General features: G+C 41.6%; 98 protein-coding genes, 2 tRNA genes, 1 pseudogene and 1 riboswitch (2 of these 102 cut by a window edge). Of the genes and pseudogenes, 55 read left to right on the forward strand and 46 right to left on the reverse strand.

Features of this window, described 5'->3' with window-relative positions:
* Together prmB and aroC are read left to right on the forward strand one after the other, a co-directional pair.
* Positions 1-368, forward strand: partial view of a 50S ribosomal protein L3 N(5)-glutamine methyltransferase gene (gene prmB, locus F0249_RS14035; RefSeq protein WP_017052460.1) — the 3' portion only. Its footprint begins 565 nt before the window's first position; 368 of the gene's 933 nt are visible here — the last part of the coding sequence; its start codon lies off the left edge, out of view; its stop codon occupies positions 366-368.
* Positions 369-623: 255 nt separating this feature from the next.
* Entirely contained in the window at positions 624-1,709 is a 1,086-nt protein-coding gene (gene aroC / locus F0249_RS14040; RefSeq protein WP_017052459.1) for a chorismate synthase, read from the forward strand.
* Positions 1,710-1,984: 275 nt separating this feature from the next.
* On the opposite strand, the gene F0249_RS14045 is transcribed toward aroC, so the two are convergent.
* Positions 1,985-2,608, reverse strand: a complete 624-nt coding sequence (locus F0249_RS14045) for a trimeric intracellular cation channel family protein (RefSeq protein WP_017052458.1) — start codon at positions 2,606-2,608, stop codon at positions 1,985-1,987.
* 230 nt (positions 2,609-2,838) lie between these two features.
* On the opposite strand from F0249_RS14045, the gene F0249_RS14050 reads away from it, so the two are divergent.
* From F0249_RS14050 to F0249_RS14060, 3 genes are all read left to right on the forward strand, one after another.
* Complete coding sequence (locus F0249_RS14050) at positions 2,839-3,369, forward strand: elongation factor P hydroxylase (RefSeq protein ID WP_017052457.1); 531 nt, start codon at positions 2,839-2,841, stop codon at positions 3,367-3,369.
* A gap of 13 nt (positions 3,370-3,382) precedes the next feature.
* The gene (locus tag F0249_RS14055) at positions 3,383-3,646 is read left to right on the forward strand and encodes a YfcL family protein (protein ID WP_136994350.1); all 264 of its coding nucleotides are present in this window, start codon (positions 3,383-3,385) and stop codon (positions 3,644-3,646) included.
* A 166-nt stretch (positions 3,647-3,812) separates the two neighbouring features.
* Entirely contained in the window at positions 3,813-4,343 is a 531-nt protein-coding gene (locus F0249_RS14060; protein ID WP_017052455.1) for an NADPH-dependent FMN reductase, read from the forward strand.
* A gap of 148 nt (positions 4,344-4,491) precedes the next feature.
* On the opposite strand, the gene mnmC is transcribed toward F0249_RS14060, so the two are convergent.
* A complete protein-coding gene (mnmC, locus tag F0249_RS14065; protein ID WP_171757026.1) occupies positions 4,492-6,639 on the reverse strand; it encodes a bifunctional tRNA (5-methylaminomethyl-2-thiouridine)(34)-methyltransferase MnmD/FAD-dependent 5-carboxymethylaminomethyl-2-thiouridine(34) oxidoreductase MnmC in 2,148 nt (715 codons plus the stop codon).
* A gap of 56 nt (positions 6,640-6,695) precedes the next feature.
* On the opposite strand from mnmC, the gene fabB reads away from it, so the two are divergent.
* From fabB to purF, 11 genes are all read left to right on the forward strand, one after another.
* Positions 6,696-7,907, forward strand: a complete 1,212-nt coding sequence (fabB, locus tag F0249_RS14070) for a beta-ketoacyl-ACP synthase I (protein ID WP_017052453.1) — start codon at positions 6,696-6,698, stop codon at positions 7,905-7,907.
* A gap of 271 nt (positions 7,908-8,178) precedes the next feature.
* Positions 8,179-9,321, forward strand: coding sequence for a 4-phosphoerythronate dehydrogenase (locus tag F0249_RS14075; RefSeq protein ID WP_171757027.1), 1,143 nt, complete (start codon positions 8,179-8,181; stop codon positions 9,319-9,321).
* Positions 9,322-9,329: 8 nt separating this feature from the next.
* Entirely contained in the window at positions 9,330-10,343 is a 1,014-nt protein-coding gene (locus F0249_RS14080) for an aspartate-semialdehyde dehydrogenase (RefSeq protein WP_017052450.1), read from the forward strand.
* 199 nt (positions 10,344-10,542) lie between these two features.
* Complete coding sequence (locus F0249_RS20425; RefSeq protein ID WP_367613440.1) at positions 10,543-13,353, forward strand: FimV/HubP family polar landmark protein; 2,811 nt, start codon at positions 10,543-10,545, stop codon at positions 13,351-13,353.
* A 325-nt stretch (positions 13,354-13,678) separates the two neighbouring features.
* Complete coding sequence (locus F0249_RS20430) at positions 13,679-15,646, forward strand: FimV/HubP family polar landmark protein (protein ID WP_367613441.1); 1,968 nt, start codon at positions 13,679-13,681, stop codon at positions 15,644-15,646.
* Positions 15,647-15,795: 149 nt separating this feature from the next.
* Positions 15,796-16,590, forward strand: a complete 795-nt coding sequence (gene truA / locus F0249_RS14090; protein WP_017053067.1) for a tRNA pseudouridine(38-40) synthase TruA — start codon at positions 15,796-15,798, stop codon at positions 16,588-16,590.
* 175 nt (positions 16,591-16,765) lie between these two features.
* Entirely contained in the window at positions 16,766-17,692 is a 927-nt protein-coding gene (gene accD / locus F0249_RS14095) for an acetyl-CoA carboxylase, carboxyltransferase subunit beta (protein ID WP_017053068.1), read from the forward strand.
* A gap of 44 nt (positions 17,693-17,736) precedes the next feature.
* A complete protein-coding gene (gene folC, locus F0249_RS14100) occupies positions 17,737-18,999 on the forward strand; it encodes a bifunctional tetrahydrofolate synthase/dihydrofolate synthase (RefSeq protein WP_171757028.1) in 1,263 nt (420 codons plus the stop codon).
* On the forward strand, positions 19,000-19,575 hold the full coding sequence (locus F0249_RS14105; protein ID WP_017053070.1) for an SPOR domain-containing protein: 576 nt from the start codon (positions 19,000-19,002) through the stop codon (positions 19,573-19,575).
* Between the two features lie 60 nt (positions 19,576-19,635).
* On the forward strand, positions 19,636-20,127 hold the full coding sequence (locus F0249_RS14110) for a CvpA family protein (protein ID WP_017053071.1): 492 nt from the start codon (positions 19,636-19,638) through the stop codon (positions 20,125-20,127).
* 34 nt (positions 20,128-20,161) lie between these two features.
* Positions 20,162-21,676, forward strand: a complete 1,515-nt coding sequence (gene purF / locus F0249_RS14115; protein WP_171757029.1) for an amidophosphoribosyltransferase — start codon at positions 20,162-20,164, stop codon at positions 21,674-21,676.
* Between the two features lie 108 nt (positions 21,677-21,784).
* Here purF and F0249_RS14120 read toward each other — a convergent pair whose 3' ends face one another.
* Positions 21,785-22,660, reverse strand: a complete 876-nt coding sequence (locus F0249_RS14120; RefSeq protein WP_017053073.1) for a LysR family transcriptional regulator — start codon at positions 22,658-22,660, stop codon at positions 21,785-21,787.
* A gap of 243 nt (positions 22,661-22,903) precedes the next feature.
* Here F0249_RS14120 and F0249_RS14125 point away from each other — a divergent pair, with 243 nt between their 5' ends.
* The 6 genes from F0249_RS14125 (at position 22,904) to recR (ending at position 28,836) form a co-directional block, all read left to right on the forward strand.
* Positions 22,904-24,007 carry a response regulator gene (locus F0249_RS14125; protein ID WP_029203424.1) on the forward strand — a complete coding sequence of 368 codons (1,104 nt, stop codon included), beginning with the start codon at positions 22,904-22,906 and terminating at the stop codon, positions 24,005-24,007.
* A 390-nt stretch (positions 24,008-24,397) separates the two neighbouring features.
* Positions 24,398-24,763, forward strand: coding sequence for a YbaN family protein (locus F0249_RS14130; RefSeq protein WP_017053075.1), 366 nt, complete (start codon positions 24,398-24,400; stop codon positions 24,761-24,763).
* Between the two features lie 164 nt (positions 24,764-24,927).
* Positions 24,928-25,473: an adenine phosphoribosyltransferase gene (gene apt / locus F0249_RS14135; RefSeq protein WP_017053076.1), complete on the forward strand. Its 546-nt coding sequence runs from the start codon at positions 24,928-24,930 to the stop codon at positions 25,471-25,473.
* Positions 25,474-25,530: 57 nt separating this feature from the next.
* Positions 25,531-27,813, forward strand: a complete 2,283-nt coding sequence (gene dnaX / locus F0249_RS14140) for a DNA polymerase III subunit gamma/tau (protein ID WP_171757030.1) — start codon at positions 25,531-25,533, stop codon at positions 27,811-27,813.
* A 76-nt stretch (positions 27,814-27,889) separates the two neighbouring features.
* Positions 27,890-28,219 carry a YbaB/EbfC family nucleoid-associated protein gene (locus F0249_RS14145; protein ID WP_113799868.1) on the forward strand — a complete coding sequence of 110 codons (330 nt, stop codon included), beginning with the start codon at positions 27,890-27,892 and terminating at the stop codon, positions 28,217-28,219.
* A 17-nt stretch (positions 28,220-28,236) separates the two neighbouring features.
* The gene (recR, locus tag F0249_RS14150; RefSeq protein WP_029203426.1) at positions 28,237-28,836 is read left to right on the forward strand and encodes a recombination mediator RecR; all 600 of its coding nucleotides are present in this window, start codon (positions 28,237-28,239) and stop codon (positions 28,834-28,836) included.
* Between the two features lie 29 nt (positions 28,837-28,865).
* Here the strand turns inward: recR and F0249_RS14155 are convergent, their stop codons facing one another.
* On the reverse strand, positions 28,866-29,114 hold the full coding sequence (locus tag F0249_RS14155) for a YkgJ family cysteine cluster protein (RefSeq protein ID WP_113799870.1): 249 nt from the start codon (positions 29,112-29,114) through the stop codon (positions 28,866-28,868).
* 147 nt (positions 29,115-29,261) lie between these two features.
* On the opposite strand from F0249_RS14155, the gene F0249_RS14160 reads away from it, so the two are divergent.
* Together F0249_RS14160 and F0249_RS14165 are read left to right on the forward strand one after the other, a co-directional pair.
* Complete coding sequence (locus F0249_RS14160) at positions 29,262-29,702, forward strand: YcgN family cysteine cluster protein (protein WP_017053080.1); 441 nt, start codon at positions 29,262-29,264, stop codon at positions 29,700-29,702.
* A gap of 220 nt (positions 29,703-29,922) precedes the next feature.
* A complete protein-coding gene (locus F0249_RS14165; protein WP_171757069.1) occupies positions 29,923-31,599 on the forward strand; it encodes a mechanosensitive ion channel family protein in 1,677 nt (558 codons plus the stop codon).
* A gap of 104 nt (positions 31,600-31,703) precedes the next feature.
* Here the strand turns inward: F0249_RS14165 and F0249_RS14170 are convergent, their stop codons facing one another.
* The 6 genes from F0249_RS14170 to gap form a co-directional block, all read right to left on the reverse strand.
* Positions 31,704-33,281 (reverse strand): alkaline phosphatase, encoded by a 1,578-nt coding sequence (locus F0249_RS14170; RefSeq protein WP_171757031.1) that lies wholly within the window; start codon positions 33,279-33,281, stop codon positions 31,704-31,706.
* Between the two features lie 295 nt (positions 33,282-33,576).
* Entirely contained in the window at positions 33,577-33,930 is a 354-nt protein-coding gene (locus F0249_RS14175) for a hypothetical protein (protein WP_171757032.1), read from the reverse strand.
* Between the two features lie 236 nt (positions 33,931-34,166).
* Complete coding sequence (locus F0249_RS14180; protein ID WP_171757033.1) at positions 34,167-35,144, reverse strand: ChaN family lipoprotein; 978 nt, start codon at positions 35,142-35,144, stop codon at positions 34,167-34,169.
* A 121-nt stretch (positions 35,145-35,265) separates the two neighbouring features.
* The gene (gene rlmA, locus F0249_RS14185; protein ID WP_113799880.1) at positions 35,266-36,084 is read right to left on the reverse strand and encodes a 23S rRNA (guanine(745)-N(1))-methyltransferase; all 819 of its coding nucleotides are present in this window, start codon (positions 36,082-36,084) and stop codon (positions 35,266-35,268) included.
* Positions 36,085-36,236: 152 nt separating this feature from the next.
* Positions 36,237-37,121: a D-hexose-6-phosphate mutarotase gene (locus tag F0249_RS14190; RefSeq protein WP_171757034.1), complete on the reverse strand. Its 885-nt coding sequence runs from the start codon at positions 37,119-37,121 to the stop codon at positions 36,237-36,239.
* A gap of 280 nt (positions 37,122-37,401) precedes the next feature.
* Entirely contained in the window at positions 37,402-38,397 is a 996-nt protein-coding gene (gene gap, locus F0249_RS14195; protein WP_029203427.1) for a type I glyceraldehyde-3-phosphate dehydrogenase, read from the reverse strand.
* Between the two features lie 319 nt (positions 38,398-38,716).
* On the opposite strand from gap, the gene msrB reads away from it, so the two are divergent.
* A complete protein-coding gene (msrB, locus tag F0249_RS14200) occupies positions 38,717-39,154 on the forward strand; it encodes a peptide-methionine (R)-S-oxide reductase MsrB (protein ID WP_084654965.1) in 438 nt (145 codons plus the stop codon).
* Positions 39,155-39,221: 67 nt separating this feature from the next.
* On the opposite strand, the gene F0249_RS14205 is transcribed toward msrB, so the two are convergent.
* The gene (locus F0249_RS14205; protein WP_171757035.1) at positions 39,222-40,049 is read right to left on the reverse strand and encodes a DUF2989 domain-containing protein; all 828 of its coding nucleotides are present in this window, start codon (positions 40,047-40,049) and stop codon (positions 39,222-39,224) included.
* Positions 40,050-40,152: 103 nt separating this feature from the next.
* On the opposite strand from F0249_RS14205, the gene F0249_RS14210 reads away from it, so the two are divergent.
* The gene (locus F0249_RS14210) at positions 40,153-40,437 is read left to right on the forward strand and encodes a YeaC family protein (protein WP_017053090.1); all 285 of its coding nucleotides are present in this window, start codon (positions 40,153-40,155) and stop codon (positions 40,435-40,437) included.
* Positions 40,438-40,533: 96 nt separating this feature from the next.
* Here F0249_RS14210 and ansA read toward each other — a convergent pair whose 3' ends face one another.
* Both ansA and sppA read right to left on the reverse strand, forming a co-directional pair.
* Positions 40,534-41,547 carry an asparaginase gene (gene ansA, locus F0249_RS14215; protein WP_113799886.1) on the reverse strand — a complete coding sequence of 338 codons (1,014 nt, stop codon included), beginning with the start codon at positions 41,545-41,547 and terminating at the stop codon, positions 40,534-40,536.
* A gap of 127 nt (positions 41,548-41,674) precedes the next feature.
* Complete coding sequence (gene sppA, locus F0249_RS14220; protein ID WP_171757036.1) at positions 41,675-43,525, reverse strand: signal peptide peptidase SppA; 1,851 nt, start codon at positions 43,523-43,525, stop codon at positions 41,675-41,677.
* Between the two features lie 302 nt (positions 43,526-43,827).
* Between sppA and F0249_RS14225 the strand changes: the two genes are divergently transcribed.
* The 3 genes from F0249_RS14225 (at position 43,828) to F0249_RS14235 (ending at position 48,572) form a co-directional block, all read left to right on the forward strand.
* Positions 43,828-45,840 (forward strand): NADPH-dependent 2,4-dienoyl-CoA reductase, encoded by a 2,013-nt coding sequence (locus F0249_RS14225; RefSeq protein WP_171757037.1) that lies wholly within the window; start codon positions 43,828-43,830, stop codon positions 45,838-45,840.
* A 131-nt stretch (positions 45,841-45,971) separates the two neighbouring features.
* Positions 45,972-46,523 (forward strand): NAD(P)H nitroreductase, encoded by a 552-nt coding sequence (locus F0249_RS14230; protein ID WP_017053488.1) that lies wholly within the window; start codon positions 45,972-45,974, stop codon positions 46,521-46,523.
* 114 nt (positions 46,524-46,637) lie between these two features.
* Positions 46,638-48,572 (forward strand): DNA topoisomerase III, encoded by a 1,935-nt coding sequence (locus F0249_RS14235; protein ID WP_171757038.1) that lies wholly within the window; start codon positions 46,638-46,640, stop codon positions 48,570-48,572.
* Positions 48,573-48,685: 113 nt separating this feature from the next.
* Here F0249_RS14235 and F0249_RS14240 read toward each other — a convergent pair whose 3' ends face one another.
* Positions 48,686-50,968: a beta-prism lectin domain-containing protein gene (locus tag F0249_RS14240; RefSeq protein ID WP_171757039.1), complete on the reverse strand. Its 2,283-nt coding sequence runs from the start codon at positions 50,966-50,968 to the stop codon at positions 48,686-48,688.
* Between the two features lie 299 nt (positions 50,969-51,267).
* Here F0249_RS14240 and F0249_RS14245 point away from each other — a divergent pair, with 299 nt between their 5' ends.
* The gene (locus F0249_RS14245) at positions 51,268-52,431 is read left to right on the forward strand and encodes a glycosyl hydrolase family 28-related protein (RefSeq protein WP_171757040.1); all 1,164 of its coding nucleotides are present in this window, start codon (positions 51,268-51,270) and stop codon (positions 52,429-52,431) included.
* On the opposite strand, the gene F0249_RS14250 is transcribed toward F0249_RS14245, so the two are convergent.
* A complete protein-coding gene (locus F0249_RS14250; protein ID WP_171757041.1) occupies positions 52,428-53,207 on the reverse strand; it encodes an RbmA protein in 780 nt (259 codons plus the stop codon). The genes F0249_RS14245 and F0249_RS14250 overlap by 4 nt on opposite strands.
* Before the next feature lie 495 nt (positions 53,208-53,702).
* Between F0249_RS14250 and F0249_RS14255 the strand changes: the two genes are divergently transcribed.
* The 12 genes from F0249_RS14255 (at position 53,703) to F0249_RS14310 (ending at position 66,613) form a co-directional block, all read left to right on the forward strand.
* Positions 53,703-54,170, forward strand: coding sequence for a low molecular weight protein-tyrosine-phosphatase (locus F0249_RS14255; RefSeq protein ID WP_171757042.1), 468 nt, complete (start codon positions 53,703-53,705; stop codon positions 54,168-54,170).
* A 207-nt stretch (positions 54,171-54,377) separates the two neighbouring features.
* Positions 54,378-55,496: a non-hydrolyzing UDP-N-acetylglucosamine 2-epimerase gene (gene wecB / locus F0249_RS14260; RefSeq protein ID WP_171757043.1), complete on the forward strand. Its 1,119-nt coding sequence runs from the start codon at positions 54,378-54,380 to the stop codon at positions 55,494-55,496.
* A gap of 15 nt (positions 55,497-55,511) precedes the next feature.
* On the forward strand, positions 55,512-56,753 hold the full coding sequence (gene vpsB / locus F0249_RS14265) for a UDP-N-acetyl-D-mannosamine dehydrogenase VpsB (protein WP_113799902.1): 1,242 nt from the start codon (positions 55,512-55,514) through the stop codon (positions 56,751-56,753).
* Between the two features lie 100 nt (positions 56,754-56,853).
* Positions 56,854-58,002: a VpsD family glycosyltransferase gene (locus F0249_RS14270; protein ID WP_171757044.1), complete on the forward strand. Its 1,149-nt coding sequence runs from the start codon at positions 56,854-56,856 to the stop codon at positions 58,000-58,002.
* On the forward strand, positions 57,992-59,407 hold the full coding sequence (locus F0249_RS14275; protein WP_171757045.1) for an oligosaccharide flippase family protein: 1,416 nt from the start codon (positions 57,992-57,994) through the stop codon (positions 59,405-59,407). Before F0249_RS14270 ends, F0249_RS14275 begins: the two co-directional genes overlap by 11 nt.
* Positions 59,394-60,623, forward strand: coding sequence for a VpsF family polysaccharide biosynthesis protein (locus F0249_RS14280; protein ID WP_171757046.1), 1,230 nt, complete (start codon positions 59,394-59,396; stop codon positions 60,621-60,623). Before F0249_RS14275 ends, F0249_RS14280 begins: the two co-directional genes overlap by 14 nt.
* 76 nt (positions 60,624-60,699) lie before the next feature.
* Positions 60,700-61,080, forward strand: coding sequence for a serine O-acetyltransferase (locus tag F0249_RS14285; RefSeq protein ID WP_241807285.1), 381 nt, complete (start codon positions 60,700-60,702; stop codon positions 61,078-61,080).
* Between the two features lie 10 nt (positions 61,081-61,090).
* Complete coding sequence (locus F0249_RS14290; RefSeq protein ID WP_171757047.1) at positions 61,091-62,422, forward strand: phenylacetate--CoA ligase family protein; 1,332 nt, start codon at positions 61,091-61,093, stop codon at positions 62,420-62,422.
* Between the two features lie 2 nt (positions 62,423-62,424).
* Positions 62,425-63,510 (forward strand): glycosyltransferase, encoded by a 1,086-nt coding sequence (locus F0249_RS14295; protein WP_171757048.1) that lies wholly within the window; start codon positions 62,425-62,427, stop codon positions 63,508-63,510.
* Complete coding sequence (locus F0249_RS14300; protein WP_171757049.1) at positions 63,503-64,672, forward strand: aspartate-semialdehyde dehydrogenase; 1,170 nt, start codon at positions 63,503-63,505, stop codon at positions 64,670-64,672. The genes F0249_RS14295 and F0249_RS14300 overlap by 8 nt, the downstream gene beginning before the upstream one ends.
* A 49-nt stretch (positions 64,673-64,721) precedes the next feature.
* Complete coding sequence (locus F0249_RS14305) at positions 64,722-65,474, forward strand: WecB/TagA/CpsF family glycosyltransferase (protein ID WP_171757050.1); 753 nt, start codon at positions 64,722-64,724, stop codon at positions 65,472-65,474.
* A 98-nt stretch (positions 65,475-65,572) separates the two neighbouring features.
* Positions 65,573-66,613 (forward strand): acyltransferase, encoded by a 1,041-nt coding sequence (locus tag F0249_RS14310; protein WP_113799991.1) that lies wholly within the window; start codon positions 65,573-65,575, stop codon positions 66,611-66,613.
* Between the two features lie 91 nt (positions 66,614-66,704).
* Here F0249_RS14310 and F0249_RS14315 read toward each other — a convergent pair whose 3' ends face one another.
* From F0249_RS14315 to F0249_RS14370, 12 genes are all read right to left on the reverse strand, one after another.
* Positions 66,705-68,042 (reverse strand): O-antigen ligase, encoded by a 1,338-nt coding sequence (locus F0249_RS14315; RefSeq protein WP_171757051.1) that lies wholly within the window; start codon positions 68,040-68,042, stop codon positions 66,705-66,707.
* A gap of 68 nt (positions 68,043-68,110) precedes the next feature.
* The gene (locus F0249_RS14320; RefSeq protein ID WP_171757010.1) at positions 68,111-69,022 is read right to left on the reverse strand and encodes a hypothetical protein; all 912 of its coding nucleotides are present in this window, start codon (positions 69,020-69,022) and stop codon (positions 68,111-68,113) included.
* A 127-nt stretch (positions 69,023-69,149) separates the two neighbouring features.
* Positions 69,150-69,596, reverse strand: coding sequence for a VanZ family protein (locus F0249_RS14325; RefSeq protein WP_017053508.1), 447 nt, complete (start codon positions 69,594-69,596; stop codon positions 69,150-69,152).
* A complete protein-coding gene (locus F0249_RS14330; protein WP_171757052.1) occupies positions 69,593-70,300 on the reverse strand; it encodes a VpsP family polysaccharide biosynthesis protein in 708 nt (235 codons plus the stop codon). Before F0249_RS14330 ends, F0249_RS14325 begins: the two co-directional genes overlap by 4 nt.
* Positions 70,300-72,507, reverse strand: a complete 2,208-nt coding sequence (gene vpsO / locus F0249_RS14335; RefSeq protein WP_113799922.1) for an exopolysaccharide regulatory tyrosine autokinase VpsO — start codon at positions 72,505-72,507, stop codon at positions 70,300-70,302. Before vpsO ends, F0249_RS14330 begins: the two co-directional genes overlap by 1 nt.
* A 7-nt stretch (positions 72,508-72,514) precedes the next feature.
* Positions 72,515-73,033: an exopolysaccharide export protein VpsN gene (gene vpsN, locus F0249_RS14340; protein WP_017053511.1), complete on the reverse strand. Its 519-nt coding sequence runs from the start codon at positions 73,031-73,033 to the stop codon at positions 72,515-72,517.
* 6 nt (positions 73,034-73,039) lie between these two features.
* The gene (locus F0249_RS14345) at positions 73,040-74,227 is read right to left on the reverse strand and encodes an outer membrane beta-barrel protein (protein WP_136994292.1); all 1,188 of its coding nucleotides are present in this window, start codon (positions 74,225-74,227) and stop codon (positions 73,040-73,042) included.
* Between the two features lie 21 nt (positions 74,228-74,248).
* Complete coding sequence (locus tag F0249_RS14350) at positions 74,249-75,544, reverse strand: sugar transferase (RefSeq protein WP_171757053.1); 1,296 nt, start codon at positions 75,542-75,544, stop codon at positions 74,249-74,251.
* A 552-nt stretch (positions 75,545-76,096) separates the two neighbouring features.
* Positions 76,097-77,041, reverse strand: a complete 945-nt coding sequence (locus tag F0249_RS14355) for a DUF4382 domain-containing protein (RefSeq protein ID WP_017053514.1) — start codon at positions 77,039-77,041, stop codon at positions 76,097-76,099.
* A 225-nt stretch (positions 77,042-77,266) separates the two neighbouring features.
* Positions 77,267-77,357, reverse strand: a tRNA-Ser gene (locus tag F0249_RS14360).
* Between the two features lie 258 nt (positions 77,358-77,615).
* Complete coding sequence (locus F0249_RS14365) at positions 77,616-79,427, reverse strand: DUF3413 domain-containing protein (RefSeq protein ID WP_171757054.1); 1,812 nt, start codon at positions 79,425-79,427, stop codon at positions 77,616-77,618.
* 26 nt (positions 79,428-79,453) lie between these two features.
* The gene (locus F0249_RS14370; RefSeq protein ID WP_017053604.1) at positions 79,454-79,681 is read right to left on the reverse strand and encodes a YejL family protein; all 228 of its coding nucleotides are present in this window, start codon (positions 79,679-79,681) and stop codon (positions 79,454-79,456) included.
* A gap of 82 nt (positions 79,682-79,763) precedes the next feature.
* Here F0249_RS14370 and yejK point away from each other — a divergent pair, with 82 nt between their 5' ends.
* From yejK to F0249_RS14385, 3 genes are all read left to right on the forward strand, one after another.
* Complete coding sequence (yejK, locus tag F0249_RS14375) at positions 79,764-80,765, forward strand: nucleoid-associated protein YejK (RefSeq protein ID WP_017053605.1); 1,002 nt, start codon at positions 79,764-79,766, stop codon at positions 80,763-80,765.
* Positions 80,766-80,861: 96 nt separating this feature from the next.
* A complete protein-coding gene (locus F0249_RS14380) occupies positions 80,862-82,217 on the forward strand; it encodes an Hpt domain-containing protein (RefSeq protein ID WP_171757055.1) in 1,356 nt (451 codons plus the stop codon).
* Positions 82,218-82,232: 15 nt separating this feature from the next.
* The gene (locus F0249_RS14385) at positions 82,233-83,048 is read left to right on the forward strand and encodes a bifunctional 5,10-methylenetetrahydrofolate dehydrogenase/5,10-methenyltetrahydrofolate cyclohydrolase (protein WP_171757056.1); all 816 of its coding nucleotides are present in this window, start codon (positions 82,233-82,235) and stop codon (positions 83,046-83,048) included.
* 128 nt (positions 83,049-83,176) lie between these two features.
* Here F0249_RS14385 and F0249_RS14390 read toward each other — a convergent pair whose 3' ends face one another.
* Positions 83,177-84,703: a YfcC family protein gene (locus F0249_RS14390; protein WP_113799936.1), complete on the reverse strand. Its 1,527-nt coding sequence runs from the start codon at positions 84,701-84,703 to the stop codon at positions 83,177-83,179.
* 330 nt (positions 84,704-85,033) lie between these two features.
* Between F0249_RS14390 and F0249_RS14395 the strand changes: the two genes are divergently transcribed.
* Entirely contained in the window at positions 85,034-86,200 is a 1,167-nt protein-coding gene (locus tag F0249_RS14395; protein ID WP_171757057.1) for an amidohydrolase, read from the forward strand.
* 89 nt (positions 86,201-86,289) lie between these two features.
* Here F0249_RS14395 and nhaC read toward each other — a convergent pair whose 3' ends face one another.
* Entirely contained in the window at positions 86,290-87,726 is a 1,437-nt protein-coding gene (gene nhaC / locus F0249_RS14400; protein WP_113799940.1) for a Na+/H+ antiporter NhaC, read from the reverse strand.
* A gap of 404 nt (positions 87,727-88,130) precedes the next feature.
* On the opposite strand from nhaC, the gene asd reads away from it, so the two are divergent.
* Positions 88,131-89,258, forward strand: a complete 1,128-nt coding sequence (gene asd / locus F0249_RS14405) for an aspartate-semialdehyde dehydrogenase (protein WP_029203471.1) — start codon at positions 88,131-88,133, stop codon at positions 89,256-89,258.
* A gap of 95 nt (positions 89,259-89,353) precedes the next feature.
* Here asd and F0249_RS14410 read toward each other — a convergent pair whose 3' ends face one another.
* Both F0249_RS14410 and F0249_RS14415 read right to left on the reverse strand, forming a co-directional pair.
* A complete protein-coding gene (locus F0249_RS14410; protein WP_029203472.1) occupies positions 89,354-90,217 on the reverse strand; it encodes an ion transporter in 864 nt (287 codons plus the stop codon).
* A gap of 64 nt (positions 90,218-90,281) precedes the next feature.
* Positions 90,282-90,923: a YchE family NAAT transporter gene (locus F0249_RS14415; RefSeq protein WP_017053613.1), complete on the reverse strand. Its 642-nt coding sequence runs from the start codon at positions 90,921-90,923 to the stop codon at positions 90,282-90,284.
* Positions 90,924-91,564: 641 nt separating this feature from the next.
* Here F0249_RS14415 and adhE point away from each other — a divergent pair.
* Positions 91,565-94,168 (forward strand): annotated as a pseudogene (gene adhE / locus F0249_RS14420) (bifunctional acetaldehyde-CoA/alcohol dehydrogenase); the annotation flags it as partial.
* Positions 94,169-94,418: 250 nt separating this feature from the next.
* On the opposite strand, the gene F0249_RS14425 reads toward adhE, so the two are convergent.
* The 3 genes from F0249_RS14425 to sodB all read right to left on the reverse strand — a co-directional run bounded on the left by F0249_RS14425 (position 94,419) and on the right by sodB (position 96,582).
* Positions 94,419-95,102, reverse strand: a complete 684-nt coding sequence (locus F0249_RS14425) for an SDR family oxidoreductase (protein WP_113799944.1) — start codon at positions 95,100-95,102, stop codon at positions 94,419-94,421.
* A 204-nt stretch (positions 95,103-95,306) separates the two neighbouring features.
* The gene (locus tag F0249_RS14430) at positions 95,307-95,819 is read right to left on the reverse strand and encodes a VC2046/SO_2500 family protein (RefSeq protein WP_017053616.1); all 513 of its coding nucleotides are present in this window, start codon (positions 95,817-95,819) and stop codon (positions 95,307-95,309) included.
* Between the two features lie 178 nt (positions 95,820-95,997).
* Positions 95,998-96,582 carry a superoxide dismutase [Fe] gene (gene sodB / locus F0249_RS14435; RefSeq protein ID WP_017053617.1) on the reverse strand — a complete coding sequence of 195 codons (585 nt, stop codon included), beginning with the start codon at positions 96,580-96,582 and terminating at the stop codon, positions 95,998-96,000.
* 294 nt (positions 96,583-96,876) lie between these two features.
* On the opposite strand from sodB, the gene F0249_RS14440 reads away from it, so the two are divergent.
* Both F0249_RS14440 and F0249_RS14445 read left to right on the forward strand, forming a co-directional pair.
* Complete coding sequence (locus F0249_RS14440) at positions 96,877-97,212, forward strand: Grx4 family monothiol glutaredoxin (RefSeq protein WP_017053618.1); 336 nt, start codon at positions 96,877-96,879, stop codon at positions 97,210-97,212.
* 106 nt (positions 97,213-97,318) lie between these two features.
* Positions 97,319-97,951 (forward strand): DsbA family protein, encoded by a 633-nt coding sequence (locus tag F0249_RS14445; RefSeq protein WP_113799948.1) that lies wholly within the window; start codon positions 97,319-97,321, stop codon positions 97,949-97,951.
* A 111-nt stretch (positions 97,952-98,062) separates the two neighbouring features.
* Here F0249_RS14445 and F0249_RS14450 read toward each other — a convergent pair whose 3' ends face one another.
* Both F0249_RS14450 and rnt read right to left on the reverse strand, forming a co-directional pair.
* A complete protein-coding gene (locus tag F0249_RS14450; protein WP_171757058.1) occupies positions 98,063-99,388 on the reverse strand; it encodes a Na+/H+ antiporter family protein in 1,326 nt (441 codons plus the stop codon).
* A gap of 55 nt (positions 99,389-99,443) precedes the next feature.
* Positions 99,444-100,100: a ribonuclease T gene (gene rnt, locus F0249_RS14455; RefSeq protein WP_017053621.1), complete on the reverse strand. Its 657-nt coding sequence runs from the start codon at positions 100,098-100,100 to the stop codon at positions 99,444-99,446.
* Between the two features lie 185 nt (positions 100,101-100,285).
* Here rnt and F0249_RS14460 point away from each other — a divergent pair, with 185 nt between their 5' ends.
* Positions 100,286-101,167 carry an OmpA family protein gene (locus F0249_RS14460; RefSeq protein ID WP_113799952.1) on the forward strand — a complete coding sequence of 294 codons (882 nt, stop codon included), beginning with the start codon at positions 100,286-100,288 and terminating at the stop codon, positions 101,165-101,167.
* 88 nt (positions 101,168-101,255) lie between these two features.
* On the opposite strand, the gene gloA is transcribed toward F0249_RS14460, so the two are convergent.
* From gloA to F0249_RS14505, 9 genes are all read right to left on the reverse strand, one after another.
* Positions 101,256-101,666 carry a lactoylglutathione lyase gene (gene gloA, locus F0249_RS14465; RefSeq protein ID WP_171757059.1) on the reverse strand — a complete coding sequence of 137 codons (411 nt, stop codon included), beginning with the start codon at positions 101,664-101,666 and terminating at the stop codon, positions 101,256-101,258.
* A 54-nt stretch (positions 101,667-101,720) separates the two neighbouring features.
* A complete protein-coding gene (gene nth / locus F0249_RS14470; RefSeq protein WP_017053476.1) occupies positions 101,721-102,356 on the reverse strand; it encodes an endonuclease III in 636 nt (211 codons plus the stop codon).
* A 75-nt stretch (positions 102,357-102,431) separates the two neighbouring features.
* Positions 102,432-103,121: an electron transport complex subunit E gene (locus F0249_RS14475; protein ID WP_171757060.1), complete on the reverse strand. Its 690-nt coding sequence runs from the start codon at positions 103,119-103,121 to the stop codon at positions 102,432-102,434.
* Positions 103,114-103,749, reverse strand: coding sequence for an electron transport complex subunit RsxG (gene rsxG / locus F0249_RS14480; protein WP_171757061.1), 636 nt, complete (start codon positions 103,747-103,749; stop codon positions 103,114-103,116). The genes F0249_RS14475 and rsxG overlap by 8 nt, the downstream gene beginning before the upstream one ends.
* Positions 103,750-103,757: 8 nt before the next feature.
* Positions 103,758-104,804, reverse strand: coding sequence for an electron transport complex subunit RsxD (gene rsxD / locus F0249_RS14485; protein WP_171757062.1), 1,047 nt, complete (start codon positions 104,802-104,804; stop codon positions 103,758-103,760).
* Entirely contained in the window at positions 104,804-107,560 is a 2,757-nt protein-coding gene (gene rsxC, locus F0249_RS14490) for an electron transport complex subunit RsxC (protein ID WP_171757063.1), read from the reverse strand. The genes rsxD and rsxC overlap by 1 nt, the downstream gene beginning before the upstream one ends.
* Positions 107,561-107,568: 8 nt before the next feature.
* Positions 107,569-108,165 carry an electron transport complex subunit RsxB gene (rsxB, locus tag F0249_RS14495; protein WP_136994263.1) on the reverse strand — a complete coding sequence of 199 codons (597 nt, stop codon included), beginning with the start codon at positions 108,163-108,165 and terminating at the stop codon, positions 107,569-107,571.
* Positions 108,165-108,746 carry an electron transport complex subunit RsxA gene (rsxA, locus tag F0249_RS14500; RefSeq protein WP_017051484.1) on the reverse strand — a complete coding sequence of 194 codons (582 nt, stop codon included), beginning with the start codon at positions 108,744-108,746 and terminating at the stop codon, positions 108,165-108,167. The genes rsxB and rsxA overlap by 1 nt, the downstream gene beginning before the upstream one ends.
* Before the next feature lie 190 nt (positions 108,747-108,936).
* A tRNA-Asn gene (locus tag F0249_RS14505) sits at positions 108,937-109,012 on the reverse strand.
* A gap of 522 nt (positions 109,013-109,534) precedes the next feature.
* On the opposite strand from F0249_RS14505, the gene uvrB reads away from it, so the two are divergent.
* The 3 genes from uvrB (at position 109,535) to luxU (ending at position 113,585) form a co-directional block, all read left to right on the forward strand.
* Positions 109,535-111,565: an excinuclease ABC subunit UvrB gene (gene uvrB / locus F0249_RS14510; RefSeq protein ID WP_017051485.1), complete on the forward strand. Its 2,031-nt coding sequence runs from the start codon at positions 109,535-109,537 to the stop codon at positions 111,563-111,565.
* A 276-nt stretch (positions 111,566-111,841) separates the two neighbouring features.
* Positions 111,842-113,242, forward strand: a complete 1,401-nt coding sequence (gene luxO / locus F0249_RS14515) for a quorum-sensing sigma-54 dependent transcriptional regulator LuxO (protein ID WP_113799964.1) — start codon at positions 111,842-111,844, stop codon at positions 113,240-113,242.
* Position 113,243: 1 nt separating this feature from the next.
* On the forward strand, positions 113,244-113,585 hold the full coding sequence (luxU, locus tag F0249_RS14520) for a quorum-sensing phosphorelay protein LuxU (RefSeq protein WP_017051487.1): 342 nt from the start codon (positions 113,244-113,246) through the stop codon (positions 113,583-113,585).
* A 67-nt stretch (positions 113,586-113,652) separates the two neighbouring features.
* On the opposite strand, the gene F0249_RS14525 is transcribed toward luxU, so the two are convergent.
* On the reverse strand, positions 113,653-114,540 hold the full coding sequence (locus F0249_RS14525) for a YvcK family protein (RefSeq protein WP_029203240.1): 888 nt from the start codon (positions 114,538-114,540) through the stop codon (positions 113,653-113,655).
* Positions 114,541-114,718: 178 nt separating this feature from the next.
* A riboswitch (molybdenum cofactor riboswitch) is annotated at positions 114,719-114,884 on the forward strand.
* Between F0249_RS14525 and moaA the strand changes: the two genes are divergently transcribed.
* On the forward strand, positions 114,873-115,343 hold the 5' portion of the coding sequence (moaA, locus tag F0249_RS14530; protein WP_017051489.1) for a GTP 3',8-cyclase MoaA. 519 nt of this gene lie beyond the right edge of the window; the window shows 471 of its 990 coding nt (coding positions 1-471); the start codon lies at positions 114,873-114,875; the stop codon falls past the right edge of the window. (Overlaps the previous riboswitch by 12 nt.)

The following is a 115,343-nucleotide window of genomic DNA, read 5'->3' on the forward strand; positions in this document are numbered from 1 at the left end:
GTTCTGATCTATTCCGCGATTTACCAAAAGAAAAGTACAACCTAATTGTATCGAACCCACCTTATGTGGATGAAGAAGACATGGGTAGCTTGCCTGAAGAGTTTACCCATGAGCCTGAACTTGGTTTAGCTGCGGGTACTGATGGCCTTAAACTGGTTCGTCGTATTTTGTCTAATGCCCCTGACTATTTAACCGATGACGGTATCTTGATCTGTGAAGTAGGCAATTCAATGGTGCATATGATGGAACAGTACCCAGACATTCCATTCACTTGGATTGAGTTCTCTAATGGTGGTCATGGTGTATTCATGATCACTCGCGCTCAGTTGATTGAGTGTGCAGAAGAGTTTGCACTCTACAAAGATTAAACCATTCGTATAAATAGATTTTGTTCTATTTGTATCTGAAAACGTCAGCTTTTAACGCTGGCGTTTTTTTATGTTTTTCGAGAAGCAAGGAAAGCATGTCATTAATTGTTAGAATTTAGTGTATTTTTTGGTTTACAAGAATTGCTATTAAAGCCACTATGAAATCACGAAGAATTGATGATTGAACGCGGTGATGAGTAAAATTGGTTGGCAAGATGCCCCAAATCTTATCCCCACTTCTACACAGAGGATGTAATGGCAGGAAATAGTATCGGGCAACACTTTCGAGTAACAACATTCGGGGAGAGTCACGGTATCGCACTAGGATGTATCGTCGATGGATGCCCCCCGGGATTAGAGCTTACCGAATCAGATTTACAAAAGGACTTGGACCGCCGCCGTCCGGGTACCTCTCGCTATACAACGGCTCGTCGTGAAGCCGATGAAGTGAAAATTCTATCTGGTGTCTTTGAAGGGCAAACAACAGGAACGTCAATTGGCCTGTTGATTGAAAACACCGATCAGCGTTCTAAAGATTATTCTGAAATCAAAGATAAATTCCGTCCAGGCCATGCTGACTATACCTACCATCAAAAATATGGGGTTCGTGATTATCGTGGTGGTGGTCGCTCTTCTGCGCGTGAAACGGCAATGCGTGTGGCTGCCGGAGCCATTGCAAAAAAATACCTTAAACAAGAATTTGGTGTAGAAATCCAAGCTTATTTATCGCAAATGGGCGATATTTCAATTGATAAAGTCGATTGGAATGAGATCGAGAATAACGCTTTCTTTTGCCCTGATGCTGATAAAGTGCCTGAATTTGATCAATTGATTCGTGATTTACTCAAAGAAGGCAACTCCATTGGTGCAAAGATTCAAGTGGTGGCAACGAAAATTCCAGTAGGGTTGGGTGAGCCAATATTTGACCGATTGGATGCTGATATTGCTCATGCGCTGATGAGTATCAACGCAGTCAAAGGCGTTGAAATTGGCGATGGCTTTGGTGTTGTGAACCAAAAGGGAAGTGAGCATCGTGATCCATTAACTCCTGAAGGTTTCTCAAGTAATCATGCTGGTGGTATTTTGGGCGGCATTTCGACTGGACAAGATATTGTTGCGAGTATTGCGCTTAAACCGACATCGAGCATTACCGTTCCCGGTGAAACGATCACGAAAGATGGTGAACCGACTCAGTTAATTACTAAAGGGCGGCACGATCCATGTGTGGGTATTCGTGCGGTACCAATTGCTGAAGCTATGCTGGCGATTGTGTTGCTCGATCATCTGCTGCGCCACCGTGGTCAGAACTTTGGCGTGCAGACGACGACTCCACAGATATAGAGTTCAAGTCGAGTGTTTAAAATAAAACCGCGTCCAAGGTAAAATAGCTTCAACGAAAAACGCCCTCATATATTATGAGGGCGTTTTTATTAGGTCGGTTATCGCTTTGTGTAAAGAATAGCTAATGATCAAGAGTCGCCTTATTTCAATAGCTTAATGTCAATAGCTTAATTTCAGAACATAGTCTTATCGAAGAACTAGCTTAATCGCAGAACATAGTTTACTCACAGAAATAGCTTAATCGTAGAATTAGTTTAATCGTAGATATGGATGGATTAATGAATGGAGCCTTCAGTTTCCAAGTGGAAAGAGGGCAATCGCCATTTAAATCGAACGGCTGCCATTCGCAGTAAATAGCCGACACTGAGTGTCACAACTGTGCTGGTTACATCACTGATGCCATATTCAAGCAAAGCTAAATAGAGCCCAGATGCGACGAGCGCGACAGAGGCATAAAGCTCTTCATGCAGTACGAGTGGTGTTTGTCGACAAATCATATCGCGAAGTAGCCCACCAAATACACCCGTGACTAAGCCTGAAACCATACAGATAGCAGGATGAAGCCCCATTGTCATGGCGACTTTTGTTCCGATGATACTGAATACAATGAGCCCCAGTGCATCCAGACGAATAAATAGCCCTTTAAATTTAATGACCCACTTTGCCAAACCAGTCGTCACCACGCCAGCAACGCAGGTGATCATCAAGTATTCAGGGTTTTTAACCCAGCCGAGAGGGTAGTGCCCTAGGAGAATATCGCGAACCGTCCCACCCCCAATTGCTGTCGCACTTGCTACCAGCATGACACCAAACCAATCCATTTTTTTTCGACCAGCACTGAGCGCACCTGTCATTGCTTCTGCTGTGATCCCTACGATATATAAAACACTTAATAGCATCGTCTTAAACTCTATAAATTACCTAGCAGGAAGTGCTTGGTTATAAAAAATGAAAGCGCGATTCTAGTGCTTAAGCGGCAATCTGACGAATGAGATTTTGTACTGTGAACAGAGCTTATTGATTAGATTAACTAATTCTAGGGTGATGATATAACTCAGCTAAATCCTTTACCTAGGAAGATAAAAAATGGAGAATGTATCGTGTTGTTCCTAATAGACCTAAATAAACTATGAGCCATCACTATCCAGACATCATCGCCATTTTTAATACCACATTTTCCAACAGCTTTAATACCCAATTAGAGCTTGGCGGAGATGAACCTATTTACTTACCCGCTGATGATAATAATGAACACCATCGGATTATTTTTGCTCGTGGTTTCTATGCGTCGGCCATGCATGAAATTGCTCACTGGTGTGTGGCTGGTCCAAAGCGCCGATTACTGGAAGATTTTGGTTACTGGTACGAGCCTGATGGGCGTACTGCCGAAGTTCAAGCTGAATTCGAGAAAGTCGAAATCAGACCACAAGCTTATGAGTGGATTTTGTCACAAAGCGCAGGCTTTCCTTTTAGTGTTAGCTGTGACAATCTACACGGCGATTTTGAACCGGATAGATTAGCGTTTATGAGTAAAGTTCATCAGGAAGTGATGAGCATTTTAGACGCTGGGTTACCAGAAAGAGTCAAAATGCTTGCAGACGCTTTGAGTGACTTTTATAAGACACCAGCATTAACCCCTTGCCAATTTGTCGTGAAATAAAAAAGAGAACGAAATGATTATTGAATTTGAAGAGAAGTTACTTGAGTTGATTGATAGCCGAATTGAAACTGCGTCTGATGATGAATTGTTTGCCGGTGGTTACTTGCGTGGTCATATTTCTCTTTCTATTGCATCATGCGAAGAAGAGGGAATCAACGACGTCGCTGTAGTAAAAGAGCTTATTGAAAAAAGCCTCGATGATGCGCGTTCAGAACTCAGTCCAGCCGATCGTACTATTGTTAGCGATTTATGGCAGGAGCTACAAAGTCAAGCGTAGCTCATTCACAGTGCTGCGCACCTATATATAAGCTATAGATAAGATATAGATAAGACTCGTTCGAATAATTTGAATGAGTCCGTACAATTTTTGTAGTTGTTGAAATATTGCCCTGCTGTAATCTTATTAGCACTTAACGAGATGACAGAAACGAAAGGGTATCATCATGAAAATTATCGCATTTGGCGCAAGCACCAGCTCAACTTCTATTAATAAAGCTCTCGCAACTTATACAGCTAATTTGATTGAAGATGCTGAAGTTATCGTTTTAGATATCAATGACTATCAAGTTCCGATGTTTAGCGAAGATAAAGAAAAAGAGATCGGTCAAGCGGAAGGGGCGCAAGCATTCTTACGTGATCTTTCTCAAGCGGATGCCTTTGTTATCTCATTTGCTGAGCATAACGGTTACTTCCCTGCGGCTTACAAAAACCTATTTGATTGGACGACACGTATTGAGCGCTCTGTTTTTCAGGATAAGCCAGCGGTCTTTTTAGCTACATCGCCAGGTCCGGGTGGTGCACAATCTGCACTAGCGGCAGCAACGGGCTCTGCTCCATTCTTTGGCGGCAACGTGAAAGCTTCGGTTTCTGTGCCTAGTTTCTATGATAACTTCGATTTTGCGACTGGCTCAATCAGTAACGATGAGATCACTGCTCAACTAAAAGAGGCGGTTGCCCAGTTAGCGCAGTCATAATATTTAGCATAATGATCACGTTCGCACCGAGCGATTAATTTTAAAAAAGCCAGAACAGCCATGCCGTTCTGGCTTTTTTGTTTGAGGAAAACTCAACTTTATTTAGCTCAACAGCTCTTAGCTCAACTCAACCGGGCCGTATTACGTATTATTGAGGCTGGTGGTTTTTGTCTGCCACGTAACCGTTAGTCAATGCTTTGCCTTTGCGCAGTCGTCTTACCCACATTCTGCTTGGGTGAATGGCTTCTAAGACATCCGCAGGAAGTGGGAGCGGGTCGCCGCAAATTTGAGAGGCCAACACTTCTGCCAATAAAGAGGCAGAGCTTAATCCGCGTGAGCCTAAACCAATAAAGCAGTAAAGATTCGGGTAGCTTGATACCGGCTTAATTTCATCCAGTGAATCGCGCTTAGGATTAAAGTTATGCAGATTTTGGTACTGGGTGGTAATTGCTTCGAAATCCCCTACATTTCCTACAAAAGGCAGGTGATCTCGACTGACACTGCGAATACCCTGGCGAGATAAGTTACCGCTCGTATCGGTCTCTTTTGCCCACTCTTGATCGGGAAGTGAACCCGCGAGTCTTACCCCATTGTGCTGTTGCACTTCAGGATCAAACTCTTGGTCAATATTACTTTTATCGTAGTTCGCACCAATGCAGTGGTGACCATTATTGAGATTTTGAGGAGTTAAATAGCCATCAAAGCACAATACCGTTTTCAACTTACTTAAGTTTTCAGTGGTTGGGATATGGCTCACTTGCCCTTTGACCGGAGTCAGCGGGATCCGCTGAGTTTGTTCAAATTGAGTAAATTTATGCCCATTTGCCACCACGACTTGATCATGATGAGTGATGACTTCACCGTTAGGTGTCTCTATCGTTAATTGCCACTGGTTTGTGTCGACTAACCACTTCAAATCGGTGACTTGATGCTGGTAGTGAGTGGTTACGGCGGATGCCTCTTCTAGCTTTTTGAACAAACCTTGGGTTAGTTGTAACGGGCTTAACCAGCCACCAAGTGGGAAGTAGACACTCTCTTTATCAACATTGAGGCCGATTTTCTTATTTGCTTCTTCTTGGGATAATCGTTGAATAAGATCGTGATGAAAGTTCCCTTCGAGCATTCGATTCAGTTTTTTCTTCGAGGCTTCATCCCACATCAGAATGTTAACGCCACACCAATCATGGTCAAACGGAATGCTCTCTGCTGCTTGCTCGATAAATTGACGTGCGAACAGCATTCCTGGGCTAAATACTCGTGAAACATTCGATTTTTCATCACTCAAAAGAGGGTAAATTGCTCCTTGGTTGTTGCCAGAAGCGTTGCCTGCGGCCTGTTCGTGTTCGCAATAGACTGTAATGTTTTTACCGCGACGAGATAGCGTTTTGGCTAAAGCTGCACTCGCGATACCACCACCGATAATTGCGATATCGTCAGATTCCGAATGGGGAGACAGACCATACCAAGGTTTTGTATTGGTGTAAGGGACTTTGTTTTTGAGTGTTCCCGCGATCATTTCGCGTTTAATGCCAAAGCCTTTGACCTTTTTCATCTCAAAGCCAGCGTCTATCAAGCCACGTCGAACAAAACCGGCTGCGGTGAAGGTCGCGCAAGTGCAATCTTGTTTTGCCAGTTTTGCCATGCCATCAAACAGGTCTTGATTCCACATCTCAGGATTTTTACTTGGTGCAAAACCATCAAGGAACCAAGCGTCAATAATGCCTTCTGAGTAAGTCTGAACTAAAGGCATGCAATCTTTTATGTCCCCAAACCACAAATCAAGAGTGATAGCGCCGTCAGCTAAAACGATCCGGTGGCACTCAGGAACGGCAATCGGGTAGTGCTGCTGTAACTGTTCTGCGTATTGAGCAAGTTCAGGCCAAGCTTGATGCGCTTTAATTAGGTCATCTTTGTTCAGTGGGAATTTTTCGAAACTGACAAAATGCAGCTCTTTCAGCTCAGCGTCTGGGTTTTCTTTAAGAAACTTATCAAACCATTGCCATACCGCTAGAAAATTGAGACCAGTGCCAAACCCTGTTTCGCCAATGGTAAAGCGCCTTTGTTGATGCTCTTGCCATCGTTGAGGAAGGTGATTTTGTTGCAAGAACACATAGCGTGTTTCCTCTAAGCCGTTTACATTAGAGAAATAAACATCATCAAATTGATCAGATACGGGTGTTCCAGCCTCGTTCCAGCCGAGTTCAGCATTGGTTATTGAAGTCATATTGCCTTTGTTTTTGTGATATGGGACGGTCTGTAAGAGTTGATTGTACGAATTTCTGGGAAAGCTGACCACTTTTGTTATGCTTCTTAGTTATCATCTAGCTGTATTTTGAATTATAGGAATGTCACATGAAACGAGTCGTAATCACCGGTATGGGTATTGTTTCAAGTATCGGTAACAACGTCGAAGAAGTTTTAGCTTCACTAAAAGCGGGTAAATCAGGTATCACAGCTTCAGAACAGTTCAAGGAAAACGGACTTCGTTCTCAAGTTTGGGGTAACCTGAAAATGAACCCTGCTGACCATATTGATCGCAAAAAAGTGCGCTTTATGGGTGATGCGGCAGCCTTTGCTTACCTTTCAATGGAGCAAGCAATCGCAGACTCTGGTCTAGCTGAAGACCAAGTTTCAAATGACCGTACTGGTATCGTTGCGGGTTCTGGTGGTGCATCATCACTGAACCAAGTAAATGCGGTTGATATTCTACGTAACAAAGGCGTTAAGCGTGTTGGTCCATACATGGTTCCACGTACTATGGCGTCAACGGTTTCTGCATGTCTTGCAACACCGTTTAAAATCCGTGGCGTGAACTACTCAATGAGTTCAGCTTGTGCAACGTCTGCACACTGTATCGGCCACGCAATGGAGCTGATCCAACTAGGTAAGCAAGATGTCGTATTTGCTGGTGGCGGTGAAGAACTTGATTGGTCTTTGACTATGATGTTCGATGCAATGGGCGCACTGTCGACTAAGTACAATGATTCTCCAGATCAAGCTTCTCGTACATACGATGCAGATCGTGATGGTTTCGTTATCTCTGGTGGCGGCGGTATGTTGGTTATCGAAGAGCTAGAGCACGCAAAAGCTCGTGGCGCAAAAATTTACGGTGAAATCGTAGGTTACGGTGCGACATCAGATGGCTACGACATGGTTGCTCCTTCAGGCGAAGGCGCAGTACGTTGCATGAAGATGGCAATGCAAAATGTTGATAGTGTTGATTACGTGAACACTCACGGTACTTCAACTCCTGTTGGTGACGTAAAAGAGCTTGGCGCAATCCAAGAGATCTTTGGCGGCGACAGCCCTGCTATTTCAGCAACAAAAGCGATGACAGGTCACGCTCTCGGTGCTGCTGGTGTTCATGAAGCGATTTACTCTACTTTGATGCTTGATAATGGTTTCGTAGCGCCAAGCATTAACATTGCGAATTTAGATGAAGCGGCTGAAGGCCTAGATATCGTGACAGAAATGCGCGAACAAGAGTTGACGACAGTAATGTCTAACAGCTTTGGCTTTGGCGGTACAAACGCTACGCTAGTGATTAAGAAATACCAAGACTAGGAGCGTTCCTAGCCATCTCGATACCTTTCAGCGTTAAATCAGTAAACGTTTAACGCTGATATCAAGGAATAGATTTTAAGGTTTCCAGAGCTTGATCAGGCTAACTGATCGAACAGACGCAGACTCTGTCCCCTGGAGAGCGGGACCGGATCCTTTTGTTCTGGATTTTGCCCAGTGGTTTACGCCACTGGGCATTTTTATTTGCTCGACAGATAGCCCCTGTTTACTGCAAAATCTATTTTCTCTTTTCATACCATTGATATGACTCCCTATGAAAATCCTAATTGATGAAAACATGCCTTATGCTGAACAACTCTTTAGCCAGCTAGGGGATGTTGTACTAAAGCCAGGTCGCACTCTAACCGCAGATGATTTAATTGACGTTGATGCCTTGATGATTCGCTCAGTGACGAAAGTAAACTCGGCACTGTTAGAAAAAGCGAATAAGCTAAAGTTCGTTGGTACGGCAACCGCAGGAATGGATCACGTCGATCAGCCGTTATTAGCGCAGAAAGGTATTTTTTTTACCGCTGCCCCAGGTTGTAACAAAGTCGGTGTGGCTGAATACGTCTTTAGCGTGATGATGGTACTTGCGCAGCAACATGGTTTCTCCGTTTTTGATAAAACCGTCGGAATTGTTGGTGCAGGCCAGGTGGGGAGTTACTTAGCTAAGTGCTTATCCGGTATTGGAATCAAAGTTTTGCTGAATGATCCGCCGAAAGAGCAAGCAGGTGATGCTCGTTCTTTTACACCATTAGATAAATTATTAGAGCAAGCCGACATTATCAGTTTGCATACACCGATCACCAAAGAGGGTGAACACCCAAGTCATCATTTGCTTGACGGTGCTCGGTTGAGTGCTTTACGTGCTGATCAGATATTAATAAATGCCGCGCGCGGCCCAGTCGTGGATAACCAAGCCCTGAAGCAACGGCTTGAAAAACAAGATGGTTTTATTGCTGCGCTGGATGTATTTGAATTTGAACCACAAGTGGATATGGAACTGCTACCTTATCTTGCTTTTGCGACGCCACACGTCGCGGGTTATGGTTTAGAAGGCAAAGCTCGTGGGACAACCATGATTTTCAACTCTTATTGTGAGTTCATCAATAGTGAACAGCGAGTGGATCCAAACCGCTTATTACCTATCGCGCCTATCCCTAAAGTGCATTTAGATAGAGAATGGGATGAAGCAACACTGCACAATTTGACTCAGTTGATTTATGATGTGCGCCAAGATGATGCATTGTTCCGTCGCGAAATTGCCAAACCTGACTCTTTTGATCAGATGCGTAAGCAATATTGGGATAGAAGGGAGTACAGTGCAATCCAATTAGTTGGGGATGATTCATGCAATCTAGAGCCCCTAGCTAAGTTAGGCTTTAAGACAAAGCCCAATTTTCAGAATGAATGAGAGAGACAATGAGCCAAGAATTTAATATTGCTATTTTAGGTGCGACAGGTGCGGTTGGCGAGACCATCATTGAAGTACTAAAAGATCGTAAATTCCCTGTAGGTGAAATCTTCTTGCTTGCAAGTGAGCGTAGTGAAGGTAAAAGCTACCGATTCAATGGCAAAACGATCAGTGTTCAAAATGTAGAAGAGTTTGATTGGTCTCAAGCGCATATTGCATTCTTCTCTGCGGGTGCTGAGCAGTCTGCTAAGTGGGCTCCTGTTGCGGCAGATGAAGGTGTGGTTGTGATTGATAACACATCACAATACCGTTATGAATACGATGTGCCTCTAGTTGTTCCTGAAGTGAACCCAGAAGCGATTGCAGAGTTTCGTAACCGTAACATCATCGCAAACCCAAATTGCTCAACCATTCAAATGTTAGTGGCGCTTAAGCCAATTCATGATGCTGTTGGTTTAGAGCGTATTAACGTGTCGACTTACCAATCGGTTTCTGGTGCGGGTAAAGCCGGTATTGATGAGTTAGCAGGACAAACTGCAAAACTTTTAAATGGTCACCCAGCAGATAGCGAAGTGTTCAGTCAACAGATCGCATTTAACTGTGTGCCTCAAATTGACGAATTTACGGAAAATGGTTACACACGAGAAGAGATGAAGATGGTTTGGGAAACTCAAAAAATCTTTAATGATTCTTCTATCACGGTTAACCCGACTTGTGTACGAGTGCCTGTTTTCTACGGCCACGCAGAATCATTACATGTTGAAACATGCTCTCCAATCGGGGCTGAACAAGTAACAGAATTACTTAACGCGACGGATGGGGTTGAAGTGTATCCAGATTTGGATTTCCCAACTCAAGTTCGCGATGCTGGTGGCAAAGACCATGTAATGGTTGGCCGAATTCGTAATGATATTAGCCACCATAGTGGTATCAACCTTTGGGTTGTCGCAGACAACGTTCGTAAAGGTGCAGCAACCAATGCCGTGCAAATCGCAGAAGTTTTGATTCGTGATTACTTCTAACTAGCGATTCAATAAAGCCTCACCCAGTGTGAGGCTTTTTTCATCATATCGTTTATACCACCGACTATTTATGTGAGATTGCTGCGATTATCACGCCTGCCACACATTTTTTGCCTTCATCTCTATAGTTTTACGGCATTTATCCGATATATTTAATAGATCATAATTTTTCATACCTAAGCACATAGCTGAGCCTTATATGCGTCAAATTTATAAGCGATTATTAACGTCACTCACATTGATAGCCGCGACTCAGGTTTCAAACGTCCATGCAGATTCAATTCGTCTTTTAGGGCCGAATGGTGAAGTTCAGACATCTCCACAATACTCTGAACAAGTGCAAAGAGCTCAAGCTCCTGTTGCAAGTAGAGTTGTGTCTGATGAACCTTCGCGTTTTTATGGCCCAACAGGTGCCCGAGAGACCCTTTGGTCTATCGCTTCCAACCTGCGTCCATCGAATCGAGTTTCTGTCCAACAGACGCTTCTTGCTATTTATCGTCTGAATCCTCAAGCATTCGAAAATCAAAATATTCACAGCTTGCTCCCTAATCAAAATTTGAGAGTCCCTTCTTTAGAGCAAGTCAGTGCGAGTACCACTCAGCAAGCCATTGCCATCATGGATGCGCATACCGCCAAATTAGCCAACGCTCCAACGGTTCGGCCTGTTACGAAAGCGGTGCAACCGATCCCTCGAACCGCATCTTCGAACATAAGTGCACCGAGTGCATCTTTAGCTGCTGAAAAACCGGTTATGGAAAAAGCTGTAGCGCCAAAGTCAGCTGCCAAACCTACGCCAGTAGTGAAACCTGCGCCTTCGAAAACCGTTTCACCAGTATCTAGTAACCCGCTACCTAGCAATCAAGACATCGTTAAATTAGAGCAGGATCTAAGTAGCTCTGAAACCGAATTAACGTCACTTGAAGAGAAAAACCACCAATTAAGATTGATGCTGGCAGATGTGCAATCTGAAGTCGATGGACTAAAAGGTGAGCTTGGGGATGAAAGCCGTATTCGGTCAGAAGTGGAAAAACTTCTTGCTGAAGAACGTGCAAAAGAACTCGAAGAGCAAAAACTAGCGCCAACATCATTAGATACATTGCTTTCTAATGGATGGTTAGTGGCGTTATTAGCTATTATTCCAGGTTTACTGCTTGGTCTGATCGTCGTATTGCTGCTTGGCCGTCGTTCGAAGAGTGAAGAAACTGAAGCGAAACCAGTAGAAGAGTCGGTTGCTGAAGATGCACCGATTATCTTAGGTGAAGATGCGGATGAGCTGTCTGATGATCTCTCATTGGATGATGACCTATTCGGTGATGGCAGCGATCCTGATGCTCTATTTGGTGATGATACGACATCTGATGACGACGATATTTTTGCCAGTCTAGATGACGATGATCTTGATTTTAACCTTGAAGGTGAAGATGAAGAGGATCCATTTGCAGGCATTGGTGATGATGGTGATCTCGATGAGAGTTTCAGCGAATTTGACTCAAGCAGCAATGGCATCAGCGTTAACGGTGATGAAAAAGCGCTTGGCTTAGAAGAGATGGAGCGAGCACTCGATGAAGTTGAGCCTGAGTTATCAGAGGAAGAAGAAGCCGCTTTCGACTTATCAGATGAAGGCGGAATGTCTCAAAATGAGATTGAAAAACTTCTCGCAAGCGATGAGCCAACAGAAGAGCTAGAAGATGATGCGGTTGATCAGTCGTTTTTAGATGAACTGCTTGCCGGAAATGGAGACGACGATGACGACGATTTTGACATTGATAGTCTCATTGCTGAACAGGCTCCAAGCCCAAGTAGTACACCTGATCCAGATGATATTGATGATATCTTTGCACAAGTCGCCGCTGAAGAAGCGTCATCAGATGAATTTAACCTAGATGATGATACCGATAGCACTCCAGCCCCTACAAGCAATGCTGATGCATCTATTGATGATATCGATGACATCTTTGCTCAAGTTGCAGCGGAAAAAAGTGCGGAACCAGAAAGTTTAGCGTCTGATGATGATATTGACGACATTTTTGCTCAGTTCAGCACAGAAGCCTCCGACGATTTAAACTTAGACGATTCAGATAGTGATGATGTCACTCTACTTGACGAAATGCTTGACGACGAGGCTCCGCTTGAAGCTGAAAGTACAGACTTACTTGATGAACTTCTGAGTGACGACGATGAGCAAGATCTCGATCTGCAAGACAGTAGCGACTTATTGGATGACTTACTTAGTGAAGATGAGCCAAGTAATGGAGCTACGGAAGCTGAGTTAGAAAACGAAGAGTTTGACCCTATCGCTGAGTTAGAGTCTCTTTCAGGTCTTTCCGATGATGAGCTTCTTGACCTTGATGAGAACAGTACAGAAACTCTGGATGAGTTACTGGGTACGGATTCGAACGATAAAACACCAGAGCTTGAACTTGATGAAGATAACACTGATCTATTCGACGAGCTTCTTGCTGGTGATATCGACGTAGATCAAGACGATAGCGATACATTAGATGAACTTCTGAGTTCTGAATTGACGGACTTGAGCGAGGATTCTGTTAGTGCGAATGCAGAACCAAGCGCCGATGAGAAAGCATCAGATGTCACTGAACCTTCGTTTGATGAGATTTTCAATAGCGCCATTGAAACAAACGAGCAACCAGAACATGAGGCTCCAGTTGTTTCTAATGAAGTGTCGTCTGATTCTGAGTTAGATGAAAATAGTACTGAGCTTCTTGATGAATTATTACTTGATGATAGCGATGACGATAGTAATGAGGAGTCGCTAACATCAAGTGAATCTGAATCTGAATCTGAATCTGCATTTGATCGTGATGATTTCATTGATGACTTATTTAATGCAGCACCAGAAACGGATGCTCTACTTGATGATGTTATCGAAACAACGGATCAAGCCCTTGCAGATGAACTAGATGCTGATTTAATCGTGCCAGAGCCAGAGCCAGAGCCAGAGCCAGAGCCAGAGCCAGAGCCAGAGCCAGAGCCAGAGCCCAGAAAATGAAACCGGAATATCATCGGATGACGATCATCAGAGTGAAGTTTCTCGTTTCGAAGATATTGCAGCGCAAGATATTGATGATATTTTCACGTCAGAGAGCAGCGATGCTGAAGAAGATTGGTTATCTGCTGCTATTGATGATGTCGAATCGACTCAAGATGAGACAGAATCAGACTTTGACTTTGCGCCTACCATTGAAGGCGTTTCAGACAGTATCGACTCGGAAGATGAAGGTGTTGAGAGTGAATCATCCATTGATTTAGAAGATGACCAACTGTCGGCTCCCCCTTCAACCACTGATGAAAGCTTGGCTGATAAACCGGAAGAAATGAAACAGCCGAACATGCCAGAGTCGATTCCAAATGAGTTTGGAATGCCTCAAGATGATGATTGGCTAACTGATGACGACGAACTTGTTACCGAAGCTGAGCCAGAAATTGTAGCCTCTGAGACAGAAGCTCCAGCACCAGAAGCACCCGTACAACCAACAGCACAAGAGTTCGATGAGCTAGAACTTCCTGAATATGGTGAAGAAGATGCTCTTGCGGATGCATTTGCAGAACCAAGTTCGGATGCGGATATCGCTCAAGAGCCGCTTATAGACGAACAGCTTGTCGACGAGGCCATGAGCAATGAACCTGTTGCAGAAGCTTCAGAGCCAGAAGCACCAGCGCAATCATCAGAACAAGAGTTCGATGAACTAGAACTTCCTGAATACGGCGAAGAAGATGCCCTTGCGGATGCATTTGCAGAACCCAGTTCAGACGCGGATATCGCTCAAGAGCCGCTTCTAGATGAGTCGCTTGCAGACGAACAGCTTGTCGACGAGGCAATAAGCAATGAACCTGTTGCAGAAGCTTCAGAGCCAGAAGCACCAGCACAACCATCAGTACAAGAGTTCGATGAACTAGAACTGCCTGAATACGGTGAAGAAGATGCCCTTGCTGATGCATTTGCAGAGCCAAGTTCGGACGCGGATATCGCTCAAGAGCCGCTTCTAGATGAGCCGCTTGGAGACGAACAGCTTGTCGACGAGGCAACGAGCAATGAACCTGTTACTGAAGGTTTTGAGTCAGAAGTACCAGCACAACCATCAGTGCAAGAGTTCGATGAGTTAGAGCTTCCTGAATACGGTGAAGAAGATGCCCTTGCGGACGCATTTTCAGAGCCAAGTTCAGATGCGGATATCGCTCAAGAGCCGCTTCTAGATGAACTGCTTCTAGACGAACAGCTTGTCGATGAGGCAACGATCAATGAACCTGTTACTGAAGGTTTTGAGCCAGAAGCACCAGTACAACCATCAATGCAAGAGTTCGATGAGTTAGAGCTTCCTGAATACGGTGAAGAAGATGCCCTTGCGGATGCTTTTTCAGAGCCAAGTTCAGATGCGGATATCGCTCAAGAACCTGAACCTGCGACTTTAGCACAAGAACTCGATGAGTTAGAACTTCCTGAATACAGTGAGCAAGATGCTCTTGCGGATGCATTCTCTAGTGTGGGAGCTGATACTGGCTTCGACCTAGACTCAGATTCAGATCTAGATCTAGGTAGTGAGGAGGGCGAGGCAGAAGCGGTTCAAAATACGGCCCCTTTCGAAGACAATTCCGATAAAGATGCTCTACAAGATCTGTTTTCAGCAAGTGCCGATGAAATCTTAGAAGAAGATATTGTTGGTGACTTTGATGAGTCAGCACTAGCGGAATTGCTATCAGAAGATGTCCAGCACTCTGTGGACGATATGTTCCGTCAGCCGATGGATAGCCGTGCTTCAGATAGTGCCGGGTTAGATATTGAAGCGATGCTTGATGTTGGCGGAGAAGATTGGGATGGATTCAATTTATCTCCAGATCAGAACGCAAGTAACTTAACTGGTGTTCCAGAAGATCAGCGTGAGATTTGGCAAGATGATGCGCAATTAGAGCAGCCAAAAATCCAAGCTGAGGATTGGGGTAATCAAAATGAATTTTCTGATTTTGATGCAAAAAAATCGGAGTTCATGACCATTGACCAATTAATGGCTGAAGTCGATCAGAATGAACCACAACCGAATCCAGATGAAGAAGAGTTAAAGCTTGATGTAGGCTTAAATGAATTCCCAGATGTGATCGGCGACAATGGTGATGTGGATGTCGACAGCCATGGTGAAGCGGCTGGCAAGCTAGATTTGGCTAAAATTTATATTGAGATGAATGATAGCAACGGTGCGATTAAGTTATTGGAAGAGGCGATTGTTTACGGTGATGATACGATTCGCCGAGAAGCAAAAAATTTAATCGATACCTTAAATCGTCAATAACGGGTTAATCGTCCACAACAAGTAAATTCAAAGAGCAGCAATTTTGTTGCTCTTTTTCTTTTTTAACGATAGAAGAAATTACCAACGAGATTAGAAATCTCAATGGATTGATATTATACTCTTCGCCCCATTTTCAAAGAGAGCACAACATGAAAATTGCTTTAGGTATTGAGTATGACGGTACTCACTACTATGGTTGGCAACGCCAGAAAGATGTAATAGGTGTCCAAGAGAAATTAGAGAAGGCACTGGCTATTGTCGCTAACCATCCTGTTGAAGTGTTTTGTGCCGGTCGTACTGATGCTGGTGTACATGGTACTGGGCAGGTTGTTCATTTTGAAACGACCTCCACACGCAAAATGGTGGCATGGACAATGGGCGTAAATGCAAACATGCCTAAAGATATCGCGGTACGATGGGCTAAAGAAGTCCCTGATGAATTCCATGCTCGCTTTACTGCCACAGCAAGGCGTTATCGCTATATCATCTATAATAGCCCGTATCGTCCGGGAATCATGTCTTCAGGTGTTAGCCATTATCATGGTGAGCTTGATGAGGCGAAAATGCAGGAAGCGGGGCAGTATCTATTAGGCGAGAATGATTTTACTTCATTTCGCGCTTTGCATTGCCAATCAAGAAGTCCATGCCGAAATATGATGCATTTAAATGTCACACGACATGGTAAATACGTCATTATTGATATCAAAGCAAACGCCTTTGTTCACCACATGGTGCGCAATATTACAGGCAGTTTGATTGCCGTCGGGCGTGGAGAGAAAGATCCGGAATGGATCAAATGGCTATTAGAAGCAAAAGAGCGAAAGCTGGCAGGAGCGACCGCAAAAGCCGCAGGTTTATATCTGGTTGATGTGGACTATCCGGCTGAATATGAGCTGCCAAGAGAGCCGATCGGACCGTTGTTTCTCGCGGATAATTTGAACTAATTGTGAGACTTAGGTTCAAAAACTAATATTAATGGGCAGGTAAGATAGAATTTGAAAATAGGTACAACCAGTTTTTTATCTACACTTGCCATTTATTGTGGTTTAATCCTCACGCATATATTCCAAATTTACATCTTTCGCAATCAAGTGAAAGAGCTGACAGAAAAGGTCTTCCATGAGTTGGCTTGAAAAAATTTTAGAAAAAAGCAACATCGTTACTTCACGTAAAGCGTCTATCCCTGAAGGGGTTTGGACAAAATGTACTTCATGTGAACAGGTTCTTTATCATGCAGAACTAGAGCGTAACCTAGAAGTTTGCCCTAAGTGTGATCATCACATGCGCATGAAGGCTCGTCGTCGTTTAGAAACGTTTTTAGATGAGAATAATCGTGTTGAGCTTGCGACTGAGTTTGAACCACAAGATAAACTGAAATTTAAAGACTCTAAGCGTTACAAAGAGCGAATCTCAATTGCGCAGAAGAATAGCGGTGAAAAAGATGCGCTTGTTGTTATGCAGGGTGAGTTGCTAGGCATGCCATTGGTAGCTTGTGCTTTTGAATTCTCATTCATGGGCGGTTCAATGGGCTCTGTAGTCGGTGCTCGTTTTGTCGCGGCTGTTGATGCGGCTATCGCAAGTAATTGTGGCCTCGTTTGTTTCTCTGCAAGTGGCGGCGCTCGTATGCAAGAAGCACTGATGTCATTAATGCAAATGGCAAAAACCAGCGCGGCTCTTGAGCGATTGTCTTCAAAAGGATTACCGTTTGTATCTGTGATGACAGACCCAACAATGGGTGGTGTTTCAGCGAGTTTAGCTATGCTAGGCGACATCAATATCGGTGAGCCTAAAGCGTTAATTGGTTTTGCTGGTCGTCGTGTTATTGAACAAACCGTACGTGAAGACTTACCTGAAGGTTTCCAGCGTAGTGAGTTTTTGCTTGATCATGGTGCTATCGATATGATCGTTGACCGCCGTGAAATGCGTCAGCGTGTCGGCAGTTTAGTTGCGAAAATGACGAATCATAGCTCTCCATTAGTAGTTTCTGTGAACGATTCACCAAATGAAACGACTTATGAAGTACCAGAAGCTTCTGAAAAAGGGTAAAGTAGTCGCTAACAAACCAATATTAATTGATGGTTATTAGTTAGATGAGTCAAAACCCAATCCCACAAGCCACATCACCTCTATCGATGTGGCTTGATTATTTATCGAACATCCACACGAGTGCTATCGACTTAGGCTTAGATCGCGTACAAGCCGTTGCTGCTCAAACCAAGCTTACTAAACCCGCACCTAAAATCATCACCGTTGCTGGAACAAATGGCAAGGGCTCTACCTGTGCCTTAATGGAAGCCATCTTGCTTGATGCAGGCTATTCTGTTGGTGTTTATAGCTCTCCCCATCTGATCCGTTATAACGAACGCGTACGTGTTAATGGTCAAGATCTACCTGATGAAAAACATGCACAGGCTTTTTCTTATATTGAGCAACAGCGTGGTGAAATCAGTTTAAGCTTTTTCGAATATGGCACCTTGGCAGCTCTGAGACTGTTTCAAACGGAACAGGTCGATATTGTGTTGCTGGAAGTTGGTTTAGGTGGTCGTTTAGACGCGACAAACGTTGTTGACCATGATGTTTCTGTTATTACCAGTTTAGCGGTTGATCATGTCGATTGGCTTGGTGATGATATTAACGTGATAGGTTTTGAAAAAGCGGGAATTTTCCGTTCTAACAAACCTGCTATTTGTGGGCAACCTAAGCCTCCTGCAACTGTTGCCGCTCATGCCGATGATATTAATGCAGAGTTTCATCAAGTCGGTATTCAATTTGATTACTCGCTAACAGGTGATACTTGGGTATGGAAAAGTGGGTCGTTTACGTTAGAGGCTTTACCTATTCCTCAGTTGCCTTTACCTAACGCCGCCACAGCGATAATGGCATTGGGTTGCGCTGAACTTGATGTTAGCGACGTGAATATTGTTAATGGGCTTAAAGCTGCATCACTGCCTGGTCGAATGCAGATGCTCTCCGAGGCTCCGAAGATCATCCTTGATGTCGCTCATAACCCCCATTCTGCTGAATATTTAGTTAAGCAGATGCAGGCGCACTATTCAGATCATTCGATCCATGTTGTCGTTGCGATGCTGCATGATAAAGATGTCGCGACGACACTTGAGGCACTAAAACCCATAGCCAACTATTGGTATCCTGCGTCTCTTTCTGGGCCTAGAGCGGCTCTGGCCTCGGAATTGTGTCAGTCACTTGAAAATGATGTAGAGCAGTACCTTACGCCTGTTGATGCTTTTAACGCTGCGTTGGCTACCGCGAAAGATAAAGAACTAATCCTTGTAGTCGGTTCATTTCATACCGTAGGTGAAGTACTCGATTACTGGCAAAAAAAAGGAATCTAGATGGCAAGTAAATTTCAAAGCCGCTTAGTTGGAACGATCATACTGGTTGCGATGGGTGTGATTGTTTTACCCGATGTTTTAGATGGTCAAAAACTGCATTACAAAGAAGAGTTTGCCAGCATCCCAATTAAACCAGAGCTTGATAGTGACGTAGAAACTTTCGAGTTGCTGGATCCCATTGAAGATGAATCGGTTCTGCCTGATTCACCTGTAGAAGTTGTACTTGATTCGAATGTGGATCGCTCGGATGTAAATAGCTCGAAGCCTTCGACGACATCTGCATCTAAGGATCAGGTAAAAACGGTTGCGAAAGTCGTACCTGAAAAGAACGATTATCAAGACAGTGCGTGGATCATTCAACTGATGGCATTAAAGAGTGCAGATAATGCTAAAAACTTAGTGAAGGATCTAAAGAAACGAGGTTACCAAGCTCATACGAAGAAAGAAAATTCATTTACTCGTATTATTATTGGCCCTGATGTATCAAAAACGAAACTTGAGCGACAAGTTAAAGAATTGGAAAAAATAACTGGTTCTAAAGGTCAATTGCTCAAATTTAAACCACTAAACCCATAAGAAAACGTTTGCGTCGCGTTTTTTTCTGTTAAAATGCGCGCCAACTGAGATGTAGAATTCATGAATTGGTTAGATTTTGTCATTTTAGGTGTGGTCGGATTTTCAGCTCTGATCAGTTTAGTTCGCGGCTTTGCAAAGGAAGCATTGTCATTGGTGATTTGGTGTGGTGCATTTTTTATTGCCAGCCAATACTACGCAAAACTTGCGGTGTATTTTACCAATATTGCAGATGATATGTTCCGCAACGGAGCCGCAATCGCAGCACTATTTGTTGCAACGCTCGTAGTTGGGGCTCTAGTTAACTATGTTATCGGTCAGCTAGTGCAAAAAACAGGGTTATCGGGTACAGATAGAGTTCTTGGTGTCGTTTTCGGCGGCTTACGTGGAATTCTAATTGTGTCAGCACTGCTGTTTTTTATGGATACATTCACCGCCTTCCCAAGTTCTGAGTGGTGGAAGAACTCGCAATTGGTTCCTGAATTTAGTCGAATCATTGCTCCGTTCTTCGAACATTTACAAGCAACATCAAGTTTCTTATCTGGCGCAGTTTAGCGCCAGTAACTGTCGCCAAATTGAGGATTAGGACATGTGTGGGATTGTTGGAATCGTGGGTACATCACCTGTAAACCAGTCTATCTATGACGCGCTAACGGTTTTACAGCACCGTGGCCAAGATGCTGCTGGTATTGTTACCATAGAAAGCAATCGTTTCCGTCTGCGTAAAGCAAATGGTTTAGTGAAAGATGTCTTTGAAGCAAAACACATGCAACGTCTACAGGGCAACGTTGGTATCGGCCATGTTCGTTACCCAACAGCAGGTAGTTCAAGTGCTTCTGAAGCGCAGCCATTTTATGTTAACTCCCCATTTGGTATCACCTTAGCTCATAACGGTAATTTGACTAACGTGAATGACGTGCGTGAAAAACTCTTTGAAAAAGACCGCCGCCACGTTAACACCACTTCAGACTCAGAAGTGTTACTCAACGTTCTTGCTCATGAGATTGATACTGTTAAAGGGAACGTGACATCTGAAGATGTATTTCGTGCTGTCGCGAATGTCCATCGAACTATCCGTGGCGCTTACGCGGTTACGGCAATGATCATCGGACATGGCATGGTGGCGTTTCGTGACCCTCATGGTATCCGTCCTTTGTGCTTAGGTAAGCGCGAAGTGAATGGACAATTTGAATACATGGTGGCTTCAGAGTCAGTTGCACTGGATGCGGTTGGTTTTGATTTTGTTCGTGATGTTGCGCCGGGCGAAGCGATTTACGTTGCGTTTGATGGTCAACTCTTTACTAAGCAATGTGCCGACAACCCTCAGTTGAATCCTTGCATTTTTGAATTCGTTTACTTCGCACGCCCAGATTCGTTTATTGATAAAATATCAGTATATAGCGCACGCGTAGAGATGGGAAAAAAGCTAGGTGAGCGCATTAAAGATGAATTTTCACATCTAGACATTGATGTTGTTATTCCTATCCCAGAAACATCTTGCGATATTGCCTTGCAAATAGCCCAAGCGATCGACACTCCATATCGTCAAGGGTTTGTTAAAAACCGTTATGTTGGGCGTACTTTTATCATGCCGGGGCAGCAGCAACGTAAGAAGTCCGTTCGCCGTAAACTGAATGCAATTCGCTCTGAATTTAAAGATAAAAATGTTCTTCTTGTGGATGATTCAATTGTTCGCGGTACAACGTCTGAACAGATCATTGAGATGGCTCGAGATTCAGGGGCGAAGAAAGTCTTTATGGTGTCAGCTGCGCCAGAAGTTCGATTCCCGAATGTGTATGGTATTGATATGCCAAGTGCAAGTGAGTTAATTGCTCATGGCCGTGATAACCAAACTATTTGCAATCATATCGGTGCCGATGCGTTAATCTATCAAAAACTTGAAGACTTAGTGGATGCCGTCGGTCTTAGTAATCAAGATATTGCGCGTTTTGATGCGTCGGTATTTAATGGTGAATATGTGACGGGTGATATCGATCAAAACTACCTCGATTTTCTAGAATCGTTGCGCAATGATGACTCGAAAACTGCACGAGAAATGCAGCAAGATTTAGCCAATTTAGAACTGCATAATGAAGGAGCCTAAATTCTTGATGTTTAACATTCGTTCTTCAAGAATTTCAGTTATCTAGTTGAAAAAGAAAACCCAGAGTCAACAGGCTCTGGGTTTTTTTATTGTCGCGGAAACCAACGTTTAATGAAGGCTGTAGGCAATCATAAAGTCGATAAACAGACGCACTTTTTCTGGTAGGTGATCTTTGTGATTGTAAAGCATGTAGATATCACGCGAGTTTGCACTCCATTCCTCAAGGATCTGAACAAGGCTGCCGTCTTCAATGTACTCTCTGATCATGACATCTGGCATCAGCGTAATCCCAAGCCCATCAGAACAAGCATGACGAATCACATTCAGTGCATTGGCTTGGAATCGACCTTTCTCACAGTTAACAATGGTTTCACCGTTCGAGTTTGTCAGTTGCCATTTGATTAATGGGCGACCTTTCAACAATGAATGTTGTGTTAGCTCTTCAGCATGCGTAGGAGCCGGGTGGGCTGCCAAATAGTCAGGACTCGCTACTAAAATATCTTTTACTTCACTCAGTTTTCTTGCGATCAGGCTCGAATCTCTTTGTGGACCGACGCGGAAAATAACATCCCACTCTGTTGGGTCGAGCTGATCGGCTTGATTGCTCATGGTTAGCTCCAGATTAATATCAGGATACTTTTTCATGAACTCACAAAACATTGGCATCATCATGCGCTTTGTTAAGTTTGATGGTGCCGATATTTTAATTTTACCAGAGGCACCACGACATTCGTCCGTTAGCTCTTCCGTGGTTGAGGCTAAACTCTGCAATAGAGGAGAGCATTCATTGAAAAAACGTTCGCCAGCCTCGGTTAATGAGAGTTTGCGAGCGTGACGATTTAAAAGCCTTAAGTTTAAAGAATCCTCTAGAGCTTGGATACGTCGGGTAATTGTTGCAACAGGAATCATGGTTTTACGCGATGTTGCAGTATAGCTTCCATTTTCGACAACGAGTCGAAATAGGTTTAAATCGTCTAATTTCATACTTTCAGACACACTTTGTTACGAATCCAGTTAATTTAAACGCAAATCCGTGATCAATGTTTGCGTCACATCAACATGTTGCGTCATTTACAATAATCCATATATATAGTATGCATCACTAATAACGAGTGGCGCATTTGTATAAATGGCATTTCGAGGCTACTTTTTATATTAGTGTGTATTTGAACAACAATAATAAAAAATACAATGATTAATTGACTAAGCATTGTGAGGCGCAAGCTTATGTATAAAACTCACAGTCGATCCATAATGACCTCGGCACAAGAAGCGATCAACCCAAAACTGATCATGTTGGTCGATGATGACCCTATCTTTCGACGCATCACAACAGCGTATTTAGAAGTTCAGGGCTACAAAATTATTGAAGCGGAGAATGGTTTAGATGGCTTACAGAAGTTAAGACATTCAGAACCTGATCTGATTCTGTGTGATCTCTCAATGCCAATATTAGACGGCATCGAATTTGTAGAAGAGGTCAGTTTAGAGTACCCATCGCTTCCATTGATTGTTGTTTCTGCAACAGAAGAGATGTCAGATGTTGCCAAAGCATTGCGTTTCGGGATTAAAGATTTTTTACCCAAACCCATCGATAACCATGAGCATCTAACCTCTGCAATTGAAAATACCTTAGAGGATACGTTTAACCACCTCGCCGATCAGCGCGATTTTGCCAGCCAATGGTTTCGCGTGGATGATGGTGGTGACATACCAGCGGATCAAGAATTGCATTGGCATTTAGAGTATTTAGAGAATAATCCATCCTCGGCTCGTAGCTTGCTTCATGCGTTGTTACCCGACAAAGATACATCTCAAGGCAGCTGGAAGTGCAGTTATCGATTATTACAGTCAATCGATAACATGCCGTTGGTTTTTGATTATGCTTGGTTGATCAACGGACAGTTTGCTTTTTATCTCGTCGATTCCTCTTCAATAGAGGAGGGTGGAGTTGCCACGACTTTGCTAGTTCGTGCACTTTTTGATGATTACTTACGTAATTTGAAGTGCTTCAATGCCGATCTCAAAGATATGGCGGAAATTCTGGAGAAAGGGCTCGCTTGTTCAGAGTGTGCTGCGCCAGTTGAGGCGTTATTTGGTGTCGCTGATTTATCGCAAGGTACGTTGTCTATCTTACCTGCGGGTTTAGATGGGCAGTGGTCAAATGGATATGTAAGTCAGCACCTTCCCGCGGGAGTTCGGTTAGGGGAAAATTGCGTTAAAAATTTCATCACAATGGATTTACCGATTCAGTCTGGCTGCCAGCTCTCATTGAGTAAGTTGGGGGCAAGCAGCTTTAGTTTAGATATTCATCAAGGCTCTAGCCAATAGTCTTTCATAGCAAGATACATAAATAGCAATATTACATAGTAATAACCTTACATAGCGTCGGTTTTTCTGTTAATTGCTTTCAGGTATAGTCTGCCACCTAAAACAATTAACACTCAACCCATTAACTTTTGGTTAACGGTATTGAGTGGAAAAGTGAAACATCTACATCTGGAAGAGCTCATGGCAGACAACGAAACATTTAACGAACCGTATAATATTTTTTATTTTTTGGGGTTAGTGGCAGCATTGCTAATTCCGACACTACCTGCAACACTGACGTGGATTCGTATATTCAATGGTTACGCTGTTTTTTAAGCGATACTACGTCAATTTAAGCTCATGTTGAGCAGATAGGAGGTCATCATCAGTATTCGGCATTTAGGATTGAATGTGATTGGTGGCCTTAGTCTTCTACTGGGTATCGTGGGGATCGTGCTGCCACTCTTACCTACCACACCCTTTTTATTGCTTTCTAGTGCTTGCTTTGTCCGCAGTAGTCCTCGGTTCCATCACTGGTTGCATACTCAAAAAACGCTTGGCCCCATTCTAGAAAACTGGCAAAGAAACGGCGCTGTTACGAGCAAAGTTAAAATGCGCGGTTTGGTTCTCATTCTGTTGAGTTTCTCTTTTTCTATCTTCATTGCCCCGATTCTTTGGGTGAAATTTACCCTGATTGCTATGCTTGTGGTGCTGATCACTTGGTTTGTTCGTATCCCAGTGCACGAGCCAGTTGCTAACCGGCAAGAAAATCACTAGCATTACGTAGAAATGTGCCTGCTTTTCGAAGTGGGCGTTTGTTTTTTCAGCATTATGAATATTCAGCCTTATTGATAACTGTTGAGAACTAACCGTTCTTTACCCCTTGCGATAAAAAAATAATATTTAGGATGTAATGAGCCAATCTAAGTAAATTTATTATTATGACTACAGAAACAATTTCTCTGATCAAATCAAGCATCAAAAGCATCCAAGATTACCCAAAAGCGGGCATTTTATTCCGTGATGTAACAAGCTTGATGGAAGACCCAGCGGCATACCGCGCAACAATTCAATTGCTGGTAGAAAAATACCAAGGCATGGGCTTTACCAAAGTGGTAGGAACGGAAGCTCGTGGGTTCCTATTTGGTGCTCCTCTTGCTTTAGAATTAGGGGTTGGTTTTGTCCCAGTTCGTAAACCTGGAAAACTGCCTCGCAACACTATCGCGCAAACTTATGAGCTAGAGTATGGTGTTGATACACTAGAAATTCACACAGATGCGATTGTGGAAGGTGATAAAGTTCTTGTTGTTGATGACCTGCTGGCGACTGGTGGCACTATTGAAGCGACAACTAAGCTTATCCGCCAATTAGGTGGTGTGGTGGAGCATGCTGCTTTTGTTATCAACTTGCCAGAAATTGGTGGTGAGAAGCGCCTTCAAGGTTTAGACCTGAACGTATACAGCATTTGCGAATTTGAAGGGCATTAATCTGCCAATCGTAAGAATGAAAACGTTGTTATATACAAATTCGTTGGAAATTAGTTAATGAGTTATCTTGCCTTAGCGCGAAAATGGCGTCCAACCAAATTTAATGAAGTGGTTGGTCAAGCCCATGTTCTTACAGCATTGGAGAACGCACTTAGCCAGAATAGGTTGCACCATGCTTACCTGTTCAGTGGCACTCGAGGTGTGGGAAAAACCTCCATCGGTCGCCTCTTTGCTAAGGGGCTAAACTGTGAAACGGGAATTACTTCCGAACCTTGTGGTGAATGTTCTACATGCCGTGAAATTGATGAAGGGCGATTTGTTGATTTATTAGAGATTGATGCAGCGTCTCGTACTAAGGTTGAAGATACTCGAGAACTACTCGACAACGTTCAGTATAAACCGGCTCGTGGTCGATTTAAGGTTTACCTGATCGATGAAGTTCACATGCTCTCAAGGCACAGTTTTAACGCGCTTTTAAAGACGTTAGAAGAGCCGCCAGAATATGTGAAATTCCTTCTTGCGACCACAGACCCGCAAAAACTGCCGGTGACGATTTTATCTCGTTGTCTTCAATTCCATTTGAAGCCAATCAGCGTTGATAATATTCACCAGCAGTTAGACCGAATTTTAGAACAAGAGCAAGTCACAGCAGATGCTCGTGCTCTAGGCATGATCTCGCACGCTGCTGACGGCAGTATGCGTGATGCGTTGAGCTTGACTGATCAAGCGATTGCTTTGGGTAATGGCAGTATTATCACTGATACGGTTGCTCATATGTTAGGTACGCTTGATACCGATCAAGCGATCCATTTGTTAGAGGCGATTAGCAGCAAGCAAGCTCAAGTGGCAATGGATAGTATCCAAACGCTTGCGGAAAATGGTGTTGAGTGGGATGGCTTACTGCGCCAGTTGTCTACTCAGTTGCACCGTGTTGCTATGTACCAAGCTTTACCATCAACACTGGATCAAAGCCAACCTGATGCGGCTAAAATTGAGTTGTTGGCTAAAAGCTTAACGCCGCAAGACGTACAGCTCTATTATCAGATTGCACTTAAAGGTCGTGAGGATTTACCTCTCTCTCCAACTGAACGTGTTGGGTTAGAGATGATTGTCTTACGTATGATGGCATTTCGCCCTGCACAAAACGTCGAAGCAAGTGCTATTACGAGCAGCGACAATACCGCAGCTTCTGTACTGGAAACTGCGCCAAGTCAGCAAGAGCTACGCAGCAAACCTGAGCCTCAGCCGAGTGCTTCTCAAAGAGCACCGTCTCAGTCTGTTGGTCAAGATCAGCCAGCTCCTGTTACTCCTGCACCATCTAGTCCACGACAGGCTGTGCCAACGCCGCAATCGCAAGCTCAGTACAATCAAGCTTCGCAAGCCCCTGTCTCTGATCCGCATTATGATCAGATGGTTCCGCAGTATGATGATGTTCCTCCGAGTGACTACCATCATGGGAACGTACCACCAGAATATGGAAATAGTCCGTACCCTGATAGCTCGTATTCTGATGGCAAGCATGCGAATGAATCCTATGCGAATTCAGGTACAGCACAAGAGTCGCCTGTAACGAGACCGGCTGAATGGCCTGTTCAAGCACCCGCGAGCAATACGCCTGCGTCCCCTGTGAGTAGCCTTCGTCATCAGTTACGCTCTCAGCGTCGAAATCAAAGCGGCGACAAGCCAACGTCTGGTTCTCCAGTAAAAAAGGCTAAAGCGGCATCAGCAAAAACGTCAGTATTAGACCGTGTAGCGCAAAAGCACGGTAATTCTGAGTTGGTGTCGCCACTTTCTCAAACTCATGCGCCGCAAACAGATAAAAAACCAGATGATGAAGCATATCGCTGGCGTCCATCTAAACCTGTTGTGGCTGAAGAGAAAAAAGAGCTTACACCGACTCAGATAAAAAATGCATTAGAGCATATTAAAACCCCAGAAATGGTGGAAAAATTACTGCAAGAATCTGTGGGGGAAGATGCTTGGTCTGCAACCATTCAAGGGTTAAACATTCCTAAATTGGTTGAGCAGCTCGCATTGAATTCGTCATTTAAGAAAACAGATTTGTCGATTGAACTTCACTTAAGGGCGACACAAGCCCACTTGAATACCGATCGTGCACAGAGTGAACTACTACAAGCACTGAACACTGCGTACGCTGAAGAGTGTCATCTAACGGTGACGATCAGTGACGAAGGTGAAACACCTTTGGAACTACGCGAAAAACTCTATCAAGCGAAGCTTCAACAAGCATTTGTCAGCTTAGAAAGTGATTCAGTCGTACAATTTATTGAAAAACGCTTTGCGGCAGAGCTTGATCGCGATAGTGTTCGACCAATTTAACGCAGAATGCGGGTTGAATAGTCGATGATTCAACCCCATCTATTTGAACATAACTCAATAAACCAGAGAGATTAACATGTTTGGTAAAGGCGGTATGGGCAACCTAATGAAGCAAGCCCAGCAAATGCAAGATCGCATGCAAAAGCTTCAAGAAGAAATTGCAAATATGGAAATAACAGGCGAGTCAGGTGCTGGTCTAGTTAAAGTTACTATCACTGGTAGCCACAGCGTTCGCCGTGTTGAAATCGACGAAAGCTTGATGGAAGACGACAAAGAGATGCTTGAAGATCTTATTGCTGCTGCATTTAACGATGCTGCTCGTCGCGTTGAAGAGACTCAAAAAGAAAAAATGGGCTCAGTAACTGGCGGTATGCAATTACCACCAGGCATGAAGATGCCATTCTAAGAGTAACGATATAAATAATGCGTACTAGCCATATGCTGGAGCATTTGATGGAGGCCTTACGCTGTCTACCTGGGGTTGGTCCCAAGTCGGCACAACGTATGGCCTTTCATTTGTTACAGCGAGACAGAAAAGGTGGTCTGCAACTCGCGGATGCACTTTCTCAAGCAATGACTGAAATAGGGCATTGCAATGAGTGTCGAACTTTTACAGAAGAAGAAACGTGTCATATCTGTACGAATCCAAAGCGCCAAGAAAATGGACAGTTATGTGTGGTGGAAAGCCCTGCTGACATCGCAGCCATTGAAGCGACAGGCCAGTTCTCAGGCCGATTTTTTGTTTTAATGGGGCACCTATCTCCATTAGATGGGATTGGTCCGAGCGATATTGGTTTAGATACGCTGGATTATCGCTTACGTCGTGGAGATATCTCAGAAGTTATCTTAGCAACCAACCCAACGGTTGAAGGGGAAGCGACGGCTCACTACATTGCTGAGCTTTGCCATGCCCATGAAGTTGGCGCAAGTCGAATCGCTCACGGTGTTCCTGTTGGTGGTGAGTTAGAGTTGGTGGATGGCACAACATTGTCTCATTCGCTACTGGGTCGACAACGAATCTAAAAATGCCGCTCAACGAGAGCGGCATTTTTTTAGGTGATTCGTTCGAGTTCCGTGATGTTGTCTAGTGCTTGTTGATTGGTTTTCCCGCAAACATCCGGACAAGCTTTAAAAGCGTGACACACCTTTGGTCGTTCCGGCTTACCAAAGAGTTTGCACAAGTTGTCATCGTTAAGTTGAATACAACGAACTCCTGCTGGCTTTCCGTTTTCCATCCCTGGTATAGAAGAAGATATGCTAGGGGCGATACAACAAGCGCCACATCCGAGTCTGCAATCCATAATAAGTACCAGTTGAAATGATTAAGGGGCGCGATAGTAGCAGAAATTATCCATGCGCACAGCAAGGAGGATAACTTTTTATCCTTGCACTTTGTGTGTCATAGCGGTATAAATCGCCTCCCACGTAATAAGTAAAGAAGTAGACTGATGAGCACTCCATTCTGGCAAGAGAAAACCCTAGGACAAATGACTGAACAAGAGTGGGAATCTCTTTGTGACGGTTGTGGGAAGTGTTGCCTGCATAAATTAATGGATGAAGATAGCGATGATGTTTACTACACCAACGTTGCGTGCAGCTTACTCAATAGCAAAACCTGTTCATGTAAAGATTACCCAAACCGATTTGAATCTGGTGAAGAGTGCTTGAAGCTAACTCGCGATAAAGTTGACGAGTTTAACTGGTTGCCTGAAACCTGTTCTTACCGAGTGCTAGCGGAAGGAAAACCTTTACCTGCATGGCATCCACTGATCACAGGTTCAAAATCTGCAATGCACGCAGAGGGTGAAAGTGTACGAAATAAAGTAGTATATGAAATTGATGTGGTTGATTGGGAGGACCACATTTTGAATCACCCAAATCGTAACTAAAGACATGCACTAAGATATATCGTAGCCCAATAGATAGCCAAATTTCTAAAATAAAGCCAGCGGATAATTCCACTGGCTTTATTTTTTCGATTCATGCCAGTTCTCGTCCACCCAAATACTATTCACTAAACTCTAACGAATATTCACCACTTATTTAGAACTCGTGGTGTACACTTAGACTATCTATATGAAACAAAGACTTGTCATAGGTGAGGTTGTCATGGAACCGTTTTTCCGTCGCTATTCAATTTTCTCTTTTTTTAGTTTGTTGGTGTTACTTGCCACTTTTGTTATGCCTAGAGCCTTAGCCGAGGAAGAGGTTGAGGCTCCGGTTTTATCGAAAGTGGAGCAAAATATTGCGCAAGTTAATCAGGATATTCAAGAGTTATCGAATGCATTAACTACCGCAACAGGTAATGAGAAAGACGCGATTCAACTTCAACTGTTCCAAAAAAATGATGATCTACGCTCTTTTTTGGCTGGAGCGGTTAGCCGAGGAACCATCCCTAAAGATAAACTGATTTCTCAAGTTAAAATGCAGCAAAAATACTCCCAAGGCGCTGCGATTTATTTAGAAGAGAAAATCCGAGCGCTTAATGAAAAAATAAATGCCGCCACGGATGAACAACGGCTTGCAATGCTAAACGAGTCTCAAGAGTTGCAAACCTATCTTGATACGGTTGTGGAGGCTAATTGGCAAAATATCGAATGGCTTAAAACCCTCGGGGTGGACGAAAGCAAACCGGAGAAAATGTATCGGGAGTTTGTAGTGAAGCGGCTAAGGTTGACTTATGCATCTGTTGAATATTTTAACCAACAGGTCAAAAGTGTCGGTAAACAGTTAGCGGTGAGCCCTGAATCAGAAAAAGCGTCGCTTCAATTGAGCCAGTTAGTCATCAATCAACGACTTGATATTGCGGTTGATAGTTTGCGCTCCATACTCTCTATTGCCGATAAACTTGATATTGATACCTCAGAATATAAGCGTTTGATGTTTGAAGTGACGGGAAGTATCACTCAGGATTTACTCGACAGTAAAGTGCTCTGGTCTTTGGTGACAAATTGGTCTTCGGACCTTTGGAGTTGGGTGGCGAACAATGCGCCTCAGCACGTCTTCCAGTTATTTGTGTTTGTATTCATTCTGTTTGCAAGCAGTGTTGCGGCAAAGTTAGTACGTAAGATCACTAGCAAAGCGGTTGTATCAAAAAACCTGAAATTATCGCAATTGATGCAGAACTTTTTTATCACCATATCGGGCAATGTGGTGTGGGTTCTCGGTATTTTAGTCGGGCTATCTCAATTAGGGCTTAATTTAACACCAGTTCTGACCGGTTTCGGTATCGCGGGTGTCATCATCGGTTTTGCATTGCAAGATACGTTATCGAACTTTGCAGCAGGTATGATGCTGCTGATTTATAAACCATTTGATGTTGGCGATTTTGTTTTTGCTGGTGGAGTCGATGGTAAGGTGAGCCATATGAGCTTGGTTAACACCACAATCAAAACCTTTGATAACCAAATTATTATTGTGCCCAATAGTAAGATATGGGGTGATGTGATTAAGAATGTGACGCATGAAAGAGTTCGCCGAGTCGATATGATTTTTGGTATTGGCTATGGCGATGACTTGCTAAAAGCGGAGTCTGTTTTGACTGACATTGTTACCACCCATCCTGCTGTGTTACGAACGCCTGAGCCCGCAATTAAAGTACATACGTTGAACACTTCTTCTGTGGATTTCATAGTCCGCCCTTGGGTGAAAACTGAGGATTATTGGGATGTGTATTGGGACGTAACGAAAGAGGTTAAACTGAGGTTTGATCGTGAGGGGATCTCGATTCCATTCCCACAGCAAGATGTTCATCTGCATATGGTGAAAGGTCAGCAAGAATCCTGAATAGGTGTGTAACAGACGCTTTCTTCCATATGATCTGTATGACTACTTTATCGGTATGGCTACTCTAAAGTAAAAAGCGCTCCGTTCAGAGCGCTTTGACCTGATTATTTTACTTGGTCTTTAATATATTGCCCCAGTTCAGAGTGGTGCATAATTTTTGACACTGGGATAATGTTTTCTGCTGGTCCCCACGCAAAAACGTTCACTGGCGTGTGCGTATGAGTACCAGTACCCCAAACGGTGTTTTGGCCAGTTGCTTGTTCTCTTGCGAGTAAATTACCACGGTCGTTGTAAGGGAAAAATGCATCAAAGTCGTTTATCGCTGGTACATTTTCGGCATCTAAATATTTATGGCCAGCAAGTCTATATGGGTTGGGTTTACTCTTCATTACTTTTGCCGCTTGAGCTTCTGTAATTGGGAATTCACTATTTTGGTTCACTATCTCTGCCAGTTTTGCTGGTGTTTGTTGGGCTTTATCGAGTTTTTCAAATGCGCTGATCATGCCGTAATAACTCTGTTTTTGATTGTACAGGCCATCTAAAATTTCAAACTTTCCGAAATTGAAGTTAGGGGCATAACTGCGTTTCTCAAAAGCTTCGCCAGTGCGTTTTTCTGGTTTTGGTAACTTATCTGAAGAGTAACTAAAGCCGAATGAACCTGTCTCATGGTCGGCAGTGACGATAATAATTGTATCTTCACGACCTTGAGCCCACTGGTAGACCGAGTTTACCGCCTCATCAAACTTAATCATTTCATGCAGCATTGTACCTGCATCATTGCTATGACCTGCCCAGTCGATTTGTCCACCTTCAACCATCAAGAAAAACCCATCCTCATCTTTTGATAAGACACTAAGTGCTTTTTTTGTCATCTCTTTAAGCGAAGGTTGAGTGCGGTTCGGATCGTTTTTGGAATTGGTATAAGCGATGCCGTCATTCATTCCTGAATAGGCAAAAAGCCCTAACAGTTTATCGCCTTGAGTATTGTCTAACATGGTCTTGTTAAATGCTAAGCTGTAGCCATCGGTTTGGGCTTCAGTGAGTAGATTTCGCTCATCTTTGCGTTTTGATTTAAGGTATACATCACCGCCAGTCAGAGCTTGTAGATCTTTATAAGTTTGTTTTTTGTCATTCGTTGATTTAGGGATCCAGTGACGCAGACCACCAGATAACATGACATCAACACCAGTATGTAGCATATCTGATGCAATATCATTCTCTAAAGAACGATGAGGTTGATGAGCCGCAAAAGAGGCTGGAGTGGCATGAGTTAGACGTGTATCTGACACCAACCCAGTCGCTTTCCCCATGCGTTTTGCCTGTTCTAATACGGTTTCAACATGATCGCCATTTGAGTTGATACCGACAACCTCTGAACCCGTATAGATACCCGTTGCTAGCATTGTAGCTGAACACGCGGAATCAACCACAATCGCATCTTCTGGATGAGTTAATGATGATCCAATTACGCCTTGTTGAGCGAGCTTATAGATAGCCGTTGTTTCTCCTTTATATACGGAGTGCGGCGCTCGATTAGCGTATGTTTCAAGTAAACCAACTTGTTGCGGTCCCATGCCATCACCAATCATTAGGATGACATTTTTTATCTCAGCAGATAGAGCAGAGAAGGAGAGCGTATAGGTTGCTGCGGCTAAGATAAGTGGTTTGATTAACGGCTTCATTTTCTATTCCTTATTGATAAAAGCGGGCTTAGTTAATCATTGATATGTGACAGTTTTAATAAACTAATAGAAAACTATTATGACAGAAAAGAAAATTCAAGGAGTGGGTTATCGGTTTGTGCTATTTACAAGTAAGGTGATGGCTGCCGTGTGAGATTGTTGTTTTTGAGGGAGGAAGCTAAGAAAAGGAAGAGTTTACGTTCACGGCAAATTCTGGGTGAGATACCCATTAACGAAATTAGCGTATAAGGTTGTGTAATAGATCGTTCGAATCAGTTAACCCGACTTAGCTGAGTTACGCTAAAGCTAAAATTATGCCGCCAACGGTTACCGCTGCGGAAAGATATTGCCCTGCCGAATATGAACTGTCTTGCTCCTCTTCTATTTTTTCAGGACTATCCATACCAAGTGCGCCATGTGTGAATGCCTCCACTTTTTCTCCAACCGTTTTATCTTCTGCTGGTTTAGTGCTCTCTTTATCAATCTCTTGTAAAGCGGCAAGGAGAGCCTTACCTTCATTGGATAATGTGACAGTATTTTTCTCTACTTTCAACGAGGTAGCAACGGCACTGGATTTATCGCTGCCTATTTGAGGCTTGATCTGTTGCTGAGTGTTAACTGTTGCTGAACTCATACCTACAGGTGTCATGGTGCTCTCCTTTCCTAACCTTCAGATAATATATCGACAGGTTCGTGAAAAACTTGTGTAAATTAGATTCAATTTGGATAAAAAACGCTCAAAAGATAATATGCAAAAAATGAGCCATCTTGAACGTATGGATATTGGTAAGAGGAGGAGGATTGAGTCTTAGAAAGGAAATAGACGTTTCTCTTGGCCCTGTTACTCATTAAGTGAATAGGCACCAAGAGAAATATCATTAAGGGCTAGTCACACTTCAGATCTTTGTTACGTTGGCTGAGAGCTTTATAAGCTTCCATTCTATTTTCAGGTTTAACAAAACGGGTTGGGGGATCAAGAACGAGTAGTTGATAATCTGGGCTGCTGGGTTGAAGTTGAGTGACTGGCGTGATCACCACAACGTTTAATGCTGGATTTCGATTGAGGATTGACGTTGCGGTGCCCAATCCACCCTCAGTATGAAACTTTCCTGCAATATGCATCACTTGTTTGCCAGGGTTCTGTGACAAGTAATTGGTGATACTTTCTGCCATCGTTTCGTCCCAGCTAATCTGAGCGGAATATTGTTTCTCTGTTTGTTCTGGCGTTCCGTGGTGCAGTGATGCCATGAATTTTTCTTTATATTCAGACGCAGAATTATCGACCGTTTCAGCAATATCACGACGTTGTTGAACCGGAAGCGTCTCTAAATATTCTAGCCCTGTTCTCCCAATGCACTGAACGATGGCTTTTGGCGCGTTTGCTGCGATCACATCTAGCTGATTCGACTTAGCATATTCGATGAGAGGACGGTAATCACTTTCATAATTGGGCCATGCATTCGCTTGCTTCGTAAATGGTTGTTCGCCAATCTCACCTGCAAGATACTGATTAAGTACAGGCTGTGAATCTCGTGAGAATTGCTCCATCGACAGAGTGATATTGGCCTTTTGAGTATTTAGCTGTTTGAGCAAATCGGTTTGAAAACGGTGTATCGCTGAGTGCGTATGCCACTCGCCAATTAAAATGACATCGGCGTCAGTAATGCGCTCAGGAAGCGCACTTATTGACAGTATTTGGCCAGTCGGAGTGGTAAGTTGATAGTCGTAGAATGTGTGGACTTGCTGATTTTGAACCGCAGTGATGGAAGCCGAGTGGGACACGTTTTCAGATTGTGGGGTAAAAATAGACGCTACTGAGCAACCTGTGAGTAGAGTGGTGAGAAAAACAAAAATAATACGCATATGCGCCGCCTCCAAAAAATAAGATGGTGATAATAATGGAGGCGATTATATTTATCAATAATAATGAGAATTATTCTCGACAAATAATGGCAAAAGCCTTTTTGACTTTTTGATAAAAGCCTTACTGTTTGCGGTAGACTCTAAGCATAAAATCAGCTTCGCACTGAAATAGTGATGCTGATTTAAGTTCTTGTCGAAGTTCATCGCTGGCTTTCCAAGCAAAAGGGGTCATTTGTAATAAGTCGAACGCCTCTTGGCCTGGCAAATCCATCATGTAGTTCAATTTTTGCTGATGCTCCAGCGCAAAGCCTTCAATCTCTTCTGCTTCTTCACTGTGTAGCTTTACTCCATCATAAATACGCTCTCTAAGCTGATATAAATGACGGCCAGCAGGTGTTACGGTGATAACAACACCATGATCAGACACGCAGCGTACAAGCTCATCGGCTTTACATGGGGCATAGATACGTAAAATGGCATCCAGAGAATGATCTGCGAAAGGTAAGCGATGGCTTGAGGCTACTGAGAAGTGACAATTAGTGTAGCGTTTAGCTGCATAACGAATGGCAACTTTAGAGATGTCGAGTCCAAATACGCGAGCATTTGGGGATTGAGCCGTGATGCTTCGTTCGATCTGATCGGTGTAGTAACCTTCGCCACAACCTATATCAAGAAGTTGATGGTTGGTATCTGCTAAATATGATTGGCATAGGCGAGCGACTTCTTGACGCATAGGATCGTAGTGATTTCCTTCCAGAAAACGTCGACGAGCTTGCATCATCTCCTTATTATCACCTGGATTTTTACTGTGCTTATGATGTGCCGGCATCAGGTTTACATACCCCTCTTTTGCCAAATCAAATTGATGGTTCTTGACGCATTTAAAGGTTTTGTCTACTTGCGAAAGAGCCTGTTGGCATAGTGGGCATTGATAAGCCATAACGATCCTTGGGAGTTATATTGCTACTAAAAAATAAGGCGCAAGTTTACCAAAACCGCGCCTCATGTCACCAATAAATACGGCGACGCTCTCTCGCCGAATTCATTTTATTCAATTAACATTTTTTATGCTTACTGAGTTATTCAATTGGATTATTTAACTAAAATTTCAGTAACGAGTTGGTGGCTTTCTCCTGGCTGCAATGTCTTACCCATTTCGATGCTTGGGGCATGTAAAGCCGATTCTACACATAACATGGTCAAGTAGCCGTCATCAGTCATATCAGCCATACCTTGAGCGCCTTGAGCCCACGGGTTCCATAATACTGCTGAATTATCGCCTTGGTTTTTAACCACAAGAGTGCGTTGTAGCTGGTCATCTTGAACTTCAATCTGATCCGTTGGAGAGGTGTAAACGCGATCAATGGTATCGGTGAGTGTTAGCACATCTCCACCTTGGCATACTTTCGCATCAAGTAGGCTATCAATATATTCAGAACCCATACCGGTAGTTTGAGTTTGGTGAATATCACCAACATTGAGGTAGGTATGGAGGGCTCCTGAGAAAACCCATGGCTTGGTATCGGTGTTGCTGACATCCAGAGTGACTTTCAGTGTTTCTGTTATTTCGATGTTTACGCGGGCTTGGAATTGATGCGGCCATATGGCAAGAGTGCGCTCATTTTGTTCGAGCCCTAGGCTAACGATGACGCCATGATGGTTTTCTCGGTGATCGATCAGTGTCCATTGGCTCGTACGTGCAAAACCATGAGCAGGTGCGGCGATGCGACCAAACCAAGGCCAGCAGATAGGAATGCCTCCACGAAATGCTTTTTCAGTATCGAATTCTGCATTGTCACTTAGCCAAATGACATCATCTTGTCCTTGAGGTTTGAACCATAAGACATGCCCACCGTGCAAAGAAATACCTGCTTCTGCTTTTTCGTGGATCACTCGAACAATTTTAATACCGTTTTTTTCAATGATGGTGACGTTGTCAGATAGAACTGACACTGTTGGAAAGTGGCGTAAAGTCATTAGATACTCCTTGAGTAAGATTGCATTCGATTGCCGACGTGCACATGGGCAATCGAATGCAGTTTAGTAAATGTGTGTTTGCAGTATTGAACCGAGATATTGCAAGACGATCCTAAGCTTTAAAATGTGCAGTTAGCAGTTAGCAGTTAGCAGTTAGTTCTGATTTCTGAGGTTAATGCTAAATAGCAGGTACAAAAAAGGCGACAATTAAGTCGCCCTTTATACTTAAAAGATTCGAAAACCTTTCAAGTTAGCTTTCAAAGAAAGTCTAAACTAATGCTTACTTAGAGATGTGAGCGATTAGGTCTAGAACTTTGTTTGAGTAACCGATTTCGTTGTCGTACCAAGATACAACTTTAACGAATTTGTCAGTTAGTGCAACACCAGCTTTAGCATCGAATACTGAAGTTTGAACTTCACCGATGAAATCTTGTGATACAACTGCGTCTTCAGTGTAACCAAGAACGCCTTTAAGTTCGCCTTCAGATGCTTCTTTCATAGCAGCACAGATTGCTTCGTAAGATGCAGCAGTTTTTAGGTTAACTGTTAGGTCAACTACAGAAACGTTAGCAGTTGGTACACGGAAAGCCATACCAGTTAGAAGGCCGTTTAGTTCTGGAAGAACAACGCCTACAGCTTTAGCAGCACCAGTTGAAGATGGGATGATGTTTTGAGAAGCACCACGGCCACCGCGCCAGTCTTTAGCAGAAGGGCCATCTACAGTTTTTTGAGTTGCTGTAGTAGCGTGAACTGTAGTCATAAGACCAGATTCGATACCGAACTTGTCGTTAAGAACTTTAGCTACAGGAGCTAGACAGTTAGTAGTACAAGAAGCGTTAGAAACGATGTCTTGACCAGCGTAAGTGTCTTGGTTAACGCCCATAACGATCATAGGAGTTGCGTCTTTTGAAGGACCAGTAAGAACAACTTTCTTAGCACCAGCAGTGATGTGCTTACGTGCAGTCTCGTCTGTTAGGAAAAGACCAGTAGCTTCAGCAACAACGTCTACGTTGATTGCATCCCACTTAAGTTCTTCTGGGTTACGCTCAGCTGTTACACGAACAGTTTTACCGTTAACGATTAGGTTACCGCCTTCAACTTCAACAGTACCGTTGAAACGGCCGTGAGTTGAATCGTATTTTAGCATGTAAGCCATGTAGTCAAGATCGATAAGGTCGTTAATACCTACAACTTCGATGTCATTACGTTCTTGTGCTGCACGGAATACGAAACGGCCGATACGACCAAAACCATTAATACCAACTTTGATAGTCATTATGTTGCTCCACAACTTAATTTCTGATTTAAGATAACTGGTAGTAAAATTACAGAACCCAGTTACCATCTGCAATAGATAATCCGTCTTAACTTGTTTAAAGTCAAAAAAAAGCACCGCTTTTCTTAACATTCTTATGCAAATGATTACTTTTTGAACGTAAACGCCTGTTCGGGGCTCTTCCAGTTGGGGTAAAATGCCCTAAAATGATAAAGCAATTTAAATGTTTTGTGTCCAATGTGTCACGGAAAGAAAGTATGTGCTACAAAAGGCCGTTGGTGCAAGTTTTTATGCAAAATAATGAATGAACTAATTGCAGATATGGAGAGATGTTAACATGAATAATGATGTTAATAAGATGCGAAAGCCTGATGAACACTGGCGTGAGGCCTTGTCTGATACCGAATATAAGGTTTGTCGGGAACAAGGAACAGAAGCGCCTTTTTCTGGAAAATTATTGCACAATAGAGAGACGGGTATCTATTGCTGCACCTGCTGTCAGTCGCCACTGTTTATCTCAGATAATAAGTACGATTCTGGTTGTGGTTGGCCAAGTTTCGATGCGCCGATCAATGATGAAGCGATCCGATATTTAGAGGATACAAGTCACGGAATGAAGCGAGTCGAGATCCGCTGTGCTGCATGTGATAGCCACCTAGGTCACGTTTTTCCTGATGGGCCTCCAACAACAAATGAAAGATTTTGTGTCAACTCGGTGTCGTTAGTTTTCAACAAAAAAGAAAAAAGCGGTGAATAATTCACCGCTTATTGTCTCATTCTTTCAATGCTTTATTAAACGATAGGTTCAACTGATTGCATAGTATTTATTGCAGCTTGTCTATTTTAGGCAGCATGTTTCGAGAATAGCTACCGTCTTTTATCTCGTCTGCGATATTTTCAGCGATGGTGTTGAGTCGGTCGACTTTTTCTTGATCAAAACCATACATTCGCTGTAAGTCGCGTTCAGAAGCAATGGGAACTTCAAATTCTTTACCGACAATGGCCCAAATGTAAGAGTGCTCAGAATATCCAAGAGATTGGTTAATACTCGCAAGCGATTTTACGATTTCGATATTTAATTTATCTGGCTTGGTTAAGACTAGGGCATTGTGTAATAAAAAAATGGTTTTCGGTTTATCACGAGTCGTATAGAAGGTCGCAAGTGCGTACTGTAGCTCAGCGGTTTCGAGTTGTTTTGTTCCTTCTAAGCGCAAAAATTTTCTACGTGCATTGTCACTGCCAATTTGGCTCCATAAAAAATAGAGCGTGTTGGGCGCGGTAGAGTTTTTTAACTCTCCGGCAATACGTTCTTTCTCCGCGATGCTGTGTATTAGAGCGTTAAAACGTTTTTGTTTCAAAAGAGTTTGATCGATAGGGGCGATTTGAGATGCGAGTTCTAGGCACTTACTGTAAGCGGCGACAAATTCATACTCTTTGATTTTATTGTCATCCGTTGGATTTTTCTTCACTTCAAATCGGTGCCAGATAAGATCCGTTCTCGGTAAACGGCATTGACCATCATTTATATTGAGTTGGTCACAACGTAGATCTGGGTTGTTATTACACAGCTTTTCTGTGGTGTTATTATTTTCAAAGCAGCCACTAACGATGAGTGGCACAGAAAGAGCGACTAGCCATTTTAGAGTTTTCATTGTTACTCTCTTGTGATCGAATAGACTTATTTTTTTAACAATCCTTGACTCAGTTTATCAACGGGTTATGTTCTGTCTGCAAGTGGTCAATATAAGGTGCATTATGAACCCAGAACAATTACTCGACGCGATGACTCCTGAAGTTTACGAACGTTTAAATTTTGCTGTAGAAACAGGCAAGTGGCCTGAGGGTACATCACTTTCTAAAGAGCAGCGAGATTCATGTATGCAAGCTGTGATGTTGTATCAATCTAAGCATAATGTAGATGCGCAACATATGACAGTTGCGGCAGGTGGCGATATTAGCTTTAAATCGAAAGCTGAATTAAAAAAACAGTTTCAAGCCGATCAAAGCGATATCGTGAGAATGAACGTGAGTCGTGGCTAATACGTCATCTCTAATACTAAACTTAGATAGAAAAGGGTTGATGAACGTATTCATCAACCCTTTTTTGTATGCCATGACGGTAGTGTGGATACTATTTTATAGGCTCATTTCACCACGCAGAACTTGCTGCATTTTGGTTTTAATTTCGTCATAGCTTAAGTTTTGGCTAAGTAAAAAGTGTAGCTTAGCTAACGCCGCTTCTGGGGTCATGTCGAAGCCGCTAATCACACCTGATTCCGCAAGAGCACAGCCTGTTGCATAACCCCCCATATTGACTTTTCCAGCCAAACATTGCGTTAGGTTGACCACTATCACGCCACGCTCAGACGCATCTTTTAAGTGGCTTAGCAACTCAGGGTTTTGTGGTGCATTACCTACTCCAAAAGTAAGTAAGATCATCGCTTTTACAGGCTGTAGCAATGTATTGCGAATGACTTCGTGTGAAATGCCTGGGTACATTGTAATTACACCAATAGGTTGAGGTGTAATATCGTGAACCTTAAAAGCGCCTTCAGGTTGCTGGTTGACCGTAATGCTGCTGTTTATCTGGATGTTAATCCCTGCATCTAGTAGTGCGGGCATGTTTGGTGAAGTAAATGCGCTGAAACCATCTGCGTGAGATTTAGTACTACGATTACCTCTCATCAATTGATTATTGAAAAAGAGCGACACTTCATTGATAGGGTAGTTGGCTGCAATATGAAGCGCATTAAGCAAGTTAGCTTGACCGTCAGAACGTAACTGAGCCAGAGGGATTTGTGAACCCGTTACGATGACTGGTTTGCCTAAGTTCTCAAGCATGAACGATAAGGCCGAAGCGGTATATGCCATGGTATCAGTACCATGAAGAATAACGAACCCATCATACTTATCGTAGTTTTCTCTAATGTCATCAGCAATTTGTTGCCAATCCATTGGTGTCATATCTGAAGAGTCGATCAGAGGTTCGTATTCGTGGATTGTGTAATCTGGCATTTCTGGTCGATGAAACTCAGGCATGCTTTGTAATTGTTTTTCCATGAAACCAGCGACAGGAACAAAGCCATGATCTGATTTTTGCATGCCGATGGTTCCGCCTGTGTAGGCGATATAGATATGTTTTCTAGCCATAGCTTGAAATCACTTAATGTTATGTAGGGAACAGGGCTGCGATTATATATCCAATCGTCACGCAATAAAAAGGGGAGCCTCACATAGAGACGCCCCTTTTATTCGATAGTTGATACTCAGTTAACTATTATTGAACTTGGCAGTTTAAACAAAAAGCATATTGCCCTTTAGGGTCGTTAAAACTGTTGAGTAATTGAGCGTCTTGAGTTAATTGTTCTGAGATAGGTCGAATGCTCGCAGGAAGCAAAGAATTAACATCTAGCCCAACGGATATCTGAACTTGATTGATAAACTCCTGTATAAATTGCTCTGCTGGTGAAAGTGGCTCTTCCACCCAGTAAACATTGTATTCACTTAATTGTGCGAGCTCAGCAGCAAGCGCAACAGCATCATCGAAATCACCCATTTTATCGACCAGGCCATGTTTCAATGCATCTTGGCCTGTCCAAACTCGACCTTGAGCGACAGAGTCCACTTGTTCACGCGACATGTTACGGCTCTCACCAACTAACCCAAGGAAGCGATTGTAGCCATGTTCAATTCCTAGTTGGAAGGCATCGGCTGCGCCTTTGGATAAACCTTTCGTGATCCCAACGTCGGAGAATGGTGATGTTCCTACGCCATCAGTGTATACCCCTAGCTTATTAAGGCCTTTTTCGAACGTCGTGATCACACTGAAAATACCAATCGATCCAGTCAATGTTGTCGGCTGAGCCATAATTTGATCGGCCCCCGCGGAAATCCAGTAGCCACCAGAAGCAGCAAGACTAGACATAGATACAACTACGGGTTTTCCAGATGCTTGAATCGCTTGAACTTCGTTGCGAATAACTTCTGATGCGAACGCACTTCCACCCGGGCTATCAACACGTAAAACCACCGCTTTAACTTTGTCATCATTTCGAGCCTGACGAAGTAGAGCGGCTGTTGTGTCTCCACCGACAGTACCGCGAGGTTGCTGGCCATCAAGAATAGCGCCACTTGCAATGATCACTGCAATATCGTCACTCGCAGTATTGAGCTGTGGTGCAAGTGTGGTGCGATATTCGTAATACCCCATAGCGTTGTAGCTGTCGTTACCATCACTGCCAAATACATCAGCCATTGCTGCTCTAACTTGTTGTCGAGTCGCAAGTTCATCCACTAAACCTAGTTTCAAAGAGAGAGCTGCAAGATCACCATCGACGGATTTCATCAGAGCAAGGAACTCTTTCATTGAAGGGTTCAGTGTTTTGACATCTATTTGGCGATTATTGGATACGTCATCAACATACGCGCCCCATAATTGAGTCAACCAACGTGATGCAGATTGTTTCGCTGCCTTTGACATATCATCGCGAATGAAAGGTTCAATGGCTGATTTATATGTACCGACACGGAAGACATGGGTATTGACGTCTAATTTTTCTAGTAAGGTTTTGTAATATAAGGAGTAAGCACTATACCCTTTGATCATTACGCCACCATCAGGAGACAGATAAACCTTATCGGCATAACTGGCTAAATAATATTGGCTCTGATTATAAAAATCGCCAATGGCGTAAATAGGTTTACCTGAAGATTTAAACTCATTGAGTGCTTTAGCGATGTAACGCAACTTCGTTAAATTGGTTTCTGGTAATTCACGCAAGGCGAGCACAATACCTGTGATTTTTTCATCGTCTTTTGCGGCTCGGATGGTTTCCACAATATCGAAAAGCACATTCTCTTTTGGAAGATCTTGTCCAAGCAGTGAGCCTGTGACTGAATCCATTGGATTGATTTGGCGACTTTGCTCCACAATCGGCCCAGAAAGATTAAGAACCAGTGCTGACTCTTTCTGTACTTGCGGTTGTTCGGCATTACCATGGAAATAGACAAAATAAACAATGGCAATACTGAGCAAAAAGAGCAGGTTAGCCAGAGCAAGACGAATAAAAGTAATGGCTTTCCAAATACCTTTAAAAATCATGCGTATAAAGTTAAATACTGTTTTCATCGGGTCCCCACAACTCATATGGATGAGTGCTGATGATTAGTTGGAGAGTAAACTCAATAATATTAGTTACTTATCCTACGTTAATTGTTTGAAGCAAACCACCTCAAGATTGACACGCCAGCGTTGATTCTTATCTATGTGATTATCAACCATTAGTTTTTATTTTAGCTTCTCTTTCAATGTTTTGTTGCTATTTGAAAGTAGAACAAGATGATCAGTGTTACAAAATTGTAAACGGATGTTTGATTTTTTGTCTGGTGAGTAATATTGTGGTCAGACCACAAAAACTAGAATGAAAAGTGATGTCAGCCATGTACCCACATTTATTAGAGCCATTAGATCTAGGATTCACTCAGTTGCGAAATCGCGTTTTGATGGGATCGATGCATACAGGTTTAGAAGAGCATAAAGAAGGTTTGCAAAAGCTTGCCGCGTTTTACGAAGAGCGCGCGAAAGGCGGTGTTGGCCTAATAGTGACTGGGGGCTTCTCTCCGAACTTACGTGGACGTTTACATCCATTAAGTGCGGAGTTTAGTAAGCCAAAACATGCGCGAGCTCATCAAGTGGTCACTGAAGCCGTGCATAAACATGGTGGGAAAATAGCACTGCAAATTTTACATGCTGGTCGTTACGCGATGCACCCTTTTGCTCAAAGTGCGTCTGGCATGAAAGCGCCTATCGCTAAATTCTCTCCAAGCGAAATGAGCCCTCGTCAAATCAGAAAAACCATTGATGCCTTCGCAAACAGCGCCGAACTTGCACAGCTTGCAGGGTATGACGGTGTAGAAGTGATGGGATCAGAAGGGTATTTGATTAACCAATTTATCTGTAAACGCACCAATATGCGATATGACGATTGGGGCGGTAGCTACAAAAAACGCATTCGATTCCCATTAGAGATTGTGAAAGCAATTCGTGCCGCCGTCGGAAAAGACTTCATCATTATTTTCCGTTTATCCATGCTCGACTTGGTTGAGCAGGGCAGTACATTCGAAGATGTTGTTGAGCTTGCGCAAGCACTCGAAGAAGCAGGTGTCACCATTATTAATACGGGCATTGGTTGGCATGAAGCACGAATTCCAACGATTGCCACGCAAGTACCGCGCTCAGCATTCTCTTGGGTCACTGAAAAAGTAAAACCTTATCTAAAAGTACCAGTGATCACATGTAATCGAATCAATACGCCGGACGAAGCCGAAAAAATATTAAGCACTGGGCAAGCCGATATGGTGTCAATGGCGCGTCCATTCCTTGCCGACCCTGAATTTGTATTAAAAGCTGAGCAAAATAATGCGCAATTTATTAATACCTGTATCGGTTGTAATCAAGCGTGTCTCGATAATGTATTTAAAGCGAAACGAGCCAGTTGCCTAGTCAACCCGAGAGCATGTCATGAAACCGAAATTGTCGTTCAGCCTGCTGAAGTAAAAAAACGTGTCGCGGTCATTGGGGCGGGGCCTGCGGGGCTCTCTTGTGCGACTACATTATCGGAACGAGGACACCAAGTGGATCTCATTGAGCGAAATGATCGAATTGGTGGTCAATTTCGCTTAGCAATGCAGATCCCGGGGAAAGAAGAGTTCAGGGAGACGATTCGATATTTTGCTAATCGCATTGATCAAACAGGCGTGAATTTGAAGCTAGATACTGAAGCGACATTCGAGATGCTTAATGATTATGATGAAGTGGTGATGGCATCTGGTGTTGAACCGCGTAAAGTAAAAATTGAAGGTATTGATGATCCCGATAAAGTTGTCGACTACCAGACATTGATTAAAGAAAAAACACCCACAGGTGAAAAAATTGCGATTGTTGGTGCTGGAGGCATAGGTATTGATGTCGCAACCATGTTAACTGAGCCTGCCGGACATAATTTAGATGACTGGTTGCATGATTGGGGCATTGATAAAGAGATGTCACATCCGGGGGGGTTATATCCATACCCAGATTCATTCAGTGATAAAACGGTATGGGTTCTACAACGTAAAGTAGGACGAGTAGGAAAAGGGCCGGGTAAAACGACAGGATGGATCCATAAGCGCACATTAGAAAAACGTGGTGTGAACTTAATGGGGGGAGTCAGCTACGATAAAATAGATGCTGATGGGCTACACATTTCGATTAAAGGTAAGCCACAATTACTTGAGGCTGATAAAATTGTCATTTGTGCAGGTCAGGAATCAGTTCGTCCTTTTGAAGACAAATGGCATGATTTAGGGGAAAAACTTCATGTAATCGGCGGGGCGGATCATGCCGGTGAACTGGATGCCGTTAGAGCAATACGTCAAGGGGTTGAATTGGCGATTAAGCTGTAAGCTATTGAAATAGTATTGAGGTTTAAAGTGCCCATATTGAGACTTATTATCGTTTATGTTCTATGCTAGAGTGAGGGAAATCGGATATTTCCTAATAAAAAGAAAAACAAAGCGATAAATAAGGATTCACTATGGATGCGTTAGATCTCTTGCTAAATAGACGTTCAATTGCCAAATTGTCATCACCAGCACCAGAAGGTGTTGTGCTTGAAAATATCATAAGAGCAGGGTTGCGAGCGCCAGATCATGGAGCGTTAACCCCTTGGCGATTTGTGATTTCACAAGGTGAGGCGGGGCTACAAAAGTTAGCGGATATTTTAGTGAAAGCGGCAGTTTCTGATGAGAGTGAAGATGCGGTGATAGAAAAGGTAGGGAAAGCGCCTTTTCGTGCACCCATGGTCATTACCGTGATCGCGAAAGTGACGGAGCACGATAAAGTGCCTGCATTTGAACAACATCTTTCTGCTGGTTGTGCGGCTCAAGCAATGCAAATGGCTGCTGTAGCACAAGGTTTTCAGGGATTTTGGCGCTCGGGAAAATGGATGTTTCACCCTCAAGTTCGCGCAGCTTTCGGTCTTGAAGGAGAGGATCAAATCGTTGGTTTTCTTTACTTAGGCACGCCGGGTTGCACACCAATGCGAGTTCAAGAGCGAGATTTAGATAAATATGTCGAGTATTTATAACTATTATTAACAATAACTGTATAAACAAACAGTTTTTCTTGATTTGTTGAGGCCACATTAGATAATGTGGCCTCAACTGTTTCTAACATGTCTCAAAAATAGAATTTCATAACTATGCCTCGTCTTATTATCGCCGAAAAACCCAGTCTTGGCCGTGCTATTGCAGCGGCACTTCCTAATCCTCAAAAAAAAGATCAAGGTTTCATTCGTTGTGGTAATGGGGATATCGTGACTTGGTGTATTGGACACCTGTTAGAGCAAGTAGAACCAGACTGCTATGAAGAGAGATATAAAAAGTGGAACTTAAATGATTTGCCTATTGTGCCGCAGCAATGGCAATTAAGAGCGCGTAAAACATCGAGTAAACAGCTTACGGTTATTCGTAAGTTACTCAAGGAGGCGACACATATCATTCATGCGGGTGACCCAGACAGAGAAGGACAGCTATTAGTTGATGAGGTGATTGACTACTGCAAAGTGAGTAAGACAAAAAAATCGGCGATGGAACGGTTGTTGATCAGCGACTTAAATTTACCTGCTGTGAAAAGAGCACTCACACAACTTCGAAGTAACAGCGAGTTCATTCCATTATCAGTGTCTGCATTAGCACGCTCTCGAGCCGATTGGTTGTATGGCATGAATATGACCCGCGCATATACGCTATTAGGGCAGAAAGCTGGTTATCAAGGCGTGCTCTCTGTTGGGCGAGTTCAGACACCAATATTAGGGCTAGTCGTTCGTCGAGATGAAGAGATAGAAAATTTTATTCCTAGAGATTACTTCACCTTACATGCTTTGATCCCTTATCAAGATGGCAATCAGCAATTTGATATTCGGGCCCGTTGGAAGCCGAGCGAAGCCTGTTTACCGTGGCAGGATGAAGAAGGGCGTGTGCTGAATCGTAAACTTGTGGAAAATGTGGCTAAGCGAATAATGAACCAACCAGCAACGGTAACTGAGTCTGAACAGAAGCAAACCAAGCAATCTGCACCATTACCTTATTCGTTATCTGCACTGCAAATTGATGCTTCTAAGCGATTTGGTATGAGTGCTCAACAAGTGCTGGATGTCTGTCAGTCACTATACGAAAAGCACAAACTGATCACTTATCCACGTTCTGATAGTCGTTATTTGCCAACGGAACATTACTCGCAAGCTAGGTCGGTGAGTGAGGCGATAGGCAGTAACAGTAAAGAGTTAACAGAAGCGGTTCAAAACGCTAATTTATCCCTTAAATCAAAAGCATGGAATGATAAAAAAGTCGATGCGCACCATGCCATTATTCCAACGCCTAAGAAAATGTCGATGAATAGTTTGTCTGCCGATGAAATGAAAATTTATCAGCAAGTGGCAAGGCAATATCTGATGCAATTTTATCCATCAGCCGTTTATGCAGAGGCTAAATTGGTGTTTGATATTGCTGGTGGTGTGTTTATTGCGAAAGGCCGTCAATTGGTGTCGCCTGGCTGGAAAGCCTTGATGGGAAAAATTGAAGATGATAATGCAGGAGTGGATAGTGTTCCACCTTTAACAAAAGGTAGCGTATTAACATGTCGAGAAGGTGAGATTAAAGACCGAAAAACTGAACCGCCAAAGCATTTTACTGAAGCCACTCTATTACAAGCAATGACAGGTATAGCTCGATTTGTCGAAGATAAAGAGTTGAAGAAAATTCTTAAAGAGACGGATGGATTGGGCACTGAAGCGACACGAGCAGGTATTCTTGATACCTTGTTTAAAAGACAGTTACTCAAGCGCCAAGGAAAAACCATTTTAAGTAGCGAAGCGGGTCGTGGGTTAATTCATGCTTTACCTTCTGAGTCTACCTATCCCGATATGACAGCGCATTGGGAACATCAACTTCAAGGAATGGCAGAAAGAAATCAAGCCTATCAGCCATTTATGCAAGCGTTAGAAACTCGAATCGACCACTTAATGCACACCGTAAAAACAGGTGATATTCCAGAATCATTGAGGCAGCTTCCTAAGGTTGAACGCCCTGCTTTTAAAAGAAAGAAGCGAGCTTACAGCAAAAAGAAAAAGCAGTAAGGTTCATAGGTAGAGAGGAAAGAGAATAGAACGGTTTATTTGATCTCCGTATTCACTTCATTAATAAAAAACCCGACAAATGCCGGGCTTTTTTAGTCTCTAACGGTTAGATGTTAGTTTAGTTCAAATTGTAATCCGTCAACTAACCAACCATTGGTCCATATATTCATCTGTTGTATCTGCTTTCCCTGAGGAATAGTGAATGTTTCCACGACTTTGTTTGAAGCGTAATGTTTAGATCCTATGAGAATTGATGAGCCATTTTTGAAGGTGAACTTTAAGGCAATAATATGATTGCCACCCCAGTAATAATCACCAGAGGTTACTTGGATAGATTCAACTTGAGCTAAATTGACAGGCGAACGCAATGCTCCACCATCCCCACCGGCTAAATGATCAAGGCTTGTACCTAAAGCGTCAATCGCGAAACCAGAACGTACAAATAACGTTTGATCGTTTAATACATGATGGTTAGAGATCTCTCCTGTTTGGCGACCAAAAATGGGAGACTTCGTATTGTTTACAACGCCACGTAAGGTGCTTGAACGATAAGTATTGTGTGTTAACCAGCTAGATGTTGCACTGCTTGGGATCGACCCATCTTGACTGATATTCGAGAAATGGTAAGAGTGTTGGTTCCAAATACGTGTGGCATTTTTCCATGGCTTATCATCGTCCGCAGATTCATACACATAGACACCATGATTTATTGCATAAGGACGGTCATAATCATTAGCAACGACAATTAACTCTGCATTATCGTCACCTGCAAGATCGACAACAATTGGATATTCCCACAATGTACCTGAAGAGTTATCAATAGAGCTTAATACACGACCTGTTTGACCATCAAGAATACGAACGGTTTGACGATCTTGAACTAACACCTCATCAATGCCGTCATTATCGAAATCGAAAGCGGATACCCCAATTTTGCCACTATTTATGTCATCATTTGGTACTGACCACACTTTTTCCCCTTTGAAATTATACATATCCACGGCTGAATAGCCCGCATAAACGATGCCTTTGACATCGTGGTTGTCAGGTACTGATGCGATTTGAAACTGCAAGCCATCGACCAACCAATATGATGTCCAGACATTGATACTTTTGATAAAGGAGTTGTGTGGCACGGTCACTCGCTCAGTTTTGATATGATGAGAGTAGTAACGTTTTGAGCCCATCGATACTTGGGAGCCATCTTTTAAATAGAAATCTAAGGCAAGGACATGATATCCCCCCCACCAGTATCGACCTGAAGTAATATCTATTGCTTCAACTTGAGAGAGATCTATTGGGCTATTTAAATACCCGCCGTTACCTCCTACTACTGAACTAGGCGCAGTCCCAATCGCATCGATAGCTGCTCCAGAACGAATCCGAAGCTTATCACTCTCTTCAATGGTAATGGTTGCTGAAGGTGAGCTGTGGTAATTGGCGTAACCGAAAATTTTTGACAAGCTTGTTGTTATTGGAGTTTCACGACCTAAAAAATTTGATACAGCTTGAACGCCTCCCCCTGAATTTTCGAGGTTGGTCACTTCCCACTTTGTAGTTCCATCATGCTCCAAGACAGTAAACACACTATTTTCAGCTGAATTATACGTTGCTGGTACAGACACGATAACTTCTGGTTGCTTATCGTCATCGAGGTTGACTAAAGATGAGAACCAGACTGTATCATTGGCCTGGTATTGCCAATCGAAAGAACCGTTACTTTGATATAAAGCACCACCAGTAAAGACTTCTGCTCTTGAGTCGCCATTAAAATCACCACTAATCGATGACGGAGCCCAAGGGTGACTGAACACTAAACCAGTATCGTAATTGTATACAGCATTGGCTGAGAGAATCTCAATCGAGGCATCACCATCTAGATCGGCTAAAGAGATATCACCGACAGATCTCCACCCACTTTCCACCTTTGGAATTTGTTTTTTTATATTGCCGTCGACATCAAGAATATTGATAAAGTTGCTAGAGCTACTGGTTGTGACAATTTCCACAACGCCATCACCATCAAGGTCAGCAACTGCAGGAGGATAACGAGCATCAGCGATAATAGCACCGTTATTGTAAGCCCACAGTTCAGCACCGTCCGTGCCACTTAGAGCTCGAATTATACCGCCTTTCGCGTAATCTTTGTTCTTAAAGGTGATGATGATGACATCAGCGACATCATTATTATCAATTATATTGTCGCTATTATCGTCATTGAGTTGAGCGACAACAGGGGTTGCCATTACCTGAACCGAACTTGGCTCAAATTGACTCTGATTCCACGACCATTTTAAATTTGTATATATTTCATTCGAATGAATCGTATCTGCGTGTGCTGTGGATAGGGCTGTCGATATAGCGCCTATGGTAAGAATAAAATACTTGAGCGACATGAAAGCTTCCTTCTAATTCGCATGTTTAATAATTATTAAAATAATATAGGTGTGTCTGAAATATTAAATTAGTACTGGTAGTTATGAGCAAATCAGGTTAAGGGGGATGCTCTAGGGGAATTGTCTATATCAGGTAGATAAAGTTCAACTGCAAAGGAGGATAACATTGACTCATTAATGAGATGTTTCATAAATAAGAATTAAATTAAGAGGCTATCACCATTAATAATAAAAATTAAATACGGATTGATATGCTACTATTCTCTGTTGGTTGGTATGTTTTTTTGAGGCTATAAATTATGAAAGGATTAATTTTACTATTTGCATCTCTTAGTCTACCGATCATGAATGCACAGGGTAATGTATACGATGTGACCTATTTTGGTGCCATAGCAGATGATGGTAAAGATGACAGTTTAGCTTTTCAGTCAGCGTTAGCAGAATTAAATGATGACGATACGCTAATGATCCCAAATGGGCTTTATGATATTTGTCGAACTATTTCGTTGTTCAGTAAAAGAAATATATCGATTATAGGGGCAGGAAAAGCTGAACTGGCAAAGTGCGATGACTTTGTTGGTGAGTATCTGTTGTATATTAAGCACACGACAGATCTGATGATCTCTGATGTCGTATTTACTGGATTGAATAATGGAAACAGTAACCAAGTTTGGGGAGAGCAGGGGCTGTACTTAGCCAGTACCAAAAACAGTATGATAGTAAATAACGAGTTCTATCATTTTGGTGATGCGGCATTAAGGATAACGACAAGTCCTGACGAAGGAAAATATGCCGTTGGTTCTGAAGACATAATAGTAATGAAGAATAAGTTTCAGGGATGTGCTCAAGTAACAACGACTCAAGCAACCAAAAATACATTTGTCGGAGGGAGTAATGATATTTCTATTATCGAAAACCAATTTGTTGAATGTTCACTTAAATTATCATCAAGAACAGAAGTGTCGAATGCAAAAGTTATAAATAATGACTTCAATAATATTAACGGAAGCGCCGTGGAGTTAAGTTATTACTCAGACGTTCTTTTTGAAAATAACAATTTATCAAACATTGATGGATTCTTGTTGAATATCTACCCAAACTCTAGATCAGACAGAAAGGTTAGTTGGGGTGGATTGAGAATTAATCATAATCAGTTTAGCTATTCTCAGCAAGGAATTAGATTGCAGAGTTATTCTGATTGGGAACAAGCAACTAGCCCTATTGAAAATATATCTATAACAAACAATGAATTTCAAGTCATCACATTTGATGGTGTGAGTAACCCTCAATATCAAACAGCGATCCGTACAATAACAAAGGATGAGCGCTGGTCATTTTCTAACGTCGCTATAAAGAATAATTCATATAGAGATGAATATACGTTTTTATTCATCGATAAAAACGTAATTGATATCGATATTGAGGGAAATAATAGTATTCCAGTTGAGGCTAGTATCGATTAGTCTTTGAATACGCTTAGAGAATACTCTATGTGCTGACCAGATGCTACATCATACATCTGCGTAGTGAGCACATACTCACCTTTAGGATAACTTGCATCGAATCTGAATCCACGAGCTTTAGTATACGAGTCTTCCCCGTCAATAGTTAGAGCTTGTCTAGAGTTAATTGGGATGTTGAGTCCGTCAGGGCCTTCTGCGGTTATCCAAAACTCAACACTAGCAGGGATTTCTCTGGCATTTTGAACATCAATATAAAGAGGTAGGTAACCGCCATCACTTGGAATACTCGACGCAATAGATAAAGAAACTTGTAAACTTAGACCGTCAATAACTGCTGGATTTAATAAATCAACGCCCTTAACAAACTGGCTTGACTCTTTAAATATTACCCCGGTGTCAGTATTTACACCTTCAATAGATACAGTATATAAGCCATCTTCCATATAATCACGAATCCAAATTCCTCGACTGAAACTGAGAATACTTCCAGTTTCTACCGTCTCAATATTAGAGTTATCGCCTTGCACTACTGATTTAGCAGGGAAAGATAAACCTTTTGGGCCTTTTACTGATAGCCAATATTTAATGTTTTCGAAGTCATTGCTTTTATTATTTATGAATATATCCGCAGATAAGTAGCCACCAGTTTCTTGGATATTTTGGGTTGATAGTTCAATGTTTGCAGATGTTTGTTGAGTGGTTTCATCGGCACTAACTGACATTGTCGTAAATAAAGAGGTAAAGCTAATCAAGAGCGAAGAGTATAATTTTTTCATCTTAACACCATAAGTTATTTAATAAGGGGTGAATTTATTTCGAAATGAGTCTAGCAAGCAAATATTCAACGCACAATAGGCGTTGATTTATCAATAATAGAGTCAGAATAATAAATTAAAAAATTTTATTTCGATGAGAAATTTATCAAGGAGATGATAACCAAGGCTCACTTTTTACTTTAATAGTAGGCGTTTTTGAAAAAATGAACTTGTTATAACTTACTGTAAATAAAGCCTTTTAATGTTATTTAAGAATGGATGAGGCGGGTGAGGGCAGATGACTGAGTCAGATTGCAAAGCTGATGGTTAAATTTTGAACACAAGCTGCTTCCAAGTCTTAGAGCATGAAATTGTCAGCATAAAATAACTTTATATTTAATGTTAGTTGCAATTATGAGACAAACTCAGGTCGCGTCTTAAGATATTATCCTTGCCATCAAAAGACACAGGATATTCAAGAAGCGATTATCATCATTTAGGACCTTGTTATTTGTCATGGAAAGAAAAAATCTATCAATTCTTGTCGTATGTGCTGGGAATATATGTCGTTCTCCAATGGCAGAAGCCGTTTTGAGGCAAAAGGCGCAGCAGAGAGATTTATGCTGGAAAGTTGATAGTGCTGGTGTCTTAAAATTTATTCAAGGGAAGGACCCCGATCCTAAAGCTATATTGGTTGCTAATAATCGTGGTTACAATCCTTTAGTTTCAAAGTCTAGGAGAATAATAAATGATGATTTTGAAACGTTTGATCTGATTTTAGCTGTTGATAAATCAACGCTTGCAGACCTTTTTGATATTTGTCCATTTGAATATAGATATAAATTATCTCTGTTTTTATCCCATAGTCTCATTAATGAAACAGAAATCCCCGATCCATACCAAGGTGGGATATCACTTTTTGAACAAGCATTTGACTTAATTGATGTTGGTTCTGAAGGGATCTTTAATAAACTTACTGCTTAGCGCGAGATCTAATATCTCATGCAGAGCGCGAAAATATAAGTGTTTATAAACAATGATTATGTTGTTACTGCTGTAAATAGCACTCTAGAGGCGATATCTAGTGGCGGTAGCGTGCTCAAAATTTGTGATAACTACTGATTTCAATGTTGTGAAGTGAATCTCGACCTTGAGTAGGTATTTTAATTGGAATAACAGGAAGTCGATATTGTGAAAAAGGTTCTAATTGCATTTGGTACACGGCCTGAAGCGATAAAAATGGCACCATTGGTTCATAAAATGAAGCAAGACAGTCGTTTTGAAACGAAAGTATGTGTGACAGGACAACATAGAGAAATGCTTGATCAGGTCTTGGCATTGTTTGAAATTATGCCTGATTTTGATCTGAATATTATGGAGCCTGGTCAAACGTTAAGTACCGTGACAACTAAGATTTTAAATGGAATGGAGGGCGTCTTAAAGACGTTCAAGCCTGATGTAGTTCTCGTTCATGGGGATACAGCGACGACTTTTGCTACATCACTAGCCTGTTATTACCAACAAATAGCGGTTGGCCATGTAGAAGCGGGCTTGCGAACTGGAAATATTTATTCGCCTTGGCCTGAAGAAGCAAATAGGAAACTAACCGGAGCACTGACTCAATATCACTTCGCACCAACAGAGACGTCAAAGCAAAATTTATTAAGTGAAAATTATAGCGCTGACACCATTCACACAACAGGTAACACTGTTATTGACGCTCTATTTATGATCCGCAATAAAATCAACAGCGATTCATACTTGAAAGAGACGTTGGACCAACAATTTTCAATGCTCGATAAAGAAAAAAAACTCATTCTAGTCACTGGTCATCGACGCGAAAGTTTTGGCGGAGGTTTCGAACGTATTTGTGAAGCATTATTGAAGACCGCTAAACAGCACCCTGAATGCCAAGTTCTTTATCCTGTCCATCTGAACCCAAATGTGCAAGAGCCAATCAATCGGTTATTGCGCGACGTTAACAATATCTTCCTCATTGATCCGCAAGAGTATCTCTCTTTTATCTATTTGATGGATAGAGCACACATCATTTTAACGGATTCTGGTGGTATTCAAGAAGAAGCGCCATCGTTGGGTAAACCTGTTTTGGTTATGCGAGATACAACGGAAAGACCAGAAGCGGTACAAGCCGGTACCGTTAAGCTAGTCGGTACAAATACACAAATTATTTATGAAGAGCTAACTCAATTGCTTTTAGATGGAAAGGCTTATGAATCGATGAGCCAAGCGCACAATCCATACGGTGATGGTCAAGCAAGTCAGCGTATCGCAGATATTTTAGCAAGATAAAATTTGAGGAAAAAAATGTTTAGTAAAGTTTCAGTTATTGGTTTGGGGTATATCGGGTTACCGACTGCGGCAGTGATTGCATCACGAGGAATTGATGTAATCGGAGTTGATGTCAATCAACACGCTGTCGACACCATTAATAAAGGTGAGATTCATATTGTTGAGCCGGATTTGGATATTGTCGTCAGAAGTGCGGTGATGACAGGAAAGCTGAAAGCTACGGTTACACCTGAATCTGCGGATGCATTTTTGGTTGCCGTACCTACTCCATTTAAAGGGGATAATCACGAGCCTGATCTTAGTTATATTGAAGCCGCGGCAAAAGCTATTGCACCAGTACTTGAGAAAGGAAACTTGGTGGTTCTAGAAAGCACGTCACCTGTAGGGGCAACAGAAAAACTGTCAGGTTGGTTGGCAGAGGCAAGGCCGGATTTAACTTTCCCACAGCAGAAAGGCGATGGGGCCGATATTAAAGTGGCTCACTGTCCGGAGCGCGTATTACCTGGCTATGTATTGCAAGAACTCGTGAGTAACGACCGCGTGATTGGTGGCATGAGCAAGTCTTGCAGTGAAAAATCGGTGGAGCTGTACAAAACGTTTGTTAAAGGGGAGTGCATTGTAACCAACTCTCGTACAGCTGAAATGGCGAAACTGACAGAGAACTCATTCCGAGATGTGAATATTGCTTTTGCAAATGAGCTATCTCTTATTAGCGAAAAACTTAAAATTAATGTGTGGGAATTGATTAAGTTATCCAACCGTCACCCACGCGTTAACATCTTAAACCCTGGTCCAGGTGTAGGTGGACACTGTATTGCGGTAGACCCGTGGTTCATAGTCAATAGTTGCCCAGAAGAGTCAAAACTGATTGCCGCGGCACGTAATGTTAATGATGGCAAACCACAATGGGTTGTTGAGCAAGTTAAACAAGCCGCGGACCAATTTAAAAAACCAGTAATTGCATGCCTTGGTGTTGCATTTAAAGCGGACATTGATGATCTACGTGAAAGCCCTGCATTAGATATTACAGCGAACTTAGCTCAGGATGATATTGGGCAGATTCTTGTTGTTGAACCGAATATCTCTGATTTACCGAACCAATTAGCAGAAGCGGGTGTTGAATTAGTGACACTTGAGCGAGCGATGGAAATTGCCAATGTTGTTGTTGTTCTTGTTGATCATAAAGAGTTCAAAGCAGCAGATAAAACCTCTTTTGCAAAGAAAGTGGTGATTGATACTCGAGGCGTAGTCGCTTAACAAACAGATGGCTTTTACTGATCTGCACTGTCTTATTGCGGTGTGATGCAAACTTAATTAAGGCAGCGTTATTTCTTAATGTTGCCTTAAAGGAAACGTAATGAAAAAGATATTGCTTATTGTTCCTCTCAGCACAGTCAAGTGGGGAAGCGAAAACGCAGGAGGAGTAGATAGTGTTTGTCAGCAAATCATTCGTTCGTTAGCAGAAAAGCCGCCAGAAGGCTATATGTATGAAATAGTTGCAATTAAAGTGGGTACGACGGAGGTTGAATTATTTGAACAGTATGCTTTACATGAAAGGGTAACGCTTACATTTATCCCAGAAAAAGAGACGTTATTTGGGATTACGGTGCCTGGGTTTGTTTATCATAATTACTTTCTATACAAAAAAATAAAAGAATCTCAGCCGGATATAGTACATAGCCATTTAATAAGCCTCCCACTATTTTCGTTCAATAATGTTAAATCCATACTGACACTTCATTCTTTTGGGAAAATAGCGAGAAAGTCACGAGGTTTTTTTAACAATATAATTTTTGAGTTAATCTTGCCAAAAATGACTCTGTCAAAAGCAAACATGATCACATGCGTAGGCGATATAATTTTTGATGAAGTGAAGGGAGAACACCTTCATAAGTTAGTTAAGATCGGCAACCCAATTGATAGCTCGTTCTTCCATGCGAAAAATAGTTGCTCATATGGTGACTCAGTAATTCGGTTAGTTACTTGTGCCCTGATAACACCTCGTAAACAAATTGATCTAATCATTGAGTTAACTAAAACTCTGAGTAGTTCAATTAATGTAGAGCTAACTATTATTGGCCCAGATGATAATGAATACTCGAGAGAATTAAAGATAAAAACTAGAAACTTAAATATTAGCGATAAAGTTCATTGGATGGGTGCGATGTCTCAAGCGCAGATAATTGAACAATATGAACTTGCGGATTTAGGTGTTTTCTTATCAAAGGAAGAGACATTTGGGCTAGCACCGTTGGAGATGTTAGCTGCAGGGTTGCCGCTGATATCGACGTCTGTCGGTATCCTGGATGAGAAAAATTCATTTTTCAGAGGATTAGGCGTTTGCTTTATTGATGTAAATAGAATGGATGATGAAGTATCTAGAATATTAGCGTACATAAACAGTGTGAAGACAATTGATAGAGACGAAATAAAATCCATTTTTTCAATAGACAGCGTCGTTGAGAAGTATCAAGTGGCATACGGAAATATTAATAGTGATAAGTAAGCTTTTTAAATATGCGCCGGTTCAAATACTCTCTGCATTTAGCCTGTTTTTACTCATCTCAATTCAGACGAGGTATTTATCTCCGAATGAATACGGTCTGTTAGCAATTTTCTTAGTATTTACAGAAGGTGCTCGCTCTGTACTAGTTCAATGGATTAATAACTGCTTAGTGAGATTCTATTCAACATCATCATCAAAGTTGAAATTTGTATCACAGTTGTCATTTTGGTTGTTGGTTTGCTTGTTTTTATCATCACTTGTTATTTTCATATGCATGATGATGTTTAATGTTTTCACCGTAACAAATTTTGCAGCCATTTATCTGTTGTTAATATCAAAGAGTTTATATTTATATTTAACGGAATGTGCAAGGGTTGAAGAGCGAGTGACTCATTATCGAAAAGCTGTTTTTGTTCAATCAATGTTGTCTGTAATAATAAGTTATATTACCCTTTTGTATTATGAGAATATTGTGTCAGCTATATTTGCATTGATTGTAAGCTATACAATTTCATTAGTAATTGTTGGATATCATGGGACAATATCTAATAAATATAATAAATCGATGAAAACTACACTGCTTAGTTTTGGCCTTCCATTAATGATATCTGGATTACTAGGTATACTAGCATCACGTAGCGACCGGTTGCTCATTGCATCATTAACTGATCTTGAACAGGCTGGGTTATATTCTGCGGTTTCTAATTTGTTAATGGGAATTATGTCACTAGTATTTATGGTCGTAGCATTACCACTTTTCCCTGAGTTGACTAAAGTAGTTAATGACAAATCAGAACTGTATAAGAAGCATCGATACTATGGAGGTGTTATATGCGCACTCAGTATACCGTCGACAGTTGGTATATGTTTGCTAGCACCACATTTAGTTAAATTATTCTTAGGTGAATCCTACCAAGGTATGGATCTAAAGATATTTTACGCTTTATCTATTGCTACTTGGTTTTTTAATATTAAGTGTCATTTTTTGGACCATGGATTTCAATTCGTAATGAAAACAAAGTGGATGCCAATTTTAACCTTAAGTGCATTTGTCATTCAGGTCGGAATTTCTTTGAAACTAATTCCAGTGTATGGAGCGATAGGTGCTGCAATCAGTTTTATGTTAGCGTTTTTTGTAGTTTCAATTTTCACTTTAATCGTGGGGACGTGCCTTGGGTATCGGTATCCGTGTCCTCAACATCTACCTGAAACTTTATTGGCAACCATGATGATGGCTATATCTGTAAATGTTACTGGCATGTATACAAATATACTACCGAGTTGGCTTGTTATTATTATCTTTATCAGCGTTGGATTTTTATCATATGGGTCAGTGCATTTTATGTTAAATAGCTTTTCTATCAAAGACTACATAAAGGGCTTAACTGTCAATGAAAAGCACTAGTATCTATCTCTATGTTGTAATTTCTATTATCTCGTCGGTAACTCTTGGTGGGTATTTTCTTGAAAATATAGGGATTCCTTATGTATCAAATGGTGGTCCCGCATTTGTAAAAATACATATTTATGCATATACAATTATGTTTTCCTTTGCAATTGTTACATTAAAGTTGGGGCCTCGATGGTTTGAATTATCATTAGGGAAATTGAATAGTATTTGGTACGTAAGTATTTTATCTTTACTATTTGTTGTGGTCTATGGGTTTGTTCGACATGGAACATCAGGGATGGCATATTTGATTAATACATTCCTCTCACCACTGTTGTTAATACCATTGCTTTCAATAATAAGTAAAGATCAAGCAAGTAAATTACAAAAGTTAATAGCTTATTTGATACTCATAAACTCAATTATAGCAATTATAGCAATTATTGAATACTTACTGCATTTCCGTGTAGTCAATGTTGAGTTCAATTCTTTTTCGTTTTTTCGTTCAACAGCTCTGCTCACACATCCGCTAAACAATGCTCTTATTACTGCAAGCCTTGCAATTCTTATTTTCAACAGAAGTGTAGTGCCAAGTTTTCTGTATGTGTTGATTATTCTTTTATCTCTTTTTTCTTTTGGAGGAAGAGCAGCTTTAGTCATATTTTCTGTCACAGTTTTTCTTTATTGTCTTCCTGTGTTGTGGCGATTTTGTACAACTGGTGTCAATGGGGACAAGTTTAAAATCTCGATGCTGTTGCTTTTAGGCTATTTTTCACTGCTTATATTTATATTTGTTTTGATTGATTCAAATATTTCAGATCGAATCATGTCAAAACTCTATATAGATAGCAGTGCTTCGGCTCGGATTGATGTGTTTTATTTATTTGAACAGCTAAGCATTTCCGAATGGATCTTTGGCGCTAGTGATAGACTTCTTGAATCGATAGAATTGTATATTGGGATAAAAGTTATTGAAAATTATATTATTGGTTGGATTTTTACATTTGGACTATTAGGGATGATACCTTTAACAGTATGCGTTTTTCTTCCAATGTTTTTCTTCGCTATAAATGGAAGGTATTCGGACAAGTTAGCGATGATGACATTCTTCGTTATAAGCCTAACAAATAATTCATTAACAACTAAAACACCAGTATTACTTCTGTTTTTATGTATTCTCTATTTGAGGTATAAAGAATGTCAGGACGAAACAAAAAGTATAAATTATTGATGAATGGGTATTGTAACAAATGTTGATAAACTTAATGTTAATTGGAAAATGGTGTAATAGTCATCATTTGAGTTTTGTGTCTAAGATAATTTACGCAATTCAATTTTTTCTTTTCAATTCGTCTCTTCCTCATAGTGCCATTATCGGGAAAGGTAGCAAATTTGCTTATGGCGGTATTGGGTGTGTTATACATAAAAGAGCGCGGGTCGGAAAAAACTGCACCTTTGGGCAAAACATTACTATAGGTGGTCGGTCTAAACATGTAGATGTCCCAATTATAGGGGATAATGTTTATATCGGTGCAGGTGCTCGCGTCCTTGGTCCAATAAATATTGGTGACAACGTGATTATTGCACCAAATGCAGTGGTTATCTCCGATGTACCACCATCAACCATTGTTGGTGGCATACCTGCAAAGGTGATCAAATCTGATATTGACCCTAGCAACTTTATTTAGGACTCGAGACATGTTTTTAAGTGGAATCTATATTAACTCTCCAATCTTTGTTCAGAATACATTGTTAAGTGTACGGGCATTAATTAGAGTTGTTATTCGTGAAGGAAAAAGTCAACAAGGCTTAACTAAAAAATTACTAGCACATGATAAAAACCTTAATCAGTTGAAGAAATATTCTGAATTAGAGTTAGATTCGGTGATTAAAAAATCAGAAACAGTACCAGCTTATAAAAATTCAAAGTTAGAGTCTGATGGATTAGAGAGTTTTCCTGTCATTAGTAAAGACGATATCAAATCGAATAGTGAAAACTTTGTTTCGGATGCAAAAAAGAAAAATGTTATTCATGGTGCAACAAGTGGCACTACTGGGACTCCTTTGTCCATCCCTCAAGATATTGAGTCGGTTATTCGCGAGCAAGCATTTGTTGCTCGCCACCTCGATTGGGCAGGTTATCAAAAAGGTGACAAGCGCGCGTGGATTCGAGGCGACATGATTGTTCCCTTAGAACAGAAGACCGTCCCATTTTGGCGATACTCATGGTTCGAAGATATGATTATGTTGTCATCCTTTCATATGACAAAAAATGCGTTACCACACTACATTAAAGCGATGGTTGATTTCGGTGTTGAAATTATTCAAGCCTACCCGTCATCAATCGTTACCCTTGCTAAATATCTAGAGTCGCAAGGCGAATATTACCCATTAGGCCTTAAGTCCATAATTACTTCTTCAGAATCGCTATCAGATGAAGACAGACGAGTAGTAGAAGACAGGTTCCAATGTACAGTTTTTGATTGGTACGGGTTATTTGAACGAGTGGCGGCAATCGCTAATTGTGAGCATGGTCGTTATCACGTGTTAACTGATTATTCTCATGTAGAGTTTTTTGACGCTGGGAATGGAACTCACGAAATCGTTGGAACCAATTTTAACAATAAGCATTTTCCCTTAATTCGATATAAAACGGGTGATCATGTCGTGTTGTCTGATGAGACCCACTGCCCATGCGGAAGAGTCTTCCCCATCATTAGTAAAATTGAGGGCCGTGTGGGTGATTATCTTATCGGTGAAGATGGTCAGAAGGTTTATATTTTGAACCACATTCCCAAAGAGGTAGATGGCTTACTTGCATGTCAATTTATTCAAAATGAACCGCGCTCAATCGTCATTTCGGCGGTCATAGATGAGACTGTGTTTGACTCAAACCAGGAATCAAAACTTATTGCTAACACCAAAGATAGATTGGGGCAAACAATGAGTGTGGGCATTAATTTTGTTAATTCTTTAGATCGAACACGAAATGGGAAAATAAGACAAGCAATATGCACAATCAAGGAATAGATGTGAATAAAAAAATTAATATTACAGTGGCAACCGATATTCATGGTCAAGGTGGTGTTGCTACCGTTTTAAGTGTCTATAAAGAGTGTGGTTTTTTCGAAAATAATCGAGTGAAATTAATTGCTAGTCACTCCTCTAACAATAAATGGGGACACCTTGGCGCAGCGCAGTTGTTCGTCATGTGCATATTCAAGTTAGCTTATTATATTTTATTTCATGACGTTGGTTTAGTTCATATCCATATGTCTTCACGTGGAAGTTACAAGCGTAAATCTCTGTTAGTCAGAATGGTAAAAGCATTAAACACTAAAGTGATTCTTCATCTACATGGTGCTGAGTTCAGAGAGTTTTACGCCAATGAATGTGATGAAAAGAAAAAAACGCATATCAGAAAAACTTTTGAAATGTCAGATAAGGTTATTGTTCTTTCGTCACACTGGCTTGATTGGGCGTATCAAACACTTAATAAGAGTGATCATGTCAATGTTATTTATAATGCAGTTCCAACTTTATCGATAAAGAGATCCGAAGTCCAACCTGGAACGATTGCTTTTTTGGGAAGGATTGGCCCACGTAAAGGTGCACTCGATCTCATTCATGCTTTCAAGCAAATTAAACATGCTTTACCACATGCAACATTAATGATGGCTGGTGATGGAAATATTTGTGAATACAAGGAAGAAGCAAAAAAGCTGGGTATTGACGACTCAGTTCACTTCTTAGGTTGGGTTAGTGGTCAGGAAAAATTAGATATCTTGAAAAAAGCGGACGTGTATTGTTTACCTAGCTACAACGAAGGGTTTCCTATGGGAGTCCTAGAAGCTATGTCTGCCGGTATTGCTGTCGTTTCAAGCTATGCAGGGGGTATTCCAGATGCCATATCTGATGGTGTTGATGGCCTGCTAGTTGATGCTGGAGATATCAAAAATTTAGAGCAAGCCTTGATCACTATGATTTCAGATCGTGATGCAAATAGAGAGTTTGTTAACGCGGCAAAGACTAAATTTGATGATAATTTTTCTCTTGATGCAATTATCCCTCAGATGCAAAAAGTTTATGATGATACGTTGGGCTCAGAAAATGAATAACATTGTTGATGTAAAAGATACTATTTTTCAACAGGCGAAGTTACGAAACTTTGCTGGATATGATCCATTTGATGGTTTGAATGCCCGTTTTTTCTGTCATTTCCCAAGCTTGAAAGATAGCATCGTTGGACTAGCTTGGATCCAATTATTTAAGCGTTCACCTATCAACTTTCGCCCGTTATTTGGGGTGCCTGAAAAAAGGAATCCTAAGGGGATCGGTTTATTTGTTTTAGGGATACTAGAAGAGTACAAAAGTACAAAGGACTCGAAATTACTTGCTGAAGCTGAAGAGTTAGGTAATTGGTTACTTGAACAAAATTGTGCTGGTGATGAATGGACCTCTTCTTGTTGGGGTTATCATTTTGACTGGAAAGCGCGTGCTTTTTTTGTTCCTAAAGGTAAACCTAACGTGATCACCACGGTTTATGTGAGTCGCGCATTATATCAACTCGGGCTCCAATTAGGACGCGACGATATGGTCAATACCGCCTTAAGCAGCGCTGACTTTATTGTGAACCATCTCTATACGAACATTGATAATCAGGAATTTTTTGCCTATATACCGGGTGAGACCGCTTTTGTCCACAACGCTAGTCTTTGGGCTGCTGCTTGGGTGGCATTTTCTGCCAGTCAAACCGGAAATAGGAAATATCGAGACTTGTCTTTAAGGATTGCTGCCCGTAGTGCTGGGCAACAATCTATAGATGGTAGTTGGGTTTATGGTGAACGGCACCATCACCAGTTTATCGATGGGTTTCATACTGGATACAATCTAGAAGCGCTGTATGAAATTAAAGCAGCGTTAGATACTGATCTTTTCGATGCGACGATAAAAAAAGGGCTCGACTATTATATCAATAATTTCTTCGAAAAAGATGGTACTGCGAAATACTATAATACTAATCGATATCCAATTGATCCTCATTCTGTCGCCCAAGCTATCATCACATTAATAAAAGTTGACCCTACATCAGAACATATCGATTTGGCGAAAAAAATACTGAATAACTCTGTTGATACTCTGTACTCAGCAGAGAAGAAACAATTTATTTATCAGAAGAATAATCGGTTCTCTATTGGAATCAATTACATTCGTTGGACCCAAGCTTGGATGTATTATTCATTTTCTGTTTATTCTAACCGAAATCATAACCACTCATAGCCATCCGAAATCACCAAGTAACATCGAAAAATACTGTTAGAGAAAAATTATGGAAAGCGAATTAGTTAACAAAGAAATAAATTTTTTAAATGTACCAATGCATGTTTTGTCTATGAAGGAAACGGTTGAAACAATAAAGCAGCGGGTTGCGGATCAGGTTTTTACTCAACATGTCGTTGTCAATGTCGCAAAGATAGTGAACATGAGAGCGGATGTTGAACTTGCTGATTCGGTCACTGAGTGCGATATCATTAATATTGATGGAATGGGGGTTGTCTGGGGGGCTCGTTTTATGGGCCATAATGTTGGGCAACGCGTGGCTGGTGTCGATCTGTTCCATGAACTTAATGCTATGGCAGAACAAGAAAAATTTCCTGTTTTCTATCTAGGAGCGGAGGAGCAGGTTGTCGGCAAAACAGCACAAATCATGCGAGAAAAACATCCTAACTTGGAGATCGCAGGTTTTCATCATGGGTACTTTTGGGATGATGAGCTTGCCTTGGTTCATTTAATTAAGGCATCTGGAGCTAAGCTACTTTTTGTAGCCATTACCTCTCCAAAAAAAGAAAATTTTATAAACAAGTGGAAAGATGAGCTTGGCGTCGACTTTGTTATGGGGGTTGGTGGAACATTTGATGTTGTTGCTGGAAAAGTTTCGCGAGCACCTTTATGGATGCAAAATTCTGGCTTGGAATGGTTATATCGAGTAATTCAAGAGCCACGTAGAATGTGGAAGCGATACTTGATAACAAACAGCAAATTTGCTTGGCTACTTATAAAAGCTAAATTAAGAAAATCTTAAGAAGTATGCCAGTGTACTTAGGTGCTTATCAAATTTAGGTAATTGCTCCTTATCATTCATGTTTTATTATAATTTATGCGTCATTGTTTAGGGCTTCCATGCATATCAACTCTTTTACGCAATTTAGAGCTATTGCAATCTTGTTTATCATTTCAGGGCACTCTTTTTCAGTGGTTGGGATGAGTTTTGATAGTTTATTTGATAAAGCTGTAATGAATTTTATATCGGGTGGGACGTCACTCTTTGTTTTTATCTCAGGGTTTCTGTTTCATCATGTATTTTATTCAAAGTTTAACCATAAAAAGTTCATCATTAAAAAATGTCAAAATGTGCTGTATCCATATTTAATCATAGGATTAGCTCCTATTACACTCTATGTGGTAACACAGAGTAGTGCCTTTGACGGATATTTCCTCCCCAATGGTGAGGGGATTTTAAGCGAATATATTGTACCCATTATTAAATATTATATCTCTGGAAGATTTATTACTGCTTACTGGTATATCCCATTTATCATGATAACCTTTTTTCTTTCTCCCATACACGTGATGTTTATTCGTTTAAACTTAAAGTTTCAGATGATGATTATCATACTATTATCACTAGTTGCGGTTTTCATCCATCGCCCAATTGATAATATCAATGTCATTCAGAGTTTTGTCTATTTTACACCAGTATACTTGATTGGAATGGTGGCCTCGATTCATAAAAACCACATATACAAATACTTAGGAAGTAAAGAAATTTATATCTTTGTTTTTATTTTCTTAGTGCTTTTATTGCAAATCTATTGGGGATGTGAGGGGAGTTCTCATAAACAGCCTTTTGAATTTGTGGGCTTAGATTTAATGTTTATTCAAAAGATTGCATTGTGTTTCTTCTTTATGGTACTTCTACATCGATTTGAGGACGTGGACAACAAATACATAAATGTTATTGCATCAACTAGTTTCGCTGCATTCTTTATCCACCCATTTGTTATCAGTATCATATCGAGGCTTAATTTACATTATATTCAATTAGACTCATGGTTGTTCTTTGTCTTTTTCGTTGGGTTGCTGCTATCAGCTTGTATTATTGCATCGTTATCCGTGAAAAAATTAATTCCTAATCATAGTAGGTATATCTTAGGCTATTAGCTTTGTTGACAAATATGTGGCATAAAAACCCTCTATGATGATGTTATAGGGGGTTTTTAGTTATTAGGATGCTAATTTATTGTTTAACCTATCAGTGGTTAACTGTGGCAACTGTAGTTCCCCGAGTTTTGTAGGATGAACTCGGAATCTTTAATGACCAATGAGCCATCATTAAATATAGTATAAAATACATTGCTGTTGCTGGTGCTTGTAGAGGGAAATCTACACTCATGTGAACAGTCATGCCTATAATTGCCATTAATGAAGACAGACCAATTCCACGCATTAGTCGGTTCTTTCTTCTTTTGAAGGCTTTAAGACCGTGGCGTGCGGAGAGCACAATCATTCCCCCTAACAACATGACAGTAACTAGGCCGTACTCTAATGTAAATTGGATATAATCATTATGTGTATGATCATAGAATAATTGGACATTACCTTGGTTATACGCCGGAAAAGTTGAATAGAAAGTACCAGCGCCAAAGCCTGATAATGGTCTTTCTTTAACAGCAGCAAGTGAGTATTCAATCACATCATCTCTGGACTCTGTTTCTAAACTCGTCGCCACAAGCCTTTGCTTTATTTTCTCAAGTCCAAACCAATTACTGACGATAAATGTATCCACAATGAATAGACTGAAAATTAAAATATAAACACTTTTTGATTTCAACTTATAGTGTTTTAGCAACAGGGCACACCCTACAACTAGTGCAATAAAGAAAGACACATTTCCCATCCTTGAACGTGTCAAAACCAATGCGATAACCATTATTATTAGCCCGAGGCGCACAAACGTTTTGTCATTGAGTAGTACAGACAAAAAATGAGCCATATTGTTTTTGATCCCAACGGATTTTGAGTCTGCTAGCTGAGCTGTCAACAGACCAAAGCCAATACAAAGGTTTAGCATTAAGAAGTTAGCCAGATGATTATGATAGACAAAACTGCCTGATGCTCTACTTCCAAGTGGCAATTCAAATATTAATGAATGGTCAAGATGGAGTAGGTTGATAACGCTTGCATAAAAAGCCTGAGTGATACCGGCTGCGAGCATGACAGTGGCAAGCAATTTTAGTGTTGTTGAATTATAGATAAGCACTGAAGATACTAAACAAAGTTGCAGATAGTGAAATCCCTTAAGCGCAGAGACTAACACTAACCCAGGATCTTGAGATAAATGCAGGTTCGGAATGCTTTGAATGAGTGACCATGTTGCTGTTATCAGAAGTGGTAATACGATGACAATTGTACGTTTTATGCAGTTGACCCAATGCTTTAATGGGAAGATAAACAGGCAAGATAGCATTATCAGAGCAAGCCATATTTCGTTGAAAGACCAAGCAAGTGGGCGGTTGCTTCCTAGAGGTATGGGGAGCCAGAAGATGAAAATTAAGAACAGGGTAAAGGTTATTTTTTCTATAAAAGGCATACGATAGTTCATCAAATGACGAAGGTTAGCTTAACCAACCTCCGGGGTAAGGGGATTATAATAGAGTGCTAATTCGTTGATGCGGTACCGCCGCCGCTACCACTACCCGTTCCTATAGTGGATGTGTTTCCAGGGTTTGTCAGAACAGGGGGGGTTGGTAGTGTCGTAGGTACATCCGTAACCGGTAAGTTAGCAATAGGTAAGTTTCCGTTTTCGGGAGCACTAATTGCAGGTGCATTATTCACTGGTGTATTACTCACAGGTGCATTGTTTGCGATAGGAGTGTTATCGGCAGCCAGAGAGTTGATCGTTATCGGAGAACTAGCAACTGCAGGCGTATTCGTCGTTAAAACTGGTCTGTTCGCCGCAGGTGTATTAACTGTTTCAGAAGTTCCATCTGCTGTCGGGGAGTTGACAAGGATAGAGTTATCGTTTGTCACAGGTAAATTATCAGCGGCAACTAATGCTCCAGCGGTCGGTGTACCTGCGGCTGTTGGTTCAGTAATGCTTGCCGGGTCAGCACCGCCACTAATTGCAGCTAAAATTATATCTGTTGGATCCATCGCTCCTATTTTAGCCACAGCATCAACGATCTCTTGCGCTAGAGCTGGATTTACTTCTACAGCAATTTGTACAAGTTCAGCTTGTAAATTTTTAGGTGCGATTTCAACAAGCATTGCTGTTAATTCTGCAATATCACTATTAGGAACAATTTCCAAAACCGACTTTAGGATTTCTGCCATTAAAGTGGGTTGTATTAAAGAAGCCAGTTTAGCTATTTCTTTTGCCATTTTAGGGCATTGTGCAGACAATTTCTTGACTAAGCCTACAAGATCATCTGCCTGCTCTAACTGTTCTTTTATTGCCTCAGTGCTTGAACAAGCCGTGTTTGTTTTATTGTTTATATTAGGTAACGTTAATGCAACGGTTAATCCTAATGAAATTGTGATGAGTAGTACTAGCCAAAGTGTTTTTTTCATGTCTGTATCCTATATTTCAGATAGACAAATTATAATTATGTTATTGCTGCTAATATAGGATGGCTAGAGTAAAAACCGTCTATTTCTCATTTGTAAGGCGATCTGATTATGTCTATTTTCCAGATAATTAGGTTTTTTCGACAATATATTTTTTCGTTCGATATTTTAGTTGACCATGAGCATGGTTGAGCATATAAGCGATAACAACAGCAAAAGTTATACCGGATAAACTTGCTGTAATATCTAGCCAAGAGAATGTCCTCGTACTTGAAAATATTTGTAAACTTTCATCAATCAAACAAAATGAAGAAATTGTAATAAAAGCGAAGATCGTACTGAATTTAACGCCATGCAATGCTGTAAGTACCCTAATAAACATCAATGCAATGAGCAAAGCGCAGATAAAATGTAAATATAAATCTCCCCCGAGGTAGTACTCCAACAAATATGTGCTATTGCCATGGCTATTCAATGTTTTCGATAGAGAGAGTAGAGCGGTGCCCAGTGAGATTAAGGTCAAAACGAGCAGTGCTATCGGGCGTCTATTAATCACTTTATTTATTGTGGAATTCATTGTAGAAACCTATCGCAAAGAGGAACATTCTTATTATAGTCTCTAGAGTGTTTAACAATAGCAGTACATACAGAGTGTAATTGGCCTTGTGATTTAAGGTAACGATACATGTCACCCCTGGTTTTGGGATGAGTTAAAGCTCGTGCTGCATGATCTAGCGCTAGTTTTTTTTGTGGTGAGGTAAATAATTGCCAGTTTATGAGTCCTATTTGTGAAACGGTTTGGTTTACTTTAGGCGTAAATGGCCCATATTTATCGGCTTTATTTATATATTGCACGATATTTTTACTATCTAATTGCGAGTCGACTACAATCAAATCGGCCCAAGTATCAGGCCATATTGGTCTTAATGATGCGCTTTCTAAATAAGCATTTTTAGCGTGGATCAAACTATTTTTTCTGTCAGTTGAATTCTTGAGAAAGGCTTCCCACTCATAGATCTTACCTAGTATATTAAAGTAGTGAGGATGAGAAGGTTGGAGACTAATTGCTTTTAATGCGATTGTTTTTGTTTCTGATACGTTTTCTAATGTTACGCTATCTGGACGAATGGACCAACGCTCTATATTTTTCTCGGCAGCAGAGGCGTAGACAGATGCTACGCCAAAGCAGAATGAGAAATATACCATCGCCAAGGCCCCAAAGATGGCAAGCCATCTAAGAGGTTTGAAATAAAAATTATATTGTACTTTTGAGTTGGCCATTAAGAGTTTTCAGAACCATAGTAGGATTGGTACTGATGATATCCACCATAATGTGCTGCTTTCTTGACGTTTAGTTTGTTTAGAATAACGCCATCAATTCTGACGCCTTGCTGTGCTAATTTTCCGACCACATCACGGACAACTTTAGTTCTAGTATGTGCCGCATTAATGACTAATATCGTCGAGTCGACATATTGAGTCAGCATAAAGCTATCACTTACGGCAAGGCAAGGTGGTGTATCAATAACAATCCTTGTGTAGACAGTTTTTAGCTTATTTATTAATAATTTAAATTCCTCTGAAGAAATCAGTTCTAACGGGTTATTGGTTAAAACACCTGCCGTCAAAATATCTAAATTCGACTCTTCATCTGTGTATATGCAGTCTTTATAGCTATGAGTTCTAGTGAGCAAGTTGGTTACACCAGGTTGAGACCCTGGAACATCAAAGCGATGTGCAATAGATGGTTTTCTTAAGTCGCAATCTATAAGAAGTGTTTTTTCCATTTGTGAAAGCGAAAAAGCTAAGTTGATGCTTGAAGTTGTCTTTCCTTCTTCTGGCAACGATGATGTGACCATCACAACATGGGCTTCTTTGTTGGTGTTGGCGAGCAAGTATCCTGTTCGAATTGTTCTGATCGCTTCTGTTAAATCTCTGAATTTACTATCAAAGTAGGACTTAAGCTTTAACTGACCTTTCACTTTTATTTCTGGAATTACGCCTAAAATGCTTAATGAAAGCTGTTTTTCTACTTGTTTGATATCAACGAACGTGTCATTGACTGCATCGGCCATGAATGCCATGACACAAGCAAATCCGAAAGAGGCTATGAAAACCAGTACCACAATTAGTTTTCTGTTTGGCTTGCTTGGTGACAATGGAGGATTTGCAAAATCAGTAAAACGCGCAATGGTCGCATTAAAGTCACTGGATGCGCTGGTCTCTTTCTGACGACTAAGAAATAGGTCAAATAGCTCGCTATTGGTTTGTACTTCGCGTTTTAATTCAGAATATTTTGCATTTTTTACAGTGAGTGTTTGAAACTCTAGTTTTCTTTTCTTTAATTCTCTATGTAATGACTTTTCCGCCTGCTTCGCTGCTTGAAGTTCATTATTGATACCATTTAATAACTGTCTGAGTTCAGAGTTCAGGTTTCGTTTTACGGATGTTAATTCTGCTTGTGCTGACTTGAGAGATGGGTGTTTAGGACCGTAACGTTTAGATAAGTCTGAAACCTTTCTTTCAGCTTGAACTTCAGCGAGTTTTACATCACGTATAATAGGGTGATTGGATATTTCAGGAATAGAGGCGAGCGAAGACAAATCACTATCTTTACGGCTGTATGATTGAGCGACTAAAAACAGAGTTTCAGCTGCAACTCTGCGATCTCTGGTTTTATTGAGTTGTGATGTTAGCTCGGCAAGTTCTTGAGATGCTAAGCTCTCTACACCTTTGATATCAACCAGACCTTCGGTTTTTAAGAAGTCTTGCATTTGTGCTTCAGATGTTCTTAACTTTCCTCTTAACTCTTCCATGCGATTGTTTAGCCATGTATTGGCTTTCAACTCGACTTCCAGTTTTGCTTCAATGTGGCTATCCATAAAAACACGACCAATTTCATTGGCAATGTTTGCTGATAGTTTTGGATCCTTGCTTGTATAAAGAATACTCACGAGCTGAGTTTTTCTGATAGGCCTAATTTCTAGGCCCCGCTTGAATTTGGCAAGAACCAAGCGGCTGTTGCGATACGCTGCCGCTTCTATTGACGCAGGAACCTCTTCTTTTTTGAAGGCTTTCAAGACTGGAAATTGTTCAAAAATGTCAATATTCAATCCAAACATTGGTTTTTTTTCAACGGTTGGATCAAATTCTGGATTACTGTTTAAATTTAGACGAGCAATAACCTCTTCAGCAATTCGATCTGACTTCAAAATTTCAATTTGAGTAAGGTAGTATTCCTGGCTTTTTGTATCAATACCGTAAACGTCTTCGATGGAGACCGCTTTTGCTTGTTTTGATTCAATGAGCAATGAAGCTTTTGCGGTATATTGTGATGGTATTGATAGCACAATCAGAACTGCAATTGCTGTCATCATTATTGAGAATAGGAGAATGCGCCATTTGTAGTTCAGTAAAATGGTAAAGTAGTGGCGAATATTCAGAGGTTCATCTGTATTCAATTTATTGTTAATTAATGAGTTTTCCATGGGAGACCTAAAAAAAGCTTTCTTCGATAGTGAGAATGTCACCGGGCTGAATTTTGTGAAGCAAGGTAACTTTTGTTGCCTTGATATTTGGATCATCACTTGACGAGATATAGATATTCTTTTTAGATGCTCGTTCGGTAAAGCCGCCAGCAATTGTAATGGCTTTATTTACTGTTAAACCAGGGTTGTATGGGTAGCTACCCGAATTCTCGACTTCACCATTAATGTAATATGGGCGATATTCAACCACACTTACGAATACATTCGGGTTGATCAAGTAGCCGTCGAGTAACCCATCGTGAATATCTACTTTTACTTCTTCTATCGTTTTGTCTTTGAGTTTTACTTGCCCTAAGAATGGGTAGTCTATTTGCCCGCTATCACTGATGCGAATTTCCATAGAAAGCTCAGGTTCATTATAAACTTGAATTTTTATTTGGTCGCCAACACCTAACTTGTATAGCGCTTCACTTGCCAGAACAGACAAGGACAGACAGCTTAAAATAATTACTAGCACGTACTTCATCGTAAGTTACATCACACCTTCAATGGCCAAATAATAGATATTCTGATCATAATTCATTGTATTTATATTGGAGTCTTTGGACTCAATACCATAGCCTAGTCTGAGAGTTAGCCATCGGCGAAAATCATAGTCAAAATTTAAAGTAAGGTTGGTCGTTTCGTCTTTTCGTGCCGATCCAATATAGTCTTCGTCCAATCGTGATATTTCAGCTTTAGTTGAAACTTTTTGATTCCAGTTATGGACCCAATTGACGTTATAGTTTTTCGCATCAATAGCATTACCAATCCCATCAGCATCCATAGAGCGTCTATTGGTGATGAGTTGGATGGCTGAATATGATCTAATGAGATAAGTGACATTAATATCCCAGGAGAATGATTTAAAATCATCTCGTAAGGATGAATCAAAGTTCTTATATTGCGCACCAAGTTTTGCACTACCTTGTAGTTTCTCTGTCGCGTCCCAAGATGTGCCCAAATAAGTAAAGTAGTGCTTACTGTCCTTGGATGATGAACCTGGAGCCGTAAGGTCATAGGTTCTATCGTTCGCTATGATTTGAAACAGCAGAGATGTTTTTGGAAGTGCATCGTAATAAAATGTGCTATTGAAGCGTAGCTCTTCCCAACTTTGATATTGGGTGACTTGTTGATTATTTTTGTAATCAAGCTCTCCCCATCCTAGATTTGTTTCTAGTTTTCCTTTGCTATTGTCGCCACCGTAGATGTAACCAATGTTCACTTGAGTACTGTGGTATTTGTTGTATAAAAGGTTGAGAGTTTCTTCGTTATCACCGCGGCTTTCATGAGCTAATGCAAGTGAATAGTTTAGGTTCACTTTGTGTTTTGAATGAAGATCCCACTGACTTGACCAATCAAAGAAATGATCGGTAAAGTTATCTTTACTTGAGCTAAAAAAATCACCACGCTGTAGGCGGTAAACGGCTACATGTTTTTGCCCTGTTGGTTCAAATGCGACGCTTACTCCAGGCTCTACAATGGAAAAGCTAGAGCGATCAAAATTACTGTCTGATTTAGCGATATTATCATTGTAACCTGCTGATAAATTGAGAAAGGGCACGATGGCGATCCCTGACTCAGTTATGATGGGATGCGGCTCTGGCTTAGCAAGTACAGCCGTTGCGCTAACTAGTGTTAAGCTGAATAAAACCGCTGGCTTCACGTTGGAAAATTTCATTTGAGTACACTTAGTCCATTTCTAGTAGGCATTTTTGCCAACGAATCCTTTAAAAATCGTTAAGAAAACAATTTTAATGTCAAACCACAGAGACCAATGGTGTATGTAGTCCAAATCAAATTGAACTCTTTTTTCCATTTTATCGAGCGTATCTGTTTCGCCACGCCAGCCATTAATTTGGGCCCATCCAGTGATGCCAGGCTTTACTTTATGTCTTAGCATGTATCGATTAACAATGGTGCGATACTCTTCATTATGGGCAACGGCACGTGGATCGTTCTTAGTTGCTTGCACTACTTTAGAACCGTTATCCGTGACACTCATACTCCTGAATTTCCATACTTTAATCTTCTTCCCATCTAATCCATATCGCATCTGCTTAAAAATAATGGGGCCTGGTGAGCTCAGTTTTACGCCAATAGCCACGGCAATGAGTACAGGACTTATAAGAATCAGTATCAAAGTGCTTAATACAAGGTCTTCAAACCTTTTTAACCATGTTGCGAGTTTATTTCCATTGAATGGTGTGTCTGAGATACTAAAAGCATTAACGTCACCAATGGTATACCAACGAGAGTGAAGCAAATTGAAAGTGAAAAAATCAGGAACAATATAAGTGTTAACTGTACTGTCAGAAAATGCATCTAAAATAGTACTGATTCTATTCTGAGCCTGCATTGGCAACGCTATATAAACACTTTTTACTTTGCCATTTTTCGCTAACTTCAAAGCATCATTGACTTTACCCAAAACAGATATTTGGCTATTTAGTCGATCAACTTTTCTATCATCATAGAATCCAGCCATTTTTATTCCAAATTTTGGATTATTAGTAAGGCTTTCAGATAATCTTAAACCTTGGGGAGTCATACCAATGATTACAGCATCAGTAGTATGTATTCCTTTCTTGTGTAAATAATAAACAAAAGTAAAGGCAATTGAACGCCAAAATAAGAGGAAAAATAGCGTTCCTATAAACCAGAATCCTAAAATTAAGCGAGAAAAATCGTGACCAGTTTTTGTGAAATACCCAACTAATGCTAAACAACAAACTGAAAATCCCCAGCAGCATGCGGTATGTAGTGATAAATCGCGGATCTTTGTTGTGTGCCAACCACTATATATATCAAGGCTTTCGGCTATAAAGCTATAGAATAAAACACCCAATAATCCCATTGAAACATACGACATATTTACAACATGATTATGGTACTTTATTGCTACATACATAGTAACCAGTATTACAAAAGCATCAATTAACCGATAGAAAACCTTACCTTGATAACTCGTAATACGGATTTTTCCTTTTTCACCCATAAACAAGATCTCCTACCTGCTATTGGTTAAAACATAAATTAAGTAGCGCATTCTCATATTAAGTAGCAGTGATTACAATAGTAGGTAGTGCATCAAAAATAAGACAGTGATGATATTTGTTGTTTATTTTATTATTGATGAAGCTTGGTGAGATTAAATTTAATTTCAGTGTTTGTTTTCTATCCATGTTCTTAATATATGTCGTTCTTTTTATAAGTGACCAATGGTAAGTCAAATATATAATGAATCATTATTGAGATGTCTCAAGTTAGAGAATATTTCTAGGAATCTATTGCAATGTAAATGATCTAGTGTTGCTTTATGAGCCATATCGAGATTCACTTTATTCTGAGAGGGGGAGTGACGAGGAAAGGTGTCTGAACTTTGTAGATATATCCTGATAAGTCGTTGAATAGCGATATACAGGGTTTAGGTTAAAATACACAACGAAAAGTGGGCACTAGTCGCTATGTATTTTAGTTAAGTGTATTAAGAGCTAAGTCTTAATTATTCGCGGCGAAGTAGAGCGTGCTCGACCACCAATTTGCACCGTTATGGGATAGAGCTAAAATTGATGACACTCAGTTGTCCATCAGTAAGGCTGACTTCGAATACCTGATTCACTGGAAGAGGAATACTTAAACCATCGTATTGCTCTGAGTCATCACCACTGGCGTCGCAACTGAGCGCCACTGTGTACTCTCCTGGTTCCAAAAAGCCAAATGCGTATTCATTCTGTTCATTGACCGCAACCGAAGCATGAGGAGCGATGCTTCCTTGTGGAACAGGATTATTCTGTACTATGTCACCATCAAACAAGTCAACGAATAACGAGCTATCGAGTTGATGGCCTTGATAGAGATAAACGAATCCTAAACCATCCACGTTGCATTCATTGCCAAGTAACAAATTGGGTTCAACAGCACCAGCAAGAGAGGAGGAGATATCATTATTAATAATCGTCACGCCATGTGGTTTTAAAATGTAGCCGTTATTATTGTTTGAGTTACCCCTCATCACCAATGCTTGGCGTAGATCAAACTCGATCACATAACTTTCATCGCTACCTTCAATAACCAATTCACCAAGACGTAACTTATTACTTGGTTGTTTCAGAGGCAGTTGGCCAAGAGTGTCATCCACGACGTAATTTAACCCAGCATCTGGTGATATATGTAGGATCACATTTTGGTAAGTTCCTATTGGGACTTGCTGATCTTCCACTAAAACAAAAGTATCGGTATTTTGATATTGAATGAGATCGACTTGTGCGTAATCTTTTGCGCCGTTCTCCGAACTAATATCGATAAAGATCGAATCATCTTCTTGTACTAGCTCAATTTGATGAAAGGCAATGACAACTTCTGATGCAGTGTCTACTGGCGCATCAGACACAGCGACAGTGACATTTGAGTAGTGTGGTGTTGAACTCTCCCCCCCGCAGCCAATGAATAGCACAGGGCTGCACAGTAACAATGCTGAAGTGATGTATCTCATAATGAAAGCTCCATGAAGTACCTTCCATTAGTATGGGATAGTTCAGTCATGCTATTCGGGTTAGGACAAGTAAGTGCTGAAAAACGGCAGGAAAAAGCAGAAAAGTACAAACGAAAACTAAAATGAGAGTATTTAGGAAATATGACAATCTGAGAAGAGTAGAGCTTGATACAAGAAACCCCAGACGAAAAAAAACCGCTAAATAATTAGCGGTTTCTTCAAAAGTGGTGGAGGGATAGGGATTTGAACCCTAGAACCGCTATTAACGGTTGCCGGTTTTCAAGACCGGTGCTTTCGACCACTCAGCCATCCCTCCAGTGCGGTGAATAATATAAGGACTCTAAAAACTTGTAAAGCCCTAATGAGTTCGTTTGGCCAAATTATGCGCATTTATAGCAAAAAAAATTATTCGCATATTTTAAAGGTAAGCATTTTGTTATATCTATATGGATTTTAAAGGGTTTGTTAACTAAATGCTGAGTTCTATTTACTCATTAATGGGCAGATATTTTGCTAGGAAAAAATAAAGGGGGAGCTCAATAAGCTCCCCACTTTAAGTATCTAAATCTTGATGCTACTTACTTTTGGTGTAAAACCTTTGCAGCTCAGTTAACCCTTGCATTAAGACGGGTAATTTAGGGTTCTGATCTTTCAAGCGATTATAGTTGCTGTCGTAAAGCTTATAGTTACCAAACTTATCAATCACAGTTGTTTTGTTGCTGGTAATCAGTGCTAACTCTCGGCTATCACCCGCCAAAATCCACTTACGTTTGTTCTCATCAAATAGACTTTTACCGCTGCTAAAATCATTTGGGTTGGAAGAAACACCTAGTAGATCTTGCAATAGTGTGACTGAGAAATCTAGGTGGCTAGATTGATGAGTAAATTGAGCGGCAAGTTTGCCTGGCCAATGAATGACCATAGGTACCTGTAATTGGTAGCGACTGTAATTACCGTTAGAGCCCCAGCTATTCGTTTGGGTTTCATTGAATTCGCTACCGTGATTTGAAGTAATAACGACAATAGTGTTTTGCAATAGCTCTAAATCATTAAGAGATGAATAGAGCTTGCTTAGTTCAATATCAGCCGCTTGAGCCGATTTTGCGTAATCAATCTGGAAGCGATCACTTGCTTCTAATGTATCGGTATGATCACCATAATCACTAAAATTGTCTACGGTTGTCAGTTCGATGAAGCTAAACCAAGGAGAAGAAGCTTGGTTTTTAACCCAGATATCCCAGTTATTAATGGCTGAGCTATCACTATGAGGCTCATTATCACTATTCTCTTGTTGATTCGCTAATTGCTGGCTGCGGAAAATAACTTCTGAATAGAGAGTGTCATCGAAGTTATCACCACTAAATAGTCCAGTGGAATAACCTTGATCTTCTAAAACCGAAAGAAGAATAGGACTTGTGCCTTGCGCTTTAATGCTACTTGCATAACTGCTTGGTAGGCCATAAAACAACCCAAACATACCGTACATATCATTGCTAGAGCTGTAGTGGTTGGTAAAGTTCAAGTTATCTTGAGCAAATTGATAGCTGTTAGGCATCGTCTCTGCATTTAACATATCCGCCCGAAGGTTATTGACGCTTACGATCAATACATTCAAGTTTTCGCCACGGCGGTTAAACTGGATCGTTTCGAGTGGGTATCGAACTAAATCAACATTATTCTCATTTTGTTCTAAGCGTTTTAAGTATTCATCACGGTCCAGCAAACCATGTTTTTCCATAAAGCTTTTTGCTGTCATTGGGTAAGACAGTGGAAAGTTGGCTTTCTGGCTTGTTATTGGGCCATAAAAATAGGCGTCGGCCCAAATATAGACGACATGGCTGGCCATGAAGCTCAAAAAGAAGACGGCAGCCAAAGGGCGACCAATATGTTTATGTGACAGTTTTCTTTGCTTACGCCAAACCCATTCCGATAATCCAAGTTCCAATAGAAATATCAAAGGTAGAACAATAAATAGGTGTTGCAGTTCTGAACTTACTGCACTTTTGTCATCGGTGAAAAGTAACTCCCAGACGACAGGCGTTAAGTGTAAGTTGATACTCTGGTAGGCTTGTGTATCGACGAGTAGAACGGTTAATCCTACCGTAGCAAAACAGACGGCGATTAATCTGAACAGTTTACGGGAGGGGATCGCAAACGTAAGTGGAAAAAGAATCAATAGGTAGAGAGCGAAAACCAAGAACCCAAAATGCCCAACCCAAGAAAAAGCCAAATAGCTTTGTCCTAAAAGAGTTTCAGGCCAAGGTGATTGGGTGATATAACGTGTACCAACAAGCATCGCCGCTATGATGTTGAAAAAAGCAAACCAATGCCCCCATCCAACTAGTCGTGATACTCGTTCACCGTAAGAATTTCCGCTATCTACCATTTATTGTTCTTTTATCCGTTCTGAAATTAGTGGGTTTTTGTTTCAGCTAGTGAAGACACTAAGGCTTGAGCAAATTTTTCAGCAATTGCAACACGTTGTGAAGCAGCAACGTTCTGATTTAAGACATTGGTTGCGATATTTCCCGCAATCATCAGTGAAAGCTCAGGAGTAGCACTGTGTTTCTCAAGTACTGCAGCTACTTCTGCTAGGATAGTTTCAACTTGTTGATCGCTGTATTTAGATGTAATCGGCATAAAGACTCTAATAATGATAGTAAAAGCGGCTTATAATAACCTACTATTCACTACAACTGAAACCTGAACGATAATATTTTCTATGAGCCTTAATCTATCCAATGTTATTTTACACCAACTTCGCAAAAACGATCAGGAAGAACTGGTCGTTAACTACCGTGCAGAATCCTTAGCGAATGATTCATCAACAGAAAGTTTAGTTGCTGAACTGCATCGTGTATTCAACTCCAAAGCAGGCAAGGGTTTTGGTTCTTTTAAAGAGGACAGTGATTTTCAGCAATGGTTGCAAGAGCTTCGTAAAAATGAGCGTAGCTTCTACGATTTTTCTCAGGCCAGTGCTTTACGTCTCAAAGATGAGCTGTCTAAATACCCATTTGCAGATGAAGGTACCCTCGTTTTAGCGGAGTACCAATCACTTTCTACAGACTACCTTTTTATTGCGTTATTACCTTCGAATGAGAGCCTAAAAGTCACCGAAGGCCTTGATATCAGCGCAACTGATTATCTTGATATTTCGAAAATGGACATCGCGGCTCGTATTGATCTCTCTAGCTATGAAACTGATAAAGATTCCAATCGTTACTTGGCCTATATCAAAGGCCGTGTTGGTCGCAAAGTCGCTGATTTCTTCTTAGATTTCTTACAAGCTGAAGTAGGGCTTGATACTAAACAGCAGAATCAGGTCTTGATGCAAGCTGTTGAAGATTTTGTTTCAGATTCTAAACTAGAGAAAGAAGAAGCAGTAAGCTATAAAAAGCAGGTTTATGATTACTGTAATGAGCAGCTTAAATCGGGTGATGAAGTTGAAGTGAGCGAATTGTCCGGAGAGTTGCCAGCAAGCACCGATGGAACCAGTTTCTTAGATTACACTCAAGAGCAAGGGTATGAACTCGAAGAGAGTTTCCCTGCAGATCGTTCTACCATTCGAAAGCTAACGAAATATGTGGGTGCTGGTGGCGGGCTAAATGTGAGCTTTGATAGCTTACTTTTAGGAGAGCGTGTTTTCTACGATCCAGAAACGGATACATTAACCATTAAAGGAACCCCTCCAAACTTGAGAGATCAATTAACTCGAAATAAATAAAGGGGTAAGATGAAAGGTGAGTTTTTAAAATGCTCACCTTTCTTATATGCTTGTTATTCAAGCATTAAAATATGGACATGATTTATGCAACGGCAGATGGGATATAGTCTTCAATTTAAAATTATTCTAGTTACTCTTGTTTTGTGGGGGATTAGCTCGGTATTTCTTGTGTTACAGAGCCGTACTGCCCATCAAAATTTGGTTGCAGTTGAAGAGTTGGGGAACCGAGTCAATGATCTTCGTAGTACATTATACTTCCCAGAACCGTTTCGAGCCGTACAGGTTGATGACATAGCCCTTGATGTTCAGCTCATTTACTCATTACGTCTGCAAGTTGAATCGAATTTCAAATCTAAACCATTTCTGCCTGATGTGAACCAACTGCTGTATGTTACCGATCGCTTTTTAGAAGATGTTCGAGATTTTCTGTCAGTTGAAATAAAAGTTAAAAATTTGGCACAAGATATCAATGAATCAAGAGCGCATAGCGATAATTCGGAGCAAGTGGTAAACCTATATAACGAAATTTCGGCATACACTTTCCAAGCGTTGTATGCGGAAAGTCAATCGAATTCAGAAATATACCGAGCATTTGATCGTATTTTGATTGCTTCACAAGCTTTAGATCAGGATGAGCGTAAGCAACTACAGGTACAATTATCAAGTGCATCGGTGCTATTAAGTGAGTATGCGCAGGTAAACTATTACGTAGAGAAATTAATTAAACATTCAGTTCACGATCAGCTTTCTGCTCTTGAAGATGAACTTCATGACATGCAAGGCATGTATATGATGTTGGCAATAGTGTTAAGTTTTATTGCTCTTTCAATGCTTACATTTATCCGATTTTTTGTCCAAACATCGAGTGAAAGTGCAAGCGCTGTCCAAAATGGAGAGCATGAGTTGATTGAAGGTGGTGATGGTGAGCCTTTGAATGATGCAGAAGTTATGGCATTCTCTGAGGAGAGGGCAACGGAGGCTGTTCGAAATACTCACGATATTGATGAACCAGCATGCCATCAGCCACAGAGTACCGATGTTCTCGATAGTGATGTACTGGGTGATTCTGATCAAGATCGTATCGAGAAACAAAAAGCGATAGATGCACCAAATGCTTCAGCAGTCATTGATATAGAAGCAATGCTTGCAACCATGAATGGTGATGACGAGTCAGTCGCAATGTTATTAGAGGTGTTTATTCAAGATCACACTAATGATGCCATTTCACTAAGGGAGTTGCTTGATACCGACCTAGAGGCTGCGCAGCGTAAAGCTCATAGTTTGAAAGGGGTGGCGGGGAGTTTGGGAGCTATGCCTTTAAGAGAAATTGCGACTGAAATTGAGATAGCCCTAAAACAGTCAGAACCCGTCAGTGAGGCTCAGCTGAGTACTTTATCTAAAGCTCTCGCTGATGCCATATCAGCAACGAAAGAATATTTACAGTTAGATTGAGATTAGAGTTTAGAGATGAAATCAGTAATCAATACGATATATGAAGATAAATTAGTCGAATTAAAAAATAAGATCAGCGATCAACAACTTGCTGTAAAACTAACAATTGTCACCGTTGGGGATGATCCGGCAAGTAAAGTCTATGTAAATAATAAAATTCGATTGTTCTCCGAGCTCAATCTAGAGTGCAATCACATCACATTACCGCAAGTTGGAACAAGTCAGTCAGATCTTGATGGTTTAGCTGCATCGGCGACACATCCTATTTTATTTCAGCTTCCGCTACCAAATGGGCTTGTTGCACCCGATCTTCCAGCCGTTGTGGATGTTGATGGGTTTGGCTCTGAAGCGTTAGGTTTGTTGGTTTTAGGGCAGAGTGCGGTTTTGCCATGCACCGTCCAAGCGACAATCGATATTATTGCAGCTCATTGCGGTGAATATAATTTTTCAGGCTTAAAAGTTGCGGTCGTCGGGCGCAGTAACATTGTTGGTAAGCCGTTGGTTATCGAATTGATTAATCGCCAAAGTACCGTAGCAAGTTTCAACAGTCGCTCTGATCTTAATGTGGTTGATTGGAACAAGTACGATGTCATTGTAGTGGCGACGGGGGCTCACGGTATTTTAGATAACTCTCAGTTTATTGAAGGCCAGCTTATTATTGATGTTGGTATTAATCGCGTGAATGGAAAGTTAGTAGGTGATATTAAACACCACGATGGCATTCTATCTTCTGCGGCTATTACGCCAGTACCAGGAGGCGTTGGTCGGTTAACGTGTTTACATGTATTGGGTAATGCGATTAAGCTTGCTGAGATTTACGGTAAAGATTAATTTTAGTAAATATTCAATGTCATTACTACGGCTTGAATTTTATTATTAAAAATAATTCTAGCTATTGGGTTCAATAGTGAACCTAATAGCTAGATGTGTTATTTATTTAAACCTGATCAATCTTAATATTAAAGCATCATAACTTGAGCGGTTAATAAAATAGTACCAAAGGCAAGTAAGAACAGAACAATGGGGAATACAAATTTGACCCATTTATTAAATGGGATTCCCAGCATTTGGAGTGTTACAAGAACTAGACCTGTTGGCGCTAAGAATAGCATCGCATATTGGCCCCAGTTATAGGCAGAGACCACAATATCTCTTGGAATTCCCACCGTGTCAGCGAGTGGAGCCATAATTGGCATCGATAATACCGCTAGCCCCGATGAAGAAGGGACAACCAAACCTAGGAAGAAAAAGACAAACATTTGAGAGACAGCAAAAATACTCCCATGCATACCAGAAACCAAATCGGAAGCATAAGCTAAAATAGTGTCAGATATCATTCCCTGTTCAAGGACAATATTCACTCCACGCGCCATACCAATAATGAGAGATACTGCTACCAACTCAGATGCACCTTGAGTAAACGCTTCTACCGCCTCCTTCTCACCAAGCCCCGAAATGAAAATAATGATGATCGCAATCGTTAAGAAAGATGCTGCCATTTGAGGGAACCACCAACCAGCCATTGATACACCCCAAACCATCATAGGAAAGGCGATAGCAAAGAGCGTGAGAATGATCTTTCTACGAAGAGTAAACGGTGTTTTTTGCTCCATATTGCTGTCTTTCAAAAATCGTTGTTTAAACGATTCTCTATCAGAGTAAGTATATGAAAACGAAGGATCGGCTTTGATTTTTTTACAGTACCAGTACAGATAGCCAATCACGGTTGCAGTGCCGACAACCAAGCCGAATGCTCTTACTCCTAAGCCTTCTGTAAAGGAGATACCCGCAGCGTTAGATGCAATGACGACTGAAAACGGGTTAATGGTAGAGAATGCAGTACCAATAGAGGCCGCTAAAAATATGGCACCAACACACACAATCGAATCAAAACCGAGGGCAAGGAAAATTGGAACAAGAATAGGGTAGAAGGCGACCGCTTCTTCCTCTAGACCACATGTTGTACCTCCTAAAGCCATCACGACACACACAAGTGCAACAAATAAAAACTCGCGACCTTTTGTTTTCTCGGAGAGGCTTATTAGGCCAGCGTTAAACGCACCTGTTTTATTGATAACGCCGATCATCCCCCCAAGAATCAAAATAAATACGATAATATCGGCACCCTCAATTGTGCCTTCCACCATGCTGACAGCAATATCTCCTAAACCTTTTGGGACATTTTCTAATTGCAAGTAAGTATCGGGTATCGCGATGGGTTTACGAATCGTCCCACTAGTAAATTGCTCAATATCAATATTGACATTTAATTCTTTTAATTCGCTTTGAGTCGCTGTTACTGTCGTTACATTGCCCATTGGGCTGGTAATATCTAATGTATTATCGCTAGCGTTATATGACAGTTTTGAATACGAGCCTGCGGGAATAACCCATGTAAGCCCGATCGCAATGATCATAATGATAAAAAGAATGGTAAAAGCAGTAGGAAACTGAATAGATCTATTTGATTCTTTTGCAATCTGCATAATATATCCTCTAGATTATATTTGGCGGATAGACACTAGCCAAGTGATCGTAAAATAATCGTTTACAAGAATTATTTTTGCAGTATAAGTCTCAAAGTATGAGTTAAGTTTGATATTTTATCATTGATTTTTAAATCTGATATATTAATTTTAATGCGTTCGCAATTATTGAATTGGTAAACAAAAATTGCAGATATAATATTAACGTGAATAAAATGGGAATATTATTCGCATAGTTAGATGAAAGTGAAATAAATATAATCATGATGTTTTTGAGATTATCATCACATACCCGATTTATGAACCGCAGTAGTCTTTCTTTTTGGATTAATGGCTGATGTTTACAATATGGATAACTTGGTTTCGACTCTTTCTGATTTCAACGCGACTGAATTTCGTCGACAGCTTCATCAATACCCAGAACTCTCACTCAATGAAGTCAATACCGCGGCATTGATCGCAGCACAATTGCGCGAATTTGGGCTGTTCCCTGTCACTCAAATCGGAGGGAATGGGGTGATCTGTACCATCGAAAGTGGCGTTGCGGGTGACACTACGTTATTGAGAGCCGATTTCGATGCACTGCCTATTTCCGAGAAAAGTAGCATCGCGCATTGCTCTCGACATGAAGGCGTGATGCATGCTTGTGGACACGATGGGCACACCGCAAGTCTGATGCTGGTTGCCAAACATCTCGCGATCACACCTCCTCAGTTCGGGAAAGTCGTTCTACTATTTCAACCTGCGGAAGAGATCGGTACGGGTGCTGCTAGCATGCTGAACGATAATAGAGTAGCAACGTTAAATGTTGACCATGTGTTTGCTTATCATAACCTCCCTGGTTATCCATTAAATACAATCATCTTGAAACCAAACGCATTTGCTTGTGCATCAACGGGCGTCATTATTGAATTGGAAGGAAAAACTTCTCATGCTGCAAGACCAGAGAATGGCATTAACCCAACCTCTGCGATGGTTCAGTTAATTCAGTATTTGCAAAACTTGCCACAGAAGTACTCAGAAGCGTTTACGTTAGTGACGGTGGTTCATGCTTCTCTGGGTGAAGAGGCGTTCGGTACGGCTCCGGGCAAAGCGACAGTGATGGCAACGCTGAGAAGTGATGATGGGCCTCTATTTGAGAAAATGAAATCTGATCTGCTGGAAACCGTATCTGAAATAGCGGTTCGGGATAATCTTACCTGTCATGTCGAGTGGCAAGAGTCATTCAATGCCGTGATGAACTCTCCAAAACATTGTGACATCGTGTGCCAGCAAGCAGAAAAAATTGGTTTACCGCTGGTGGAGTTAGATGAGCCAATGCGTTGGTCGGAAGATGTCTCTGAGTTTTTGGCTAAGTGGCCGGGCGCTCTGTTCTGTATTGGGAGTGGGGCAGAGCATCCACAACTGCATAATCCAGACTATGATTTTCCTGATCAATTGATTGAGACTGCAAGCGCCATGTTTACTGGAATCATCCATCAGTTGCATCATCGCTAACGATTAGTGCCTCATAACAGCATTAACTGATACAAAAAAGGAGACATTTACGTCTCCTTTTTTTCAGCGTGATGCAATGTATCTACAAATTAAGCAGGTTGTTTCTCAGTATTAACTTCAAGCTCTTCTGAAGTGTGTTCTGCTGTCGGTTCGCATTTATCAACAAACCAGCCCATGTAAGACGTTACAATCGTTACGATGATACAAACAAAGCTCAACCACATAAATGGTGCATAAGACAGAGTGGCAACACCTAGAATGCTCGCCATGTAAATGCCGTTATCACTCCAAGGAACCATGCCTGATGTTAGCGTGCCACCAAACTCCGCGTTACGAGAAAGATTCTTTCTTTTGTAGCCTAGGCGGTCATAGTTTTTCGCACAAATCTTAGGTGTCAGGATTAGCGATACATACATTGCAGAGCCAAAAATATTACCCATGAATGCTGTTGCAATAGTGCTAGTTGCTAGTGAGCCAGCACTTTGAACGCGGCGTTCAAATAGTTTGGCGATAGTTTCTAGTAGGCCAACTTTATCTAGCAAGCCACCAAAACCTAGACCAAAGACAATTACAGCCACCGATCCTAGCATTGATGACATGCCGCCACGGTTAAGGATTGAATCGATGAAATCAACACCAGACGAGATAGAGAACGGAGCCCAAGCTGTATTGAACGCTGTTAGGAAATCGATATCTTGGATCATAACCGCCCAGATAATACCGAGTAAAGAGCCGAAACTAATCACAGGGAAAGACGGCATTCTCATTGCTAGTAGACCTAGAACAATCAGAACTGGAACAAAAGAGTAAGGAGTAATAAAGAACTGGTTTTCCATTGCCTTAATGACTGAGTCCACTTGGCTCATATCGACATTGCCAGCGTAGTGAAAACCAAATGCAGTAAACATCACACCCGTAATGATGTAGCTAATTAAGGCAACCGGTAGCATGCCTTTAATGTGTTCAACGACTTCAACGTTCGACATTGATGACGCTAAAATTACTGAGTCTGATAGTGGCGACATTTTATCACCAAAGTAACAGCCAGAAAGAACCGCACCCGCAGTAATTGGAGCAGGAACGCCAAGGCCTTGGCCGATTCCCATCATCGCAATACCAGCGGTACCAGCAGCACCCCAAGAGGTACCCGTTGCTAATGCTGTTAATGAACAGATAATCATTGTCGCAAGTAGGAAGATAGAAGGGTGAATCGCTTTAAGGCCGTAATAGATAATGGTCGGAACAATACCGCCAGAAATCCACGTGCCAACAAGTGCACCAACGGCTAAAAGAATCAAAACCGCACCTAGACCATTTGAAATACCGTTTAACGCCGCTTTTTCAAGGTCTTTATATTGGTGGCCAAGACGTAAACCAAGAGTGATGATAACGAACCAGCCTATATATAGTGCTAGTTGAATAGGGAGGTCGAGTTTTGCAGTGAAGGAAAATGCCAATAATAGGAATAGTCCTAATGATACAAAAACTTGCATCAAACTAGGTAGTCGAGTGTTTACTTGCTTCATATAAGCCTCTTATAAAATTGGGGGCAATAGCATGTTTAGCACATGATTCGGAACGACTCGAACCTTACCCTATTAAGATTAATATATCGAATAAATGCACTTGTGGTGTGATATTAAACTGCGAAAACTACTTTGTTGATTATAAAGTATCGCTTTAAGTTAAATTTGAGCATCAAAGATGTTTTGTGGTGTGGTTTTTATGTGTTACAAATGTTGCAGCTTATTGCAACTGTGTAATGGCAGAATAATTTTGGGTGTCATCATCGACATAACCAAGAAATATCGGCTGTTCAGTTAAGAAGCACTAAAAAGTTTCTATTTTCAGCAAATAGAGCTTGAGGTTTTGTTCTGAAAAACTTATAGATGGTTAAGGTGGTTTTGAATTTATACATGGAGAGTGAATGATGAGAGTAGGTCTAGTTGGTTGGCGCGGTATGGTAGGCTCGGTTTTAATGCAGCGAATGGTAGAGGAAGGAGATTTTGATCTCATTGAACCTGTCTTTTACAGCACGTCTCAGATTGGTATACCTGCCCCTACTTTTAGTAAGCAAACGGAGAGTGAAACCGGTTTGCTGCAAGATGCTTTCGACATAGATAGCCTTAAACAGTTAGATGCGATTATTACCTGTCAAGGTGGCGGCTACACCGAAAAAGTGTACCCTGCGCTTCGCCAAGCTGGATGGAAAGGCTACTGGATTGATGCAGCGTCTACCCTTCGCATGGACAGCGATTCAATTATTACGCTAGATCCTGTGAACTTGGCTCAAATCCAGCAGGGAATTCATTCTGGCACCAATACATTCGTTGGTGGTAACTGTACCGTAAGCTTGATGCTAATGGCGTTGGGTGGCTTGTATGAGAAAGGCATGGTTGAGTGGATGAGTGCAATGACTTATCAAGCCGCTTCTGGTGCTGGTGCTAAAAATATGCGCGAGCTTATCTCTCAAATGGGTGTCGTTAATGATTGTGTGAGTTCAGAGCTCGCAAATCCAGCAAGCTCAATTTTAGATATTGATAGAAAAGTGGCGGATACCATTCGTTCATCTTCATTCCCTACGGATCAATTTGGTGCCCCACTTGCTGGCTCACTCATTCCATGGATCGATGTGAAGCGTGAGAATGGGCAAAGTAAGGAAGAGTGGAAAGCGGGCGTTGAAGCGAACAAAATTTTAGGACTAGACGGAAAGCCAGTCCCAATTGATGGCACGTGTGTTCGTATTGGTGCGATGCGTTGTCATGCTCAAGCATTAACAATCAAGCTTAAGCAAGATGTACCAATGGATGAGATTGAAGAGATCATCGCAAGCCATAACGATTGGGTGAAAGTGATTCCGAACGAACGAGACATTACCGCGCAGGAGCTGACGCCTGCAAAAGTGACAGGGACCATGTCAGTACCTGTTGGACGATTACGTAAAATGTCGATGGGAGATGATTTCTTAAATGCCTTCACCGTAGGCGATCAACTTCTATGGGGGGCTGCTGAGCCTTTACGCCGCACACTGAGAATTCTTCTGGCTGAAAAGCAGTAAACAAAATTCTTCTAAGGGCAACGTAGATTTTTCCATATGAAAAGCACCTAAATTATAGGTGCTTTTTTCGTTAGGTATGGAAACAGTATTAGGTATTAGGTAATGGTATTCGGGGCTTGTGGCTTCACAGGGATGACTCGTTGATCCGGATCTGGTAATTCACTGCCACAAAATTTGCAGTAAAGCGCATCAGATTCATGCCCTGTTTTAGAGCAATTTGGGCATTTAACCAAGTTACGGTGCGCATTCATCTCGTGATTTAACTCTGCGGTGATAATGCCTGTAGGAACGGCAAGAATGGAATAGCCGAGTAGCATGGTTAGTGAGGCAATCGCTTGGCCGAAAGGGGTTTTAGGGACAAGGTCGCCATATCCAACCGTCGTTATCGTGACAATCGCCCAATAAATGCTTTGAGGAATAGAGGTAAACCCATTGCTAGGACCTTCCACAACAAAAATTATCGAACCTAAGATAATGACTAAAATCCCAACCGTGCTAAAAAAGATGAGAATCTTTCGGCGAGACATCAGTAAAGAACGCAGCAATATATTTGAGTCTTGTAAGTAACGAACCAGTTTAAGAATTCTAAAGATCCGCATCACTCGCAGCATTCGTATTACCCCAATGAAAGAAGCCGCAGGGAAGAAGAATGCAAGATAAGTGGGTAATACCGCGACTAAATCGATGACGCCATAGAAACTTCTCATATAAGCGGTAGGTTTTGGCGAGCAATAGAGTCGAAGAAGGTACTCAATAGTGAACAGGGCTGTGAAACCGTACTCTAGGTAAGTGATCGTTGTACCCCACTGTTTTTCGATACTCGGAATGGAATCGAGTACTAAGACAATCAGTGAAGCTACAATTGTAAAGATTAACGCTATATCGAAAAGGCGACCCATGCGAGTGTGGGTGCCAAAAATAATAACGTATAAGTGATGTTTTAAAGAGTGACGAGTCATGATGTTGCAACGTTTGTTTACCATTGCAACATCATACATTTTACTGGCAGGTGACGCGAATTACCTAACCCGCAAGACCTGGGAACAGGTTACGTAAACCGTTGGCAATGAACTCAATGCCAAGAGCGCCAAGAATCAAGCCCATAATACGAGTGATAACGTTGATTCCAGTTTGCCCAAGAAAACGGACAATGATTGGAGCTGAGCGAAATAGTAGCCATGTACACAAAGAGAAAGCAACAATCGTAATGCTAATCCCAACTGTATCCATCATTGTAGGGTAACGAGCACCATAAACGATGGTTGAACTGATCGCACCAGGGCCGGCCATCAAAGGCATCGCTAAAGGAACAACACCTATTTGCTCTCTACTATTGTATTCGGACTTTTCTTGTTTGTTTTGTTTATCCTCACCTAGTTTACCGCTCATCATCGAAAACGCGATGCTCATTAACAGCAAACCACCTGCAACTCGAAATGAATCCAGCGAAATACTGAACATGTCGAGAAGAATTTGTCCTGCAAGTAGAGAAATAACAAGTATGACAGCAACGGCAATATTTGCAGTGGCTGCGGTTTTGTTTTTTTCTGCAGGAGACATATAGCTCGTCAGCGATACAAACACCGGCATGATACCAACAGGGTTAACTGCGGCAACAAGGCCAAGGAAAAACTGCAAGAAAACAGCGAATTCAATAGATTGCATAATGGGCGTCTCACTTATCACGAAAATGCAAATAATAGGGGGTATCTTAAGAGGGGATAATGTAAGGCTTAAAGCTTAAAAGGACGAATGAAAAAAACTAACCCGTGAGGTGCGATTAAACGAAAAAAAACTAATTGCACATCGCTAAGTTTAAACGGGAAGTTACATTGGTAAGAATTATGGGGTAATAAGTTGCAGTGAATTGAGTAATTGTTAATGAGTGCACATTTTTAATAAAAATTATGTCAATTTATGGTGCCTTACAAGCAGATGGATATACTCTCAGTAGCACGAAAATATAGGTCGACATGTACCTTTTTATTCAAAAATGAAACTTTTTTACAGTTTGTTGTAATTTTTTCTATTTTTTGTTTCAAGTGAGGTTTTTTTAAGCACTTGGATTTTTATGTTTATATTCAATGTAATCAGTAGCTTGGGTGGTTTGTTGTGATCTTAATACCACTAAGTGGGTAAATAGTTTTTCAGAACTGATCTGAGTCAATTTTTTTCATACTCTGAAATATTATACTCAGTCCTGAAAGCAATTTACTAAGAATGTAGCTGAGTTAGAAAACTGAAACAGCCGCCTTACTAAATAGTTTTTAACGAATTTTATAGTTTTTATTTTTAGGAGAAACAATATGCCTGTAACGAATTTAGCTGAACTTGATGCTCTAGTAGCACGCGTTAAAGCGGCGCAAAAAGAATTTGCGAACTTTCCGCAAGAGAAGGTTGATGCAATCTTCCGCGCTGCATCTCTAGCAGCTTCAACAGCTCGTATCGAACTAGCAAAAATGGCAGCGACTGAGTCTGGCATGGGTATCATGGAAGACAAAGTTATCAAAAACCACTTTGCTTCTGAGTTTATCTACAATAAATATAAAGATGAATTAACGTGTGGCATCATCGATCGTAACGATGAAGGTGGCACGATCACTATTGCTGAACCTCTAGGTATCGTTTGTGCAATCGTTCCAACAACAAACCCTACTTCAACAGCAATCTTTAAAGCATTAATCTGTCTTAAAACACGTAATGGCTGTATCTTCTCTCCACACCCACGTGCTAAAAATGCAACTAACTATGCAGCTAAAGTTGTATTAGATGCTGCGATTAAAGCTGGCGCACCAAAAGACATCATTGGTTGGATTGACCAACCATCTGTTGAACTGTCAAATACACTAATGAAGCATGATGATATCAACATGATCCTTGCTACTGGTGGTCCAGGCATGGTTAAAGCAGCTTACTCTTCAGGTAAACCTGCTATCGGTGTTGGCGCGGGTAATACTCCTGTTGTTATCGACGAAACTGCTGATATCAAACGTGCTGTTTCTTCTATCCTTATGTCTAAAACATTCGATAACGGTGTTATCTGTGCTTCTGAGCAAGCTGCAATCGTTGTTGAATCAATCTACGATGACGTTAAAGCTCGTTTCGCTCAATACGGCGCTGTCGTTCTAAGCAAAGAAGATGCAGATAAAGTACGTAAAGTACTACTTATCAATGGCGCACTTAACGCTAACATCGTTGGTCAACCAGCATACAAGATTGCTGAGCTAGCGAATGTTAAAGTTCCAACATCGACTAAAATTCTTATCGGTGAAGGCCTAGAAGCTTCATGGGATGATGAATTTGCTCATGAAAAACTATCTCCTACACTAGGTCTATTCAAAGCGAAGAACTTTGAAGATGCTGTACGTCAAGCAGGTATCGTATTAGACATCGGTGGTGTTGGTCATACTTCAGTACTTTACACAGACCAAGATAATAACGAAGAGCGCATTGCGTACTTCGGTGACAAAATGAAGACTGCTCGTATTCTTGTGAACACGCCTGCATCTCAAGGTGGTATCGGTGACCTTTACAACTTTGAATTAGCGCCTTCACTAACTCTAGGTTGTGGTTCTTGGGGTGGTAACGCTATCTCTGAAAACGTAGGTCCTAAGCACCTTATCAACAAGAAAATTGTAGCTAAGCGAGCAGAAAATATGTTGTGGCATAAACTACCAAAATCTATCTACTTCCGTCGCGGCTGTTTACCAATCGCAATGACTGATCTTGAAGGTAAAAAACGTGCGTTAATCGTTACTGACCGTTTCTTGTTCAACAACGGTTACATTGATGACCTACGTGCAATCTTAAAAGAGAAAGGCATGGAAGTTGAAGTGTTCCATGAAGTAGAAGCGGATCCAACATTAGCAGTAGTTAAAGCTGGTGCTGAAGCATGTGCAAGCTACCAACCTGACGTTATCTTAGCTGTTGGTGGTGGTTCACCAATGGATGCTGCGAAAATTATGTGGGTGATGTACGAACATCCAGAAACTGATTTCGAAGACCTATCAATGCGCTTTATGGATATCCGTAAACGTATTTACAAGTTCCCTAAAATGGGTCAAAAAGCTGAACTAGTTTGTATTACTACTACTTCTGGTACAGGTTCTGAAGTTACACCGTTTGCTGTTGTAACAGATGAAAAAACAGGTCAAAAATACCCACTAGCAGATTACGAACTAACGCCAAACATGGCTGTAGTTGATGCTAACCTTGTTATGGATATGCCTAAGTCTTTATGTGCATTCGGTGGTTACGATGCAGTAACGCACGCATTAGAAGCTTACGTTTCTGTTCTTGCTAACGAATACTCAGATGGTCACGCTCTTCAATCACTTAAGATGCTTAAAGAGTACTTACCAAGCTCTTACGCTAACGGTAAGAAAGATCCAATTGCACGTGAGAAAGTACACAATGCAGCAACAATTGCTGGTATGTCTTTTGCGCAGTCTTTCCTAGGTGTGTGTCACTCAATGGCGCATAAACTAGGTGCTGAGTTCCACATTCCACACGGTCTTGCAAATGCGTTGTTAATCTCGAACACGGTTCGTTTTAATGCGACTAACAACCCAACTAAACAAGCTGCATTCTCTCAGTACGACCGTCCTAAAGCACGTGCTCGTTACGCTGAAATTGCTGAGCATTTAGGTTACCGTGAAGGTAATACTGAAACTAAAGTTAATGCGTTACTTGGTTGGTTAGAAGAGCTTAAAGTTGCATTGGATATCCCACTGTCAATTCAAGCTGCTGGTGTTGATGAAGCTGCGTTCATGGCTAAAGTTGACTCAATTGCTGAAGATGCGTTTGATGACCAATGTACAGGTGCTAACCCACGTTACCCTCTAATCAAAGAGCTTAAAGAAGTATTAATTGCTTCTTACTACGGTAAAGCATTTGTTGAAGGCGAAACTGCGACAGTAAGTGAAAAAACTGAAGCGCCAAAAGCAAAGAAAGCTAAAAAGTAAGATAACGCTTTTATGAGATATTTTCGCTAGCACGTAATATCTCTATCGGGAAAAGACAATGCCCCACCGAAAGGTGGGGCATTTTTTTGTTTGGAATAAAGTGTGGTTCAAAATTTTGGTGAAGGGATAGTGCTTGTGAAGATATATCGCTGGTGAAGATATAGTGCTTGTGGAAACATAATGTCGATGCATAGAGTTATACTTCGGCAGAAACCACTCGGCCGCTAAAATATTCATTCGAAACAATATACTCAGTGCTGCGAATCAACTCGTCTTGAACTTCAGCCCAGTGTTGATCATCGACTTTCCCTGATAAATGATGAATTGCAGGAACTACCCCCCCAACTCGAATATTGAATGGGTTGAGCTCCTTGGCCCAACTTGTTGTGAAACCAGAGACCATCGATGTCGCACTTTCAACGCCAGAGAAGTCGTGATAATTGTCGTGGGAAATTACATTGACTATCACCCCTTTTTTACCTCCTAACCTCATTCTTTCTGCGCTAACTTGCCCAAAACTAAAAAGTGTAGAGGCCATCTCTGAGAGCTGTTCAACAAATGGCTTTGCAGGCTGATTGCTCGTTAACTTAGGCATAGGTGAGCTTGTCCAACAATTAACAAGCACATTGGGAGCTGCATCAAAATGGTTTTGAATTAAATCGAGCAAGGTGTGAATGGATTGTTCAGAAGAGCTGGCTATCGGAAAAGGAGCGACATGATCAGAAATCTGCAAGCAGTGATGATAGGTTTCCATTAATGATATTGAATCCTGGTCACAAAGCGCTACCTTTGCCCCCAGCTTGGCAAAATGGGTCGCGAGTGTGCAGCCAAGCCTTGAGCCTGCGGAAGTCACTAATATAATTGAATTTTCTATATCCATAATATTCCACGCGAGAACCGCATCATCCTGATCTATTTGTAAGTGGTAAAGCTAGGATGGTTGAAAAATTAATTAGGTGGTGTGAAAAGCATCAAACATTTTTAGTTAGCCTAAATCTATGCTTTGTTTACTTGGGCTACCTCACAAAAATACCAGCCAAAACATAGCGATTATTATAAATAAGACAAACGCAGGAGGTTGGGATTAGGCTTGTTGCTGAATTTGATACTGGCGACTAGCAAAATTTAGCTGTGCGTAGAGGTCAGTGGGAACTGAAATATCGGGTTTTTCAGATTTTGATTCACGTAAAATACGGCGTTCATGACCTGATAGGTTGTGGTAGACATCTTCAGGGAAGTCCTGAGTATCTTGTGGCATGAACGCTAGAGGCGTCGGGCAGAGGTAGTGGCTGAGTTTGGCACTTGCCATTCCTGCTTCATGAAAATGTTCAGCCTGACGGGCAGAAATCGTGTACGAGTCACTATCAGAACGCAAAGCTTGCGGTTTCGGTACACCAAGTTGATTACGCAGAATAGACTCACTACTGAGCGATTCAGTAACGGTTTCTGCGGGGATGCAGTCTCGCACATCATTGGAGAACATCGACATTATTAAAGCGAAATCAGCACGGCGACCTTGTTCGACAGCATGGCTAATGCCTGTACCGAATTGAAGTTCGTTGATGATTCCAGCTTTATCTAAAGTGTGTAATTGCATGTGACCTCTCGCTTGATAATTACTTAGCGGCAGGAGAGGGAATAACTTTAGGCTCTTATTGCGTTGAAAAGTGAGGATTTATGGGAGGTAAGCATCTGTAGTCATAGGAAAAAGAAAAGCCAGCATCAATGATGCTGGCTTTAATATTCGGTTTAGCTCGCTATCTCAAATAGAGAGATTACTTCGCTAGGTTTTCTTCTACGAAAGACCAGTTTACTAGTGACCAGAATGCAGCCATGTAATCAGGACGTACATTGCGGAAGTCGATGTAGTAAGCGTGTTCCCATAGGTCAACAGTAAGCAGTGGTGTCACACCTTCGTCAGTCAGCGGAGTTGCTGCGTTAGAAGTGTTAACAATAGCTAGAGAACCGTCAGCGTTTTTCACAAGCCAAGTCCAAGATGAACCGAAGTTGTTGATTGCTGAATCTGTGAATTTCGCTTTGAATTCTTCGAATGAACCAAATGCAGAGTCAATTGCTGCTGCAACTGCACCTGTTGGAGCGCCGCCAGCATTTGGAGCAAGACAGTTCCAGTAGAACGTGTGGTTCCAAATTTGTGCTGCGTTGTTGAAAACACCACCAGTAGAAGTCTTAACGATTTCTTCTAGAGTTTTGCCTTCAAATTCAGTTCCAGGAATCAGACCATTTAGCTTAACAACGTAAGTGTTGTGGTGTTTACCGTGGTGGAAATCTAGAGTTTCTGCTGAGATATGTGGTTCTAGTGCGTCTTTCGCGTAAGGAAGAGCTGGTAGTTCAAATGACATTGCGAATGTCTCCATATAGTTGAAAGATTGAGTTCTTTCGGTGGCTTCCAATGATTTATTATAGTTATACCGACCCAAATATGAGTTGATTACTTGCATCGGTATTCGTCGAATTCTGACTTGGATTTATTTTAGCAAGTTTTTACTTTATTAAAAGGCATAAATGAAAAATTATTGTAATTGTATTGTTTCTATTACTTACCTCTCATAACCACAAATATTATGTGCTTTTTATTCTTGGCTAATGGGTTAGAATGTTCTTAATGACTGCAGTACATCCATTAAGAGGATCCGATGGAAACTATCGACAAAATCAAACAGCAAATCGAAGAAAACACAGTACTTTTATACATGAAAGGCTCTCCTAAGCTACCTAGCTGTGGCTTTTCTTCACAAGCATCACAAGCATTAATGGCATGTGGTGAGAAATTTGCTTACGTAGATATCCTACAAAACCCAGATATCCGTGCGGAGCTTCCTGCTTATGCACAATGGCCGACTTTCCCTCAACTATGGATTGACGGTGAGCTAATTGGTGGTTGTGATATCATTTTGGAAATGTTCCAAAAAGGTGAACTTCAACCATTAGTAAAAGAAGCTGTGGCTAAAGTTGCTGGTGATGAAGAGTAATCGTCTGGATCATTAACTTTCCAGAGTAGTATAAAAGGAGCTAATATAGCTCCTTTTTTGATCTCAAATACGAATGCCTCAAGATTATGAGTGGCGGAGATAGGCGATGAAAGTAAAACTGTATTACGTGCACGATCCAATGTGCAGTTGGTGTTGGGGCTATAAGCCAACGTTAGAATTACTCAAGCAGCAATTGCCGAGTAGCATTGAGTTTGAATATTTAATGGGAGGGCTTGCTCCTGACTCTGATGTTCCGATGCCGCTAGAAATGCAGCAGAAATTACAAAGTATTTGGCACCAGATCGAAGAGCAATTAGGCACGGAGTTCAATCATGAGTACTGGACAACATGTCAGCCAGTTAGAACTACTTATCCTGCGTGCCGTGCCGTTATCGCGGCAGGTTTTCAAGATCGCTATCAAGAGATGTTGGAAGCGATTCAACATGCCTATTACTTGCGAGCGATGCCTCCGCACGATGTTGACACTCATCAGCAGTTGGCTGAGGAGTTAGGGTTAGACCTACCGTTATTCATTAACGACCTTAATGGAAAAGTGGTAGAAGAAGAACTCGACGATCAATTAAGCTTATCTCGTAGCCTTGGGGTGCACTCTTACCCAAGCTTAGTTCTTCAGGTGAATGATAGTTACTTCCCAGTTGCAGTTGATTACCAATCTACAGAGCCGACATTAAAAGTGATTCGAGAGAAAATTGTCGAACTAGTGTCACTCAATAAGTAAAGCTCAGCAATAAACAATAGATATAAAAAATGCGCTAACTATTTAGCGCATTTTTGATCGGCAGGTGAAACGTATCATTTGCGAATAAAAATGTTTACTCGCCCGTGTCGTTTAAAGCACCATCGCCGCAATCCAACCAAAGATGATCAGTGGTATATTATAGTGAATAAAAGTTGGGACAACGGTTTCCCAAATGTGTTCATGTTGTCCATCTGCATTCAAACCAGAGGTCGGGCCTAAGGTTGAGTCGGAAGCTGGTGAACCGGCATCACCAAGAGCGGCAGCTGTACCAACCAGAGCAATGGTCGCCATTGGTGAAAAACCGAAAGCGAGTGCAAGTGGGACGTAAATGGTTGCAAGAATTGGAATCGTCGAGAATGATGAGCCAATTCCCATCGTAACAAGTAGACCAACAATCAACATCAGCAGTGCGGCTAAAGGTTTGTTATCCCCAATACTGGTTGATAGTGCTTGAACCAAAGATTCGACACCACCCGTTTGCTTCATTACTGCGGCGAACCCAGCGGCTGCGATCATAATAAAGCCAATCATTGCCATCATGTGAATGCCTTTGCTAAAGACATCGTGAGTCTCTTTCCAAGCAATGACGCCACCAAAAGTAAATACCATGAAACCAGCTAAAGCACCGATGATCATCGAGCCAGTATAAAGTTGCACAGTTAATGCGACGATAATACCGACTAAGGCAACCAGAATGTGTTTTTTGTTAATCGCTGCAGGCTCGTTATGAACGACGGTTAACTCCGTCTCTTTGTATTCGCGTGGCTTGCGGTAGCTAAAGAAAATAGCGGTCAGTAAACCAAAAATCATACCCATAGCCGGGAGTAACATTGCGGTTGGAACTTGACTCGCCACCACACCTTCTAAGCCATTATCATGCAGGTTTTTCAGCAGAATATTGTTCAGAAAGATCCCACCGAAACCAATAGGTAGCACCATATATGGCGTGATTAAACCAAATGTCAAAACACAAGCAACAAGGCGACGGTCTATTTTTAGCTTTGCAAATACTGCCAAAAGGGGTGGGATTAAAATTGGAATAAAGGCGATATGCACGGGAATGACATTTTGAGATGACATCGTTACGAGCACAAGAGCAACCAATACAATGTATTTAAGGCCAGTACTGGCAGCGGCATTTTCTTTGCCATGGATATGCTTGATGACGTTTTGAGCCAGTAAATCGGTAATACCTGATTTAGAAATGGCGACAGCAAAAGTGCCCAACATGGCGTAGCTAAGAGCGATAGTAGCACCACCGCCTAGGCCACTTTCAAAGGCAGAAACAGCGTCATTAAGACTCATTCCTGAAACCAGTCCACCAATGATGGCACTAAATGTCAATGCAACGACGACATTCACGCGCATCAATGCTAAAACCAGCATGATACATACGGAAATAACAACAGGATTCATATTTTTCTCGGTTAAGTTGTGTTTAGCTCGTCTTTATTAGAGAAGAGTAAAAGTTTTATTGGTTTGTTTCGGTCTCTTCAATAAGCGGCCAGCCACCTAAGGCTTTCCATTTATTGACGATGCCGCAGAAGAGTTCAGCTGTTTTTTGAGTATCGTATAGTGCCGAATGCGCTTCTTTATTGTCGAAATCCATCCCTGCAGTTTTACACGCCTTAGCCAGAACGGTTTGGCCATAGGCGAGGCCACTTAACGCTGCTGTGTCAAAAGTAGCGAAAGGATGAAAAGGGACTCTTTTTAATTTGCAGCGGTTACTTGCTGCATTAACGAAATTCAGGTCGAAAGTAGCATTATGAGCAACCATGATCGCTCGGCTACAATTGGCATCTTTCTGCTCTTTTCGAACTAATTTGTAGATCTCTTTGAGAGCTTCTTGTTCACTGACCGCGCCACGTAAAGGACTAAATGGGTCTCTTATGCCATTAAATTCAAGCGCTTCTTTTTCTAGGTTTGCCCCTTCAAAAGGTTCAACATGGAAGTGAATAGTCGAGGCTGGGTGCAGATCACCATGTTCATCCATTCGTAATGTGATAGCACAAATTTCTAAAAGCGCATCGGTTTCCGCATTGAATCCTGCGGTTTCTACATCAATAACTACTGGAAAATAGCCACGAAAGCGTTTCTTTAGGGTTAGTGCTTCATTTTTTACAGTCATGTTGGCTCAAATCTGGGTAACAATGCCTGCATTATTGCAGATTCTAACAGTGATAAAAACCAAAGAAATAGAATAATAACCAAAAGATAAATAACTATTTGGCGAGGTTTTTGCATAATTGAAGGTATAAAAATAAACGGCAATATGTCGCCGTGTAGAACCGTAATTGAGAGATATTCGCCCTTATGAATAAATTGGTCGTGACAAGTAGTTTGCTGATGTCCGTTTTGGTATCACCTGTTTCTATGGCGATAGAAAAGCGTTATGTAGCGACGCCTCAACAATCTACTTGGGAAATGGTAACCAACTCACCGTTGGAGTGCCGTTTGGTTCACCCAATACCAAACTATGGTGATGCAGAGTTTTCATCAGCCGCGGGTAAAAAAATCAATCTCGATTTTGAACTAAAAATGAGACGCCCGATGGGGGAAACTCGCAATGTGAGTCTCATTTCTATGCCTCCTGCATGGAGGCCGGGTGAAAATGCTGATCGAATCACTAACATCAAATTCTTTAAACAATTTGATGGGTATATTGGTGGGCAAACTGCTTGGGGGATTTTGGGGGAATTGGAGAAAGGTCGCTATCCGACTTTCAGTTATCAAGATTGGCAGAGTCGTGATCAGCGAATTGAAGTCGCTTTGTCGTCGGTTTTATTCCAAGCAAAATACAATGTGTTTAGCGATTGTATCAGCAATTTATTGCCTTATTCGTTCGAGGATATTTCGTTTACGATTCTTCATTATGAGCGCGATAGTGACAAATTAAATAAAGCATCACGAAAGCGCTTAAGCCAAATTGCAGATTATGTACGATACAATCAAGATATAGACTTGGTTCTTGTGGCGACCTATACCGACTCTAACGGCAGTAAATCTAGCTCTCAGGATTTATCTGAACGTCGTGCAGATTCATTACGCGAATATTTTAAATCGCTGGGATTACCGGAAAATAGAATTCAAGTGCAGGGTTATGGTAAACGTCGTCCAATTGCAGATAATTCATCGCCAATTGGTAAAGATAAAAACCGCCGTGTGGTGATATCTCTAGGACGAACTCAAATCTGATATTAAAAAAATAGGGCAGTGTTGTACTGCCCTATTGCCATTGATAGCGTGTATCATTTATAGCATGTTGGTCACGACTCGTTCGAGCTTACAGGCCAGACGATGCTTGGCTATTCTGAATGAGTTCAATCATGTAACCATCAGGGTCTTTAATAAATGCGATGTGAGTTGACCCGCCTTTTACAGGGCCCGCTTCACGAGTGACATTCCCACCCGCCGCCTTAATTGCATCGCAAGTCTTATAAATGTCATCAACACCAATAGCGATATGACCAAATGCACCACCATGATCATACTCAGTTGTGCCCCAGTTATAAGTCAACTCAATCACAGAACCTTGTGACTCGTCTCCATAACCTAGGAAAGCAAGTGTGTATTTATATTCAGTGTTTTCATTTTTACGCAGTAGAGTCATACCCATTACATTGGTGTAAAACTCAATAGATTTGTCTAAATCACCCACACGAAACATTGTGTGAAGAATACGACCGTTTGACATGATTTGCTCCTAGCAATTGTATTTGAAATCGTTTCTCAATTTTTTAGCGCCTTTCTATACGTCAGTTTTCTCTTTAAACTCACATAAATCTTCGATAAGGCAACTGCCACAGCGAGGTTTTCTGGCTATACAAGTATAACGTCCATGAAGAATTAACCAGTGATGAACATCAAGCTTGAACTCTTTCGGTACGACGTTAAGTAACTTGGCTTCAACATCATCCACTGTTTTACCCATAGCAAACTTGGTGCGGTTAGACACACGGTAAATGTGGGTGTCAACGGCAATGGTCGGCCAACCAAAGGCGGTATTAAGTACAACGTTTGCAGTTTTTCTTCCCACACCAGGTAAAGCTTCCAGTGCTTCACGGTTCTCAGGAATTTCGCCATTATGCTTATCTAACAATAGGCGACAGGTTTTGATGACATTCTCAGCTTTGGAGTTAAAAAGCCCAATCGTCTTTATATACTCTTTGACTCCATCGACACCTAAGTCGAATATCGCTTGAGGAGTATTGGCAACCGGATATAGCTTATCTGTTGCTTTGTTGACACTCACATCGGTTGCTTGAGCGGAAAGAAGAACGGCAATCAAAAGTTCAAAAGGGCTGTTCCAGTTGAGTTCTGTTTCTGGCTTCGGGTTATTTTCTCGAAGCCGTTTGAGTATTTCAAGGCGTTTTGTCTTGTTCATGTTGGCTGCTTCTAGAGTATTGTTTTATTTATATTTATTATCGTTAATTCGTTTTAGGTTCGATTGAGAACAGCTTTAGCTTGTCACGCGTGCACGTTCAATCGTCGCTTTTTCTGCTTTTGGCTGTTTAGATTTGTTTCTTGCATCGATGACATTTTTTAAGGCAATGAGGAAACCGACGCCAATGAATGCTCCTGGCGGGAGAAGTGCGAGAAGGAAGCTGCTGTCAAAATGGAATACCTCAATTCGAAGTGATGCGGCCCAATCACCAAGTAGCAAATCAGCACCATCAAATAGCGTTCCGTTGCCGATGAGTTCTCGCATTGCACCGAGCAGAACGAGAACGGATGTCATGCCTAGTCCCATCCAAAAACCATCTTGGGCTGAAGGTAGAACGGCATTTTTTGACGCAAAGGCTTCTGCTCGGCCAATAATAATGCAATTGGTGACAATCAGAGGGATGAAAATACCAAGTGATAGATATAAGCCATACGCATAGGCGTTCATCAGTAGTTGAACACAAGTGACTAAAGAAGCGATGATCATGACAAAAACTGGAATTCGGACCTCTTTAGGTACGTAATCTCGAACTAATGAGACAATAACATTTGAACCCACTAGAACGAGCAGGGTAGCAATACCTAGCCCAAGAGCATTCGTTACTGTGGATGAAACCGCAAGCAGAGGGCATAGGCCAAGCAACTGAACTAAGGCTGGGTTATTGTCCCATAAACCGTTTTTGATCAGGGTTTTATGATCACTCATCGCTGCCTCCACAGTTAAATGCTTGGTTATATAAAGTATGACTATTTTTGTTTACGTAAGAGACGGTATCTTTAACTGACCCTACAACGGCTCTTGGCGTGATTGTTGCCCCAGTAAATTGATCAAACTGTCCGCCATCTTTCCTTACTTTCCAATCAGATTCATTCTGCTCAGTCAGTTTTTTCCCGGTAAAGCCTAATATCCAGTCCGATACGCGTAGATCGACTTTATCACCTAAGCCGGGAGTTTCCTGATGCGATAAGACTCGTGTCCCAGTAATGCTGCCATCTGCCTTAATGCCAACAATCAGTTTTATAGCACCGTTATATCCGTTAGGGGCAATGGCTTCTATTGCAATAGCGCTCGGCTTGCCATTCAGAGTCGCAATATAAGCGGGCATTGATTGGTTCGTCCCTAAGGCAGGATCGTTTACTAGTGTACATGAACGATACAGTTCATTGTCATGAAGCGCCGGAGGGATCACTTGGTTGAGAACCGATAATAGTTGCGCTTCTTCCTGCTGTTGAATGGCATCTTTAGTTAGATACTGGGTGACAGCGACCAAACCTGTTGATGCGCAGGCAAAGATCGCAAGTGTCAGACCGTTTTTTTTAATCGCGGTTAGCATATGATTCCTTAATGCCCGTATGTTCTAGGTTTTGTGTAGTAATCAATAAGAGGCACGCACATATTGGCTAAAAGTACAGCAAAGGCGACGCCATCAGGAAAACCGCCCCAACTACGAATGATGAAGACCAAAGCACCAATGAAAGTGCCATAAATGAGCCTACCCTTAATTGTTGTCGAAGCTGATACTGGATCGGTAGCGATAAAAAATGCTCCAAGCATGGTTGCTCCCGATAGTAGATGTAAAATAGGCGATGCCGTTTCTCCTGGCGTAAGTAGCATAAATAAGCCACTGGTAAACACTAGACCACCTATAAATGCGGCAGGGATATGCCATTGAACCACTCTAAGTTTTATCAAGGCTAACCCACCAACTAAGTACGCTAGGTTAACCCATTCCCATCCTATTCCAGCGATGCCGCTAAATTGTGGTTGCGCCAGTGCTTCACTTGTTGTGTTCCCAGCATGAAGTGCCGTTTTAAAGGCATCCAATGGTGTTGCCATAGTGACGCCATCAATCCCTACTCGGATCTGTTGCAGAGATAATCCTTCAGTATTAAAACCACTGAATATCAATGAAAAAGCGTTATTAAATGACATGCTATCAGCGACTAATTGGTCGGGAGCAATCCAACTCGTCATTTGAACTGGGAATGATATCAATAAAACCACATAAGCCACCATTGCGGGGTTAAATGGGTTTTGACCAATTCCACCGTACAAATGTTTTGCAATTACGATGGCAAAAAACAGACCGATAACGATAATCCACCAAGGTGAAAGGGGAGGAATTGCAACGGCAAGTAACCATGCAGTGACTAAGGCACTGTTGTCTCTTAATGAGGAGAGCGGAGATCGTTTTCGAAGTAGCATTACTCCTGCTTCTAGGGTAACAGCGACAGCAATTGCAAGAACCAGTTGAATTAGGGTTCCCCATCCAAAAAAGTAGGTTTGAGCAATTAATCCCGGTAGTGCGCAAATTGCAACCCACTTCATCAAATCGGGTGTGCTACGACGGCTATGCGCGTGTGGCGAGCTGGCAATAAAAAAGGCCATTACTCATTCTCCTCGTTATCTTGTATCTGTTTTGCTTTACGTGCTTTGGCGCGAGCAATGGCTGCGGCGACGGCGGCTTTTTTCGGGTCAACTGCTGGTGTTTGTTCCGTGGTTTCAAGTTCCACTATATCCGCCAGTAAGTTTTTCGTTTTAGATGTTTCTTGAATCGTATCGACATCAGTGTCCAATGTCGGTGTCATTTCCGTATTGTCCGATTGTGCTTTGCGCGCTTTCGCTCGTGCAATGGCTGCGGCGACGGCGGCTTTTTTCGGGTCAACTGCTGGTGGTTGATCTGCGATTTCAAGTTCGACTAAATCTGCCAGTAAATCTTTCTTTTGTGGCGTTTCGGATTCCGATTGTTTTGCTTTACGGGCTTTAGCGCGAGCGATGGCGGCGGCAACGGCGGCTTTTTTAGGGTCTGCGGTTGGCGTTTGCTCTGTGCTTTCGACGGCTAGCTCATCACTTGCTTGAACGGTTTCAGCAGCGTTAACGGTTTCCGATTCCGCTTGTTTCGCTTTACGGGCTTTAGCGCGAGCGATGGCTGCGGCAACGGCGGCTTTTTTAGGATCTGCGGCTGGCGCTTGTTCTGCGCTTTCGACTACTAGCTCATCACTTGCTTGAACGGTTTCAGCAGCGTCAACAGTTTCCAATTCTGCTTGCTTCGCTTTACGGGCTTTAGCGCGAGCGATGGCAGCAGCTACAGCGTCTTTTTTAGGATCTGCGGCTGGCGTTTGCTCTGTGCTTTCGGCGGCTAGCTCATCACTTGCTTGAACGGTTTCAGCAGCGTCAACGGTTTCCGATTTCGTTTGTTTCACCTTACGGGCTTTAGCGCGAGCGATGGCGGCGGCAACAGCTGCTTTTTTAGGATCTGCGGCTGGCGCTTGCTCTGCGCTTTCGACGGCTAGATCATCACTTGCTTGAACGGTTTCAGCAGCGTCAACGGTTTCCGATTCCGCTTGTTTCGCTTTACGGGCTTTAGCGCGGGCGATGGCAGCAGCTACAGCATCTTTCTTGCTTGGAGCTTCGGAGTTGTCAGCGGTGACTTCCTTATTTGCTTTCTTCTCTCTTGCCTGACGTTTACGCTCTTCACGCAATTTCATCATCTCTGAATTATCAGGTTCAGATTTACCGTCATTCTGTGCTGCAGCTTGTTTTGCTTTTGCACGAGCGATTGCCGCAGCAACCGCAGGTTTAACGGCTTTTTCTGGCTGAGCAGTTGGCGTTGATTGCTGAGCTTTAACACGAGCAATTGCAGCTGCAATAGCATCATCACCGCCCGTTTTTTTCATCTCTTGGCGACGGTTATCGGCTGCTTTTTTAAATCGGTTTTCTCGTTCTGCTTTATCTCGTTCAAGACGTGCGTTTTTCTCTTCAAAACGAATTCGAGCTCTTTCGGCAGAATCCGCTTCTTGTTTACGAGTCTTTATTTCCGATTTCGCTTGTCGGTAGTATTGCACTAGCGGTATTTCACTCGGGCAAACAAAGGCACAAGCGCCACACTCAATACAATCTTTTAAATTGAGTTCTTCACATTTGTCGTACTCTTCGGCTCTTGCATGCCACTGGAGTTGCTGAGGCAATAAAGAGGCAGGACAAGCTTCCGCACATTGGCTGCATCGAATACACGCCATTTCATGACGATTTGGTGCAATCTCTTTACGAGTTGGAGCTAAAATACAGTTGGTCGTTTTAGTGATTGGTACGATCGCATGAGGGAGAGTGAATCCCATCATCGGCCCGCCCATGATTAAGCGTGGGAATTTTTTATCTGCGCTATAGCCAAACTCATTAAGCAAATCCTGAACAGGTGTGCCAATAAGCGCCCATACATTGCGCTCTTGCTTAAATGTTTTTCCGGTGAGTGTGATGACTCGCTTTATCAGCGGCTCCCCATCAACAACGGCACGTTTTATTGCGTGCAGTGATCCAACGTTTTGAACCAAAATACCAATGTCTGCCGGAATGCTACCTACAGGTACTTCTTTGTTAGTGAGGATCTTAATCAGCTGCTTTTCACCACCAGAAGGGTACTTCGTTGGAATCACACGAATAACAATATTTTTGTTAATCGCTGCAATTTCTAGCGCTTTAACCGCTTCAGGTTTGTTGTCTTCAATACCAATAATGGTGAGTTCAGGCTTAAGAATCTGCTCAACAATTTCGATACCTTGGATAAGTTCGTCGGCATGCTCTTGCATCAATTTATCATCAGCAGTGATGTAAGGTTCACATTCAGCAGCATTGATGATCAGAATGTTGGTTTTCGCCAATCCAGATTGAATTTTCTTTGCTGTTGGGAACCCTGCGCCACCCATACCGGAAACACCCGCTTGTCGAATGATCTCAATTAGCTGTTCAGAAGGGAGTTGTGAAAAATCGGGATGAGTCCTTCTCTCAACCCACTCCTCTTTATTGTCTGGTTTGATTACGATACAAAGCTCGGATAAACCAGAAGGATGAGCGGTGGTTCTTGGTTCAATAGCGGTGATCGTGCCAGATGTTGGAGCGTGAACAGGCAGCATAAAACTCATGGTGTATTTTGTTAAGGCTTGCCCTTTAAGTACTCGGTCGCCCACACTAACAATTAAGTCACCCGCTTTACCTATATGCTGCTTAACCGGTAAAACTAGCTCGCTCGGTGTTGAAGCATTTGAAATAGCGTGTTGATTTGATTGCTTTTTATTTTCGGCAGGATGAACGCCACCGGGAAAGTCCCACAGTGCGCCAGTACGAATTTGTTCAATTAATGACAACATACCAATCCTTATGCTTGAGAGTGTGGCGGCTGAGAGCTACCTACATCTGAGTTGGTAATATCAACAACAGGAATCGTGTTCATTTGCCATTTCCAATTTTCAGTTGTTGTTTCAAGTGGGATCATCTCGATACAGTCAGTAGGACAAGGTGCTACACAGAGATCGCAACCTGTACATTCATCTTTTATCACGGTATGAAGCGCTTTAGTGCCTCCGACAATAGCATCGACAGGACAAGCTTGGATGCATTTAGTGCAGCCAATGCACATATCTTCGTGGATGAAGGCGACCGTTTTGATGTTGTTTGTTAAGTCGTGGGCGGAGTCTTCTGCTTCTACACCCATTAGGTCAGCGAGCTTTTCAATGGTGGCTTGACCGCCGGGAGGGCATTTATTGATCTTGTCACCATTGGCGATCGCTTCAGCATACGGACGACAACCAGGGTAGCCACACTGACCACATTGAGTTTGCGGAAGAATGGAATCTATTTGGTCGACAATTGGGTCGGCTTCCACTTTGAAGCGGATAGATGCAAAACCAAGAATGACACCAAAAACGGCGGCAAGAACAACCAAGGCAAGTATTGCGATTAGAATGCTATTCATTACAACTTCACCAAACCAGTAAAGCCCATAAATGCCAGAGACATTAACCCTGCGGTGATCATTGCAATTGACGCGCCTTTAAATGGGGCGGGAACATCAGCCGCAGAAATTCGTTCACGCATTGATGCGAATAGGATAAGAACCAGAGAGAAACCTACCGCAGCACCAAAGCCATAAATAATGGATTGAATAAAGTTGTGGTTTTCATTCACGTTCAGCAACGCTACCCCTAAAACCGCACAGTTAGTGGTGATGAGGGGTAAGAATATACCCAATAAACGATAGAGAGTAGGACTCGTTTTGTGAACTACCATCTCGGTGAACTGCACCACAACAGCGATCACGAGGATAAAGCTCATGGTTCGTAAGTATTCGATTCCTAATGGAGCAAGAATATAGCTTTCAACGAGATATGAGCATACCGATGCCAGAGTTAGCACAAACGTAGTGGCAAGGCCCATACCTATTGCGGTCTCTAATTTCTTAGAAACTCCCATAAATGGACATAACCCTAAAAACTTCACTAGTACAAAGTTGTTTACCAGCACTGTGCCGACTAACAACAAAAAATATTCGGTCATAATAATTTTAGTCTGAAATTCCGATCCCAATATTATCCTGCTTTGCGAGTTTAATAACAACCAAGTAAAGCTAAGGTTTTATATAGATGATGGAAAATTAGTCGCAAAATCATGGAAATCGGTGGTGAGAATGAAATGCCGCAGCTTAGAACGCAAAAAGCCGTATCCTAAGATACGGCTTCTTTAAAATTGGCTCCCCCTGCAAGACTTGAACTTGCGACATACGGATTAACAGTCCGCCGTTCTACCAACTGAACTAAGGGGGAATTGCTTGAAAGCGGGGCGAATATTAACGACAGATTTAATGCCTGTCAATAGAAAATTAGCGATAAAATTAAAATTATTTATTGAAAAAAAACTTTACTTTTTCGTAGCCCTTACTGGCTTTGGGCTTGGTTTACTTATCCACCAAATTTGTGGATAAGTGTGTTAGTTAAAGTTTGATAACTGTTTTGGACATAATAAAGGAAAGTAACAGCAAAACAGTATTACCATTAACTTATTGATTTTAAGGTATTTTGTTTGGATTGGTGTTTTATCTATTTTTTAGAATAAATAAAATTGGGGATAACATTGGTATTATTGGGGAAAAGTCGTGGATGAAAAAATTTGAGAAAAGTACGAATAAAACCTGATGGGGCGAAGATAATAGCAAATATAAAAAACAGAATCTAGCGCTATTTCTAACCATTGTTGTCCATTTTTTTAAAGGTTTAAGTTGCATCTATGTGTGACCTATGGCGACAATGTCACTCTCCGGATTTGAGCAGCAATAGGTAGAGACAAACATGAGCAAAGTTTTTGATTTGGTATCTGAATACAAACCTTCAGGGGACCAGCCAACAGCGATAAAACAGCTATTAGAAGGGCTAGATAACGGTCTCGCTCATCAAACATTGTTAGGCGTTACTGGATCAGGCAAAACATTTACTCTTGCAAATGTGATTGCAGAAGCGCAACGACCTGCGATCATTCTGGCACCAAATAAAACGTTAGCCGCTCAGTTATACGGGGAGATGAAATCATTTTTCCCTAATAATGCTGTGGAATATTTTGTCTCATACTACGATTACTACCAACCAGAAGCTTATGTGCCAACCACTGATACCTTTATTGAGAAAGACGCAGCAGTTAATAAACACATCGAGCAGATGCGACTGTCAGCAACAAAAGCACTACTAGAAAGAAAGGATGCGATTATTGTTGCGTCGGTTTCTGCAATTTATGGTCTTGGTGATCCTGACTCCTATTTGAAAATGATGCTGCATATACGCAGGGGCGATATCTTAGATCAGCGTGATATTTTACGTCGCTTGGCTGAATTGCAGTATTCTCGAAATGACATGACATTTGAACGGGGTCAGTTCCGAGTCCGTGGCGAAGTTATTGATGTATTCCCTGCTGAATCTGAACAAGATGCGGTTCGAATCGAGATGTTTGATGACGAAATTGATTGTATTAGTATTTTTGACCCATTGACGGGGGCTGTGAAGCAGCGAGATCTACCACGTTATACTATCTATCCTAAAACTCACTATGTCACTCCGAGAGAGAAAATACTTGAAGCCATAGAGAAAATCCGCAAAGAGCTCGAAGAGCGTCAAAGCTACCTGAAAGAGAATAATAAGCTGGTGGAAGAGCAACGGATCTCGCAGCGAACTCTGTTTGATCTTGAGATGATGAATGAACTCGGTTTCTGCTCAGGCATCGAAAACTATTCTCGTTATTTGAGTGGACGTAAAGAGGGTGAAGCACCACCAACACTGTTTGATTACCTTCCTAGGGATGGGCTGCTTGTCATCGATGAATCTCACGTTACTGTTCCGCAAATTGGTGCCATGTATAAAGGTGACCGTTCACGTAAAGAGACCTTGGTAGAGTTTGGCTTTCGGTTACCGTCAGCGCTAGACAATCGTCCAATGATGTTTGATGAGTTTGAATCCATTGCCCCGCAAGCCATATTTGTGTCGGCAACTCCAGGCAATTATGAATTAGACAAATCAGGCGATGACATTGCAGATCAGGTCGTACGTCCGACAGGGTTGCTCGATCCAGAGATCGAAGTTCGTCCGGTTGCTACGCAGGTCGATGATTTACTTTCTGAAATTCGCATACGATCCGCGAAAGGTGAGCGAGTTTTGGTTACCACACTCACAAAGCGTATGTCAGAAGATCTCACCGAGTACTTACATGAGCATGATGTCAAAGTTCGCTATTTACATTCTGATATTGATACCGTAGAGCGGGTTGAAATTATTCGAGACTTAAGACTAGGCGAGTTTGACGTGTTAGTAGGCATTAATTTACTCAGAGAAGGGTTAGACATGCCTGAGGTGTCCTTAGTGGCAATCTTGGATGCCGATAAGGAGGGTTTTTTACGTTCCGAACGATCTCTCATCCAAACGATTGGACGTGCGGCACGAAATCTAGAGGGTAAAGCAATTTTATATGGTGACAGAATCACCAAGTCGATGAAAAAAGCGATTGATGAAACCGGAAGACGCCGTATAAAGCAGCAACAATACAATGAAGAGCAGGGAATTGTGCCACAAGCTCTCAAACGTAATATTAAAGATATTATGGAGCTGGGGGATATTACCAAGTCAAGAAAACAGCGTGAATCGAAGCAAGTACCGCTATCTAAAGTGGCCGAGTCTTCCGCTGCGTATGAGGTGCTTTCGCCGCAGCAACTCGATAAAGCGATCAGTAAACTTGAAGGTGAAATGTACCAGCATGCGCAGAATTTAGAATTTGAACTAGCAGCGGCTAAACGTGATGAAATAGAGAAATTAAGGGCCCAGTTTATAGCAAATAGCTAACCTTCAATGTTGGGGTTATGCTCGCGGAATTGAAACAAAAAAATAGCCAGTAGAAAGATTCTGCTGGCTGTAATTTGTGAAGAATAACTTCACTAACAACGTCAGTTGGCTAGGTGACCCTAAGGCCATTTTTATATTTGCATACGGCATGCCAACAATAATTCCATACAAAACGTATGGTTAGAACATTTAGTTGGTTGTACACATTGTTATATTTGCATAATGCAACTCGTAATGCGATTATTAAACAAAATGCAATAATAAAATGGCTAGGTTATGCAACAAACTCCCGAAACTCAGAAATCTAAGTATTTACTGATGGTCGAAGATACGGCCTCCGTTGCGGCGCTGTATCGCTCTTATCTAACCCCTTTGGGTATTGATATTAATATTGTTGGCACTGGGCGGGATGCTATCAATAGCTTAAACCACCGCACGCCTGATCTTATTCTACTCGATTTACGTTTACCCGATATGACAGGTATGGACGTACTCTTCGCAGTGAAACAATCTTATCCTGATGTTCCGGTTATTTTTATGACTGCACATGGTTCAATTGATACTGCTGTTGAAGCGATGCGCCATGGGTCTCAAGACTTTTTAATTAAACCTTGTGAGGCGGATCGGTTAAGAGTCACCGTTAATAATGCGATTCGTAAAGCGACGAAATTAAAGAACGAATCGGAAAACCCTCATAATCAAAATTACCAAGGTTTTATCGGCAGTAGCCAAACAATGCAGGCGGTATACCGCACCATTGATTCCGCCGCTAGCAGTAAAGCCAGTATTTTCATCACAGGTGAAAGTGGTACGGGTAAAGAGGTGTGTGCAGAAGCGATTCATGCCGCAAGCAAACGTGGTGATAAACCATTCATTGCGATTAACTGTGCTGCGATACCTAAAGATTTGATTGAAAGTGAACTGTTTGGGCATGTTAAAGGTGCATTTACTGGCGCGGCAACTGATCGACAAGGTGCGGCGGAGCTAGCCGATGGTGGAACGCTTTTTCTCGATGAATTGTGCGAGATGGATTTGGATCTTCAAACCAAATTATTACGCTTTATTCAGACAGGCACTTTCCAGAAAGTAGGTTCGTCTAAGATGAAGAGTGTGGATGTACGTTTTGTATGTGCCACCAACCGAGATCCTTGGAAAGAAGTTCAAGAAGGCCGCTTCAGAGAAGATTTATACTATCGTCTGTATGTTATTCCGCTTCATCTGCCACCACTGCGTGAAAGAGGGGAGGATGTCATTGAAATTGCCTACTCATTGCTTGGTTTTATGTCTTTCGAAGAGGGTAAAGGCTTTGTTCGCTTCGCGCCTGAGGTTCTCGACCGATTTAATCAATATGAATGGCCAGGAAATGTACGTCAGCTACAGAATGTTCTGAGAAACGTGGTGGTTCTTAATCATGGTAAAGAGATCACTCTCAATATGTTGCCTCCGCCACTTAATCGCCCGATTGAAAATCAGATGTCACTAGAGAAAAAACGCCGAGAAGAGATCTCCGTACAGGATATTTTTCCATTATGGTTGACGGAAAAAACAGCGATTGAGCAAGCGATTAAAGCGTGTGATGGCAATATTCCAAGAGCGGCAGGCTATTTGGATGTGAGTCCTTCTACACTTTATCGGAAGCTTCAGAATTGGAATAATAAAGAGCAGCAAAGTACTTAATATGAATATTTTAAATCAAGATAAAATCAACGATTTGGCTCGAGATATTGGTGAAGAGAATGTCCCGGTTCTACTCGATATATTTTTAGGCGAATTAAGCTCTTACATTGAAACCTTAACAAGCAGTGATGACGCTAAAGCGATGACTAATCTTGCAGAAATCAGCCATGCCTTAAAAAGTAGTGCAGCAAGTTTTGGTGCGGAAAAATTATGCGCGTATGCGGTAGAAGTGGATAATAAGGTTAAACTGAATCAGCAGATTGATGCCGATATTGATCTCATGGCAATGGTTGAGTTACTTCAAGAAACAAGAGTGAAATATCTAGGCTTAGTCAGCCAGTAGTCATTCACTCTTTTTATTTCATTACGGTGTTGGATTAATGGTCGCGCCGTTTAATGACCGCAACTTATTATAGTAGTTGTGATTCAATGGCTTGTTGTAGTTTCTCTCGATCGTGACGCCAATCGCGGTTGGGAGAGGCTAATTCTGTCGTTACGCAGTTCCAATCTTGTTCTAGCTCAGGATGCGGTGTGTCGCCTAAGATAGCGTCAACCTTACGTGCCTGACATGAACGTTCGCACCACTCGATTTTTTGTTTCAGCGACATCCGCCCAGCAGGACCATATTCTGGTGATAGGTTCTCAACAAATATCAATTTTGCGTTTAAATTTTGAGCGATTGCTTTCCCTATCTCGGGCAGGAGGAGTGGAGGCATAATACTGGTTAAGAAACTACCAGGGCCCAGAATGATGCAGTCGGCTTCAAGGATGGCAGAAACCGCTTCTTTCGTTGCCGGTACTTCTGGTGATAAATCTAAGCGGCGTAGATCTTGTTCCATTTCATCAACGTTCGTTTCTCCGGTTACCCACTGTCCTTCAAGAGATAGTGCAGTAAGGTCAGAAGGGTGTTCGGACATTGGAACAATATTTAGATCAACACCAAGCATATTTCGAATAAGATTGATGGCCTCTAAAGGGCGTACCGACAAGTTATCCAGTGCAGTTAGCATCAGATTACCAAGATTATGCCCATCAAGTTCACCTGTGCCTTTGAATCGGTATTCAAACATCATCGAGCTGATAGAGGGTTCGGTAATTAACTGGTTGATGCAGTTGCGAGTGTCTCCCCAAGCTATGCCTCCTTGGCAGTGACGAATACGACCCGTTGAACCGCCATTATCAGTGGTAGTGACAATACCTGTTGCATTGGAACCAAAATCTTTAAGCGCCGCTAACATTCGCCCCAATCCATGTCCTCCACCGATTGCGACCACTTTCTTTGATGAATATAAATTCATTCTTTTCTTCTTCATTTTATTCATAACCAACTACAATTTAGAATATTTCGTTAATCTCTAATACTCAATAGGGAGTAAATTGAGGGATCAGCAAGGTTTTTTCAAGTTAAGGCTAGATTCACAAATAGATTTTAAGTATTTTACCCCATAGCTGCTATTGAACTGTCAAAGTTATTAATAGCTGCCATAACTCCGAGCTCTAATGGCTAAGTTATAAATGCACATCCGTTAATCGTAAAGTGTTTTTATGATAAGCCACTTGAGCCAGTGACATGTTGTCACAAGGGCTGAATTGGAAATGATTCTGCCTCCCGTATTTGGAAAGGTGTTCCGTGGCACAACAATTCGAAGATAAATTCCAACGCAAATTTTATTATTTGCGCTTGTCGGTTACTGATGTTTGTAACTTTAAGTGTACCTACTGTCTACCTGATGGCTACCAGCCTTCGGGGCAGAAAAACTCGTCTTTTTTAGCGCTACCTGAAATCAAAAGGGTGGTTAAAGCTTTCGCTGACTGTGGCACTTCTAAAGTGCGAATCACAGGTGGTGAACCAAGTCTGCGTAAAGACTTCCTCGATATTATCCAAACTGTAGCGAGTACTTCAGGTGTTCAGAAAGTTGCAACCACGACTAATGGATACCGGATGGAAAAGCAGGTTGCTGACTGGCGTGATGCGGGTTTGACGCATATTAATGTCAGTGTTGATAGTTTAGACCCTCGTATGTTTCATCAGATCACCGGTGAAAATAAATACAAAGAGGTTATGTCTGGAATTGACCGCGCATTTGAAGTTGGTTACGAG

The sequence above is a fragment of the Vibrio sp. 03-59-1 genome (assembly GCF_013114135.1).
In the GTDB taxonomy this organism is placed as follows: domain Bacteria; phylum Pseudomonadota; class Gammaproteobacteria; order Enterobacterales; family Vibrionaceae; genus Vibrio; species Vibrio cortegadensis.

Bases quoted from the DNA above. Each gene is read 5' to 3' on its own strand.
- F0249_RS14145 (WP_113799868.1), top strand. From the start codon at position 27,890: ATGTTTGGTAAAGGCGGTATGGGCAACCTAATGAAGCAAGCCCAGCAA.
- fabB (WP_017052453.1), top strand. From the start codon at position 6,696: ATGAAACGAGTCGTAATCACCGGTATGGGTATTGTTTCAAGTATCGGT.
- F0249_RS14155 (WP_113799870.1), bottom strand. From the start codon at position 29,114: ATGGATTGCAGACTCGGATGTGGCGCTTGTTGTATCGCCCCTAGCATA.
- F0249_RS14245 (WP_171757040.1), top strand. From the start codon at position 51,268: ATGAAAGGATTAATTTTACTATTTGCATCTCTTAGTCTACCGATCATG.
- F0249_RS14525 (WP_029203240.1), bottom strand. From the start codon at position 114,540: ATGAATTTATATTCATCAAAGAAAGTGGTCGCAATCGGTGGAGGACAT.
- F0249_RS14180 (WP_171757033.1), bottom strand. From the start codon at position 35,144: ATGCGTATTATTTTTGTTTTTCTCACCACTCTACTCACAGGTTGCTCA.
- vpsB (WP_113799902.1), top strand. From the start codon at position 55,512: ATGTTTAGTAAAGTTTCAGTTATTGGTTTGGGGTATATCGGGTTACCG.
- F0249_RS14440 (WP_017053618.1), top strand. From the start codon at position 96,877: ATGGAAACTATCGACAAAATCAAACAGCAAATCGAAGAAAACACAGTA.
- F0249_RS14380 (WP_171757055.1), top strand. From the start codon at position 80,862: ATGGGATATAGTCTTCAATTTAAAATTATTCTAGTTACTCTTGTTTTG.
- gap (WP_029203427.1), bottom strand. From the start codon at position 38,397: ATGACTATCAAAGTTGGTATTAATGGTTTTGGTCGTATCGGCCGTTTC.
- F0249_RS14190 (WP_171757034.1), bottom strand. From the start codon at position 37,121: ATGACTTTACGCCACTTTCCAACAGTGTCAGTTCTATCTGACAACGTC.
- F0249_RS14395 (WP_171757057.1), top strand. From the start codon at position 85,034: ATGGCTGATGTTTACAATATGGATAACTTGGTTTCGACTCTTTCTGAT.
- F0249_RS14305 (WP_171757050.1), top strand. From the start codon at position 64,722: ATGGAAAGCGAATTAGTTAACAAAGAAATAAATTTTTTAAATGTACCA.
- uvrB (WP_017051485.1), top strand. From the start codon at position 109,535: ATGAGCAAAGTTTTTGATTTGGTATCTGAATACAAACCTTCAGGGGAC.
- rlmA (WP_113799880.1), bottom strand. From the start codon at position 36,084: ATGGCTTATCAATGCCCACTATGCCAACAGGCTCTTTCGCAAGTAGAC.
- gloA (WP_171757059.1), bottom strand. From the start codon at position 101,666: ATGTCAAACGGTCGTATTCTTCACACAATGTTTCGTGTGGGTGATTTA.
- F0249_RS14060 (WP_017052455.1), top strand. From the start codon at position 3,813: ATGAAAATTATCGCATTTGGCGCAAGCACCAGCTCAACTTCTATTAAT.
- F0249_RS14385 (WP_171757056.1), top strand. From the start codon at position 82,233: ATGAAATCAGTAATCAATACGATATATGAAGATAAATTAGTCGAATTA.
- F0249_RS14105 (WP_017053070.1), top strand. From the start codon at position 19,000: ATGGCAAGTAAATTTCAAAGCCGCTTAGTTGGAACGATCATACTGGTT.
- F0249_RS14235 (WP_171757038.1), top strand. From the start codon at position 46,638: ATGCCTCGTCTTATTATCGCCGAAAAACCCAGTCTTGGCCGTGCTATT.
- sodB (WP_017053617.1), bottom strand. From the start codon at position 96,582: ATGTCATTTGAACTACCAGCTCTTCCTTACGCGAAAGACGCACTAGAA.
- F0249_RS14300 (WP_171757049.1), top strand. From the start codon at position 63,503: ATGAATAACATTGTTGATGTAAAAGATACTATTTTTCAACAGGCGAAG.
- F0249_RS14280 (WP_171757046.1), top strand. From the start codon at position 59,394: ATGAAAAGCACTAGTATCTATCTCTATGTTGTAATTTCTATTATCTCG.
- vpsN (WP_017053511.1), bottom strand. From the start codon at position 73,033: ATGAAGTACGTGCTAGTAATTATTTTAAGCTGTCTGTCCTTGTCTGTT.
- luxO (WP_113799964.1), top strand. From the start codon at position 111,842: ATGCAACAAACTCCCGAAACTCAGAAATCTAAGTATTTACTGATGGTC.
- recR (WP_029203426.1), top strand. From the start codon at position 28,237: ATGCGTACTAGCCATATGCTGGAGCATTTGATGGAGGCCTTACGCTGT.
- nhaC (WP_113799940.1), bottom strand. From the start codon at position 87,726: ATGAAGCAAGTAAACACTCGACTACCTAGTTTGATGCAAGTTTTTGTA.
- F0249_RS14390 (WP_113799936.1), bottom strand. From the start codon at position 84,703: ATGCAGATTGCAAAAGAATCAAATAGATCTATTCAGTTTCCTACTGCT.
- F0249_RS14350 (WP_171757053.1), bottom strand. From the start codon at position 75,544: ATGGGTGAAAAAGGAAAAATCCGTATTACGAGTTATCAAGGTAAGGTT.
- F0249_RS14225 (WP_171757037.1), top strand. From the start codon at position 43,828: ATGTCAGCCATGTACCCACATTTATTAGAGCCATTAGATCTAGGATTC.
- F0249_RS14425 (WP_113799944.1), bottom strand. From the start codon at position 95,102: ATGGATATAGAAAATTCAATTATATTAGTGACTTCCGCAGGCTCAAGG.
- F0249_RS14110 (WP_017053071.1), top strand. From the start codon at position 19,636: ATGAATTGGTTAGATTTTGTCATTTTAGGTGTGGTCGGATTTTCAGCT.
- F0249_RS14325 (WP_017053508.1), bottom strand. From the start codon at position 69,596: ATGAATTCCACAATAAATAAAGTGATTAATAGACGCCCGATAGCACTG.
- F0249_RS14355 (WP_017053514.1), bottom strand. From the start codon at position 77,041: ATGAGATACATCACTTCAGCATTGTTACTGTGCAGCCCTGTGCTATTC.
- purF (WP_171757029.1), top strand. From the start codon at position 20,162: ATGTGTGGGATTGTTGGAATCGTGGGTACATCACCTGTAAACCAGTCT.
- rsxA (WP_017051484.1), bottom strand. From the start codon at position 108,746: ATGACCGAATATTTTTTGTTGTTAGTCGGCACAGTGCTGGTAAACAAC.
- rnt (WP_017053621.1), bottom strand. From the start codon at position 100,100: ATGACTGTAAAAAATGAAGCACTAACCCTAAAGAAACGCTTTCGTGGC.
- aroC (WP_017052459.1), top strand. From the start codon at position 624: ATGGCAGGAAATAGTATCGGGCAACACTTTCGAGTAACAACATTCGGG.
- F0249_RS14290 (WP_171757047.1), top strand. From the start codon at position 61,091: ATGTTTTTAAGTGGAATCTATATTAACTCTCCAATCTTTGTTCAGAAT.
- accD (WP_017053068.1), top strand. From the start codon at position 16,766: ATGAGTTGGCTTGAAAAAATTTTAGAAAAAAGCAACATCGTTACTTCA.
- F0249_RS20425 (WP_367613440.1), top strand. From the start codon at position 10,543: ATGCGTCAAATTTATAAGCGATTATTAACGTCACTCACATTGATAGCC.
- ansA (WP_113799886.1), bottom strand. From the start codon at position 41,547: ATGGCTAGAAAACATATCTATATCGCCTACACAGGCGGAACCATCGGC.
- F0249_RS14475 (WP_171757060.1), bottom strand. From the start codon at position 103,121: ATGAGTGATCATAAAACCCTGATCAAAAACGGTTTATGGGACAATAAC.
- F0249_RS14230 (WP_017053488.1), top strand. From the start codon at position 45,972: ATGGATGCGTTAGATCTCTTGCTAAATAGACGTTCAATTGCCAAATTG.
- F0249_RS14315 (WP_171757051.1), bottom strand. From the start codon at position 68,042: ATGCCTTTTATAGAAAAAATAACCTTTACCCTGTTCTTAATTTTCATC.
- F0249_RS14055 (WP_136994350.1), top strand. From the start codon at position 3,383: ATGATTATTGAATTTGAAGAGAAGTTACTTGAGTTGATTGATAGCCGA.
- nth (WP_017053476.1), bottom strand. From the start codon at position 102,356: ATGAACAAGACAAAACGCCTTGAAATACTCAAACGGCTTCGAGAAAAT.
- rsxD (WP_171757062.1), bottom strand. From the start codon at position 104,804: ATGGCCTTTTTTATTGCCAGCTCGCCACACGCGCATAGCCGTCGTAGC.
- yejK (WP_017053605.1), top strand. From the start codon at position 79,764: ATGAGCCTTAATCTATCCAATGTTATTTTACACCAACTTCGCAAAAAC.
- folC (WP_171757028.1), top strand. From the start codon at position 17,737: ATGAGTCAAAACCCAATCCCACAAGCCACATCACCTCTATCGATGTGG.
- F0249_RS14175 (WP_171757032.1), bottom strand. From the start codon at position 33,930: ATGACACCTGTAGGTATGAGTTCAGCAACAGTTAACACTCAGCAACAG.
- F0249_RS14410 (WP_029203472.1), bottom strand. From the start codon at position 90,217: ATGACTCGTCACTCTTTAAAACATCACTTATACGTTATTATTTTTGGC.
- rsxC (WP_171757063.1), bottom strand. From the start codon at position 107,560: ATGTTGTCATTAATTGAACAAATTCGTACTGGCGCACTGTGGGACTTT.
- F0249_RS14365 (WP_171757054.1), bottom strand. From the start codon at position 79,427: ATGGTAGATAGCGGAAATTCTTACGGTGAACGAGTATCACGACTAGTT.
- F0249_RS14165 (WP_171757069.1), top strand. From the start codon at position 29,923: ATGGAACCGTTTTTCCGTCGCTATTCAATTTTCTCTTTTTTTAGTTTG.
- truA (WP_017053067.1), top strand. From the start codon at position 15,796: ATGAAAATTGCTTTAGGTATTGAGTATGACGGTACTCACTACTATGGT.
- rsxG (WP_171757061.1), bottom strand. From the start codon at position 103,749: ATGCTAACCGCGATTAAAAAAAACGGTCTGACACTTGCGATCTTTGCC.
- sppA (WP_171757036.1), bottom strand. From the start codon at position 43,525: ATGAAAACAGTATTTAACTTTATACGCATGATTTTTAAAGGTATTTGG.
- F0249_RS20430 (WP_367613441.1), top strand. From the start codon at position 13,679: ATGAAACAGCCGAACATGCCAGAGTCGATTCCAAATGAGTTTGGAATG.
- F0249_RS14160 (WP_017053080.1), top strand. From the start codon at position 29,262: ATGAGCACTCCATTCTGGCAAGAGAAAACCCTAGGACAAATGACTGAA.
- F0249_RS14415 (WP_017053613.1), bottom strand. From the start codon at position 90,923: ATGCAATCTATTGAATTCGCTGTTTTCTTGCAGTTTTTCCTTGGCCTT.
- apt (WP_017053076.1), top strand. From the start codon at position 24,928: ATGACTACAGAAACAATTTCTCTGATCAAATCAAGCATCAAAAGCATC.
- F0249_RS14445 (WP_113799948.1), top strand. From the start codon at position 97,319: ATGAAAGTAAAACTGTATTACGTGCACGATCCAATGTGCAGTTGGTGT.
- F0249_RS14045 (WP_017052458.1), bottom strand. From the start codon at position 2,608: ATGCTATTAAGTGTTTTATATATCGTAGGGATCACAGCAGAAGCAATG.
- F0249_RS14330 (WP_171757052.1), bottom strand. From the start codon at position 70,300: ATGGCCAACTCAAAAGTACAATATAATTTTTATTTCAAACCTCTTAGA.
- F0249_RS14460 (WP_113799952.1), top strand. From the start codon at position 100,286: ATGAATAAATTGGTCGTGACAAGTAGTTTGCTGATGTCCGTTTTGGTA.
- rsxB (WP_136994263.1), bottom strand. From the start codon at position 108,165: ATGAATAGCATTCTAATCGCAATACTTGCCTTGGTTGTTCTTGCCGCC.
- luxU (WP_017051487.1), top strand. From the start codon at position 113,244: ATGAATATTTTAAATCAAGATAAAATCAACGATTTGGCTCGAGATATT.
- vpsO (WP_113799922.1), bottom strand. From the start codon at position 72,507: ATGGAAAACTCATTAATTAACAATAAATTGAATACAGATGAACCTCTG.
- F0249_RS14205 (WP_171757035.1), bottom strand. From the start codon at position 40,049: ATGAAAACTCTAAAATGGCTAGTCGCTCTTTCTGTGCCACTCATCGTT.
- F0249_RS14270 (WP_171757044.1), top strand. From the start codon at position 56,854: ATGAAAAAGATATTGCTTATTGTTCCTCTCAGCACAGTCAAGTGGGGA.
- F0249_RS14210 (WP_017053090.1), top strand. From the start codon at position 40,153: ATGAACCCAGAACAATTACTCGACGCGATGACTCCTGAAGTTTACGAA.
- F0249_RS14075 (WP_171757027.1), top strand. From the start codon at position 8,179: ATGAAAATCCTAATTGATGAAAACATGCCTTATGCTGAACAACTCTTT.
- F0249_RS14345 (WP_136994292.1), bottom strand. From the start codon at position 74,227: ATGAAATTTTCCAACGTGAAGCCAGCGGTTTTATTCAGCTTAACACTA.
- F0249_RS14120 (WP_017053073.1), bottom strand. From the start codon at position 22,660: ATGAAATTAGACGATTTAAACCTATTTCGACTCGTTGTCGAAAATGGA.
- F0249_RS14080 (WP_017052450.1), top strand. From the start codon at position 9,330: ATGAGCCAAGAATTTAATATTGCTATTTTAGGTGCGACAGGTGCGGTT.
- F0249_RS14170 (WP_171757031.1), bottom strand. From the start codon at position 33,281: ATGAAGCCGTTAATCAAACCACTTATCTTAGCCGCAGCAACCTATACG.
- F0249_RS14310 (WP_113799991.1), top strand. From the start codon at position 65,573: ATGCATATCAACTCTTTTACGCAATTTAGAGCTATTGCAATCTTGTTT.
- asd (WP_029203471.1), top strand. From the start codon at position 88,131: ATGAGAGTAGGTCTAGTTGGTTGGCGCGGTATGGTAGGCTCGGTTTTA.
- F0249_RS14430 (WP_017053616.1), bottom strand. From the start codon at position 95,819: ATGCAATTACACACTTTAGATAAAGCTGGAATCATCAACGAACTTCAA.
- dnaX (WP_171757030.1), top strand. From the start codon at position 25,531: ATGAGTTATCTTGCCTTAGCGCGAAAATGGCGTCCAACCAAATTTAAT.
- F0249_RS14320 (WP_171757010.1), bottom strand. From the start codon at position 69,022: ATGAAAAAAACACTTTGGCTAGTACTACTCATCACAATTTCATTAGGA.
- F0249_RS14450 (WP_171757058.1), bottom strand. From the start codon at position 99,388: ATGAATCCTGTTGTTATTTCCGTATGTATCATGCTGGTTTTAGCATTG.
- F0249_RS14240 (WP_171757039.1), bottom strand. From the start codon at position 50,968: ATGTCGCTCAAGTATTTTATTCTTACCATAGGCGCTATATCGACAGCC.
- F0249_RS14255 (WP_171757042.1), top strand. From the start codon at position 53,703: ATGGAAAGAAAAAATCTATCAATTCTTGTCGTATGTGCTGGGAATATA.
- F0249_RS14250 (WP_171757041.1), bottom strand. From the start codon at position 53,207: ATGAAAAAATTATACTCTTCGCTCTTGATTAGCTTTACCTCTTTATTT.
- F0249_RS14370 (WP_017053604.1), bottom strand. From the start codon at position 79,681: ATGCCGATTACATCTAAATACAGCGATCAACAAGTTGAAACTATCCTA.
- F0249_RS14050 (WP_017052457.1), top strand. From the start codon at position 2,839: ATGAGCCATCACTATCCAGACATCATCGCCATTTTTAATACCACATTT.
- F0249_RS14125 (WP_029203424.1), top strand. From the start codon at position 22,904: ATGTATAAAACTCACAGTCGATCCATAATGACCTCGGCACAAGAAGCG.